We start from the raw sequence: 115,343 nt of genomic DNA, 5'->3' as shown, positions 1-115,343 counted from the left end.
GGAGCATTGATGCCATTTCCCGGTCACTGAGACCCCATTTCCCATAGGTATGGGGATAAACCATCTCTCGGATATCCTCGTAACCACCGAGGATCATGGCAATCCTCTCGGCACCCACTCCCAGATTCATGACTTCCTGGTCAATACCGTACTTAGCCAGGGCAATGGGGGAGTACAAACCGAAGGTGGCTACTTCCACCCATTCTTTCAGTTTAGGATGATATCCGTAAACCTCGGTCTGGGTCCCGGGGATGTAGTACTTTGATTTCTTCTCATCCGGCAGGAATTTGAACTTCTGAAATCCGAAGTACTCCAACAGACTCTCAGAAACTGCCATTCCCATATCAAGGGATACCTCATCATCCATCCAGACACATGAAGCTGAATGGTAGGTCATAAGGTGGCTTGAATCTTCCCTTTGTTCACGACGGAAGCACCGGTCAATTGAAAACAACTTAACCGGTAGGGGGCTGTTTTGATGTAGGGCGTTCAGGGTTATGAACCATCCGGAGGTCATATGTGAACGTAAAGTGGTTTTACTGGAGATTGGTGTCAGTTCTTTGAGTTCAGGGAAGACCCTTTCCAGAACTCGCAGTCCGGTTTCATCGGCCACATCAAGGGCAATGGAAACATCATGAACCAAGTCATCACCACTGGTATCACCCTTTTTATAGCTTCTGAAAACCTCTTTAATCCCCTTGATTTTGTCTTCATTGAGTAAAACACCCATTCTCTCAATCTGGCCGATTTTATCCATACTGATCCCTATATCTGGGCGGGGAAGTCCTGCCAGGTAGAAGCAACGGTCCAGAACTGCAGGGGCTTCTGGTCCGAACTGACGGTAAACATGATCTTTTTCAATGAACAGGGGGTTGATGGTTTCCTGGAAGCCAAGTAGAAGGTAGGCCTGTCTGAGCTGGGCCATAGTATCAGAAAGTGGATGGGTTCTCCCTGGTTGGAAGTGCAGGCGGGGATATTCCTCATCATGATGGGGATTTTTCAAGTTTTTACCTGTTTCCACCCAGGCCTTTTCAAAATCCCTCTTCGCCAGTTTCAGTATCTCCTTTTTCTTCACTGCACATCCTCCCATGGGTTAAAGATAATATTGAAAATTGTATTTACCATATTTTTATATTTAATCATACCCTTAAACTTCTCTCCACTCTACTTAAAAAACTTAAATAAAAAGGGATTCAATTTCATAATATGGAAAGGGAGACTTACCAGACAGATGTATTGGTCATTGGATCCGGAGGAGCCGGGTGTAGAGCAGCCATCGAAGCAAAAAAATATGGTTTAGATGTAATTATAGTTTCAAAGGGATTATCATTCAAATCAGGGTGCACCACCCTGGCAGAGGGGGGTTACAATGCTGCTTTTGCCTATGTGGATGTCGCTGATAGCACCCAGGTCCATCTGGAGGACACACTTAAAGGAGGGGGATACCTCAACGATCCAGAACTGGCACGTATCCTGGTGGAAGAAGCACCAGGCCGACTCACAGAACTGGAAAGCTACGGTGCCCTATTTGACCGTCAGGAATCAGGAAAACTAAATCAAAGACCCTTTGGGGGTCAGACATATCGGAGGACCTGCTTCCAGGGGGATCGTACCGGCCATGAAATGATGACTGCCCTTAAAGAGGAGGTTATCCGGCAGGATATCCAGACAGTGGATGAAGTCATGATCACCACGCTCTTACAGGATACTGAAGGTAGGATTGGGGGGGCCTGTGGAGTATCATTATCTGATACGCATTTTTTAACCTTCCTGGCTAAATCCACCATTGTAACCACCGGTGGAGCTGGTTGGATATATCCTGTAACTTCAAATGCCCTGCAAAAAACCGGGGATGGATATGCGATGGCTTGGAAGGTTGGAGCTGATCTTCTGGATATGGAACAGGTCCAGTTCCACCCCACTGGCATGCTGTACCCGGACTCCCGCCGGGGAGTTCTAGTGACTGAAGCTGTTCGTGGTGAAGGAGGAAGACTAATAAACTCCCAGGGTGAACGGTTCATGACGGGCTACGACTCCCGCGGAGAACTCGCCACACGGGACGTGGTAGCTCGGGCTATTTACAATGAAATAATGGAAGGAAGAGGCACCCCTAATGGTGGGGTCTACCTGGATGTAACCCACCTTCCTCCAGAGGTAATTGAAGAAAAACTGGAAACCATGCTCCTGCAATTCCAGGACGTGGGAGTGGACATCAGGAAAGAGCCCATGGAAGTGGCACCCACTGCCCATCACTTCATGGGAGGGGCCAGGATAAACCCAAACTGTGAAACTAACATTCCCAACCTTTATGTGGCAGGAGAAGCTGCTGGTGGCGTTCATGGTGCTAATCGTCTTGGTGGGAACGCACTAGCCGAAACCCAGGTTTTCGGAAGACGGGCTGGAAAATCAGCCGCTAAAAACGTGCCAAAATCCCACTTCAAACTGAACCCTATCTACTTGGAAATGGAAGAGGAAAGAATTAAAAACCTATTCAAAGAAGGGGATTACTATCCATTCCAGTTAAAAAAAGAGTTACAGGAAGTTATGTGGAACAATGTGGCCATCATCCGCCGGGAAGAAGGTCTTAGATTAGCATTAAAGAATATAACTGCTATTAAAGATAAAATGGAAAGAATGATGGTGCCTGTGGGTAGTGGCTATAACCAACACCTCCAAGATGCCCTGGAACTGGAGAACATGGTTTTAATAGCAGGATTAGTTACTAAATCAGCCTTAATACGAGATGAAAGTCGTGGAGCCCACTATCGTGCTGATTATCCTGATAGAAGGGATGAATGCAAGAAGAGTATTATTTTAAATAAAAATAATAAAAATGAGGGATATTTGCAGCGGTGATGTTGTGAATATTGTCTGTACTGGTTTTTTTGGCCAGTACCACTCCTATTTCTATTTATTAATCCCTATTTAATTAATTCTACATTCCCTTATTTTTCAAATGGTATTATTTTTCAGGGGATAATTTCTTTTAAAAGCATTAATTCAAGAGAAATTTTTCATTAAGAATTTCACTTGATTTGAAAGAATCAGAATAAATAGAAATAGTAAGGATATGCCCTGACCGGGACTTGAACCCGGGTTATAGGATCCGCAATCCTAAGTGATATCCACTACACTATCAGGGCCATAAAATAATAGTTTTTTCATACACACTTGAGCTTAGTGTTGTATACTCTTCATTGGATTTTTTCCTATTTAAGTTTTGATGCCCAGTTATGAGACACATTAATTTTTAGGATCATTTTTAGGGCGTAAATTGTCAAGTTATCAGTACTCATCGTCAAGAGCGGTACGTATCCTGGAATTTATATCATGAGAAATCCATCTGGAACCAGACTGGTGGCCAGCATCACCATATTAATCTCTTTATGCTCAGTCCAACTTGCAGATCGCTGGTTTTCACGATCTATCCAAAATTCTTCAATTTTCCCAGCCAGGGGCAAGTACTCCCTTAAAGCGTCTAATAGTGGTTGCAGGGAATCTTCGGGGTCAATGATATCTGAACTTTCTTTAGTCAAACTCAGAAGTTTTAGAGCCCCTCTGAGCCCAATTGAAAGACCCAGTTCACGGAAAGCCAGACGATATTCCGGGGGAAAATCCAGGGGACTGCCCTGTGAGTAGTAATCCAGACCAACCAGCACAGATTCCAGCACGGATTCTAAAATACCCGCCAGATCTGAACATCCCTTTGATATCAACTGTGCTATCCTAAAAGCATCAAATAGTAAGCCACCAATACCCAGTGGATCATCTGTGGTCCAGGATAGTCCCTGACAAATATCCTTCATGTCCTCTATTTCAGCCGTAAGATCTAGTGACCTGGATGAACCAAAACTTTTCAAAGCAGTGATATGCACATCATTATAAGTAATAAAACCGTCCAGGGGGTCATGTTGTCCCATGGAGGATACTAATGGATTTTTTAGATCAATGCTCATCTTCCAGTACATTCTCCTTTGCCTACCAGTGGAGGAGAAGTAGGTGAAACTTCCATGAGCAGTTTTTGCAAGTTCCACGGCCCAAAGTATAAATTTAGGGTCAGAAGTCACCTTTCCTGTCTGATTAAGGGCGTGAACCCATTTAGTAAGGTAATGATAGTACTGTCCATCTTGATCCCATTCCAGGCGTTCATTCAATGGTTCTCCGGGCAGACGTTCAGGTAGTGGTTTTCCAATGCGCAACCCTCCGCTGGTTGGATGTAATTCTCCATCATTTTCGTTCAGACCACTGATCCAGCCAGTCCGGGATGCGTCGCTACGATGCCTGCCCAGGGTGTGATGCACCTGACCCACCAAGTCTAAAGCGAGTTCCTTGTATTTTTCATCACAAGTCTGTTTGAACAGTTCCAGAAAGTTGCACACTGCGAATGCATCAGTCCACAGGTAACGTTGTGGATGAACAATAGGTGGTTTTAACCCCGTGCCGACGGTAAATTCCCCCATTATTTCTTGGGCCAATGCAATGTTGTTTTTTTTAATTCTCCTTCCCCCACTCTGTTATTTGATGTTCGAGATTTAGGTAGGATCCTTCCAGATGACTAATTATGTAGTCCATTGGTGATGAATATTTATTACACAAAATATTTTTACACAATCTTATTAGAAATTTAACTTAATTTTTGTAGTATAATTAAAAATCAGATATTATAAACCAGATCCAAATGATAGGCCAGATCAGAATTGATTTAGACCAGATCTAATGGTTAGTCTGATTAGAATTTTAGATTTTCCAAGATACGGGTTTTTATCCTATTTTTGAACTCTTTTGGGAGTGGGATAAGTGGATCCCGACAATGCATGGTACTTTTGCCAAAACAGGGATCATAAAATGTTTCACCATTAAATTTCACAGGATTCTGGTAACGGGGGATGAAATGCCAGTGCAGATGAGGACAGGGAGGATCTTCGAGGTAGGAAGAGTTCATCAAACACCCCCAATTGAACATTGTGGCATCAAAAGCCTTTTTAACGGATGATTCCAGTTTTTTAACTACATTAGATAGGTCAGCCCATTCTTCATCATTCAAACCGGAAAGCTCAGTTTCATCCCTTTTAAGGGCCACAACACAGGTTCCCAGATTCCGTTGGTCGGGGGCCAGAATAATGAGCCAGTGTTCAGTTTCAGCCAGCAAGTCACCGAATTTGTGATCTTTTAACTTTTCAAAATACTCGCATTCCATTGGAATCCATCCAGATAATTTGAATCTGAGAGATTGAATATGTAAGTTTAACCGGATTAATATCTCTTTTACCAATCCATGCCGGTCTTTTAATTTTAGATTAACAGGTAAATTTGTGCTGCTGTTAAAAGATAACCCAGGCCTGTTCCCACCATTAACTGTGCAGAGGTGTGTCTTTTAAGGTACAGTCTGCTCCAAAGTACCAGGGGTACCAGTAAACTGAATAAGAGTCCAGGCCATCCGAAAAGGTAGATGATTGCAGTTGCTGGTCCGGCGATGCCCATGGCATGTATGCTGATCTTCCAGTAAAGACTAATCATCAAAACAACGATGGTATTAGTAAGATAACAGATCATTAAAACCGTGGTCAGTAGAGGTGCTCCTAGGGTGTACAAGACCACAACACCAATAGTATATGATAAGATCACCAGTAACAGGGGATAAATCCTATCCTCCCTTTGTGGCATGTCCACTTCCAGATTTTTCTTTTTTATCCATAATGAACTGGTAATTATGGGTAAAATGCTCACAAAAAAGATACTAATTGTTGAAAACCACAACCAATCTCCTTCATAAAGTAGGGCGTAGTTAATAACCAGGAAAACAGGAATAGCGACCAGGGGCGGGTTACTAACTGTGGATATGAAATTGGCCAGGGGTTCTTTTAATGATTTGTTTTGATTAAAAAGATTAAAAAGGGGCATTAATGTCCTTCCAGTACCCTGTTTTCAGGGGAGTAACAAGTTTTTTAGGGGGTATACCCTCTTTAAAACTAATAACTAATAAAATCTTTCATGACAGTAGGGCAAGTCTTATGGAAAGTCTGGTTAGAATTCCTGGGTTCATCTTAAGTAAATGCGGAAGGTGTAGTTTCCGCAGTTGCGGGATGCTGTGGCAACATTATCTGCATTTTTCAATTCCATCTTCCCGGCCAGGATTTCCCCGCCCAGCTGGCTTTCTTCGGTTAAAAGATATTCTCTTCCAGCCAAGTTTTTATCCAGAAAATTAGATGCAATTTCCCCAGCACTATCCACACTGCCCTGGCTATTGTTACCGGATGTAAGAATGGTTGACATACGTTCTAGGACAGACAGGTCATTTCCTTCATGGTAGTTGACCATCAAATCCATGGTGTCATGGGCTTTCTGGGATGAATGGATCTGGATGGTAGATTCAGAGGATACAGTGAAGTTGCTAACCCCAAAAAGAATTATCATAACTGGTATCAGAGCTAATACCGCATCTAATGTATAAGCGAATCCCTTTTCATCCATGTGATTCACAACAATTTACTATTCACAACATTTAGCTGCTCATTTATCATCTTATTATCCAATTTTATCCAATTTATCAAATATTCTAAATTTATTTATTCTAAAATTCCCTTGCTTATTCCCTTGTCCTTTGCTTATCTCCTCGTTATTTTGTGAGTTAAGATTTTTTTATTAGAAAAAGGAAAAAATGGGGGGGGGAATGTTCTCTTATTTATCGTATTTTTCCTTTATCCTTGCCACCACTTCGTCTTTCTTGGCAATGGCTTCCAGTGCTGATCTTTCCACCTTATGCTTCATTTCCTCAAAGTCTTCAGGGTGCAGGTCGCCAACGATCTTTTTGACCTTGGTGTATGCTGCCTCACGGAAGAGGGGTTTAAGTTCTTCTTCACCGTGGTCAGTGATGAGACGAGGGATTCCTGTAGCATCCACTTCCCCTATTCTCCCAATTCGGACTCCAGCACTGGAAACTGCCTTTTCCACCTCACGTGCAACATCTTCGGGTGCTATGATCATGAGGGAATCCACAGAAACACCCAGATGGTCAATGTCCAGGCTTTCCAGCATCTCCAGCACCTTAGGGTTAACCAGTTGTCGGATTTCATCCTCCCAGAAGGCCAGTCCCAATCCTGTGGTTTGGGATATCTCATGAGCATCGCCCCGGAGTCCTCCGTTGGTAACATCAGTCATGGCATGAACTTTAGGAAGGAGCCCTGCCTTTAATATGGCCTCAGAGGCCTGTATGAAGCTGATATCCATGGTTTCCCACACCACATCGAAGAGGCCGTGGTAGAGTGCAGTGGTGGTTATGGTTCCTCCACCGGATCCTTCGGTTAAGAGGATAACGTCTCCGGCTTCAGCCCGTTTACGGGCGGTGGGAGGGTGAGGGGATATTCCCACCGTACCCACGGCGCTTACCAGCCGGTCTCCCAAGACCATATCTCCACCCACACGGAGGGTACTACCTGCTACCAGGGGAACTCCAGTGAGTTCTGACACGGCGCATACTCCTGCAGTGTAATCGAAGAGTTTAGCTACTTCTCCATCGTCTGCCAGATGAAGGTCGCTCAGGAGTGCCACTGGTTGGGAGCCCATGACACAAACATCCCGCATGGATGCTCGGGCCACATGGAAACCTCCTAGGAAAGGATATTCGCTTAGACGGGAGTGTATTCCATCAACGGCTGTGGTTATGTATACTTCATCTGCTCCGGCAGCTGCTTTAACCACCCCTCCGTCGTCCTGGGCTGTGGGGTTGATGAAGGCATTGGTGTGGCTGCTACGTACGATTTCTGCGATTTGACGATGAACGAAGAAGTCTCCTGCACCTCGGGAACCCACACCCATCTGGCCCATCCCAATTCCTGATTTGGGATATTTTATCAGTTTTTTAAGGGATTCATCAGGGTGGTCTTCGATTTGTAGGGTGTATTTGACTTCATCCAGGACTGCCTGTGCCATCTTACTGGCCTGTTCTGGTTTGATGTCTTTAAATTCCAGGATCTTCTCCTGGAGGCTTTTTTGTACAGATTCTTCGTCATGATCTACCAGGGCACGCCTGGCGAAACCTTCTATATCCACACTAACACCTTCTTTAGTATTACTAATATTTAAATTTTTCTTACTTAAGTATGTAAGATTTAAAAAATAATTATAAAACTTTTTTAAGGAAGTTTTTCAGTATTTCCAGACCAATTTCTCCGCTTTTTTCAGGGTGAAACTGAGTGGCGAATACATTGTCCTGGGCCACCACTGCTGGAACTTCCACACCATAATCCACTGTGGCCATCACCACATCCTCATTATCGGGACGTACATAGTAGGAGTGGACGAAGTACATGTAATCCCTACCTATTCCTTCAAGTAAAGGAGAATCACGCTGGATATTAAGGTTGTTCCATCCCATATGGGGTATTTTAAGTCCATGGTCTCGCAGGGTCTCTGGGAACCGCAATACTTTTCCCGAAAACACATCCAGTCCTTTAACTCCGGGACTTTCCTCACTCTCACTGAACAACACCTGTAAACCCAGACAAACGCCCAGAAATGGTTTATCCTCCTGGATGTGCTGGTGGATGATGTCCTCATATTTTTTGAGGTTTTCCATGGCAGTTCCAAAGGCACCCACACCCGGGAGGATCATCACATCTGCTTTTTTTAACTCTTCTTTATCCCGAGTTACCAGAACCTCGGCACCAACACGATGGAATCCATTGCGGATGCTTTTAAGGTTTCCACTGCCGTAATCAATAATAGTTATCATGATCTTTGGTAATTTTAACACATTTTGGTTTGAATTTTACTAATTCAATTTAATTGAATTAAAATTTTCATATGTATAATTTATCCCTTTTATTATAACTCTCTAATAAAAAAAGGAAATTAATCACCGCCAAGGAAATTAATCACCTAATGTCGTAATAGTCCTTGACTCGGACGGTGTCATCAGGGTGGGGTGTTGATATTTCGTGGAGAACTGTGTTTTCCATGGCTACAATGGTGTGATTTTCCAGAGGTTTAATACGGATGGTGTCGTTTTTGCCGAAGTACTCTTTACGGTCTTCGAATTCTATGTATCCTGCTCCACTGAGGATATACATAGTTTCATCCTTCTGAGGGTGGTGGTGGTATGAGGTCTGGTATCCTTCCCTGATAAATAACTCTTTGGTTAAGTACTTTTCAGTGTTTATCAGGATCTTTTCGTATCCCCATGGTTTATCTTCCCGGTTCTGGTACTCTTTACGGATTTCCTCCAGTTCCTTGGAGGTATCAATGGCCATCCAGAACAGGCCATCTTCCTGGTAGTAACCGAGCTGGTTGTTCTTGGCGTACATAGGGAAGACGGTCTTTTCAATATCTCCCACGTCAAAGTCACCAAAATCAATTTCTCCCTTGGAGAAGTAAACTCCTCCATTAATATAATAATCAAGAACGGGTTTTTCCTTAAAAGAGACTAAACGGTCGCCACTAATCTCCACTATGCCGTACGGGGAAACCATGCGGGTGATAAATAATGATAGAGGGTGGTCTGATTTTTCACCACTTTCAATCATCTTTTTAATATTTAAATCTGCGACAACATCTCCGTTACGTATAATACACTGTTTACCTTCACCAACAGCATCCATTCCCAGTTTTATGGCGTTAAGGGTTCCTAGGGGTTTGTCTTCTTCTACGTATTCTATTTTCACACCCATGTAATCGTCACCGAATCTTTCCCGTATTTTATCACTTAAAAATCCGGTTAAGAGGAAAACCTGGTTAACACCTGCATTTTTAAAGTCAAAAAGCTGTTTATCCAGAATGGTGTAATCATCCTTAATTTCAATGAGGGGTTTGGGCACTCTTTCAGTGAGGGGCCTTAATCGCTTTCCAAATCCTCCGCAGAGTATCATACCTACTGTACTGGTCATAGTCATCACCACTATTTTTTATGTTTAACTCAAACTGTTTATCTATTTAATCAAATTCATCCTGTAATATTAAGATTCTTAATCACTATCTCATCATAAATCCCTTTATATTATTGGCTATATTATTAAGCCAGTTATATATAAAATTCACCAACAGGGTAGGAAACCATAAAAGTAAACCTTAGAGGGAACTGGTTATTCATTATTTCTCAGCAATTATTCCCCTTAAAACAGTTCCAAAATCAGATTCAACTATTTTATCAGTTCCCAGTGTTTTCGCATGGGCATCCAGCTCAGTAACCACCCATGTGTACCCTAAATTTTTCAATGGCTCCACCAGGCGGGGGCCATCGGTAATGGCAATTGATTGAACATCTAATTTTTCAATGGGCAGGGCATGGGGTACTCCAGCCACCACTATCAGGTCAAAGTTTTCTTTTTGTAGATATTCCACTGCTTTCTCTCCGGTCATGGGATATTCATCCAGTCCTCCGGTTATAATATCCACCTCTAATCCAGTTTCACCCAGTTCCTCCTGGATGTTCCGGGCATGTTGCCGGATACGGGGAAGACCAGTATCCAGGTCCAGGTTGGCAATGACCACTGGTTTATTTTCAGGGTACATTTCCCCAAAAGGTATCTTTAAGAGGTCAGCAAAAAGGTAAGAGGTCTCTTTCTTGGCATTGAGAACAAATACAATTTTATCTCCATTTTCAAAGGCTTCCAAAAGCGCACTGGCCACTTCTTCCTTATCATCGCCGTAGGATGGGGCGATGTATTTGCCCTGGGCCATTCCCCTGGTTTTTTCAATTTCTGTGGCCTTTTTGAGCATCCTGCTTTGCCTTTCAGCTTCTTCGGGGGGAATTACTCCTTCAAGCTGGGCAGCTTCTAATACAGCGATGGCTCCTTCGGTGTTATCACCTTCACTCAAACCACCATGTGATTCCACAGTCAGAACCTTGGCAGGAATTCCAGCATTGTTAACTGCTTCGCGCATGTCTTCACCGATGATCATACTGGCACAGGTTCCCACCACTCCTACCAGTTGGGGATGGAATAGTTCGTCTGCTTCACGAAGTGTTTCCTCCAGTTTGGCGGAGGCACCGAATATGAAGTCATTTTCAGACATGGCAGTGGTTACCACCCGCACTCCATCATTTTCCAGAAGACGACCAGTGCGGAAGCAGCAACCATGGGGTCCATGTAGGATGATAACATCGGCGTTTAAATCTCGGAGAGTGTAAAGGGATGCGGCAATGGGGCTGGGTCGGGGATGCAATGTATTTCACCTCTAATTTTTTTGTGTTATGGGGATTAAAATCATTGATGTAAATGAACTCATTAAACTTTGTAAGTTAACATTAACATTTAACTAATGCCATTAAATATAAGTTAAATCTGTTGGGCATGATATTCTAGTAAGATAATAAAATTTTTGATAATCTGAAATTGTAATTAAATAATTAATCTGATTATATTATATCTGTATATTTGATAATGATAAATTGCTAATTACAATAATATTCTTGAGGGGGCGATAATATGGCCAGAGAGCAATGGTTTTTGATCATTTTAATAATAATTATAACGGGCCTGGGAACAGCCACCAGTTTAAATGGGTTTTCTTATAATTACAATGGCTCTACTACTAATAATTCTACTCAAATAGGGGCTAACAACACTCTGACCACGGTCAAATTTCTGGGTGAACGTGACTATGGATTCGTGGTCCGTTACGGTCCTTACGGTAACACTAACTCCCCAGTTAAGGTGGCCTATGTAATGGGAGTTCACCCTATGGAAGTCCAGGCACACCAGGCGATGATGACTGCTATAACTGGGGACCGCTCCTTAAAACACTGTTATTACATTTATCAGATTACTGTAACCAAAAACAGGGATGATTACAATCAGGGAAGGATCAATGGCCAGGAACTGTCCCTGGACTATGCTGTGCCTGATATTAAGGCAAGTAAGTATGATATGGTGGTGGATGTGCATTCAACCAAGGGAGATTACCCTGAAACCAGATTCATCTCAGTTCCAGCCCAGGACAGCCGTTCATTAGCACTAGCACATCTTATTGTAAGCAAAATACCCTGGTTGGTATTTTACATCCCACCATTTGATGGTGGCCCTACCAGCGGGCCTTATGTAACCATACCAATTATACAGTCAGGAACTCCGGCCATGGTCTATGAGACGTACACTTACGCTTCTTTCAATGAAACACTGGAACACGCCACGGAATTTGCCCGGGTGGTTGATGGAATATCACTATAAAAAAAGGGATTTAAAACAGTATTTGAAATTGATTCACTTTATTGATTAAGTATCCTGTTATATTGGGTTAAGACCCAATTATTGACTTTAGATCACTTAAACTCAAATTTTAATAAAATTTATCTTCGGTTATTTGTTCGTGGAGATCAAATGAAAATCTCAAATTTAATGGAAGGAATATTCAAAGAAAGGCCAAATAGGTTCACCGTAACATTTGAAACATCTTCAGGTATTGAGAAAGCCCATTTAAGAGATCCTGGCAGACTCAAGGAATTACTGCTTCCTGAAGCCCGTTTACTCCTCCGACCTGCTCAAAATCCAGATAATCGCAAGACTAAATATGATGTCATTGCTGTCTGGAGTGAAGGAATCTGGGTGCTCATCAATTCTGGTTTTCACAGTAACCTGGCAGCTGAACTAATTGAATCAGGAAGTGTACCTGAATTATCAGATTACACAATAAAAAAAAGAGAATACACCTTTGGAAAGAGCCGTATTGATTTTCTTTTAACTAACATGGATAAAAGATTAAATAACCTGGATAAAAGAGGAAAAGAAGAGTCTCAAAAGGAGGGTAAAAAAAATTCGCTGGAAAACAGTAATAAAATGCTCCTGGAAGTGAAAGGATGTACCCTGGTTGAAGAAGGCCATGCCCGATTCCCTGATGCACCCACTATCCGGGGAAAAAGACACCTGGAAGAGCTTATTAAAGCAAAAAATGAGGGAATGAATTCTGCAGTTCTTTTTTTGATCCCCAGGGATGATGCTAAAGTTTTTTCACCCAACTGGGAGATGGACCCTGATTTTTCCAAGACACTGCAACAGGCAGAACATGAAAATGTCATGATAATTGCCTATTCTTTCACCCTCACTTATCAGAAAAAAGAATTGGAATTAAAACCATTAAAAAAGATAAAAGTAAGAGTTAAACCTTAATTTAACTCCAATTTAATCAGGTTACCTTAGTGTTCTCCAGTTTTTCGAATTCTTCGACCTTGCCAATACCCAGAACCACATCTCCGGTTTCCAGGGTGTAATCACGTGGGGGGTCAATGGTGAGATCTCCGTTACGGCCCACTCCCACCACTACCACTCCAGTTCTCTCGTGGATATCTGCTTCCAAAAGGCTTAAACCGTTGAACTGGCTTTCAGGACTGATTTTAACTTCCCTCATTTCTCGGCTGGTGTGTTCTGCCAGGACATCTTGGACGAACATAGCTTCGTAGCCATCATCGATGCTTTTGTACATGAGACGTCCTGATATTACGAATGGTGAGATTACCTGGTTGGCTCCGGCTAGTTTTATCTGTTCGATGTTCTCGTAGCGTTGGGCCTCAGCCACCACCCTCACCTTCTGGTCTATTTTGCGAATTCCCAGGATAGAGTGGATTGTTCTGGAGTCAGAGTCCATATCCACAATAACTGCCTGAGCCCCTTTGACATTGGCCTTCTCCAAATCTTTAATACGGGTGGGATCACCATGGACGAAGTTAGCCCCATTTTTAAGGGCGTTTTTTTGTACCTGTTCATTTTCATCAAGAACGAAAATTTCTGCTGTTTTCCCTATTTCCTTAATACACTCCACTGTGCTTTCGGTCCATCCGCATATAACCACGTGTTTTGATCTTTCCACATTTATCAGCCCCATAAGTTTCATCTGTTGTCTTTTGAAGATTAGGTTTACCAGGGACTCTATTGCCAGGGCAAAGGTTCCGATACCCAATATGATCAGACTAATGGCGAAAAACATTCCCAGGGTAGTTTTTGGGCTATAATCCCCATATCCAACGGTTCCTATGGTCACAAAGGTCCAGTAAAATGACACGGTCCAGGGTTGGCCTTCAATGAAATGAAAACCAATGGTTCCATAGGCTATTATGCAGAGAACCAGGATTAAAATCCAGGTTAATCTCTGTTTAGCCACCACGGGCAGGCTTTTCCTGAGTACCCTTAAAAGTACAAACATTTGGCCTCCAATCTCTCCCTATAATGTTCCAATTTTTAATCAGGGGGCAATTCCCTCATCGAAGGAAGAGATACCAAATCACTAATCCTATTATTCCCAGGACGACTACGATTATAACAACGATCATCCACCAGGGAAATCCTCCACTGGAATCATCAGTATCGTTAACATCAGTTGTATCATCATCCCCATCTTTTACTTTAGTTTTACTGGAAGAGCTGGAACTACTACTTTTACTACCTCCGCTGCTTCCTTTCATTAAGGGTGTAAGGCTGGCTACATTTGATGTGCTTATCTGAGAATCAGATTCTCCAACAGCATTTTCATTCGCCCAAACGGTCGAAAATGACATAAAAACAAAAACTAATGTTGATAAAAGAATAATTTGCCATTTCATTTCTATTCCTCCTCTTTTAATAATTATCATATTATGGAAATATATGGTTATAATTCGTTTTTTTATTTCTATCTAATATGATTTATCATGAAGTATTCTCATCAAGTATTCTCATCAAGTATTCTCATCAAGTATTCGCATCATGAAGTATTCTCGGAAACAGGCTACCTTATGTAAAAACCGGGATTGTCAGAGATTTTAAGATCTTTATAATTTTTTTAGTTTTTTTAGATTAGGGCTATTTTCGCTTTTAAGGTTATTTTTACTTATTTTTAGGGATATTTTAATTTTTTTTAATCCTTTGATTGGATGAGTACTTCTATTAACTTTAGAGACTTCTCCTAACCATGTACTTACGAATTTCATCTGCCAGGAACATTATGGGCACAAAGGTAAGTAAGTAAAGCCATTCGATTAGTCCGAGGGCAGTGGTGCCGAATATGCCCTGTAATGGGGGAATGTAAATAATACTCAGCATTACAGCCACTGAGAATGCAATCCCCCTTATAATCCACCTGTTTTTGAAGATTCCCACAGTCAGTACCGAGGTTCTGTTTGTCTGGCAGCCCAGGAGGTTTCCCATCTGTGCCAGGACAATCCCGGCAAAGACCATGCTGGTGGCCTTCAAGTAAATCGGATCTGTGAATGAGAGTTGCTGGCCCCAAGTCCAGCCACCACTAGTTAGGGCCCAAAAGAATCCTGACATCACTAGGGCAGCTTCGATTATACCTAGAAAGACGTAACCTCGGAATATAACTCCAAAATTTAAGAGACGTTCTTTACGGGGGCGGGGGGGTCTGTCCATGACATCCGACTCGGCAGGACCAACTCCCAGCGCCAGAGCGGGGACAGTATCTGTTCCCAGGTCAATTGCCAGGATTTGCATAACTGTAATTGGTAGGGGGATCCTGAAAAGAACCATCATAACAAAGGGCACGATTTCAGCGGTTTCGTGGGAGAAGATGTAGGTGATGAACTTACGAATATTTTCATAGATAGTACGGCCTTCTTTAATGGCTTCTACAATGGTGGCGAAGTTATCATCGGTGAGTATCATGTCTGCGGCTTCCTTGGCAACATCAGTGCCGGTGATGCCCATGGCCACTCCTATGTCTGCTTTACGAAGGGCTGGAGCGTCGTTAACACCGTCTCCTGTCATGGCTACAATTTCATCCATGCTTTCCAGGATACTGGCGATGCGCATTTTATGCTCAGGCACCGCCCTTGCAAAAATAACATTACACTCTCCCATTAGAACTTCTTCCACTTCCTCATCACTCATCTGGTTAAGTTCCTTGCCTTTAACAATGCGGCAATCTTCACTTACTATCCCTACTTCCTTGGCTATGGCTTGGGCAGTTAAACCATAGTCACCGGTAATCATAATAATACGGATACCAGCTTTATGGCAGTCATCAACAGCAGGCTTCACTTCTGGGCGTGGGGGGTCCTGCATGGCCATCATACCCAGAAATACCAGATTTCGCTCCACGTTTTCGGTCTGATAGTTATTGAAATCAGGTGGCAAGTCACGATAGGCCATGGCCAATATACGCAGCCCTGAAGCAGCCAGTTTGTCGTGTATTTTAACCACTTTTTCTTTCTCTTCATCAGTGAATGGTCTTACAACACCGTCATCAGATATCATGGGAGAAAGGGTGATGATTTTTTTTGGAGCACCTTTAACGTAAGCCACCTGCCCCTGATTATGATGGTGGATGCTGGTCATGGATTTTCGCTGGGAGTCAAAAGGAAGCTCTAATATTCGTGGATTCTTTTTTATCTCTTCTTCCCAGTTGAAACCATTTTTCCGGGCAGCTACCAGAAGGGAAGCTTCAGTGGGGTCACCAATTATCTTCCATTTGTCTCCAAGTCTTTCACCTTCCCTGAGTTTGGAATCATTACAGAAGGTCGCTGATCTCATGAGGAGCTTGAGTTCCCGGATTTCCCGATGATCGATTGGTGCACCCTTGTACAGGAATTCCCCATCTGGAGAGTAACCTGCACCGGTAACATCAATGGTTTCGAAGGGGAGCCATATCTTACGCACAGTCATCTCATTTTTGGTTATAGTACCGGTCTTGTCAGTGCAGATGATGTTGGTGGATCCCAGGGTTTCCACACTGGACAAACGTTTTATAAGGGCATTTTTCCGGACCATCTTCTGCACCGAGGCAGCAAGAGCCAGTGTAACAGTGGGTAACAGCCCTTCAGGAACATTAGCAACGGTCAGTCCAATAGCAAAGATGAAAGCCACCTGGAGTGGGAGCTTAACCACCCAGAGGTTCACGGCGAAGAGGGTAACTCCCAGTAATATGGCAATAACCGCTATGATACGGGTTACCCTTGCCAATTCCTTTTGTAAGGGACTGGGCTCCTGGCTAACTTCCTGGGTTAGACTGGCTATCTGGTTGAACTCGGTATCTCGGCCAGTGGCGAAGACCACTGCCTTTCCAGAGCCAGAAGCTACACTGGTCCCTGCAAATACAAGGTTACCCATCTCTACAAATGCCCGATCACCTTCTACAACTTCATGTGCGAATTTGCGAACAGGTTTGGATTCACCAGTAAGGGTGGAACTATCCACCTTCATCTGACTGGTCTCCACCAGACGGGCATCTGAGGAGATGTTATCACCCTCCTCCAGCACCAAAAGATCACCAGGAACCAGTTTGGTGGATAATATCTCCATTTTCTCCTGGTTGCGAATTACCTTGGCCTTGGATGGAAGTATTTTTTTCAGGGCCTCCAGTGCCTGTTCGGCCTTGTACTCCTGCCAGAAACTGAAAATAGCGTTGATAATGATAACTGCGATAATGGCAAGCCTAACTGGGGTGTACCACTTAAAAAAGCAAGTATACTGGCTGCCCAAAGTAATAAAGCCAGAAGCTGGTAAAGGTTAGCCAAAAACTTAAAAATAACAGGTTTTTTCTTAACTTCCTCAATCTGATTGGCCCCATATTTTTCAAGCCGCTCTTGGGCATCTTCAGTTGTCAATCCACTCTTAGAAGAGTTTAATTCTCCATAAACCCCTTCTGGAGGGAGTTCGTTGATCTTCATGTTTACACTTGAAACTTACCTCTCTCTGTCTGGTGAGCAGTTTCATATAATCGCAAGATCAAAACTTGGATTAGATACCTCAACTTAAACCCGGTTAAATGTGCCGTTTGCCCCGTATTGTTCCCATTTTTTAACAACCACTTGTTGAGGGACATCAGCTACAAAATCACTGAAAGTTACCTCGGTTTGAAGGTCACTTTCATTGAATGTATTACCACTGTAATGGTTGAGGGTTATGGGATTGGGATTGTTCCCAGGGTATAGTAAAAGGCTGGTTTCATTTTTTTTCTCTATTTTAATGTTTCCCCAGTAGTCTGAAGCGTAATTTCCCACGTAATTTTCAATAGGATATGGTAAGGGGATTGAATTTAAAATTTGGGGAAGCTGTTCATAGTGGGGGTTGGTGAAGGCAGCATCCTCATTAAAGGCAGAATCATCAGAAATAAACTGTGTACTAGTTCCAGCAGGTAATGCGCCGGTTTTATAAATTTTATGTAACATTTCACTCAGTAATTGTCCGAATCTTATTCCTCTGGTTCCTTCATTGGCAACCACCATTATGCCCAGATCATCGGTGAGGAAGAGATCAGTGTAACTGCAGGAATACACCGTGGATCCACTGTGCATGATTTCATAAGAATCAGATCCCACTTCCACACCCCAGCCCAATCCATACCCCAGGGTGTAACCAGTCTGCTGGTCAATTACGATATGAATGTTACGGGTTTCACCTAAAGACTGGGATGATACCACTTGTTGTCCATTGAACTGACCATTATCCATTTGGAAACGAATCCAGTTCCCCAAATCCTTGATAGAAGCACTTATACTGGTGGCGGGGCCCATGGCATCGAGATTATAAGGTTCCATATAGTTAACCTGTCCATTTTCATCTATTTCATGGTTACTGGCATGGTTAGGATTATTGAGGAATTCCTGGAGGGTGGTGGTACTGGAATTCATCTGAAGTGGTTGGAATATCTTTTGCTTTATAAGGTCATCCCAGGTCATCCCAGCGGCCTGGGAAGCAGAATAACCAGCTAATGCATAAAGGATATTTTGATAAGCGTACTGTGTTCTGAATTCACTTTCCGGTGGTAAATATCGTAAACGGTAGAGGGTTTCGTTAAAATCATACCAGAATTCCATTACATGGTAACTGCCTGCCTGTTGGGGCAGTCCACTGCGGTGGGAGAGCAGGTCAACCATGTTAATTTCTTCAGAGACCTGAGAGTTGTTAAGCAGGAATTTATCAGGATCACTGTAGTAGTGGCGTGCCAGATCTTCCCAGGTTATCAGGCCCTCATCCACCAGGGCAGCCATGGCTGCTGAAGTGAAAGCTTTGGAAGCGGATCCTATCTCAAATAGGGTGTCCTGATCTACAGGATCATTTTCACCCACTTTTTTAACCCCCAGGGTCTTCATATAAACGATTTTGTCCTGATAAACCACAACCACCGCTGCTCCCGGGATAAGACTATTTTCAAACAGATTTTCCACATAGGGATCGAATAAAGCAATGACCTTACTAATATCTGGAGAATAAATTGGGGAGATTTGTTCTTCAAGTCCATTTTGAGTATTAGTACTATGTAAAATGGTTGAAGAGTAGGCATTCACATTAAAAATAAGAGAATTAGTGGTATTTATACTATTATTAGGGAATGACTCTGGGTTGAAAGGTGTTTGAATGGTATCTGGAGTATTATCGTCAGATATAATTGGATTAGGGGGTAATATCACGATTACCACCGCCACCAAAACCGCGGCAATCATCATCACACCAGTTCCAAGGTTTTTCAACTCGATCCCCCCTATTACAAGAATTTTGGATAGTATACCAACCAAAATCTATTGAAGTCCATTTATTGATTCATGCTTGTTTATTATATGGCCACTTACATTACTGATTATTTTTTTCTTTGAAGGTGATATTATATTTAACGTAAGTGGCAGGAATTAGATTGTTATTATCTTCATCATCAAGTTTAAAGGGGTTAATAACTGATTTACCTTATTTATGGATTTAAAGTAAACATTAAGTTTAATCCTTTAATATTTCCATAAATCATTTAAAATTGCCTAAAAATGGTATATTTCAGATTTATAATGGGTTGGATTCTTCCCTAAACTTGAAACCGTGATTTAGCTAAATTATATTAATGATAATTGTACAGGAATTAATAAGAACATGTTAAATTTATGACCGGTGATGGAAAAATGATAATCGAACTAATAATACTAATTATACTGATTCTGGTGGGGGTACTGTTTGTATATCTTTACAACAGTCTGGTTCAGCTCAGAAATAGAGTTAAAAATGCCTGGTCCCAGATTGATGTTCAGTTGAACCGTCGTGCAGACCTCATACCTAACCTGGTGGAAACTGTAAAAGGATATGCTAAACACGAAAAAACAGTTTTTCAAAATGTAACCGAGGCAAGAGCAGGGTTAATGAATGCTGAAACAGTTCAAGAAACTGCAGAAGCAAACAATATATTAACTGACACTCTGAAGAGTCTTTTTGCGGTGGCAGAGAACTATCCTGAACTGAAGGCCAATGAAAACTTTCTGGAGCTACAAAGCCAGTTAGAGGAAACTGAGAATAAAATAGCCTATTCCAGACAGTTTTACAACGACACAGTGCTGATGTACAACAACAAATGCCAGATGGTCCCCAGTAACATCATAGCATCCCTCTTTAAATTTCAGGAAGCAGAGTTCTTCGAAATGGAAGAAATCAAAAGAGAAGTCCCAAAAGTTGAGTTCTAATTCCTTAAGGAGGATTACAAGTGGATAAAAAGAATCATATCATTTTAATAGCTACATTATCCATTATTCTACTTTTATGTACGGGATATGCCTTTGCTGAAGACAGGAGTTATTCCATACCCTCCCTTGATATGGATCTTTTCCTGCAGAATGATGGTTCCATCCATGTTAAAGAAACCATCCATTACTCTTTTTCAGGAACCTACAATGGAGTTTACCGGGACTTGCCCTTAAAAAATGGCCAAATTCTTCAGAACGTGAAGGTTTCCACCCAGGGAGCTTATTCCAGTCAGGAAATAATCGACCAGGGCACCAATCAGCGGATCAAAATATATTTATACTCCGATGCAGCAAAAACCACATCCATTTCCAGTAAAGATGTGGATGTCACCCTTGAATATGACCTGTTGCATGTGCTACGGTTTTACAATGACATAGCTGAATTACAGTATAAACTGGTGGGTGAAGGATGGGAAGTACCCATTGACCAGCTCAATGCAAAAATTCATGTTCCATCCAGTGATGGTGTGAAATACTGGCTGAATCCACCGTATTATGCTAAAAATTCTAGCTGGCAGGGTAACACCCTGGAGGTAACCAGTGGAAATATTCCTTCTGGTGATTACTTCGAAGTTAGGATGGTCCTGCCCAAAAGTCAATTCTCAGCTAACCCCACCAACGGAACCATCATAAATCAGGATGCCTTAAGTCAGATAGAACAGATACAGAACGATTACCAGAATCAACTAAACTTTAAAAGCACATTATATTCCATTTTAGCAATTTTGATGATTCTGGCCATTTTTGTCCCGGTAATTATTTACTTCCGTTATGGGAGGGAGCCAAAAATAGATTATCAGGCAGAATACGAGCGGGATATTCCCACTGATGATCCACCCGCCCTGGTAAATGCCATCTGTGGTCCCGGGTTCTCCAAGAAAATAGGGGAGCCCGACATGGATGGGTTTAAAGCCACCATAATGGACTTAATCGACAGGAAATACCTTTTAATGGAGAAAGAACCACCATCCAAAGAAGGGTATGGAATCGATGATTCTATGTTCCTTAAAGTAAACCCTGGAAAGGATAAATCATCCCTCAAAGGATTTGAACTGGACATCTTAAACTTCCTGAAGGAGTTCGAAGAAGATGGCCTGATATCCTTGGACCAGATCTCCACAGATTTATCGGATCGCGAAACTGCAAAGGCTTTCCGTGACACCTACAACAACTGGAAAGATGATCTAAAAGATAAATTCCTCAGCGATGATCAGCTTAATAAAATCTTCATTAAGAAGGGAGACACCTACTTGAAGATTTTCGGGGTGGCGGGAATCATAGTGGCCGCTATCGTGTTCTTCATAACCATTACTGACTCTTTACCGGCTGCGGGTTACGCACTGCTGGCATCTATAGTCCTGGGAGTGGTATCGATCATTTCCCTCATCCTACCTCAGAAGATCGCAGGCCAGTGGACCACTTATGGTGAAGAGTACGATGCCAAATGGCATAATTTCAAAAAATACATCCAGGATTTCAGTCTGATAAAGGAATATCCTCCTGAGTCAGTTACCATCTGGAACAAGTACCTGGTGTACGCCACAGCACTGGGAGCAGCTGATGCAGTTCGAAAAGCAATGGAGCTGTACGTGCCCAGTGACCAGCTGGAAGGCAGTGATATATACATGTTCCATTATTACGGAGGATATGCTCTTTTATCTTCATCCCTGGATACTGGTATCAGCTCTGCTTCAGCAGGGTCTGATTTTGGAGGAGTGGGTGATATTGGTGGAGGAGATATTGGTGGTGGAGGGGGTGCTTTTTAATCAAAACACCCCTATCTATTATTTTTTACTGTAAGCTGGATCATGAAAATAATATTTTGTATAGTGTTTTCCTTGGTATTTAAGATTCTTAAAGATTAATACGAAAATAAAGTATGTAATTAAATCTGATTAAATGGTTACAATGTTAATCGTTTGAGTGATAATATGGATTTAAAGGAGAATATAAACCAGATACTTCTAATTTTAATATTTTTAATCGTTGCGGTTTCCTATAATTTTATATACTTATTCCAGTACATGTCGTATGGTGGTTATCTTCTCCCTTATGACTTCAATACATATTTATATTTAATATTAGCAGTTTTGATGGTGGCAGGGTCATTTATCCCCCTTGTTATTTACTTATTTTATGGCAGGGAACCTGAAATTGACTATAATACAATGTATGAGTATGATCTGCCAACAGATGACCCTCCTGCAATTGTAAATGCGATTTGTGGTAGTAGTGGTTACAAAAAAATAGGAATACCAGATATAGATGGTTTTAATGCCACAATAATGGACTTAATCGACAGGAATTATCTCATTTTAAAGGATGTTCAATTTGACGGTGATGATTTAAATTCACATGGTTCTGTATTTTTAGAAATTAATACAGATAAGGATGTTTCTTCTCTTTGGGAATTTGAAAGGGTGATTTTAGATTTTTTAATAGAATACGAGCAGGATGGCATTATTTCCATGGATTTAATATCTGAAAGCATGTCCTACATTGAAAGCGCAGAGTTTTTCAGGGAAACCTATGAAAAATGGGCCTATGAAGTTAAACAAACTTTAATAAATGATGGGAACTTAAAAAAGGCATTTTTAAGAAAAGGGGATAAATATATCAAGATTTTTGGTATTTTGGGGTTAGCTGTGGCCTTAATAGCCCAGGTTTTCATACGAGTTAATCCCTTAGCCGCAGTGTATTACATGGGGGTGTCATCCATTATTCTGGGAGCTTCTTCAGCAATATCCATTGTGATGCCAGAAAAGATTGCAGGAAGATGGACTGAGTATGGTAGAGAATATTATGCACACTGGGATAGTTTTAAAACATATGTTGAAGATTTTAGTCTGATAAAAGAGTATCCTCCAAATTCAGTTAACCTCTGGAATAGATATTTAGTTTACGCCACTGCACTAGGTGTGGCTCATGGAGTTAAAAAAGCCATGGAATTTTCACTTCCCAAGGACATTCTCAGAGAAAATGATATCTACATGTTCCAGTACGATAACACTCCCACATCTGTACTTACAAATGCAATCAACAGTGCATTAGAACCAGATTAACGACATATAATACTAATTATATCCCCATCATCCAGTTCATGGTCACTGGACACCCTGCGGCAGCTCCGGGCATCAATGGCGTGCATGAAACCCTCTCCAATATCAGTGTGAATGAGAAATGCCATATCCTTTGGTTTGGACCCACGGGGTATGAGTAATGCATCGGGAAGCACGTTACCCTTCTGGTCAGAGAGTTTGTGCTCGTCTTCCACAGGGTAAACCACGATCATGTTCAACAAGTTGAAGATGGCCTGGTTCAAGGCTTTCTGGACTCCAGTACCCCCGTACTTTTGGAGAACATTTTCCCGTATATACTCCAGGGCATTTATCTGCTGGGGGCTCAGTTTGTCTTCCTGAAGGATTTCAAAGTCAGATTCACCAGAAACATATTTAATGAGCCCTGCTTCCGCGGCCCTGGCTAATGCCAGCTCAGCTTCGGCAGAAGCAGGCACCACATTATCATATTTTTCCCTAAGTCTCTGGATGTTCTCCTCTGCATTGGGTAGATCTGCCTTGTTAGCAACGATTAACATGGGTTTGGCAATCTTCAGGAGATTATCCAGAAGGTCTATGATATCTTCGTCTTCCCAGTCCTTGTATTCCTTGGTAACAGTTCTTTTAGCTTCCAGCACATCTTCCACCATGATGCCAGCTCCACTGAGTTGTTCTGCTATTACCTTGGTAATGTCCAGTTTCTCAGAGAGTGCCTTGCGTACCAGTCTGTTCCAGTTTTTATTCAAGATTCCAAATAGCCACATGGTTATTTCGTGCTGCAGGAAATCCACATCCTCTAATGGGTCATGTGAACCTGCTTCGCAGGGCCTTCCCTCTTCATCAGTGGATCCCGAGGCGTCAATGACGTGAATGAATACCCGGGCCTGGCGCAGATCATCCAGGAACTTGTTACCCAGCCCCCGGCCTTCATGGGCTCCGGGAACCAGCCCCGCAACATCTAACAACTCCACTGGGATCAGTCGCTGACCATTTAGGCACTGGGAGTTTCGAGGATTGCATTTCACCTCTAATTCACGGCAGGGGCAGGGTTTAACCACATGGGCCACTGCTTTGTTGATGTTGATGGTGGTGAAGGGATAACCCGCCACTTCAACTTCGGATAAGGTTGCTGCGTTGAAAAAAGATGATTTGCCCACGTTGGGCTTTCCGGTAACTGCAATTTGGAGCATAATAAATCACTACTAGTCTTTTTACTTCCCAGGTTATTAAAGATTTTAGGGAAATCAAATAATGTGAATATAAAATCTATTTAGATAATGGAAAATTAAAGATTAATCAAACATTAAAATTAATCATATTATCAAATAATACATATTATCAAAAATATACAGTTCATATCAAGAAACAGGAGCAATTGCACATGTCAAAACTTTACCTGGTGGGAACCGGACCTGGATCCAGTGATTATTTAACTACAGCCTCCATAAAAGTCGTTGAATCTGTGGATGTGCTGGTGGGGAGTCAGAGGGCTCTGGATTTGTTCCCTGGATTCGTGGGGGAAACTCTGGTGCTCCGGGCACGGAACATGGATGAAATGATGAAAAAATCAGTTTCACTGGTGGATGAAGGTAAAAATGTGGCCATTCTCTCCACAGGCGACCCTGGATTTTCCGGGGTCTTAAAACCAATACTGAATCTGCGGAATGACCTGGAACTGGAAGTAATTCCTGGTATCAGCTCCCTGCAACTTGCCGCTGCCAGACTCCAGCTACCATGGGACCAGGTTAACCTGCTCACTCTCCATGGGAAAGGAAATTCTGAGGTAATACTGGATTTTCTGGATAACGGGAAGCCCACCATTGTTTTACCCGACTTCAGGGTGGAGAAACTGGCACAGTTCCTCCTGGAAAATGGAACCCCTCCGGAAAGAAAAGTGGCAGTATGTGAAAAACTCAGCTACCCTGATGAAAGACTGTTTAAGGGACGATTGGAAGAAATTGCTGCTATGGAGTTCAGTTACCTGTGTGTGATGGTCATTTACTAATTTAGTTATGTTAAAAGATTTTTAATCACTACAAATCACTACCAGATTTAATCATTACAAGATTAATTTTAATCACACAGTTCTTCGTCTTCTTCCTGCCAGGGTGGTGTTACCACACATAAAAACTTTAAATATTCATCACCAGTGTTTTCGATCCATTGGGATGATTCTGGGGGGATGTAGATTGCATCACCGAGTTTAACTTCCCTGGATTCATTGTCGATGTGCATTCTACCTTCACCTTCTATTATGTAGTAAATTTCCACCGAGCTCTTTAATTTATGAGGTAAAGATGCCCTACCTGGTTCGATGATGGCATGGGCCACACTACAACCCATTTTGAGATTTTCATTTTTAGGATGAAGGAGTTCACAGAGAACAGTTTCATCAGCTACCTGAAAGTATTCGCAGTTTTTAATGGATTTTATCAACATTTAAATCACCCAATTAATTAGATAGGGGAAGGCTTTAATTAGATATGTGAATGCCTTTATTTTTAACCAGACATAATTTCAAAAATCTTAAAGGCAATCACTGAACCACAAATCCATGAAAAGATTTTAATGGGTCCTGTAGGGGATGTTTCATCCGCAAAGTCAGCTAAAAGTCTGAAAATTAATACAATTACCATGAACACTAGAAAAGCCACTAAAATGTTAGTAATTCTTTTATAATTATAATCTATTTTTCCACAACCCTTAGCTTAACCACCTGTAATTCATCACCATATTATTGATTATTCCTTTTCATATCCATCATTCCCTGAAGCAAGGGCCTCCAATTCATCCAACATTTCCAATTCCCTTCCTTTCTTCTCTTCTCTTTTAATCAGAATAATTCCTATCGCCGCCCCTAATACACCTCCCAGGGTGTCCACAAATAAATCCTCCATGGTATCTGCCAGGGGGGATGCAATCATAGATCCTTGAGTGAGTCCTGTGGGCAAATAGGGTCTAATTAAAGGATACAGAGCCTGATCATAGAAATATTCAGCCATTTCAAGACCGGCTCCCAGCCCCATAGTTATTAAAACGATAAGAGCAAACATCACTCCCGTACTGGCTTGAAGCTTTCCCAGGGCGTAGAATGTGTAAATAATCACCATTCCCACTAAACCAACAACGAAGGAGACCAGTAAATGCATGAATTTATCATAGTAAGGCACCAAACTATAGAAACTATAAGCATCGGCCATAATCAATTCGAAGAAGACCACAACTAAAAAAAGTATTTCAATATCAATGGGAACAACACATATCCTGTGTTTGGTGAAAAACCAGGGTGCTACCAGTATTATCAGGGCTAAAATGGCTAAAATACCGAAGAAAACCTCACCGGCGATGATCTGGTAAATTGCATTAATCAAGATTATTATCCTGAGAACTCCCCTTAAATATTTCTTCCAGGATGGAATTTGGCTTGGATGGATGGGGCAGGATTTTTCGTGCATTTTGATATCAACCTGAATGAGTTATATGAAACATTTCATTCCATAATATTTAATTTAGTTTTTTAGGTACATTAAGTGGGTGGGAACGGATTTTTTTTATCATCTATACCATATATATTTAAATATGAGTACTTACTACACATTCTTTAACTCATACATACATTTCTTTAAAATCAATTTTTAGATTAAATTTTCCACTCTTGAAACCTACAATCACTCTTGAAACCATATTTGAGGATCCATGAAAAAAACTATTATAATGATTATTATCAGTTTTGCTGCATTTTTGGCGTTAGTTCAACCAGTATCTGCCTGGGCTGCCCCTAATCATTATGCAATTGCCGAGGAAGTATATTACTCCCTCCCTGCCGATGCACAGGATAAATTGGACCTCTCAAAGATGCTTGACGGGGCTGATGATCCTGATTATAAGTTTTTTGATTTCCAGTACCATCACTACCCTGCCAGTGAGGAAAAAGCAAATTACTGGCTTTTAAAAGGCAGGGAATACTATCAGAATGAAGATTATAAACAGGCCAGTTACTGTTTTGGAGTGGCAACCCATTATCTTTCTGACAGTGTATGTCCACCCCATTCTGGTGGTAATTCTGGTTATGATCACACCCGATGCGAGTTACAGGCAATACTCCTGGAACCTCACATCACCGATACAACTGGAGATATGAATAGTACACTATCTGTCTGCAATCAGAGGAGTGAAACTGCCTGGGAACAGTGGATACAAACTGGTGATGATAAATACATCCAACAATGCCTTAATAAAGCAGCTGATGTATCGTATCTGGCTGTAAACAGTGCAGTATCTTCTTAGACAATTAATTAAAACGTTTTTATTTACTGAATGAGTTTACAAATGCGCCCAGATTAAACTCACCCGGGTATGGTTGCTGCTGTTAAACTTGAATTGGCGAATTTTTTTTTAACAATATACTTTAATAATTAACTGGAAAACATAAATACCCGATTAGGATTAGCATAGTAAATCCAGAAACTCTACATGGCCCTAACGAAAAAAATATCAGGGGTTGATTCTGGGTTGATTATTACCCCCATGGGGTGGGGGATACTTGAATGGCGATTTATGAGTTTTAGAATTTCTCTATTTAAGATAGAATGTTCATTTAAGAATTAATTTGATAATCTGACATTAATGGTTGCATGTAAACATGGTTGATAAAACGGAACAGAAATTTTTAGACGCAGCTTTAGAAATATTTGCTGAAAAAGGATATAAAGGTGCTACAACTAGACTTATAGCACAAAAAGCGGGTTTCAGTGAATTAACTTTGTTCAGAAAATTTAAAACAAAGGAAAATCTTTTTAACAAGGTTTTAACTCAAAATATAGCAAAAGTTAAAGAAGATGTAGGTAAAACACTTGCAGAGAATGTTTCTGAATATCCTAATGTTTTTTTAAGAACCTTAATTACAGACATAGCAGGGATAGCCGAAGATAATTATGAATTCATCTTCTTATCCAACACTCAAAAAAGTGGTAATATTGATCCCATGCGAGCAGAATTTGTGGAATATTTAGGTAAATATCTGGAAGAAAACCTTCCGGGTAGGGAAATAGATTACAATGCATTCGCACTTTCCTTATATTCCTACACTTTTATGATCTGCCAAACCAAACATTATCAACAGGGCTATTTTAACTATGATCAGGCTCTGGAAGGATTTATTAAGAACGCGTTGAAGCTTTTTCACTGAAAATGATAATATTAATAAATAAAAAGAGAATAGTAGATGTTTAAATAAAAAGAAGAGTTTAGGAAGCTACTTCAGGCTCCCCATACAGGATCTTACCCACTTCTCGCAGTTTATCAGTACCCTTAACTTCCTCACGGAATAATGGTATCTCAGCCACCAGCTGGCCACCGAATTTCTGACGGATACTTTCCATTCTTTTTTGTTGAATCTGACGTCGTGCACGGCAGAAATCACAGTCAGCCTCTTCAGGCTGGATCTGGTTGACAATAACTCCATCAGCGTGCATGTTATTCTTTTCCAGTGCTTCCATGGCTCTTTCAGATTCGTAGATAGACATCTCTTCAGGGATGACCACCATTTTAAAGGAGGTTCTTTCCGGGTCAGCCATAACTTCCCTAGCAGCACGGATCTGCTTTTTAGTGGCTTCCATGTCTTCCAGGGCACGGTCCTCTTCTTCTTCATCTCCCATGAAGGGCATGATATTCTTGAAAGCCTTGGCCATGCTACCGATCTGTCTCCTGACTTTGATCATTTTCCCGACCCAGCTATCCATCATTTCAGGGAAGGATAGAAGTCTCAGGGTGTGACCAGTAGGTGCAGTGTCAAAAACCACAATATCATATTCATCAGTGGTCATGTACTGAAGGAATTTGTCAAAAGCAGCTGTTTCATCAATACCAGGGGCCATAGTGGCCATTTCCATCTGATCTTGCATCATTCCCATATCCATGCCAGGGTTAAGGGCTTGTTGTTCCTTCATCTTGGCCTGGTAGTCCTGCATGGCCACTTCTGGGTCGATTTCAGCAGCCCAAAGGTTTTCACCTATAGGGCGGGGGTCATGTCCAAGTTCCCTTTCTAAAGAGTCAGAAAGAGAGTGAGCAGGGTCTGTTGAGATTACCAGGGTTTTTTTACCCTCTTCAGCCAACCATAGGGCAGTTGCTGCGGATACGGTAGTTTTACCTACTCCTCCTTTCCCTCCAATAAACACGAATGTTGTTTTTCCTTTTTTAAAATGGAAAAGGTCTCTAAATGCCATTATTTTATGCCTCCATTATTTATTCTAGATCGTAATGAGCCTAAAATAAACTCTAATATTAAACCTCAATCTTTCCAAGTTAAATAGTTTCCATTGGATTATCATACTTAAATTCTGTGGGCATATAAAAATTGTGCAAAATCATATAAAATAAAGGACCCTAATATATATAAAACATAATTAAACATTTTGAACCAAGTACAATGGGTAATTAAAAGTTGATTTGCCTTTAAAATAAGATTATAATTGGGTATAATTGGTTTTTAATCTGCCATTGGCTGAAATAATCTCATATTGGAATTTAATTGAATTAAATCAAGCAATGGTGCATTTATATGAATGGTGATAATGGGATCTTACCGGTGTTAGATGTGGAACGGGTGTCAAGAGAGATATCTGGGTTCATTGAAAGTTCATTAATAGAATCAAATGCTCAAGGACTGGTTATAGGTCTTAGTGGGGGTTTGGATTCATCGGTTACGGCCAAACTATGCGCCCAAGTGGTGAATAAGGATAAAATTTTGGGATTGATCATGCCCAGCCAGACTACCAGTCAAGAAGATGTTGATGATGCCGTAAGTTTGGCAGAAGAAATAGGTATAAAATACAAAATCATCCCTATCGATCCACTCCTTGAACCGGTGCAGGATGTTTGCAGTCGTTCTGCAGATAATGAAAACTACATTCTCGCTGGTGCGAATCTCAAGGCACGGATGAGAATGGTAATTCTTTACTATCATGCTAATGCCCTGAACCGGCTGGTGGTTGGTACGGGTAATCGAACAGAACTTCTGGTTGGCTATTTCACTAAGTATGGTGATGGTGGGGTGGACATTCTACCTATAGGTGGACTGTACAAAACTGATGTCCGCAGGGTGGCAAGGTATATTGGAGTTAATGAGAACATTATCACCAAGGACCCCACTGCTGGTTTATGGCCTGGTCAAACTGATGAAGAAGATTTAGGGATCAAATATGATATTTTGGATAAGATTCTGTACCTGATGTCTGAGCAGGAGATGAAAGAGGATGAAGCATCCCTTAAACTTCAGATTAAACTGGATGAAGTGGTTAGGGTTAAGGTAATGATGCTGGCAGCCGAACACAAATCAATGATGCCGCCCATACCAACTGTAATCAGATAAGCTTCATTAATCATAGATTAATCCTTAATAATAATTATAGATTAATTCCTTAATAATCAATTAATCCTCTGAAATCCCCTAATTAATCAAATAAACCTCTCAATATTCAGTATGAGATTAAATTGATGAGTTAAAATTGTTGAGATTAGAAATCAGTTAAGGAGAATAAAATTAGATTCACATAGGAATTCACAATTAGATAGAGTTAATTAAGGGAGAAATTATCAAGAGATGTTTTGAAAATGTATTCCATGGTTTATATCACTGCTTCGGGAGTAGAAGAAGCCAAAAAAATAGCTAAAACTCTATTAGAAGAGCGTTTGGTGGCATGTGCTAATATAATATCCAACATGGAATCTATTTACTGGTGGGAAGGAAATCTGGAGGAGGACGTTGAATCCATCCTCCTGGTGAAGACCCGTTCGGAATTGGTGGATAAAGTTATAGATAGGGTTAAAGAAATCCACAGCTACCAGACACCATGTGCACTGGAAATCCAGATAAAAAGTGGATCAAAGGACTACTTAGATTGGCTGGATAACTCACTGGAAAAGCATTAAAACTTAATTGTTATATATTTAATTAATTGTTAGATTTCAAATCAAATATCGATTTAAATTAATATTAATAAATATAAAATTAGTTTTTACCAAATTAAACTTTAATCATGGCGGTGATTTAGTGACAGACATTAAAATTGAGGAGAAATGGCAGAAAAAATGGCAGAAATCAAAATTATTCCAATCTAACCCTGATAATCGTGAGAAACTTTTCCTAACCGTGGCCTACCCCTACCCCAGTGGGGCAATGCACGTGGGACACGGCCGTACCTACACAGTTCCTGATGTTTATGCTCGTTTTAAAAGGATGCAGGGATATAACGTGTTATTCCCAATGGGATGGCACGTAACCGGGGCACCGGTCATAGGCATAGCCAAGCGTATAGGCCGAAGGGACCCCTGGACTCTGGACATATATCAGAATGTTCACAAAGTACCAGAAGAAGAGCTTAACAAATTCACAGATCCCCACTACATTGTCAAATACTTCAGTGAGGAGTATCACAAGGTGATGACTCAGCTGGGCTACTCCATAGACTGGAGACGTGAATTCACCACTATCGATCCCCACTACCAGAAATTCATCACCTGGCAGTTTGAAAAACTTAACCAAAAAGGATTAGTGCGTAGAGGAGCCCACCCGGTTAAATACTGTCCTGATGATGAAAATCCAGTGGGAGATCATGACCTCCTGGAAGGGGAAGGTGTAGCCATCAACGAATTAACCCTCATCAAGTTTAAAATGGGGGAAACATACCTGGTTGCTGCCACCTTCCGTCCAGAAACCCTGTTCGGAGCCACCAACTTGTGGTTAAATCCGGCTGAAGAATACGTTAAGATCAAAAGTGATGGGGAAGAATGGATTGTCAGTAAAAAAGCATACGATAATCTTTCAAATCAAAAAACAGGCCTAGAACTGGTGGGTGACGTAGATGCTCCAGGATTAATAGGGAATTATGTGGAAAACCCGGTAACCGGGGAACAACACATTATTTTACCGGCCTCATTTGTAGACCCTGGTTACGCTACTGGAGTGGTTTACTCAGTACCGGCACACGCTCCAGCAGATTATATCGCCCTAGCAGACCTTAAAAAGGATCTAAAAACCCTTGAAAAATATGGTATAACTGATGAAGTGGATAAAATCCATCCAATAGGACTCATACGCCTCAAAGGATTCGGAGAACACCCTGCGGTGGAAATGATAGGGAAGATGGATGTTAAAAGCCAGGAAGACCCTAAACTCAAAGAAGCCACTAATGAAATGTACAAACTGGAACACGCCAAGGGAGTTATGGATGAACACGTAACCGGCTACTCCGGTTTAAGAGTACCAGAAGCCAGGGATGCCATTAAAGAAAACCTCTTGGAAGCAGGTAAAGGGGATTTAATGCACGAATTCGCGGAAAAACCGGTGATCTGCCGTTGTGGTACAGAGTGTGTGGTTAAGATCCTGGACAACCAGTGGTTCCTCAAGTACTCCGATGAAGAATGGACCGAAACCACCCAGAACACCCTCTCCCGGATGAAAACCGTACCTGCGGAGATACGGCCCAACTTCGAATACTACCTTAACTGGCTACATGACTGGGCGTGTGCCCGTAGAATAGGTCTTGGAACACCCCTACCCTGGGACCCCCAGTGGTTAATAGAACCCCTCAGTGACTCCACCATCTACATGAGTTACTACGCCATTGCCCCTCACCTGAAGAACATAGATCCTGAGGAACTGGATGAGGAATTTTTCGATCACATATTCCTGGATAAACCAACCACCAAAACCAACATACCAGAGGGTATGAAGGAAGAATTCAATTACTGGTACCCGCTGGACTGGAGACTGTCAGCCAAGGACCTGGTGGGAAACCACCTCTCATTCCACATCTTCCACCATTCGGCCATATTCCCTGAGGAAAAAAGACCCCGTGGAGTGGTAGTCTTTGGAATGGGATTATTGGAAGGGCATAAGATGTCCTCCTCCAAGGGGAACATCATCCTCCTGGAAGATGCCATTAAAATCCACGGAGCCGACGTGGTAAGACTGTTCCTCATGTCCTCGGCAGAACCATGGCAGGACTTTGACTGGAGAGAAAAAGAGGTTATAGGGACAAAAAAACGTTTAGAATCATTTTTAAAATTTGCAGAATATGTGGATGAACTACACGGCTCCCAGATTCAGCTAAACGACTACATTGTGGCTCCAACAGTTGATCGGGCAATAAACGCCTGGATGATCAGTCAAGTAAACCAGCGCGTCCGCGACGCCACCCAGGCACTGGAAGGATTCCAGACACGTAAAGCCCTCCAAGAAGCACTATTCCTGTTTAAAAAGGACATCGACCACTATCTTCACCGAGTGGACCAGGAACTAAGGGAAAAAGAAGGTCTTGAGGAAATAACTACCGTCCTGGCCTACGTACTGGGAATATGGATCCGATTAATGGCCCCATTCACACCCCACGCCTGTGAAGAACTGTGGAACAGACACGGAGGACAAGGATTCGTATCAGCAGCACCATGGCCTCAGCCTGATCCGGATCTAATTAATGAAAAGGTTCACAAGGGTGAAGAAATCATCCAGGGACTGGTGGATGATATTAAAGAGATCCAGAAGATAACCCAGACTCAAGCAGAGAAGGTTCACATTTACCTGGCCCCAGAATGGAAATGGGAGGTTTTTGACATTGCCCGCCAGGTTGGAAAGCCAGATATAGGAAGGATCATGGGGCAGGCCATTAAAGCCAATATCCATGATGATAAAAAGGAACTGGCTGGATTCGCCCAGAAAATCGCCCGGGAAATGACCAGAATAAATTATGTGGGTTGGTTGGATGAAAAACAGCTTCTGGATGATGCACAGGACTATTTGATCAGAGAAACCGGTGCTGAAATCATACTTCACCCTGAACCAGACTATGATCCTCAAAATAAATCCAGGAATGCCCTACCATACAAACCAGCTCTGTATATAGAGTAGGAAAACTAGAATAGGATAATATGAAATAGGAAATGTATGGGAGAATGGATTATTGTCCATTTAGGGGGTCTCCCTACTATTATTTTACAAGTGTTATTAATCAAACTTATTGATTGAACTAAATGATTTGAAATTAGATTTAAGGAAATTATGGGGTTACCTTATTTTTTAAGATTCCAATTCCATCTAAACTCACTTCAACCACATTTCCAACCTGCATTGGCCCTACACCCGGTGGAGTTCCGGTGGCAATGACATCCCCTGGATTAAGTGTCATTATGTGGGATATGTATTCCACCAGTTTCTCTACAGGGAATATCATGTTTTTAGTGTTTGAATTCTGTTTAACTTCGTCGTTTAATTTTAAGGAGATTTTCTGATTAGAGGGGTCCATCTCAGTTTCTATCCAGGGCCCAATTGGGCAGAACGTATCGAAACTCTTAGCACGGGTCCACTGACCATCTTTTTGCTGTAAATCTCGGGCAGTAACATCGTTTAGGGCAGTGTAACCTCCTATGTAATCAAAAGCATCCTCCTGGCTAACAAAACGGGCTTCATGGCCAATTATAACTGCCAGTTCAGCTTCATAGTCCACCTGATGGGACTGAGGGGGGTATATAATGCTGTCCTCATGGCCGATTACAGTTGTTGGTGGCTTTAAAAACAGTATAGGTTCCTCCGGTAGATCCATATTCAACTCCTCAGCATGGTCCCTGTAATTTAAACCCACACAGATCACTTTACTGGGTTTGACCGGTGGAATAATCCTAACCTCATCCAGTGAGTAAAATTCCTTCCTTTCAAGATCATCCAAGGGTGATTGGGATGCTTCAATAAGGGAATGATGTATTTCCACCATCCCCCCATTGATAACCACCCCAGTTTTCTCCATACCATCCTTTTTAAATCTTAAAAGTTTCATAAAATCCACCTACATCTGATTTATTTTTAGAATTTCTGTATTTTTGGATATGCAAATTCTTAGATTTATCAAATATCTTAGATTTATCAAATAATCCTTTCAATAGGAACCACCAGAATATCCCGGGCACCAATCTTTTTTAAACGGTTAACCACCTGGAATACTTCGTGTTCATTCACCACGGCGTGCACTGCCACTACACCACTGTTGGAAAGAACCTGGGAGACTGTGGGTCCGGTCATTCCGGGCATGGCATTTTTAACTTCATCCAGGACTTCCTCATCCACATTCATCATCACCAGTTTCTTACCTTCTGCATCCAGAACACCCCTAACTCCAGTTCTGATTTCCTCAATCTTCTCCCTTTTACTCTGGTAACTGTCTGGATTGGCTATAAGGTGCACTGAACTTTCCAGGATGGTTTCCACCATCTGCAAGTGATTCATCTTCAAGGTGGTCCCGGTACTGGTCAGATCAGTTATAAGATCCGAAACACCAATAAAAGGAGCTATCTCTGTTGATCCACTGAGTTCAACAATTTTAACCGGAACGCCGTTGGTTTTAAAGTATTTTTCTGTGAGATGTGGGAATTCAGTGGCCACAATGGAGCCATCCTTAACATCTGAAAATTTTTTTATGTCTGAGTCTTCAGGAGCTGCCAGCACCAGTTTGGATCTTCCGAACTTAAGATCCTCTAAGATCTTCACAAGGGCTTCTTTTTCTTCTATTAAATCCAGACCAGTCATTCCCAGGTCTGCGGCGCCATCAGCCACAAATTCAGGGATGTCGGCGGCCCTGGTGAACATAACACTGATCTGCTCATCATAGGTTTCGGAAAAAAGCCGACGATTAACTGCATCCTTCAATCCAATCCCTGCCTTGGATAAGAGCTTCACTGCAGGGTCACTTATCCTTCCCTTGGATGGAAGGGCTATTCTTATCTTCATCTAGAAAAATCCTCCTGACATAAATTTAGTTAAAAACTTTAATAGGTGCATCTAAAACATGATCTAGTAAAAATGATTGAAACCGGGTAAAAATAATGTACCTGGTGCATGTAGATTTTAGCATGTTGTATACTGTAGATATTTATGTTATTTTCCCCAATCTTATATAGATAGGTGGTCCCATGGAAACCCAGAGTATTCTCATAAAAAACACTACTATCCTTTCAAGTGAAGTTAGGAAAGGATCAGTACTCATAGAAGACGATAAAATCGTTGATATAACTCGTAATAACTCTAATAATAGTGCGGATGAAATCATTGATGGGGACGGGAAGTTTCTCATCCCCGGGCTGGTGAACACCCATACTCATCTTTCAATGAGCTTAATGAGGGGATTAGCCGATGACTTGCCCCTGGATGTATGGTTAAACCATCATATATGGCCGGTGGAAGCACACCTGGAAGGTGAGCACTGCTATGCCGGAGCCCTTTTATCGGCACTGGAGATGATTAAATCCGGAACCACCACTTGTAATGACATGTACTTTTTCATGGATGATGTAGCCCGTGCCGTTGATGAATCGGGTATAAGAGGACTACTCTGCCATGGAATGATCGATCTGTTTGATGAGGAAAAAAGGAAGGCAGAATATAAGGAAACTCTGCGCATCATAGAAAAATGCCATAACACTGCAGATGGCAGGATTCAGGTGGCACTGGGACCTCATACTCCTTACACATGTTCGCCTGAACTTTTAAATTGGGTTCGCAAAAAAGCAGATGAAAAAGGACTTAGAATTCACATTCACGTGTCAGAAACTGAGAAAGAAGTTGAAGATAGTTTAAATGATAGGTTAAAGAGGCCCTTTGAGTACCTGGAGGATATTAAATTTTTAGGACCTGATGTGACGGCAGCTCACTCAGTATGGCTTTCTGGGGCGGAAATAGCTTTGATCAAGGATAAAAATGTTAAAATATCCCACAACCCTCTGAGCAATATGAAACTGGCTTCGGGTATATCTCCTGTTTCGGATTTACTGGCTAATGGCGTATGTGTATCTCTGGGAACCGATGGAGCTGCATCCAATAACAACCTTGATCTCTTCCAGGAAATGAAAACATCAAGTCTCCTTCAAAAGGTGCGTAAACTTGATCCCACAGTTCTACCTGCAGGTAAAGTCCTTGAAATGGCCACAATCAATGGTGCAACTGCACTGGGCATGGAAAAAGAGATAGGGAGCATTGAAGTGGGGAAGAAAGTGGATCTGGTCCTGGTGGATATGAAAGCACCTCACCTCACTCCTTACAGGAATCCAGTTTCACATCTGGTTTACTCAGCAGAAGGATCTGATGTAAACACAGTTATATGTAACGGGCAGATTTTAATGCGTGAAAGGGAAGTTTTAGTCTTGGATGAGGTTGAAGTTATGGAAATAGCTGAAAGCGCGGCAGAAGACCTTCTATCACGAAATTGATGGCTTATTTCATTAATTTTTTCCCTCAAATTTTTTGATTAATAATTTTTTGATTAATGAATATAAATCGTAAATACGGATCATTACTACTGGTCAATCAATGAATTAATTTTAATTAAGGCGATATATTATGGATAATGGAATTTTAACCCTTTTTGATATTGACGGCACACTGGTTAGGGGTGCCCGCTGCCACTACATGGCATTTGTGCACGCAGTCAGTAAGTTCTATGGAATGGAAGAGGATATAAGTGGTATAAACTACGCGGGAAAAACAGACCCTCAAATATTGAGAGAAGTTCTGGAGATGGGAAACATACCGGATAAAACCATTGAAGAGAATTTTCAGGCCTGTTTAAATTACATGACTGATTACTATCTGGCCAATGTACACCAGGAAAATGTCATGGCTTTAGGTGGTGTTAAAGAGCTTTTAGGGGAACTTCAAAAGGATGAAGTGCTTATGGGCCTTACCACGGGCAATCTGGAACTAATTGCCCATGCTAAACTGAACAGGGCCGGTATTGATAACTATTTTTCATTTGGCGGATTTGGCAGTGACAGTCCAAAAAGGCCCTGTCTGGTTAAAAAAGCCTTAGAACGTGCCCGGGAGTTACATGGATACCAGGGGGATCAGGTGTTCGTTATTGGGGATACTCCTCGTGATGTGGAAGCAGCTAGACCATTCAAACTTCGTACCATAGCTGTGGCCACTGGAAGATACTCTACCCAGGAACTGGCAGAAACAGGGGCTGATTTTGTTTTGGAAAGTTTAGATGATATTAATCAGGTTAAAGAGATTATAGGAATACGCTAGGATTATGTGAAGATCAGCTTTAATCTTTTTCATCCTTTTCCAAAGCTTCCTCATATCCTTTTTTAAACCCTAACCTAAAACCTTCTTTAAAGAGTTCTAAAGAGAATTCTCTCAGTCTTTCATTCTCTTTTTGATAGTTTTCTTTCTCTTTCCGGTACTTTTGTATTTCAGAAAGTTCAATCAGGTTCAATCTTTGCATATCAATCCTATCCATCATTTTTAGGGAGAAACTTGTGGAGATACAACTTTCATTCTTCGTTATCTCTCATTATATCCTGGACTTAACCATCATATAACTATTGCTATTTGTGATGTAATATTCACAATTAGTGATATAATGAATTATTTTTTCCCTGTTTATGGTAGAAGGTTTCTTGAAACTGGAACATTTCCCTGAAATTCTAATATTATATGTAATTTAAAAATGAACTATCACAATTCATCATCCAAAAAGCCGGTAATTTCTTTTTTAAGTTCCAGAAACTGGGGTGCATTTCGGTCTCGAATCCGAGTAAGTTCAATTTGGAAACTCTTAATTATTTTCCCAGGGTTTCGGCTTAAGACAATAACCCGATCAGCCAGAAAAACAGCTTCGTCAACGTTATGAGTAACGAAAATAACAGTTTTATGTTCTTCCTTCCAAATACGCACCAGTTCCTCCTGAAGCTTGTGTCTGGTCTGCACATCCAGTGCAGAGAATGGTTCGTCCATTAAAAGAACATGGGGATCGTTAACCAGTGAACGGGCAATGGCCACCCTCTGTTTCATTCCTCCAGATAATTCCTTGGGATAACTGTTCTCTGCCTGGGATAATCCCACCATTTTCAGATATTCCCTGGCTTTTCGGAGTCTTTCTTCCTCTTCAATTCCTTTTAATTCTAATCCAAAGGTCACATTTTCCAGGACGTTGAGCCAGGGGAACAGGGAGTACTGCTGGAACACATAACCCCTTTCTATGCTGGGGCCGGATATTTCACCGTCTTCTTCCAGTATACGACCATTGGTGGGGAAGTCCAGTCCGGCTATCATCCGGAGCAATGTGGTTTTCCCACAACCGGATGGTCCTACTATGCACAGGAATTCACCTTTATCTACATTAAAATTAATATCTTGGAGAATTACCTGTTTTTGCCCTTCGTGAATGAAACTTTTAGTAACGTTTTCCAGGGTTATCACCAGCTCACCTCATTCTCAACTCTCTTAAAGAGATAATCCGCACCTAATCCAATTACTCCAATGGTTAACATGCCTACAATGGCACTACCTGTATCTAACATGCTGGTTGAGGTGAATATGAGGTATCCGAGGCCATTGTTGGATCCTATCATCTCTGCAGCTACGGTACACATTAATGCAACCCCCACACCTACTTTCAATCCAGTGACAATGCTAGGCAGGGAAGCTGGTACCACTACTTTCCATAGAGTCTGCGTCTGATTGGCTCCCAGAGTATAAGCTGACTCTAAAAGGACTTTATCCACTCTTTTAACTCCATCCATAGTGTTGATGAGTATGGGGAAAACACTGCCCACGAATATAATGAAAATCGCCGATTCCAGTCCAACACCAAACCATAAAATAGCGAATGGTATCCAGGCGATGGGTGGAATTGGTCTCAGCAAACCAATTGTCAGACTGGTAAAATCATTAAATGTTTTTGACCATCCCATTAAAATCCCCAGGGGAATACCCACCAGTGCAGAGACTAAGAGTCCCAGTACAACTCGCAGTAAAGTTAAAGAAGTATCTGCAATAAGTTGTCCGTTCATTAGAAGTGCTCCGAACGATTTTAAAACTTCAGATGGGCTGGGAAGAAAATAAGATGGTATTAATCCCGTGAATGTGGTGAGTAGTGCCCAGATAACAACAACTGAAATAGGTAAAATTAGTGAAATCCATATTTTGCGCATTTTTTTACCCCTCTATAGAGTTAACCACCTAAAAATTGTGTATTGAATATTTGATTAGCTGTAAGGTTCGATTTCAAGTATCCCATGTTGATTTCAATGTTCATGAAGTTTAAAACATTATCCTGATATGCTTCATTCACAGAGTAAACGAATCTTATGTGCTGAAGAGACATCGTTTCAAGCTCTTCGTTCGTGGTTAGTTCCTGCGTAAGAATATTTGCAGTATCGTTAAGATGAGTATTGACATATTCTGTTGAGTTTTTATGGATTTGGAGGAATGTATTCAGTTCTTGGGGATTTTGCTCTATGAAATCTTCCCTGGCGATAATCACACAGCAGGGATGGTCTTCCAGAATATCATCAGAGTACATTAACACCTGACCGACACCTCGATAGGGAGCTATTGACACAAATGGTTCATAAGAGATATAAGCGTCGACTTTTTTGGCTGCCAGTGCTGATGGAATATTAAAAACATTCATTGAAATTAGATCCACATCTTTTTGAGTGATATTGTATTTTTGTAGTTCATAAACTAATAATACTTGTTGTATGGAGCTAACCCCTGGTGTGGCTATTTTTTTATCCTTTAAATCTGCAGGACTGGTTATGGTGGAGTTTGGTTGAACCACAATTCCGCTTCCAACCATGTTAACTGCTCCCACAACTTTAATGGGAACTCCTTTACTTATCCCCTGCATGGCTGGAGTTATCCCTACGTAACCAATATCAACATCTCCACTAGCCACTGCGTCTACAATACTGGAACCAGTGCTTATTTGAACGGTTTTAACATTTAAACCATTATTTTCATAGGTTTTATTATATTTAGCTACTAGTAGCGCGGCGCTATGGTCTGTGGGTAAGTAAGCTACTTTAATTGTATTTTGATCATTGGAAGTGTTGGAGTAATATTCCAAGGAAGCCCCTAAAACCACTAAAATAGCTAGTAATATAATTATAATAGTGTAAAGTTTCATAATCTCCCCAGTCACTTAAGTAATCTAATTATTATGAAATTCCTTTTTTTTAACAAATATATGATTTAAGTTGTTTTTTTAATTCATTATCTTTTTTGTTTTATTTTAAGGTTAATCTTTAGTATAAAATTCCTTTAGTATTCCTGGGGTGATTTAGGATTCGTAATCATTATTAATTTAGGAGTTCATATTATGTTACAAAGGTAAAAAGAAAGTAAAGACATAATAATTAAAAAAATGGGATCAGAGGGGGATTTAATGACTTATTTTAGGGAAGAAATTGAAACCATGCCCCGGGATGAGTTGGATGCATTGGTTGATGAGAGAATCCGTTATACTGTGCAGTATGCTGCAGAAAAATCTTTATTTTATCGTAAATGGTTCAGGCAGAATAATATAAAACCCGGGGATATCAGGGAGCATGAGGATCTGCGTGAACTGCCCATAATCAGTGGAAAGATCATGCGGGAACAACAGCCTCCTGAAACTGAGGAATTTGAGTTCAAATGTATGGATTGGGATGAAATTTACACCATTCATGAGACCAGTGGAACCAGTGGCATGCCCAAATCATTCTTTTTAACCTGGGATGATTGGAATCGGTATGCTGAAAAGTATGCTCGTGCTTTTGTGTCCCAAAATTTTGGCACCGGTGACAGGGTGGTGATCTGCGCCAGCTACGGGATGAATGTAGGGGCCAGTACCATGACCATGGCCGCCCAGAAGATTGGAATAGCTATCATCCCCGAGGGGAAATGTTCTTTCCCGGTGCGCATCATGAACAGCTACCAGCCCACTGGAATAGTGGCCAGTGTATTTAAACTCCTCAGATTGGCTCGGAGGATGGAAAAAGAAGGGATAAACCCTCAAGAATCAAGTATAAAACATTTAATTGCAGGTGGGGAAAGTTTCGCTGATGAATCACGGGCCTATGTTGAGGAAGTGTGGGGAGTTCCAGTTTACAACACCTACGGCAGCACTGAGGGCACCATGTGTGGAGAATGCCATAAAAAAGTGGGTTTACATGTTCCTGAAGACATGGTACACCTGGATCTCTATGACCCGGCCCTAGAAAACTTTGTAGATGAAGGTGAATGTGGTAGGATAGTTTTAACCACTCTCCTACCTCCGGGTGGTAAAACAGGTACATTGCTTTTGAATTATGACACAGAAGACACTTCAGTGGTGGTAAGTAGGGATAAATGTCCCTGCGGACGCACTCACATGAGGATAATGAATCCTGAAAGGGAGGCAGAAACAGCATGGGTTATGGGTGCACCATTTAATCGGGTAGATGTTGAGAGGGGTGTTTTTCAGAGAGAGAACATGGACTACCTGACCGGTGAATATGAAGCATTTCTCTATGGTGATGAGGAGGAGGTCACCCTCAGGGTAAGTGTGGAGTGTCAGGATACCAAAAACTGTGCACATGAACTGGTTCAGGAAAACTTTTTAAAATCATTCCTGCAATACAAGCTTCCCCTATCTGAAGCACACCAGGATGGTACATTTAACATACACTTCAATTTTACTGGGCCTGGAGGTCTTGAATTATATAAGGTCAGGGGTAGACCAAAGCGTTTGGTGGACCGTCGCTCTGAGTAAATGGATGGAAATTGGATCCGTTTTCCCAGTGGTATCTATATGTATGTTTACTTACCCTCGGACTATGAAGATAGGCCGGCTGTAAGATGACAATACTCCCAAAATGAAAAATAAGACGGTATAAAAACTTAATTTATCCTGTTATTTTTTTTAAACATGGTTCAAATCATTTATTAAGATTTTGAACTTCTAAAACTTGTATAGAACTTGTTGGACAGTTTAACTGGCACTCCAAACACCCACAACACCCTTCGGTGTTTATATGGCATTTTAAATCCACAATTGAAATATTGTTCATGAGACAGGCATCCACGCACACTCCGCAGCCAATACAAGTATCTTTTACCTTGGCCTGGAATTCCTGTTCAATGAGGATGTCAACAATGGTGCGGGTGTTATCAATGTCCCCAGTAAGGGAGTAGGTCATATATAGGAAGTCCCGGTTACAGCAACTGGAAACAGCTTCTGCAACTTCTATAGAACTCCAGGACAGATTTCTACCATTTAAATAATGAGAAACTGTTGATCGGTCCATTCCCAGTTTATTTGCAATGTCTTTTTGGAAATAGCCCTGTTCTCTGAGCTTCACCGCTGCCAAGTATTTTAATCCAGATGCAATATGTTTCGGCATGTATTCACCATGTGCGTTAATTACACATTACAATGTTTAATATTTATAGATTGCTACTTTTAGCAAAAATCGTTCCCTAAATCATAAATTGCCTGTAATGTATTTTTTTCGAGATAGATGATGAAAAGAAAGACATCAATTAAGTGGTGTTTAAAGGCAAAATTCCCATAATAATGATTGGAATCTCTAATAACAGGGATTAGGATCTAGATTGAGATTATCCACACCCAGGACAAATTTTTTATTCTGTTCTTTAATCAAGTTGTAGGATTGGTCTGTAAATGATTCGTAAACAATAGCGGGAACCCCTTTCTTAATCAAGGGAATGGTGGTGTATGTAGTGCTGCTGGGGTTTGGTGCATTGTAATAGGGGACGCCTTCCAGGGTGTTGGTTAAGTTATAGGCAATATCCATAGAGCTGCCTCTTTGGATGGGTGTGAATAGGAAAACTTTTTTGGAGTATGCACCGTCTGTTCCATGGACATCAACTGCTAGAGCGAATTTTTCCTGGGCAACATCTGGAACCACATATTTATTGGACAGTAACTGCCCGTTCATTCTTCCTTTTGTAAAGTCAGAGGCGTACTGGGTGACATTAATGTAATATAAATAGTAGCAGTATTTCATGGATTCTGATTGTTCTTTGATATTTTCAGCCACAGTTTTATGGGCAGGATGTTCACGAGGGTGTTCTCCCAGGACATATGCCACTTTTACTGGTGAACTAGAGTTACCGTAGGGTCCTTCTTTAATCACACTCCCATATGATTCATTTCCCAGTGATTCATGGGTGGTGGGTGTGGTGGTAGGAGGTTCTTCCGCAGAATAGACGTTATAAATGGGGAACAAAATAACCAAAAAAAGGACAGCAAATGCAAAAATTCCTAAAAAAACTTTATGGTTTTCATGGGATTGGATTTTCTTCTTTAATCCCAATATTTTCTCTTTAAAACCATCTAACTTATCCTTCAAATTAAAACGCCCCCGTAAGTCACTTCAAATAATAGTCATCCTGTTGGTGTTATTCAGGTTCTATTATGTAAACTATGTATGGATGCATCGATTATATAAAAGAGATTACTTTAGTCAGGAAATCAAATTATAATTAAGAAGACATTTTGATGAAAATTTTAATTTGTCCGACTAGTACATTTTAGTCAGACTATGTACATTTTAAATAGAATAAGATGACTGATTACAATTTCCAGTGATTATTTTGAATATTATCAGTGAGCAGTCTTTTAATAAAAAATAGAGTGATTTATGCCGGTAAAAGGCACATCCATAAAAAAACGTGGTTAATGAAATGTTAAACGCAGAAACTTATTTAACCTCCCAAAAAGGTATTGGGGGACAGATCAGAACCAAAAACGAAGATTTCTATGTGGAAGAAATCCCGGAAACCCAACCCAGTGGTGAAGGGCCAAACACCTGGCTTTGGATTGAGAAAAATAGTAGAACAACTCTGGAAGTGGTTTTGGACATTGCAAGGGAACTTAAAATCAACCGTAAACAGATGGGTTTCGCAGGAATGAAAGATAAAAAAGCAGTAACCCGACAGTGGATATGTATCAGTAACAAAACCCCTGAAGAACTTCAGGGACTGGAAGATAAGCTTCATCATGTTAAAATAATTAATATAACTCCCAATCAGAAGAAACTACGCATGGGACAACTGGTGGGAAACAAATTCAGGTTGATGGTAAGAGATGTGGGAAATCCAGAGAGAGCTGCTCAGGAAGCAGAGGAAATCCTCAGCGAACTAAAGGAGAGGGGAGTGCCTAACTACTATGGATTTCAGCGTTTTGGTAAGGACCGGCCCAACACACACCTGGTGGGCAAAGCACTGATCAAAGGTGGTGTTAAGGAAGCGGTGGACCGTTACATTGGCCATCCCTTTGATACCGAGCCACAACACATCCAGGAGGCGCGCAGATTCTATGATGAGGGTGAACTGGAAGAGTCCCTGGAGTCAATGCCCAGTGGAATGAGATATGAGAAGATGATGCTACGCGCCCTCATTAAAGAAAAGAAAAAGAGAGGAACTTTGAATGAGAAATCTTACATCCTGGCACTTAGAAGTATTCCCAAACCCCTGAGCAGGATGTTTGTCCATGCATATCAGTCCTACCTTTTCAACAGAGTGGTTAGTGAACGTACCAAGCTGGGCATTGACCAGTATGTGAAGGGAGATATTTTAATTGACAATGAAGAACACCTCATCCATGAATTTAGAGAAGAAGAAATAGATACCAAGATAAAAAATTTCCAGGCCCATCCCTCAGCACCTTTATATGGAAGTAAAGTACCACTGGCCGGTGATAAACTGGGAGAAATGGAGCAAAAGATTCTGGATGAGGAGAACCTTCTACTGGAGGATTTCATAGTGTCCCAGATGCCCAAACTTGGTAGTCATGGTATACGGCGGGCTATGCGCTTTAAAATATGGGACGTGGCTGCGGAGGCAACTGAAGAAGGGGTAATGCTGACTTTTTCCATTCCTAAGGGCTGTTACGCTACGGCGGTGTTGAGAGAGGTTATGAAGGTGGATGTTTATTAGGATTTTTTATAATCCTTTTATTAGATCCTTTAGTTCCTAATTTTTACTTCTCATTTGCTCTTACCAAAGTCACATGAAACACCGAACTCATATCATTGATTGCCCCTCATATTTTAGAGGGGTGCCCCCTCAGTTTACATATTGGGAGTAAAAATGCTTATAAAACAATCTAATGTGGATTTGAATTATTAAATATTATTTAAATAAATTAATTTAATTCTATTTTTAATTAGTCATTTCTGATTAATAATTAATATTTGTCTATTAATATTATCTAATTTTAAAGCTAGAAAATAATTAATTCAAAAGAAAAAATTAGGGATAATGAAATAAATAGATTAAATGAGCACAATTTAATCAAATTAAATCTTAAACCGTTTTTTAAGCTCACTTTTAGCTCTTTTTTCTATTTCTTTGCTACCTTTTCCTTTAGCCTGTTTTTCCAGTTCTTTGGCGGCTTTTTTAGTTACTGAATCAAGTAATCCCATGAAATCCCTCCATTAGCATTAGTAATTCTCATTGATTATTCTTCTGCGTATTTTTCAGGATTTTCATCGAACTCCTTTTTGCATCCTGGGGCACAGAAATAGTACTTTTTACCCCGGTATTCACTTATAAACTTTGCAGTTTTTTCATCCACATCCATTTTACAGATTGGATCCACAGCCATCTTTTCACCTACTCCTCTAATTTTTTTTATGATATTAAATTAAGGAGTTCATTGTTCTTATTTTTTTAGATCCCGGTCCATTTTTCTTTATTTTCCAATTCTTTCATTATACTTCGAATTAATTTTAGAAGGTTTAAATTTCTTCAACTACCTCTAACTTCTTGGAGGGGGGCATGTAACCCTTTAAAAGTAGTGAAAGAGTTACAATGGTAACCGAACTCAAGGCCATGGCTAGTCCAGCATATTCTGGGCGGAAAGTAATCCCGAAAGTGGGATAAAGCAATCCAGCAGCCACCGGTATGAGGATCACATTGTAGGCAAATGCCCAGAAAAGATTGAGCTTAATACGTCCCATTACCTTCTCAGATAACTGCACTCCTGCCACGGCATCCAGTAGGTTGTCCTTGATAAGCACTATCTCCCCACTTTCAATGGCCACATCCGTGCCACTGCCAATGGCTATTCCCACATCGGCTTGGGCCAGGGCAGGTGCGTCGTTAATCCCATCCCCTACAAAGGCCACCACCTCTCCTTTATCCTGAAGCCTTTTAACTTCAGTGGATTTATCCTCTGGCAGAACCCCGGCCATGATATTGTGTATGTCGATCTTACTGGCAATGGCCTCTGCAGTCCTCTGATTGTCACCGGTGATCATGGCAACCTCAAGACCCATCCTCTTAAGTTCACTTATAGCCTGGGGAGTGTTTTCCTTCAAAGTGTCGGCCACTCCCACAATACCGGCGAAAACATTATTTAAGGCAACTAAAACTGCTGTTTTACCTTCCTCTTCCAGCTTTGAAATCATTTCTTCGTCTGTTTCGGATATTCCAACATCATTTTCCATAAGCAGTTTCCGATTTCCTATGAGTACAGATCTCCGGTTAACAGTTGCTGATACCCCTTTTCCTCCGAAGGTGTTGAATTCTTCAACATCATACAATTCTATGTCATTGTCTCGGGCTTTGGTAACAATTGCATCTGCCAGGGGATGTTGTGAATTTTTTTCCACACTGGCTACAATCTGTAATAAGGCTTTATCATCTGTGCTGGTTCCTATGATATTGGTAACTTCTGGTTTGCCCCTTGTCAAGGTCCCGGTTTTGTCAAAGAGAATTGTGGTTAATTTTTCGGATATTTCAAGTGCTTCACCGTTTTTAACCAGTATACCCAGTTCTGCGCCCCGTCCAATTCCAACAGTCACTGCAGTGGGGGTGGCCAGGCCCAGTGCACAGGGACAGGCCACCACCAGGATGGATATGAGGATAGTGAGTCCAAAAAGAAGGGTGCTTCCCAGTAAGAAATACCACACTATAAAGGATACAATAGCTATGGTGAGAACAGTGGGGATGAAATAAGTAACAGCCCGGTCAGCTATCCTCTGCACTGGTGGTTTGGACCCCTGAGCTGATTCTACCAGTTTGATGATCTGTGCCAGGACAGTATCTTTACTGATCTTTTCTGCCTGAAACTTTAAAACCCCATTCTGGTTAATGGTTCCACCCACCACTGGGGATCCTGCCTGTTTCAAGACTGGAATAGGTTCTCCAGTGATCATGGATTCATCCACGAAACTCTCACCAGAAAGCACCTTTCCATCCACTGGGATCCGTTCACCTGGCTTTACCAGCACCACATCTCCAACCAGCACATCTTCCACAGACACCTGGGTTTCTGTTTCACCATCTTCTTCATTTTTACCAATGATAGTTGCAGTTTTTGCCTGCAAACCCACCAGTTTCTTGATGGCAGTGCCGGTACGTCCTTTCGCCCGTGCTTCAAGCCACCTACCCAACATGAGGAATCCGGCAAGCATCAGTGCAGTTTCATAGAACATGAATTCCGGGGTGAGTACGATGTTGAAGGTTCCCAGCACACTGGAAACAAAGGCCACCCCAATACCCAGAGAGTACATCACGTCCATGTTTAAGCTGTGATTTTGGAGGGAACGATAACCAGCAGAGAAAATAGGATAACTCACATAAATAAAGGGCAGAATGGTAACTGCCAGCATGAAATAGGCCATGTTAAAGGGCAACATCACACCGGCGTACATCAACACCATCAGGGGAATGGAAACAGCAAAGGCCACTATAAAACGGTTCCTTTTACTGTTGAGATCCGCTTTCCGCAGTTTTTCCTCCTGATCTGCCTGAAATTCTCCTTCTACTCCTAGATATTCATATCCCAAGTCTTCGATGGCCTTTTTCATCTGGGACACACTGGTCATCCGGGGGTTGTATGTTACATAGGCCTTTTCAGCCGCCAGATTAACGTTAACTTCACTAATTCCATCAATCTTTCTTAAAGCCCCTTCAATGGCCTGGACACACATGGCACAAGTCATACCTCCCACTTTGATAATGACCTTCTCATTCACCACAGTGAAACCAACATCTTCCACAGATCTTTCCAGATCCTGGAGTTCCACCTTATCTGGATCGTATTCTACGGTGGCTTTTTCTGTTCCAAAATTAACCTGAGCCTCTTCCACACCCTCCAATCCCTGTAGGGATTTCTCAATGTTCAATGCACAAGATGCACAGTGCATACCTGAAATTTTGATTTCTGCTCTTTTTTTAGAATCATCTACCATGTTAATCCAGCCTTAAGGTTTAAAATATTCTAATATCTTTAAATATTTTCCCTTCCTTCATAACTACCAGTATATTGTCCGGATTTCCCAGGGAATTTATATCATGGAGGGGGTTAGTGGCACAGATCACTACATCAGCCAGTTTTCCAGTTTCTATGGTACCGATTTTATCTTGCAATCCCAAGAGTTCTGCAGCACGTTTAGTACCGGCCTGTATAGCTTCCATGGGGTTCATTCCAATATCACATAAAAAGCCCAGTTCTCGCAGGTTCTGACCGTGGGGAGCTATACCGCTGTCAGTACCCATTACCATCTTCACCCCTGCCTTGTAAGCTTTTTCCATACTTCTATGGCTGTTAATTGCCACACTGCGGGCATCTTCTTTACTGAAATCAGGTAATTTTCCCGCTTCCATGAGTTCCAGGTTGATTTTGTGTGCCAGCTGGGTTGGCACCAGCCAGGCATCATTTTCTAGCAACAGATCAAGGCATTCCTCATCAAGGTAGGTTCCATGTTCAATAGATTTTATACCTGCATTCAAAGCATTTTTAACACCTTGTGATCCATGGGCATGGGCCATAACTGGCAAATCACGATATGAAGCCTCTTCCACCATTACTTGCAACTCTTTTAGGGTGAATTGGGGGTGTTCTGGACTATCATTGGCACTTATCACTCCTCCGGTCACCATCACTTTCACCACATCTGCACCAGCCCTTAAAACTTCCCTTACTCTTTTTAGAACTTCTTCCTCTCCATCACAGACTGCATCAGGTAGGCCGGGGTAAGTGGTTTTCACCTGGTGACCGGACTTTAATTCCATGTCAAAATGCCCTCCGGTTATGGATAAGGGCATGACACTTATCAGAAGACGTGGTCCAATTATTAAACCTTCTTCAACGGCTATTTTAACACCATAGTCAGCCATTCCAGCATCTCTAACTGTGGTTACGCCGGTTTCTAAGGCAAGCCTCAGATTTTGTGTGGCTTGATAAAAATAAATGGATAGTGGGGTGAATAAGGAGTTTTCGTATTGGAATCCATTCCACATCATGTGCACATGGCAGTCGATAAAACCAGGGAGTATGAATCCTCCTCTGGCATCAATATATTTGATCTCATCCCCTGGAATTTTCAGAGAGTCTTCAACACCAGAAGCAATGATTTTATGGTCCTTGATTAAAACTCCTGCATTTTCCAGGGGTTTAGTACCGTTCCCGTCTATAAGAGTCCCGTTATGGATGAATAAGTACACCGTTACACCTTCCTTCCACTAAACCATCCGATTTTATAATCTTAATTTCTAAATTTTCTTTTATTATTAATCAGTAACTGATACACTGTAATCAGTACTGATTATTAGTTGTTCATTCGTCTTATCTTTTATCTGGAAAGTGTGCAAAAAATAAATTTGAAAATATTTAATTTTACATGAGAAAATTAATGGGAAATAAATCCAGATAGGGTTCATTTCGAGAATTAATTATATATTTTATTGTTTTATGGGTGATATACTCGATTTCACATTCAAATTTTAGTTCATTATCCGTTAGGTATTGGAAATTAAAAAGAAAAAAATATTAAGGACATGAAAGGATATAATAAATACTAATTTATAGGGAGGTGGGTAATGTGGCAAGTCCGATGTTGGCTGTGGTCATATCTTTCTTTTTACCGGGTATTGGTAGTGTATATGCTGGTAAAACAATGATGGGGATAGTGATTTTCGTCGTAGCATTAATCTTGTTTGCTGCTGTTTATTTTTTAGGGGCCATTGCGTACATATTATACATAATTGTCTGGCTTTACGGTATGTATGATGCATACACTGCAGCCAAGGCCACAGTTTAAATGAATGATAGTATAAATTTAATTTAAGACATGAAGGAGGTGAAAACATGGTAGAAGTAAAATGGACTCCAGTTATAATTGGTTTAGTGATTGCAATAATACTGGGACTGATCATTGATATGGTTCTTCCAGGATGGGGTGTAATTGGTTACCTCATAGCAACTATATATGTCGGTTACACTGTTGCCGGAGGCTATATGAATGGAGCTATCCACGGAGCACTCGTAGGGGTTGTTGCAGGTATAATAGGGGCAATACTCGCCTTAATCATAGGTACTGCAGCAGCTGGACTAGCAGCTGGAGCTATAGCAGCAGTAGTAGTGTTAGTGCTTGCAGCGATAATTGATGGAATTATCGGTGCCATCGGTGGAGCCATCGGAGCCGCAATTAAAGGAGAATAAAAAAAAACGACACATTTTTTTTATTTTTTTTATTTTTATAAGAGAGGTGAAAAAATGGATATTGACTGGGGAGCAGTAATTGTAGGTTTCATCTTATCCATAGTTTTGGGAGCTGTTTTTGGTATAATTATACCTGCAGTAGGTTCAGTTCTCGGTTTACTCATAGCTGGAATGGTTGTAGGTTACATGGTAGGGGGGACTGCCGGTAATGGTATGGCAAACGGAGCAGTATCTGGTTTGTTTGGAGCCATCGTGCTGTCCATACTAATGCTCATATTCGGCACTCTAATCCTGGGAATAATAGGATTCGCAGCAGCCACAGTGACCTCCATATTCCTGTTTATTGCATTCTTCGGGGTCATGATCCTAATGGCCATTGGAGGAGCTATTGGTTCTTTAATAAAAGGAGAAGCGTAAGTACAGTTTAAAACAATTAAATAATATTTTTTTATTTTAATTTTTCCAATACTCATTATTTCAGTTTTTCCAGTATTCCCATTTTTCCGAGTATTCCCATTTAGTTTTAGTAAACTTTATTCTTTCAGAACCCCAAGAATAATATAAACATTCATTAATTATCACGAGCAAAATAATAAAGGTTCACATTGTTAAATGAATGGAATTATGAAGGTAAAACTATGATCGATCAAAAAGTTACTCTTATTGGAACAGCACTGGCAGTGGTGCTGGTTGTTGTTTTCGGAATGTTCATCCCCTTAGTTGGGGGTGTAATAGCCCTGATAGTTGCGGGAATTGTGGTTGGATATATGGCCAACCAGAACATAAAGACCGGAGCAGTGCACGGAGCTTTAATAGGACTCTTCACTGGGATAATCTACATATTGGTGATATACGTCATTTCAGGATTCTCTCAAAAGATAATCGGAGGCCTAATCATCTATTCGTTAGGTTCCATACCAGTATACATCCTTTTAGGGCTTGGTGGTGGAATAATTGGCTCTGTGATGAAAGCAAGGCAGCAACATGTTGAAGAAATATTAAAAGAAGATGAATCTGAAGAAGAAGTTTCTTCTGAAGATAATGAAGAATCTTATAAAAAATCTTAAACATCGATCTAAGGTAGAAAAGAAGAATAGAAAGTAACAGAATTATATGTTGATTGAGGGGTGATATAAATGGTAGACTGGAAAGCAGTGGGAGTAGGATCACTTGTAAACGCGGTTTTAACCATTGTCTTAACAATTTCTGTTTTTCCTCTGTTCTTTTTAGGTCCAATAATAGGGGGGCTGGTGGCAACCTACATTGGACGTGGCGAGAAAAAGGATGCACCAGTGGAAGGGGCATTAACCGGCATTATTGGCGGGCTCATTATTGGAATCCTGTTCATCGCCGGATTCGGAGCTTTAAGTGCCATAATAGGGTTAATCTTTGCCAAAGTTGGCCTGGTGGCAGGGGCGATGACTCTGATAGCTGGTCTCTTTATCACCTTTATCTCCATATTCCTAGGAGGAGTCTTAGGTGCTGTTGGGGGATTAATAGGTGCTGAAATCAGAGAAAACGGTAGTAGAAAAGTAAAAGTGGAAAATTAAATAGGTTCACACCTATTTTTTCAACATTTTTGTATAATTTATTTAATTAAATCATTTTTAGTTCTTTTATTTGATTCATTTTAGAATTTCAATAATTCCGGTGTCTGCATCAACCTCCACCAGGTTACCTTCCTTTAGAATTTCAAGAACATCTTCTTCTGGCTGGTCAACCATGGGTATGCTGGCCATTATGGCTCCGGTGGCGATGATTGGTTCTGCTTCCATGGCAATGATGGCCAGTGGTGCGGTTTTGTTTTTAGCCATCTGGAAGATCACGTAGGATCCAACTGTGGAACCCTTTCCTGAAGGGATCACCAGTATTTTACCACCTATATTTTGCTGGTAGAGGTCATGTTCCCTGTCGGTCACTATCCCGGTATCAGGGTCTACACCTCCCAAAAAACTCAGTGGATCCTTGGAAATGATGATGTTCCCTTTAACATGTCCTCTTGATATTTTTCGACAATTAATGGTTTGAATAGCCATAAGATCACGTTCAAATCAGTATCTTTATTTATTATAATTTTTTACCTATTAATTCTATCAATGTTAATTAAATAGGATATCTACATTTTGAGCAGATTGAATATGAATAGGGGATAAATGTATCTTTTATGGGTAAATAGGATTTAAATCAAATAAAAAATAAAAAAAGAATTTAATTGGAGTGTTTATTCTAATTGCAGTTTGACACCGCCAATTTTAGGTCTTAAGAAGTTGTAAATTAGTGCTAAAACTGCATCTACTACAAATGCTACTATAAATCCTCCGATAGTAAATGCTAGCAGTAATAAAACTCCAACTAGGGCTGATCCGGATACTGCGGCAATAATAAGCATTATCAGACCAACTATGAACCCGATTACGGCTGTGAGAACTCCAGTTACCAGTGCAACTGGAAGTGGTGGGATGATGAGTAGCTCATGTAGTCCTTCTTTTGCATTGCCAAACTCAAGCTTGATTCCACCGACTTTAGGTGCTATTAGGTTATATAGTCCAGCTAATATTGCATCAGCTATGAATGCCATTATAAATACGGCTATTGGCATTACTATGATTAGAATGAGGGATCCTATGGCTCCAAAAGCCCCTAATCCTGCTGTTGAGATTGCAGAGGTATCAGTAGATGCTGCCATGGAACTCATTAGCTGAATAAATATTCCAGCATAGGCTGCAAATAATGGTACAATGATCAGGGCGATTAATAAAGTCATTATAGCGGCAATTGTAGAGGTCATTAGGGCAAAGGGGATAATTGGAACTGATTTTACTTCGCTAAGATTTTCAAGTCCCAATTTAATTCCCCCTATCCTGGGCACAAGTTGATTATAAATCAACGCGGTTATAAATGATTGGGCAATACCAATCAAGAATGTGCTTACGGGGGAAGCAATGATCATGGCTGCGTAAACACCGATTAATGTCCATGCCATTGCACTAGAGTCGAATGCAAGGCCAATTAGTGCTAATATTAAACTGAATATTGCGTATATAAATGCCCACACTGCGTTAACCGATGAATTCATCAGTGTGTATGAAACTAGATGTATAGATTTGATCTCCTTTATTTCCAATTTTTTCACCTCTTAATTAGTAAATTGTCAGTGTTACATCTGGTCCTACTATAATATCAATTTTTATAAAATGGAAATTAAAATCAGGGCAGAAATAAAAAGAAAAAAAAGGGGGAAATTATCTTAGAACGCTTACTCCAGTACCAGTTTAATACCACCAATTCTGGGCTGCAGGATGTTGTAGAATACTGTGGCCAGTGCTACCATAATGAAGTACATTACAAACCATGATATGGCGTAGCTTATAAGCCAGATTATTGCTAGAACCACGTCTCCTGTCAGTAAACCCATGATTAATCCGTATATTGCACCTAAAACTGCCATTACTACTGATATGGATAGTGCTGCAGGTACTACTGGGATGTTGGTGAGTTCAAATCCATTGGCTGCTTCGGCGAATATAAGTTTTAGTCCACCGATCTTTGGTATTAGGATGTTGTAGAAGACGGCGAATAATGCGTATGCAATGAAAGTCATGATGAACATTGCTATTGGCATTACTATAATCCAGAACAGTGCCCATATGCCAGATACTGCTGCCATCATTCCACCGGTTGGTAGTGCGGCAGTGGTGGTGTTGGTTGCATTTGCAGCTACGTTGGCTGCAATTGGAATTACTCCACTTGCCAGTGAGAATACAGAACTACCAGCCAGTCCGATATATAGTCCGGTTAAGAATGTTAAAACAGCGACTATAACGGAGAGTATAAGGGCAAATGACATTACTGGAATTGATTTAACTACTTCTCCTTCCATACCTAGTTTTATCCCACCTAATTTGGGTGCTAAGAGGTTGTAGAGTAATGCCAGAATAAAGGCGTACACTATGTTGAAGAAGAATGATGTTAAAGGCCATAGGATAATTATTGATAATCCTAACACGGTAATGAAACCAGCGAACATGCTCATACCGGGTATGAGTGCTGCTATTGTTCCGAAGAATAGGATGACAAGAATTGCTGTGATGAAGGCTAAAATTGCGTGTATTGAGGATGTCATCAATGTGAATGGAGCGGCTCGGATGTGTTTAATTTCTTTGATATCGACCATTTTTTCACCTCCCTTTATAATCAGTATCAATATTGTTTATTATTGGTAATATATTAATTTTTCGTTTTCAGGGAGGTTTAAAGCAGCAAATATAATTAAAAAGTAAAAAAGAAGGGGAATATTTAGAAAAAAATCTGGAATTATGTTCTATTCTAAAAATTTTAAAACCATTCTTCTGATTTTTCTAGAACATTTTCCACAATCTGCACCGAAGATCCCAGGTAGGTGTGGGGGTCCATAATATCATCCACTTCTTCTGGGCTCAGATAATCGGTTATCCCTTCCTGCTGAAGTACCACATCTTTTAAGCTAACTCCCAGTTTGTTTGCTTCCAGGGCACACTTACGGACCAGGGCATAGGCGCTTTGTCTTCCCATACCCTTACGGGTGAGTTCTGCCATGAATCGCTCGGCCATAATCAGTCCACCAGTAAGGTTGAGATTCCTTTCAATATTTTCAGGATAGAAAACCAGTTTTTCCATTAATCGAATGGTCAAGTTCAGTATGTAATCTGTGAGGATAGATGCCTCCGGGAGCATGATCCGCTCGGATGAGGAGTTGGTCAAGTCCCTTTCATGCCACAGGGCATTATTCTGGAGAGCAGGAGCGGGATATGCCTTAATAACTCTGGATACTCCACAGATCCTCTCGGCAGTGATGGGATTCATTTTGTGAGGCATGGTGCTGGATCCCACCTGTTTTTCCGGGTCGAAATTTTCCCCTAATTCTTTGATCTCTGTACGCTGCAGGTTACGGATTTCCAGGGCAATCTTATCAAGGGTACTGGCCAGGTTGGCCAGGTCCATCATGTATTCTGCATGGTTATCCCTCTGCACCACCTGGTTGGATATCAGTGTTGCTGGGAGTCCCAGTATTTCGGAAACCTTAAGATGAACGTCAAGCCCATCTTCACCCAGGGCTGCAGTGGTACCCACTGCTCCAGTCATCATCCCAACACAGAGCCTACCTTTACATTCCTCCAATCGTTCATACTGACGGTGGAGTTCATCTGCCCAAAGAGCGAATTTCATCCCATAAGTGGTGGGGAGGGCGTGCTGTCCATGGGTTCTTCCTATACAAACTGTTTTTTTATTTTCATCCGCTAGTTTCAGGATGATTCTCGCTAAACGCGTTACTTTTTCCTGTATGATATTAATGGAATCACGGAGTAGGAGTGACTGGGAACTGTCAATTATGTCATTGGAGGTGGCACCGAAATGCACGTACTCACCGGCATCATCCTCACAGACCTCAGCCAGGGCTTTTACAATGGATGCAATATCGTGGTTGGTTTCTTTTTCTATTTCTGCAACTCTTTCATTGGTAACATACTGTGTGTTGGCCTTACTTCTTATTTCCCGGGCAGCCTCTTCAGGAACCAGGCCCATCTGGGCCTCAGCTTCCGCAAGAGCCGCTTCAACTTCCAGCATTTTCTGAAGTTTGTTCTCTGCTTCCCAGACTTTTTTCATTTCAGGGGTTCCATAACGAAATTCAATTGGGTGGATTGCCATGTTAAAACTCCTTTATATTTCATCCGAATTAACAAATATATCAAAATTTAAAAAAACTTCTTATATTACTTTAAAAGTTTGTTATATTTCCAAAAATTGGGGATACTCCCAAATTACATATATTAAATAACTCTTATGCTAAAGTAACCTCCACGCAACTCTTAAATTGGGTTAAAGTTTTTAGCTTACTTAAACTAATTTTAGAGGGATTAGAAAAATAATAAGAGTTTAGGAGTATGAAAACCTTAAAGCTATGCAAAAAACAGCCAAAATAGCAGTCATGATTATAACCTGTTCTGGACTGAGCTTGGGGCCTTTGGTTTCCTCTTCAAAGTATCTTACCAGGCCCGCCCCACTTGGTGGAAGGTATTTTTTTTCTTTCTTTGCCAAACTAAATCACCATAAAATTGATCATGAAATTATTCACACATATTCCATTTCTACTATATACTATTTCTAGTATACAAGAAATTTCATTCATATTTATGTTGCACATTAACGCCTTATATTTGTAGTGGTATGTTATGGTGAAATTGTTTAATAGTAAGAACTCCACCTGTTTAAAAAACTATAAATTATCTCCAGAACAATAATAATTAGTAGAGCTTAAATAATGTTCGGATGTTATAAGGCTTAAATCGTATTTTTAAGGGCACATGATGTTTTAATATAACTCGAAAGGGTTATTATAGTTTAATTATTCAAACATATAAAAAATCAGGGAATCAGTATGGGATATTTTGAAACATTGGAAGAGGGCACTGCACAGGCCTATGAAGTTGCCAAACAAGCAAGGAAGAAGGGTCATGATATTGAAACCGAACCAGAAATACCTCTGGCTAAAAACCTAGCCGAGCGTGTGGAGGGGCTGGTGGGCCCACCAGGAGTAGCAGCACATATAAAGGAACTGGAAGAGGAAGGAATGTCCCGTGAAGAAGTTGCCTTCCAGGTAGCCAAGGAGATAGTCACTTCTGATGAGGTGATGAAGGCCGATCCAGGGAACAAAGACCAGTACAAAATAAAAGAAGAGGCCGCGGACCAGGCAGTGCGAACAGCTTTATCAATTCTTACTGAGGGGGTGGTGGCTGCACCACTGGAAGGAATAGACCGGGTGGCTATCAAAAGGAACTTCGACCAGAGTTGGTACCTAGCCGTGTACTTCACAGGACCTATACGAAGTGCAGGGGGGACTGCATCAGCACTTGCAGTATTAATTTCAGACTATATTAGACTTAATATGGCTTTAGATGTTTATAAACCTACAGATGGGGAAATAGAGCGTTATGTTGAGGAAGCAGAGCTTTACGAGTCAGAGGTAACCAACCTGCAGTACTCCCCCTCTCCAGATGAAGTCCGTGCCGCAGCACAACACATACCTGTAGAAGTCACTGGTGAACCCACTGATCAGGTGGAAGTATCCCACAGGGACTTAGAACGTGTGGAAACCAACCACCTCCGTGGAGGTGCTTTACTGGCCCTGGTGGAGGGTGTTATTCAAAAAGCACCCAAGGTACTGAAGTACGCTAAAATGCTCAAAATAGAAGGCTGGGACTGGCTGGGTGACCTTTCAAAGACCAAAAAATCAGACGAAGATGATGAAACTGATGAAGATGCCAAGGACGGGGCACCTAAAGTAGATGACAAGTATATGCGGGATATCATTGGGGGTAGGCCGGTTTTAGCATATCCTCAAACTAAAGGGGGCTTTCGTCTAAGATATGGTCGATCCAGAAACACCGGACTGGCTGCCATGGGGGTTCACCCTGCTACCATGGAGATCCTGGAATTTCTAGCTGTCGGGACCCAGATGAAGATAGAAAGACCGGGTAAGGGGAACTGTGTAGTTCCCTGCGACAGTATTGACGGGCCAATTGTGAAACTCAGAAATGGGGATGTGGTAAAAGTAGATTCAGTGGAGGAAGCTCGTAAAATCAGGGTAGATGTAGTGGAAATAATTTATCTTGGGGACATGTTAGTGGCCTTTGGAGAGTTCCTCCGAAACAACCATCAACTGCTCCCTGCTGGTTGGTGTGAAGAATGGTGGATACAGCTTTTAGAAAAATCAGCCAGCTATGATGATGGACAGGAAGAAGAGTTGAATCAGTTCCTTCAGGAGGATAAAATCAGTGCCAGGGCAGCTTTCGACCTTTCAAAACAGTACCAAATCCCACTTCACCCGGAATACACCTATTTCTATCATGATGTAACCCGGAGGGATCTCAACACCCTCAGAACATGGTTATACGACGCTGCTGAAGATATTAACATCGAAAATGATTTAACACTGGAAATGGGTCCTGAGAAAAGGATATTGGAGTCGGTGGGAGTCCATCACCGTGTTAGGGATGATAAAATTATCTTACCGGGGGATGATGCCTATGCTCTTTTGCGTACTCTGGCTGAACCCCTTGACAATGAAAATGATATATCAACTTTAGAAGCCTTAAATAAGGTTTCACCAGTTGAAATTATGGCTAAGGCGCCTACTTACCTTGGTGGGAGGGTGGGAAGGCCTGAGAAGACCAAGGAAAGAATGATGAAACCTGCACCACACGCTCTGTTCCCTATTGGGACTAATGGTGGGAGCAGGAGGAACATTGTGGAAGCAGCTAAAAAAGGAAGTATCACAGTTGACATAGCCAGATGCAAATGTACCAACCCTGAATGTGGCGTAGGATCCATGCAGGCTATCTGCCCAGTTTGCGGAGCCCGAACAGTCCCCACTAGCTCAGGAAAAAAACGAATCAACGTGGCTAACCTTCTCCGAAAGGCATATAAAAATTCAGGCGTACGGAAACTGGATGAGATAAAGGGAGTGCAGGGAATGATATCTGAAGATAAATTCCCAGAACCTCTGGAGAAGGGAATACTCCGGGCTAAAAATGGTGTTTACACATTTAAAGATGCTACTATCCGTCATGATTCAACAGACCTTCCACTCACTCATTTCATACCTCATGAGATAGGTGTAAGCTCCCAGAAACTTCGTGAATTGGGATACACTCATGACATCAGGGGAAATGCGCTTGAGAATGATAATCAGGTGGTTGAACTCCGCATACAGGATCTGGTAATATCAGAAGCCTGTGGAGAGTACCTGATGAGGGTTTCACACTTTATCGATGATCTTCTGAAAAATTTCTATGAGATGGAACCATTCTACCGGGTTAAGGTCAAAGAAGACTTGGTGGGGCACCTGGCAGTGGGACTGGCACCTCACACCTCAGCTGGGGTTCTAGGGCGGATAATAGGATTCACCAAAGCCGCAGCATGCTATGCTCATCCCTACTTCCACTCAGCCAAACGCCGAAACTGTGACAGTGATGAAGACTCAGTGATGCTTCTAATGGATGCATTACTCAACTTTTCCAAGGTTTACCTTCCCAGCAGCCGTGGAGGGCGTATGGATGCTCCACTGGTTCTCTCATCCCGTATAGATCCTGAGGAAATAGATGATGAATCCCATAACCTGGACACCATGGAAACACTGCCTCTGGAACTCTACCAGAAAACCATGGAGAATGCCAAACCCGCTGACGTGGTGGACATGGTGGATAATGTCAAGAAGAGGTTGGGCAAGGATGAGCAGTACCATGGATTGATCTATTCTCATGAAACTTCCAGCATCCATCAGGGGCCTAAAATATGCCTCTATAAAATACTACCCACCATGAAGGATAAAGTGGATGGACAGATCCGCCTGGCAGAGAAGATACGTGCCGTGGATCAAAAGGGAGTGGTGGAAGGAGTCCTGAACTCCCATTTCTTACCCGATATCGCAGGGAATTCAAGAGCCTTTGCCCGGCAGAAGGTGCGATGCACCAAATGTAACAAGAAATATAGGCGCATACCTCTCACAGGGGAATGTACCTGTGGTGGAAACCTAATACTGAGCATATCCAAAGGTTCTGTCACTAAATACCTGGAAATATCCAAGGAACTGGCTAGTCGTTACCCTATAGATCCTTACCTGGTGCAAAGGATTGAACTTTTAGAATCGGGTATCAACTCCCTCTTTGAAAGTGACCGGTCCAAGCAGAGTTCACTGGATGTATTCCTGTGAACTTGATTTATATCCATTAATCAACATGATTCAAATCTCCTAAACTAAAGTGCACACGATGTGTTATTTTGCACTATCATCAGAATTTCGGGTTAAATCTGTTCACATCATGTGTTCGGTTATAATATGGGGTGGTGATGTTATCAGGGAAATAGTTACCACTCTATACAGTTTTGCTTATCAGAACAGTTTGGTCAATCGAAACAATTTTATAATGATACAGATAGAAATTATTAAGTAGATTTAAAAACTATTTCCGGGGGTTAGGGGGAAATTATTACAGTAAAGCCTATTTGATATTAATTTTAAATTATTCGGATTAAAAATTAAGTCGGAGGATAGATGATGAAGGACGCCCGTATTATTGCTGCCATACCAACTAAGGCGGAAAATTGTGTTTTGAAGAATAATGGGATATTTGAGAAGTTCAGTCATGAGAAGATATTGAAATCCTGTCTTATGGCAGGTGCTCCCCTTTGGGCGGCGGAAAAAATAGCATCTCAGGCTGCGGGAGCTTCTTATGATGGAGTCACCACCAAAGAGATCAAGATGTGGGTTTATGACTCTCTGAAGCGGGTTGAACCTGCGGTGGCTGACAAGTACCTCAGAAGTAACCAGTTACGGGTTCGAACAGCACGGGACACCATTGAATCCTTCGACAAATCCAAAATAGAGAAAACCCTGATTGTAGAAACAGGTGCCAGCCCAGAAATCGCGGATAAAATTGCTACCAGTGTTTGGAAAGAGGTTAGGAAACTGGACGTGGAATATCTAACAGCTCCCATGCTCAGGGAGATGGTAAACACCAAACTGGTTGAAAATGGACTGGAAACCCTTAGGCGAAGGTACACCAGGCTGGGAATACCGGTCTACAACATCACCAACCTCATTGAAAACGGCAGCCGGGACAATGCCAACATGATACACAACCCAGAAACAGTGCACAAATATGTGGCTGATGAGGCCCTTAAACAATACGCACTCCTGCACATACTCCCCAATGAACTGGCCGACGCCCATCTGGGTGGGGATATACACATACATGATCTGGAATTCTTTGCTGGTAGACCAGTAAACTGCCTGCAACATGATTTAAGGTTTTTCATAAAAAACGGGCTTAAAGTGGATGGTACTGGAGATCATACTTCAGTAGCAGGGCCACCTAACCACATTGAAACCCTGATGAACCATTCTGGAGAGATCATGCTGGCAGCCCAGCAGAATATGAGTGGTGGACAATCCATGAGTCTCTGGAACGTATTTGTTGCCCCATTTGCCCATGGACTTCCCTACGAGAAGGTTAAACAGGCAGTGCAAATGTTCATCTACAATTTGAACATGGCCTACGCTGCTCGGGGAAGCCAGGTACCATTCACATCCATTAACCTAGAATTCACCGTACCGGACTTTTTAAAAGAAGAACCAGCTTATGGGCCTAAAGGTCGCCTGGTGGGAACCTACGGTGATTTTGAAGATGAAACCCGCATGTTACAACGGGCATTCACCGAAGTTCTCCTGGAAGGAGATTCGGATGGTAAGCCACATCTATTCCCAAACACCATCTACGCCCTCCGGAAAGAAGTCTTAAAGGATGAATTTACCGAGGACTTGGAATTAGTTCATGAATTATCCTCCAAATATGGAACTGCCTACTTCACCAACATGCTACCCAGCTACCGGGGGCAGATGGCCAACTACATGGGATGCCGAACATCCCTATCAGATAACTGGACCGGAGACTGGGATAAAGACTGTTTCCGAACAGGGAACCTGGCCTACATAACATTGAACCTGCCCAGAATAGCATACCAATCCAAGGATGAAGATGAAATCTTCGAATACCTGGATTCCTATTTGCGTCTGTCTGAAGAGGTTCTGATGTTACGTCGAAAGCAGGCAGTGGCCTGCCTGGATGACTACAACCTGTTACCCTTTTTAACCCAAGAATTAAATGATGAACGCTACTACCGAGTGGAAAACTCCACCATGTCCTTTGGATTCGTGGGATTAAATGAAATGCTACAATCATTCTGTGGAAGTGGAATTGATGATCCCGATTCACTTAAACTAGGTCTTAAAGTTATTGACTATATGAATGGACGGGCTCAGGAGCTTAAAAAAGACACAGGGTTGCGTTGGACCATCCTTCAAACACCTGCCGAGTCCACTGCCTACCGATTCGCAACGCTCGATCGGGAGAAATTCGGTAATAATGCCATAACTCAGGGGGATTCTGAGGCATATTATTACACCAACTCTTCCCATTTACCAGTGGACACCAGTCTGAACCTGGCTGAGAAGATCCGTATCGAGGAACAATTCCACAGCCGTACTCTGGGTGGACATATTTTCCATGCATTTATGGGTGAATCACACAGTGACCCTGAAGCACTCATGAGCCTCACTAACAAGATAGCCAGGAAATCTGATATTGGTTTCTGGGCCTACAGTAGCGCTCTGAGTTTCTGCATAAAATGCAAAACCCTGATGAAAGGATTACAGGATAACTGCGCCTCCTGCGGAGAACAGAAAGAAGTAGAATGGTATGACCGTATAACTGGATACGTCCAGCAAGTAGGTCGTTCTAAATCCGCCAGCGGAGGATGGAATCCGGGTAAAATGAAAGAATTGATGGATAGGAGAAGATATTAACCTTATCCGTATCTTTTTTCTTTAATTATATATTAATATATAATATTTACAAATTTTTTTAATTCTTTTTTAAGTTCGTAAAATTAAATCAAAAAAAGGATGATAATTAGGGAGTAAAGTGAATATTTTCAGGGAGATCTCACAATTAATAAAAAAGAAGCGTATTTAAAGGAATTACGCATTAATTTAACCAGTTAAATATTTTAAACCAGCTATCTGGTTTAAAATATCGGTTTTGGTTAAAATTCCAATGGGTTTGTCCTGCTCATCGGTGATAATAAGACGTCCAATTTTATTTTTATTCATAATCTGAATGGCTTCTGATATCATAACATCCTGTTTAACGGTAATTATGTATTTGGACATCAAGTTGGTTATTTTAAGATCCTTTTCTTCATTGGCAATAGCCTTAGTAATGTCAATAAGGGTTAATATTCCTATAACACAATCATTTTCAATTACCGGGGCACCGTCGATTCCATTATTAGATAGGATCCATGCTGCTTCCTTTATATCCATGTGAGGTTCCAGAGTAATGAGATCCTGGCTAGCTATTTCCATCACTGATTTATGGGGTATGCTTCGTATATCCCTAACATCCAGGAGTAATACACCATCCATATCATCCCTTCCTACAATTATCCCATTCACCACAAGTTTATTCACAGGACTGGGGCCAACTCTTATTTTATCCCCCAGATCAAGTTGTTTGATATCTCCCATGACCTTTATGGTTGCTTCACACTCTCCAGGTTGGGGTAGGCTGGTGAATTCTATTCTGGTAACAGTTATATTTTCTACCAGTTTATCTTTTTTAAACAAAGGCACGGTTTCTTCTTCATCTGCAGCACTGAGATTTAAAGCATGGTATGCTTCTATTGTTGGTTTATACCCTCCTCTGGGGCCCGGAACACCCTTCACGATCCCCATACTTCTTAAGGATTGCATTTGATTTCTTATGGTTCCGGGATTCCGGTTCATAATCGCTGCAATATTTTCTCCTTTAATGGGCCTGTAATTTGATTTACTATACAGATCAATTAAAACCTGCAATATTTCTTTTTGGACGGTTGTGAGCAATAAAACACCTTCTGATTGGTTATTATTGTTGTCAGGAATAATAATACCGATTTTTGTTTAGGATTATAACCTTTGCAATCTATGGTATATAAACCGAATCCAATATGTGGGGATGGAAGTCCTATTTTTATAATATTTGTTAAATGGGTTTGATAATTCTTTTAATGTTTTAACAGGGTTTGAGATGGTTAAATAAAAAGATGGAATAATGAATTGATCAGGTTATGATCTCTTCTAAGCGATTTTCGCTAATTCCATTTTTTATTTCGAGTGCCATTCTACGGCCCATGCTCAATGGTTCTCCATAATAGAGGTAGCTGTATGCGGATCCGTTCATGAATGTGTTTGTTCCACCGTCTGACCGTGCACTCATTTCAAATACTACTATTTCCAAGTCATCGTTAACTAGAGTCTGCATACAGAACGGACCATTAAATCCTGGTGGTACCAGTTCTTTAGCACCCTCTGTGATTTTGTCTCCTATGTCAAATGCCTGTGGAAGTAGTGATTCTCTTAAAACTACAGGGTGATTACCTGTTACAACATATGATGCATTTGCCCCGATGTCTAGCTGGTCTCTCGCAGGTACTCGGACTAAACCGTCAATAGTGGATTCATATCTGCTATCAATTCCTAAAAGTTCTACTTCGTTCTTTAATCCTGAGAAGAAGTAATGAATACAGTAGTTACATCCCAATACGTATTCTTCAATGTGAGCCTCTTTTATATCTTCTTCTTCGATCCATTTTCTCGCCATCATTGCCTCGATCTTCTGGTCGAATTCTTCAGTTGAGTTGGCAACGAAGTATCCTCTTCCTCCCCGGGCTCCAGGGAACTTTACCATAACTGTGCCGTCAATTTTCCCAGGATTTGTTATCTTTTTCGGAATCCTGATTCCGGATTCAACCATCAACTTTCTTTCGAGGTCTCTTTCTGCTTCCCATCGTAAAATGTCCCTATTTCCAAACATGGGGACGTTAAAAATAGTTTCAATATTATCCAGTCCAGCATAGGCCACAAAAGATCCGTGTGGGAACACTATACTGTTCATATCTCTTAATTCCTGCTGGACATCATCATTAACTATGTCACTAAATTTATCAACCATTATGAATTCATCAGCAACGTTAAATCTTTTGTAAGGTATCTCCCGTCCTTTTTCACAAACTACTGCCGTCCTGAACCCCTCTGCTTTCGCTCCCTGAAACATATGCAGGGATGAATGACTTCCTAAAGTCGCAATAGTTATGTCTTCCTTATCATACCCATCTAAAACATCCAGAATTTCCTGCCGGTTTATTTTACTCATTTGCTAAATCCCTCCGCATGTTAATAAATATCTGGTTAAATTAACATGGTTAGTTTCTGATAGTTATCTTTTTCGTCTTGGTTTTTGGTGTGAGGATGGATTTATTCAAGTAATACTGGTAACATTAAACGCTGTATAAAATTCTGAAAAACTAAAATAAGTTAAATTAAACCACTGAATTGGTTTTAGGGATTTAATTTAGTTCCTACATATGTGCTATTTGAGTATTAATGATTTTAGTTGTTGGGTCCAATTTTTAATGTGGATCAGAAATGTTTTTATATTCCCTGTGTTAATAGTGATTTATGTAGGTGATGGGTTCCACCTTATAACCGCAAAGTGCTGATGATCCCTATAAACAAAAAATTTATGGAGGAATCATAGTGCAAGCGAAATCAAACTCATCAGTTATGAAAACTATTTTTTCATGCAATGTAAATCATTCTGGATGTATTTCGATTTTAAAGCAGTCAAAATCAATAAAATTCATTCCAGGACCTATTCCTAGAATTTTATTTTCAAGTTCTCTATTCCATGAATCCATTTGCTAAATTCATGTTGAGGCGATTCAAATTCTAGACCAAGCTTTAAAGTTTGTCCACGAAAGAGAACATCTTGAAGGTGGATTCACTCTTTATGAAGGGATTCCTGACACTAAAAATACGTACTACGGTGTTAAAATTCTTAAAATGTTGGATGAAGAACCCCACAATAAGGAAAACACAATTAAGTGGATTGAAAACTTACAAGGAGGAAGGCAATACGGTACCCGGGGAATTTTTTACAGGGTAAACATTCTGGATTCTTTTAAAAGAAGTCCAACTTTTCCTCAAAAATATGTTAATAGATTTTTAGGGCGATACAGGACTTCTAATCTTGAAATAATTTATTTGATGACTAATGTCATGAGAATAGTTGGGATTGAGTTGCCAGAATATATTAATGAACGTGTTTTGCACTTCCAAAATGAGGATGGGGGATTTGGGAAATATAGGTCTGATATAATGTCAACCTATTATGCTCTAGAAACATTGAACCTTATTAACCCTGATTCCATAAACTCCCGGGATAAAATAATAGATTTCACCCAGAGTTGCCAGACTGATGAAGGAATTTTTGCTTACACTCCTCTAAGTTACCCTCCCTACATTGAAAGTATATATGCGGGGATTAGAATCTATGAAATCCTTAATTATCCTTTGGTTTGCTGGTTAAACCGGGATGAAGTCATTAATTTTGTATTAAAACTTCAAAATGCAGATGGAGGATTTAGAAGATCTTACTTTATCGGAATATCAGAGCTCGAATATGTTTATCGAGCTTTGCACGTTCTAAAAAGCTTAAATTATCCTGACTTTGGGCTGTAAAATTCTTAAACTTGATTGAGATAAAAATAATGGTAATTTATTGATTAAATCTCATTTAAACTTTTTAAATTTATTTAAATTTCAATAGAAAATTAGAAAGGAGAGGATATAATGAATTTGTGGAAAGATATTAAGCCAGGACCAAATGCACCGGAAGTGGTGTACGCAGTGATTGAAATACCAAAGGGCTCACGGAATAAATATGAATATGACAAGGATAAAGAGTCTTTTATCCTAGACAGAGTTCTGTCATCACCATTCTTTTATCCTGGAGAATACGGTATAATCCCCCAAACTCTCTACGATGATGGAGATCCCATGGACATACTGGTAATTATGGAACAACCAACATTTCCGGGATGTGTAATCGAAAGCCGGCCAATTGGTCTCTTAAAGATGATAGATGGTGGGGAACAGGATGACAAGATCCTGGCAGTTCCAGTGGATGACCCCAGATCCAATCACATAAAAAACATCGACGACCTTCCAGAATCACTCCTTAACGAGATTGTTCACTTCTTCCAGGAATACAAACGACTTGAAGGAAAATCCACGGAAGTATTGGGTTGGGAAGATTACAAAGAAGCATTGAAGGTAGTAGAACATTCAATTATGCTCTATAATGAATAATCGCAGAAAAGATTTGATTTAATTGAATTCCAGAATCAAGTTAGGTATGGAAAGGAGTAAGGACTGGTGATGCGCTGCCTATTTTGTATAGGGATATTCAATTTTGATAAATGATTTACTCTTAAATTAAACCTAATTGAAATAGAAAAATTAAAAAAAATAAGAAAATTAGAGATAATCAGTTTTACCCTTCAACTAAAACTTTCAATTTACCATCATAGAGGTCAATTATAAGACCATGGATTGGCACATCATCTGGAATAAATGGTGATTCCTTTATTTTTTCCACCACTACCATCACATTATCTTCTTCACCATCAATTGCCCCTATCCAATCCTTAAGATTTACCTCAGAAAGTGCTTTTTCATCCACACCCCTGGCTTTCATGTTGGCTTCCAGTTTTTCCGGGTCAACGTTGGCCATCCCACAATCGTAATGACCGATTACCATTACTTCTTCCACACCCAGAGCGTGGATGGCTGCGGCCACAGATCGGATAACATCCCTATCAACTGCAGCATTACCTGCATTTTTGATTATTTTGGCGTCTCCCCTTCCAATTCCAATGGCAGGTTCTAAAAACCCGGTAAGTCGGGTGTCCATACAAGTTACAATGGCCAATTTCTTTTGGGGCATGTGACTCATTTTTTTGGGTTCGAAATCTTTAACAAACTCTTCATTAGCTTTTAATACTTCATCAAGCATCATTTTTATCACCATAACATTTTGAGTAAGCTATCAAAGTTAGAAGATTATCACTTCAAGTATCCTAAAGGTCTACAAGTAATTAAATAAAAAAATAGTAAGGGGTGAGGTTATTTTATTCCTCACTAGGTTCTTTGTCTATCACGGAAAGTGGTGGTTTTTGTTCCAGATCATATCCTGGGTGATAGTCAAAGACATCCTGTAGTTCCACGTTTATCTTATGGAAGATCCTGGCCAGTGGGATATCAGCAGGGCATACTTCTTCGCACTGTCCGCAGTTGGTACAGGAATCCACCATATGTAACATTCTCACAAAGTGGAACATTGGTGATGGTGGAAGTTCTCCTTTAGGTACCCAGTTAACTGATTCTGACTCAATGGAACATTCTCTGCAGAAACAGATAGGGCATGCTTCTCTGCAACCGTAACATTTTATACACTTGTCGAATTCATCCAGGTACTGGTCCAGGTTCATTAACTCGTCACTTTCTTCAAAATTCCGGGTCTGCCATTTATTAGCCAGATTAACCATTGCTTTGTCAATGTTAGCCCTTATTTCAATACCCTTTGGAACTGGGTCCTTTACTTTTAAGACGTTTGCTTTAATGGCTTTATCCAGAATTTCGGCACCTTTTTCGGTGAATACTTCTACGAAAGTGGCTTTACCTGCCTGTGGTCCTATTACTCCCCAGTTACCCATGGCTAGGTCTGCCATTTTTGGTATGTTGGTTTCACATCTTCGACAGTTGGTTCTTCGACCGTATCCCTCATCTTCCAGTTCATCGATGCTGATCTCTTTTTCAGTGTCGTCTGCAGTTTCAATTACCAGGTTTCCTTTGGCGATTTCTTCTTTTACAACAGTGTCAGGGTCTATTTCGTAGAATTTTTCGATCATTTCACGAGCTTGGACTGGGGGTAAGGTTCCTCCACAGTTAATTCCAATCATCACCACATTGTCTTGGTTGATCTGTTTCCTTTTCATAAGTTCCACAATGGTCATGGCGTCGCAGGGTTTGGTGGTGACGGCGATTTTCATGTCGTTTGCACCATCAAGGTATTTATGAATGACTTTAGCCATGTTCAGTGTTCCACAATGGAGGGATCCTGCCGATTCTATGACTTTTTCGGGGTCGGTTATTAGTGTGGGCACTGCATCATAAAGATCAGCACCTTTTTCAACGGCTAGAACTGCATCCACTATGCCTTCTTCAAGCAAAAATTTAAGGATGGCTGTTACTGCTCCTCCGCATTCCCCGCTGGCTGCGATTTCTTCATCAGGGGATAAAGCATAATACATATCGTTTATTTGAACCATTTAAATCACCCTATTTCTGCTTTATTCTTTCTCCATGAGAAGGGACCAAGTTCTTTAACCTGATCACTTACCATTTTCATTGTATTGGCGAATTTTTCACCTTCGGAAGCAGATATCCAGTCAAGGTAGAATCTTCCTTCTTCAAGACCCAAGGTCTTCATCACTGTTTTCAAAGCCTTTATTCGTCGGTCACATGCGAAGTTTCCTCTGTCGTAGTGACAGTCTCCAAAGTGACATCCGGCAACCATTACTCCATCTGCCCCTTCGTCAAATGCTTTTAAGACGAAAAGAGGATTTATTCTACCTGAACACATTACTCTGATTATGCGCACGTTTGGGGGATATTGCATCCTTGCTGTACCTGCAGTGTCTGCTCCACCATAGGAACACCAGTTACAACAGAAAACTATTATTTTGGGGGTCCATTCCATATGATTATCTCCTTTTTTTTTATTGGTAATTATTTTTCATAATTCTTAACTCATATTGATATAATTAATAACAAACCACATTTTGCTTCTCTTTTTTTTATTAAATAATATGGGGGATGATGTTCTTACACTGACTCTAATTTATTTTATTTTCCGGTGATTTATTGAGCGACTGTTATTAGGTCAGAATTAAAGATTACAAATGTGGTTTGTTATATCTTGTAGCAAAGCTTCAAGATCGTGATATGTGACCTATCTGTGATCACCTGTGACTTATTCTTTACATGATAACTTTGTGAATGTTAAATGGGTGTTGCTATTAAAATATATAAAAAAGGGGGGATAATCCCCACCTTCAAGTTTTTCACGGTTTATTTTCCAGGTGCTGGGAAATAAGACAATGGTGGCATTTTTTCATCCATTCCTCTGGTGAAACCATAGGTTTCCTGCAGTTTGAGGTTGATTTCATGCCAAATTTTTGCCAGTGGTATTTCAGCAGGACAGACTTCCTCACACTGTCCACAATTGGTACAGGATTCTACCATGTGGACTAATCTTTCCATATGGAATAGTGGTGATGGTGGAAGTTCTTTGCTCAGCCAGTCTGGACCATTATTTGATTCTAGACAGCAGTTTTCACAGTAACAGATTGGACAGGATTCCCTGCAACCATAGCACTTGATACATTTGTCGAATTCGTCCATGTACTGAGCTATTGTGGTCAGTATTTCGCCTCGACTTTCGTCGAAATCTTTGGCTTGCCATTTACCGGCTAATTTTGCCATGATCTTGTCAATGTTAGCCCGTATTTCAACACCTTTAGGTATTGGTTCCTGGGTGTTGAGAGCTCCGGATTCTATGGCTTTGCCAAGAACATCGGCACCTTTTTCGGAGAATACTTCTACAAAGGTGGCTTTACCAGCTAGTGGTCCGATAACTCCCCAGTTACCTAATGCAAGATCAGCCATACGTGGTATGTTGATTTCACATCTTCGGCAGTTGGTTCTTCGACCGTATCCAGCGTCTTCCAGTTCGTCGATGCTAATTTCCTGCTCTTCATGGTCTTTGGTTTCGATGATCAGCTTTCCTTTGGCGATTTCTTCTTTAACCACTTCATCTGGGTCAGTTTCGTAGAATTTTTCGATCATCTGTCGGGCCTTAACCGGGGGCATAGTACCTCCACAGTTAACTCCTACCATGAGAATGTTGTCCCCATCCACTTCTTCCCGTTTAATTAGTTCTACCAGGGTCATGGCGTCGCAGGGTTTGGTGGTGACGGCGATTTTCATGTCTTTGGCACCGTCCAGATATTTCCCCACTATTTTGGCCATGTTCAGTGTTCCGCAGTGGAGGGATCCTGCTGTTTCTATGATTTCGTCGGGGTCGGTTATTAGTGTGGGCACTGCATCATATAGATCTGAACCTTTTTTAACGGCTAGAACTGCGTCCACTATGTCATCTTCTAAAAGGAACTTTAATATGGTGGTTACTGCACCTCCACATTCTCCGCTGCTGGCAATTTCCTCGTCTGAACCCCATGCATAATACATATCGCCTACTTGAACCATTGGGATCACTCCATTTTTTCAATGCTTGCTGCGGAAACTTTAAATTCCGGCATTTTGGCTGCAGGATCCAATGCAAAACTCTGGGTTAGGGTATTGGCAGCACATTCTACGAAGTGGAATGGTATGAATATTATTCCCTTCATGATGTCAGGAGTAACTTTGGCACCGATTTCAATTTCTCCACGTCGTGTTTTGACACGAACAAGTTCCTTATTTTTTATACCAAGTTCAGCAGCATCTTCGGTGTTAATTTCAACGAAACCGGTTGGAACTTCACGGTCTAAGGTCTTTGATCTTCGGGTCATACTACCTGTGTGCCAGTGGAACAGCATCCGCCCAGTGGTGAGTGTAAATGGATACTCTTCATCTGTAAGTTCAGCTGGGGGTATAAATTCGATTGGCATAAGTACACCCAGACCATCTGGAGTTGCACATTTTTCTCCCCAGAGTATGGGAGTACCAGGATGTTCTTCATCAGGGCACGGCCAGTGCAGTGCTTCTGGTTTTTCCAGTCTTTCTTTATTCATACCTGCATATTGAGGGGTGACTGTCCTTACTTCTTCAAATATATCTTGTGGTGAGTCGTAGTTGAAGAGATCAGAGCCCATTTTCTTTGCAATGTCACAGATTATAGACCAATCAGATCTAGCTTCACCTGGTGCGTCTACTGCTTTTCGTATGTATTGCACACGTCTTTCTGTACTGGTGAATGTTCCGTCTTTTTCAGCCCATGAGGTTGCAGGGAGTACTACATCTGCTAGTTCAGCTGTTTCTGTTAAGAAGATATCTTGTACAACTAAGAAGTCCAGGCTTTCAAGACCTTCTTTAACGTGTTGTATGTCTGGGTCTGAGACCATCGGGTTTTCACCCATTATGTACATACCCTTGATATCACCTGCATCCGCTGCGTTCATCATTTCAATTACGGTAAGGCCGGGTCTGCAGGTTAGATCACCACATCCCCATGCAGTCATCATTTTTTCAGCCATTTCTCCTTCTATGACCTTTTGGTATCCAGGGTATACAACTGGGAGTGCTCCCATGTCACATGCGCCTTGAACGTTGTTCTGACCTCGCAGAGGGTTAACTCCAGTACCAGGCCTTCCAAGGTTACCGGTGATCATGGCCAGGTTGGATGTGGACATAACGTTATCTGTACCAGTGGTGTGTTGAGTTATACCCATAGAATAGATAATAGCAGCATTATCTGCTTTTGCATACATCATTGCTGCTTCTTTAATTAAATCAGCTGAAGCTTCTGTTATATCTGCCACTTTTTCCGGTGGGTATTTCATGACCACTGCTTTTAATTCTTCAAAGTTTTTGGTCCGGTTTTCTATGAACTCTTTATCTTCCAGTCCTTCAGAAATAATTACATTCATCATGGCGTTCATTAAAGCCACGTCTGTTCCGGATTTGAATGGCAGGTAAAGGTCAGCTTTCTTTGCAGAAGGGGTGAACCTTGGATCTGCAACTATTAGTTTGGCTCCGTTAGCTTTTGCTTGTAAGACCCTTCTCCACATTAGGGGGTGCTGTTCTAGGGTGTTGGATCCTATGATAAATATGCAATCTGCATGTGCTACACTTTCTAGGGAGTTAGTCATAGCTCCTGATCCAAAGGTCTGTGCAAGTCCGGCAACTGTAGGGCCGTGACAGAGCCTTGCGCAGTGGTCTATGTTGTGTGTTCCTATTACGGTACGCACAAGTTTCTGCATTAAGTAATTTTCTTCATTTGTACATCTTGCGGATGATAGGAATGCTAGAGCTTCTGGATTTGCGTCTTTTATTTCACCTAATTTGGATGCAACCAAATCAAGTGCTTCATCCCAAGTTGCTTCTACAAATTCGCCGCCTTTTTTAATTAAAGGGGTGGTTAACCTGTCTTCTCGGTGGACAAACTCGTATGAAAAGTTACCCTTTGGACAAAGTTTTCCTTCATTTACCGGGTTTCTTTTCCATGGTTCCACACCTTTCAGTTTGCCATCAACACTTACTAGGTTAAATCCACATCCACATCCACAGTAGGGGCATGTGGTTGGTGTGTATTGGATATTCATTTTCTTCCTCCTCTCAATATAAAATTTATATGTAATAATTCTTCCTCTAAAATCCATGAATATTCATGATAATTTCTTTGACATAACTTATTTCCGACTATTTCCAGTGATAAATCACGGGTGAATGATTGTTTCCTATATGATCATTCATGATAGAATTTAAGATTTGGACACCCTTCCTTTTTTCAAGAAATAAAAAAGAAAAATGGAAAGGATCTACAAATACCGTTCAATTTGGCAATGTAAACTACTTTCCTCAGATTAAGCTTCTGCTTTTTTGGTACCACGCAGGTAGGTGAACCAGTAGATACAGCCCACAAATATTGCTCCACCAACGATGTTACCGAGAGTAGCTGGTATCATGTTGTTGATGAAGAACTGGGACCAGGTTACTCCGCCTATGAATATTCCGACAGGTATAAAGAACATATTTGCGACTACGTGCTCAAATCCAATGGTCACGAAAGCCATTATCGGGAACCATATTCCGAATACTTTACCAACAATATCATCTGAGGCAATTGCCAGGTAAACTGCGAGACATACTAACCAGTTACATCCAATGGCTCTCCAGAACACTTGCATCCAGTTTAGGGATGTTACAGTTTTTCCTGCTGCTACAAACTGTGCTCCACCGAGTGCTTTGGTTTTGGCGATGGTGACTGCGGTTCCTGCCCAAGGATCTGCGGTTAGAATACCGGTTAGGTATGCAAGGACATATGCAACAAATAATGCTCCTACCAGGTTGAAAACCCAGCTTCCTACCCAGTTTCGAATGGTACCCATTAGGCTGGCTTCTCCCTGAAGCATTCCCATGGGCATGTACATACAATTACCAGTAAACAGCTCAGAACCGGCTATAACGACTAGCATTAGCCCGACTGGGAACACGCCACCAAAGACGAATTTTATTAATCCTGTAGGGTAACCAGCAGCAGCCATTCCTCCAGTAGCAACTTCTGCCAGAAGTCCTCCAAATGCAATGTAGGCCCCAGCTAAAAAGCTTAAAAGAAGCAAATTACTTAAAGGGGCTTTTTCTTTCAACGCTGCAATACCAACGCATGCTTTTGCGGTATCTGCAGGTGATTTAAACGACGATGCCATATATTAACCTCCTATTTAATCGAATATTATTTTCTACTTGAATATATTCATGAATTATCATGCAGAGTTGACAAATCTATCATGATTTTTTAGTAGTTTTCTTCATTTTTTTACATCAAAATGTCTTTACTACTACTTTTTGAGTCTCAGACTCAAAATCCTACATGAATATTCATGATGTATTCATAAGATTGGTCTTATTATATCTAATATAAACTTTTGTTAACGGAACAATTTCGAAAGACTTATATCCGTTATGCAGATTTTTGCATATCATTAATAAAAAAAGAAAGTTTTAAAAGGGATTTAAAAAGAAATTAACGATAATGAATCTAAAAAATATAATTTAAGTATTAAAATTGAAATTTAGAAGAGTTAAAAAAATAAAAATTATTTAGAAGAGATAACGTAATTATTTTTTCCCTCTAATTTGCTCTTCTATCTCTTTTTGAATCTCTGCTTTTACTTTTCCCCTTATTTGCTCTTCTATCTCTTTTTTAATCTCTGATTCTACTTTTCCCCTTATTTGCTCTTCTATCTCTTTTTTAATTTCTATATCCTCTTTTCCTTTTATTTGTTCTTCTATTTCTTTTTCGATTTCAGCCTGAACTTTCCCTCTTATCTGTTCTTGTAGTTCTTTTTCAAGTTCTTTAGACATTTGACCACCTGACCCTTTAGGGGATTTTTTTATTATTAACCTTAATTAATAATAAAATTACATTAAAAATATATAAAGATTTTTATTTCTTTTTTTTCCCATAAGCTGCCCATATCTTCATTTAATAAAAAAATAACACGCTATAAACCCATTCTACAAATTATGAAAAATCATTTTTCATAACGGAAAATGTATGTAGAATTATGTAGGTTTCTATTTTTTCTCGGTGGATTATAACGCCCTTATAAATTAAAAATAATTTATATTTTACGTATTTTGCCATGATATGATTTTTATAAATAGATTAATGAAATTTTAACATGTTAGGGCATTTATTGGCCTAATAGGGAGCATAATTAAAAAATGGTACTCGGAGTCGTCATGAATTGATAATAGATCTTCAATCTTTTTTCAACTTCGTAAGTTTTATTAAGCCCTCATTTTATAACTGCATAATAATAAATTAACTGGAATAAAAAAAGTTCGTTGCAATGACTGAAAATCCCTAAAATATAATTTAATTACTAAAATAAATTTAATTAAATTATGTTAACAGATTAATCTTGATCAGGGATGTTTTATTATTTATTTCATTGACTTGAATAGAGTGGTTAACTCATAATCAAATGGTTAAATTGAGATTAGGTGATATCTTGGTATCTACAATTATCTGCCCACGGTGCAAAACTAAAAACAGTAAAAAAGCCGAAATCTGTTACAACTGCAAAAACTCTTTAAAACCCGATAAAAAATCTGATAAAAAGAATTTTTTGAGTTTTAACCCGGAATCTAGGTTTGATCTTAAAATTATCCTGGTTGGAATTCTTTTATTTGTTATAAGTAATGTTATATTTTTATACATAGTTTATGACTACGCAATGCTAGTATCTGGATTTGCCATAATGTTATTTTTATACGTTCTCTTTAAATATTACTCTCCCCAGAATGAATCGGCAAGTATGAAGAAAATTGGATATAAAGTAATTCTGTACTACCTAATAATAGTGATAGTGGGTGCTGTAATCCTACTTACGTTTCATTTATACTAGTTAAAACCGTTAATTAATCATTAAGGTGAGTATAAAGTTTTAAGATAAGGATTATGGGTAGATTCACTTGGTTAAATATTTTTTTTATTCTTACAAATTGGAGGCATGATGAATTTCTTGGGGTCCATTTATTGTCTAGTTTATCCTAATAACTGTTGGATAAGGTATAATTAATATGTAATTCTAAAAATATAATCATGATTGAATTTAAGTTCTGCCTTTGATATTTAAGGTGATTTTAATGACTCTTGAGGCTTTCTACAAGTGCATAGATGAACTGGTTAGTGATTTTGCATCATCACAAATCCAAATTTTCCGCTGGCTCCACCAGCACCCTGAACTTGCCTATCAAGAGTTTGAAACCAGCCGGTATATCCTGGAACACTTGGAGGCACTCCCGGGTGTGGAAGTCATTTCGCCCATTGCCAAAACCGGTATAAAAGCGGTTCTTCAAGGGGAAAAACCAGGCCCTACCGTGGCCATCCGGGCGGATATTGATGCTCTCCCAGTAAGGGAAGAAACTGGTCTGGAATATGCTTCTAATGTGAAAACAGATTATAATGGTCTGGAAACATACGTGGCCCATGCCTGTGGTCATGATGCCAGCACTGCAGCGGCCATAGGGACTGCCACAATTCTAAGCCAGCTTAGGTCAGAATTACCTGGAAAAGTTGTTTTCTTGTTCCAACCAGCTGAAGAAGGTGCTCCCACAGGCACTGATGGTGGGGCTCTGCGGATGGTAGAAGAAGGAGCCCTTAAGGATCCGGAAGTGCAAGCTATATTCGGCTTCCATGCCAACAGCACCTGTTACCCCGGGCAAGTCATGATCCGGGAAGGACCCACCCATGCCAGTCAGGACAGTATATTCATACGTATATGGGGTGAGCAGGCCCACGGATCCCAGCCATGGAGTGGTAAAGACCCTATTGTTGCCGGAGCATCCCTGATAAATTCCCTGCAGACACTCATCAGCCGGGAGGTGGACCTGCAGAAAGGAGCAGCAGTCATCACTGTGGGCTACTTCTGGGGAGGAATAAAGGTGAACATCATCCCTGAAGGAGCTGAAATGGGCCTAACTGCACGCTCACTTGATAAAGATAATCGTGAAATTCTTATCACCCGCATTAAAGAATTAGCTGAGATGAAAGCAGAAATGCACGGCTGCCAGGCTGAAGTGATATTTGGCCAGCACTACCCGTTGAATGTCAACAACCTTGCCTTGTATGATGCAATGCTCCCCACGGTGGAAAGAGTTGCCCAGGCGAAAAACGTTCTTTATTACCTAGCATCAACAAAATCAGAAGATTTTTCCTATTTTTCTCGTGAAATTCCTGGCCTCTATATGTATTATGGTGCTGCTCCAAGTGACCGGCCGCTCTCTGAAGTAAAACCTAACCATCATCCTGAATTCAGGGTGGATGAGAAATCCCTGAATTTTGCCACCCGCCTGGAGTGTAATTTAATTTATGATAGTCTTAGAATACTTTAAAAAATTTTTTTTATATTTAGTCTCAATGGATTATTTCAACTGCTAGGGAGTTTATTCAAACGCGTGAATTCAATTATTTCCCATATTTTACGATTTGCACCCAATCTTATAATTCCTCCAATGTTTAATTCAGGGGAAATGTTTCCATGGCGATTAATTTAAATCAGATTAATAGCATAATTAATAATGATAATTATATTTGTAGGTGGTTTGAATGAAAAGATTGATCTACATCTTGGCAGTTGTTTTATTAGTAGTAATGGCCTCTGGTTGTACCAGTGACGAATGGTCATCGAACAAAACATATTCTGGTAATGGGATAACTTTCACTTATCCCGGGACCTGGAGTGAAAATGCAACAAAAACCGTGACTACTCCAGCTGGCTCAAACAATATTGCAGCAGTTGGAAGCAGTGATGAAGGTTTTGCTATTGGAAGTATATCTGCTTCTGGACTTGACACAGCAAGTATTCAGAGTGTACTAAATCAGTTGGTACAGGAATATCAGACACAGGGATATGGTTCAAGTAAATCTATTACAGTGGATGGATCCACTGCAACCGTGATCACAACAACAAGCAAAGACTCTTCTGGTTACTACACTACCATTGCTTTCTGGGTGAAAAATAATAGTCTCTACTATGCTGCTTACGTATCCAGTAGTAACAGCACCCAAAACATGGAACGGATACTTGGTAGCCTGAAAACAACTTAGAACACTCAAATACTATTTTCTTTTTTTCATTCTTTTTTTAAAATCTATGGGGGGGACATTCATGGAAGCAGATGATCATCGTTTCATGGCCCAGGCAATTGCTGAAGCCAAAAAAAGCCTTAAAGAAGGAGGAATTCCCATAGGGGCAGTGCTGGTTGTCGATGGGGAAGTGGTGGGACATGGTCATAACCGACTGCTTCAAAATGATTCTGTTATTCTCCACGGGGAAATGGATTGCATTGAAAATGCGGGACGTCTTCGGGGAGCTGATTATCAAAAATCCACTCTTTACACTACTTTATCCCCATGTACCATGTGTTCAGGGGCAATAATGTTATACAATATTCATCGAGTGGTGATTGGGGAAAACACCACATTAATTGGTCCTGAAGAATTGTTAAGGGAAAGTGGGGTGGAAGTTAAAGTCATGGGTATTGATGAATGCCGTGAACTTTTAGAAAAGTACATTGAAGAAAATCCTAAAATATGGGAAGCAGAATTAGAACGAGTAGGTTATTGCACGGATTAATACTCACTTTTATTGATAAGTAGGGGTAGAAAAAGACTGAAATTCTGCCCGTTTACTTTATTTACCTTTTACTTTATTTTAAATTCTTCCACGGAATGTACCATTGATCCATCTTTCAGGGTGATGGGCAGGGTAACTGACAAAGATCCATTTCCAAAACCGTGACTGATCATGGTATGCCTGCCAGGACCTCCAGCCACCAGTAAAAGCACATCAGATGGGGAGCGGGTTATGCGAACATCATCACTGATAATCCATTCATCATCTAGTTTTTGACCACCACGATCACCTAAACTGGCAGGTAACAGCGCATTTTCGTGGATATGATCCTTCACATCTTCCTTTTCCCACCCATCCCTGCTGATAGTTGCTGCGTGCTCCGGGCTCATGATAACTAGGAGTTCACCTGGTACATGGCTGTTGTTACAACCAGCAGTGGCTGCAGTATGAATGATAGTCTCCAGCAAGTCTTCCGCTGTCTGGCTGCGGTGATCATTGACATTATGCGGAGCTTCAGCAGCCATCACCGTAACTGTACTATCATCCTTCAAATAACCGTTTTCTACATGGAAAAGATCCCAGGGAGTTTCATCCTCATTTTCTGTGAAACAGTAACTGTACTTGGCTGGTGATCCATGGGTAGCATGGTCACCCACTCCAGGAATTGCCCCGGCAATGTTAATAAGACACAAACGTAGGGCACGACCAATAGTAGCATTAGCCATATTACCCGGTCCCAGGCACCCTGCACCAGAATTCATTCCTAATTCATGGGGTAATGGGCCGTTAATTATGGTGCAGATGGATACTGGGTGGGTGGTGGCGTTAACTCCTGCAAGGTTGAATTTATCCTGAGAAATAGCCTGGATGACATGTTCCATTACTGGTTGAAACTGAGGCAGGCACCCGGCCATAATCGAGTTAATGGCAATTTTTTCAGGAGTAGCCTGGCCCATTTTAGGGGGTAAAAGAGCCAGAAGCTCACTCGGGTCATGTTTACTGTAATCCAGGAAACGATTCGCCCGTTCTCGGGTCGGGGGAATGATAGGTAGGCCGTCGGTCAGGTGGCGTTGGTAAAAATCGATACTGGTCTTCAGAGGGTCAGGGTCAACAAAGAACTCCATATCTGATTGACTGGCACTGCAAAGACGACTATCGTTTTTATTTTTTTCATCCTTATTTTCTTTTTTTTCCAGGATTTCATCAATAAGGCAGCCACAGGCCTGGTTATTAACTATTTTTTTATATTTTTTTACCATGGTTCTCTAACACATTTAATGGTTTAAGGTATTTCCCGGGGGGTATGGTATTGTTGGGTATTTATTGGGGTAGGTATTTTAGGATGTTAAGATATTTTAGGATATTAGGTTATTTTTAGGTATATTAAGGTATTTGCAGTAAATAAAGGAATGATGGAATAAGTTTTATGGTTTTTTCCTTCACTTCATCAGTTGAAAGCCCGGCTACGGGGTGTTTAATTTCTAAAATTCGTAATTCATCCATTCCATGGGATCTGGCCAGTTTATGGGCAAAAGATGCGAAATGGTCTGAGCAAATGGAAATGGTGGGTATTCCCCTTTTTTCCAGGCAAATGGCATCCAGTATAACCCAGCTGGTGCAGGAACCACAGTCCCCCAAAGCAAGGATGGCAATTTCTCCAGAAGAAGCTTTATCAATCTGTTCTGGTGTAGCAGGGGCGCCAGCAGGTTTTTTAACCTTTATGAATGTCCTGTTCCCCAGAGATTCTGCTAAAATATCCAATATCGCTCCAGCACCGGGCTTGGTGTTGTCAAATATGGTGACTTTTTCAAAGTCCTCTGGTAGGGGGTTAACCTTTAATTTATCTGCTTGAACCTCTCCCAGTGGATCCAGGACCTCTCGTTCAACCAGCCGCACTTTCAATTATTAGGCCTCCTTACGGAACCTTTTGATAACAAAGTCTTTATCAAGGGATAACACGAAAGAAGCAGCTCTAGGGCCCTGTTTTTTACCAATAATAACCTTGTAGATGGCCTGGAATGCCGTCTGCGGTTTCAATCCCAGTTCCTTTAGTATGAGGTACATCTGGTCGTGGAGTTCCTGGGAGTTGTAATTATTTTCCTCCAGCAGATCTGCCACCTGAAGCAAGAATGCATTCTGCTCTTCGTTTAACTGCACATCAGGTGATGTTTCCTGGACATTGAATTTAACGAATTCTGGTGCATAGTTAATAAGCCAATTTTCCACATTTTTCAAACGGGATTCCAGTCGTGAATGAGTATCCTGATCTAAATCACCATATTCTTTACCTTCCATATCTGTACTTAGCTGTGAATTCCGTTTGAGTATTGCGAAGATATTTTCGGGCTCATCAGTTATCTGGCGGGCTACAGTGAGGAAACGATAGGATGTCTGGAATGGCATGGATTCGGCAGTGTTGATCTGGGACACCTCATAGATTTTCTTAAGTTTTTCCATTTCTTTCTCAGATGCGGCTTCCTCAGTATCGTAGTAGATCCTCTCCACCCGATCATACTGGTCAATGAAGTCTAAAAAGGACATTCCTGGATCGAAGTCCTTATGTTTCAATGGTTTACTGCGGAATAAGAAGTAATTCAGGGTTTCAGGGGATCCTATTTCCAGCCATTGTCCGGGAGTGAAGAAAACTCCCTTGGATTTACTCATGGCATCGCCTTTAAGGGTGATCCACTCATAAGGAACAGGATAAGGTGCTCTATAGTTGAATATCTCTTTGGATATGACTTTACTCACGTCATATGACCCTCCACTGGCTGCATGATCCTTTCCAAATGGTTCACAAGTGACACCGAAGATTTTCCACCGGGCAGCCCATTCCACACGCCAGGTAAGTTTCCCCTCACCTGATTTGATGTTCATTTCACCCTCCTGACCACACTGACACCGGTAGTAAACGGTGTCCCCCTGATAATCATAGGCAGTGGTGGTGTTCACCCGGCCACACTCAGTGCAGATGGGATTGTAAGGTAACCAGTCACTAGCCAGGGGATGTTCCCGGTACTGGTTGAATATTTCCCTGATTCGGGGCGCTCTTTCCAGTGATTTTTTAATATAATCGTTGTAAACTCCGTCCTGGTACATTTTAAACCCGGAATAAGTTTCCAGTTCTATTCCGAAGATGGGTAGAGTTTCCAGGAATGGTTTCTGGAAGTGTTCCACGAAGTTTTCGCAGCAACCCTCCGGACAAGGGATCTGGGAGTAAGGAATTCCCAAGTACTTCTCGTAGGATTCTGGGAGAGGGTATGGCACTTTTCTCAGGGGGTCGTGGTCATCGGCAATCCAGATGGTCTTAGAGTCCTGGCCCAGTTTTTGCAGAGACTTACCCACTGCATTGGCTATGAAAACGTCACAGGAATTTCCAATATGTATGGAGCCAGATATGGATGTTCCACTGGCTACAACGTGTTTTTCAACGTCCCAGTTAGTCAAATCAGATGCAATTCGTTCAGTCCAGTGTTTCAAGTAATTCACCTTCTTATAAAAATAAAAAATATGGTAATATTTAAAATGAATAAAAAATGGGGGATAAATCTCTTTTATTCGAAAAATTTTATTTATTCGAATACTTCAGTTGGGGCTTCATCCAGCCATTCATTCACGATTTTGATAGCACAGTAACTTCCGCACATAGTACAAGTGTCAGGGTCTTCTGGTGGCCTAGCATCCCTTATTGCCCTAGCATCGGAAGGACAGATGGCGGCATTGTACTGGGCTTCCCAGTTAAGTTTTTTCCGGGCGTTAGCCATTTCTAAGTCCTTTTCACCGTTGTGTATTCCCTTGGCCATGTCACCAACGTAGGCACCGATACGGCTGGCTATAACTCCCATTTTAACGTCTTCAGGTCCAGGGAGTGCCAGGTGCTCGGCAGGGGTGACGTAACAGATGAAATCGGCTCCAGCAGCTGCAGATTGGGATGCACCAATGGATGAAACTATATGATCGTATGCTGGTGCTATGTCAGTTACAATTGGTCCTAGCATGTAGAATGGGGCTTCGCGGCACAGTTTTTTCTGGATAACCACGTTAGCTTTAATTTCGTTTAAGGGTATATGGCCCGGTCCTTCAACAATGGTCTGTACACCTGCTTCCCGAGCCCGGTCTATTAATTCGCCCAGGATGATGAGTTCCTGTACTCCTGCACGGTCAGTGGAGTCGGCAATGGCTCCAGCTCTCATGGCGTTGGCCATGGACATTACAAAGTCATGTTCCTTGGCGATTTCCAGGATGTAATCAAAGTTCTTGTAGAGTGGGTTTTCAACTTCGTTTTCCACCATCCAGGCAGATACTAAAGCTCCACCACGACTCACCAGTCCACCTTCTCTGCCCTGACGTTTAAGACGCTTGAGTGTTTCCATGTTCACACTGCAGTGAATGGCCATGAAATCGATACCATCTTTGGCCTGTTTTTCTATGGCCTTGAACATGACATCTTCATCCATGTAAATGGCGGCACCCTTTTTGCGGATGGTTTCAAATGCTGCCTGGTATACAGGCACACTTCCCACTGGTATGTCGGATACTTTCAGTATTCTTCTCCTGATTTCATCCAGGTCTCCGCCCACAGAAAGTTCCATTAGAGTATCAGCGTTATTGGCCATGGCAATTTTGGCCTTTTCTTCTTCCATGTCAAAGTCACAGATGTCAGTGGAAGTCCCAATGGTGGCGTTGACTTTGGTTCGTAGTCCCGCTCCAATACCAACTGCTTTTACTTCCCTTCCTTTGTTACTGGGAATGGCAATGGTACCTTTGGCTACAGATTTTCTGATGAATTCAACGTCGACATTTTCATTTTCTGCGACGGATTTCATTTCTTCGGTTATTATCCCTTTTCTTGCGTCATCCATTTGTGTCATAGAATCACCGTGTTAGATTCAACTTGTAAAAGTGCATTAGCTGCGGGTTCTCGTGAATTGCAAGATGCCCCTAGCAACTGATATATACTAATCTTAATTTGATTTCTACATTACCCCTAAAAATAGATATGGTTTTTTAGTCTCATAATCTGGGATCTATTCAGAAAGTTAAGCTCCAAGTTAATACTTAAATCCCAGAATATGAGCATTATCTGATTCATTGAAATTTATTATATTTCCGAATTATTATTCCCCAAATTATTATATTCCTGTTATCCCTGGATTGATATTTGATTTTAAGTTTTGTTGTATTATTGACTGGATACAAATAATCATGATCATTTTAAAGAGTTATCCATTCTTTTTTTGGCCATTTCAAGGGTGGGAACATTTGTCTGGCAGCCTTCTGCTTCCACAATGAATGAAGATACAGCGGAAGCTAGTTTACCACAATATTCCAGGGATTTACCTTCCAGGTATGATTTCAGAAACCCTGCCCGGTAAGAATCACCAGCACCAGTGGGGTCAGTGGGGTCACGCTCAACAGCATCTATCATAATCTTCTCATCAGAGTAAATAACACTTCCATTTCTACCTCTGGTTTCCACCACAATTGATGGTCCATAGTCCCTCAACTGGTCAATGCTCATGTTGATGCTTTTCAGGATGCGTCCAATTTCATGATGATTTCCAAAGAGAATATCACATATTTTTAGAACATTCAAAAGATCATGGGATGAGTACATGTGCAGGTCCTGCCCTGGATCGAATGATATGGTTTTACCATTTTCACGGGCGAATTCACCACATTTACAGTTGAAGGTGGGATCTCCTGTTGCTAGGTGCACCGCCTGAACATTACCAATGGCATTAATGGGGACAGGTGCTTCTTTAAATTTGGTGGCAGCTCCCCAGTAAAAGTAAAATATCTGATCATCATTTTTATCAGTTAACACGAATGCAGTGGGTGTTTTATCTTCATCAACAATTATCATGTCTTCAATGCCGATTTTAAGATTTTCTAAATGGTTTTGATATTCAGATCCTGAAAAGTCTCCTCCCACTGCGGATACCAGGGAAGATTCGAGACCCAGTGAGGATGCAACCACAGCAACATTGGCAGCAGCACCCCCATGAAAAGTGCGCATATTATTAATGGTAGTGGCAGAGTTCGGTAGGGGGAATTCATTAACCTGAATTATATAATCAAATGCAGTATGCCCAATGGCCAGCAAATCTCTTTTTTCCCTCAATCAATCACCTGCCTTATTTCTATTTTAAGTTTATTTAAAATTAACCAATGGTTATAATTCCATAATTAACTACTATCTGCAATTAAAAATCCACCCTTAACTATCTTGGTCTCACTTTCAAATAAATCTATTTTTAAAGATAATGAATGTATTCCACAAGGTTTTAGATATTATTTAATGATTAATTAGTCAATTCTCCCAAAACCCCACTCCTGGACCAATCTCTGGCCCCTTCCCTGGATAAAATTGGAAAAATCTTCCAGTTCATTATTGAGGAGGACCATGCTGATTATATGGCTGGTATCATCAGCCATGATGTCAGACACGGTAAAAGAATCAGGCAGAGGTGACATGAAACTTCTGCTCTGAAAGGTCAGAAGACCTTCTCGGGTTTTAATCAGTTTAAGGGCATTTTGGGGTGAACTGCACAGTTCAGTGATTTCGTAATCAACACGTAACTGATCTAAGGTGTTCCATGCCAGTCGCTGGGCTGAATGAATAACTTCCACGAACTTTCTACCATGGAGTTGGTCAACATTCTCCAAGTATTCATCAGATCCAGATACCAATACCAGATCATCTCTGGCTATGGGTATGAAGTCCAGATCATGCATAAGAGCATGTACTGGATCGTCTAAAACCAGAATATCCACCAGATCCATCTCTGCCATTTTAAGGGCGTTTAAATCATCGGTAGTGTAAATTGTCACTTCCAGGCCGTATTGACGTGCTAAAACATCCATCAAACCAGTGGCAATGGGACCTCCACCTATAACTGGCACGTCTGGTTCTGCTAATCGTCTTAAATATCGTTGATATTTTTCCAGGATCATCATTCCCTGGGGGCTGAGCCCGGAACCGGCTCCGGTGGTTTCCACTAATTTAAATCCAAGCTTTTCTTCAGCGTCACGAATTCGTCGATTTAAAACTGCATGTGATATTTTCAATCTTTTGGCAGCTTCTCGTTGTGACCAAGTATTGGTGATCTCAGTTAAAGCCTCAAAAAGTCGGTAGTTAAATGTTTCACCCTTTATACGTAGGTTTAAACTGGGATGAAACTTCATAATTTCTCCTTTTAAAATTTATATATGATAAAAATATTCTGATGTGGGTAGTGTAAGGATTTGTATAAGAATTGTATGAAATAGGACTTATATATATCAGGCCACCATAAAAAATCATATTGATTACATTAATTCAAAATTTACAATAATTTTAAAAAATATAACAATGGTGCTAATATTGAAACAAATGATTCTCAACGATGCTATAGAAGAAATAGTGGATAATGTGCACTCTGTTTCTGCAGAACTTGACCCTGAAAACATTGAAGACATGACCCGTCTCTTAAAAACATCTAAAAACGTTTTTGTAATGGGACTGGGGCGTTCGGGTCTGGTAGCCCGGGCATTCGCCATGCGTCTCATGCACCTTGGAATCAGTGTATATGTGGTGGGAGAAACCACAACCCCTGCTTTAACAGCTGAAGATTGCCTTTTATCTATTTCAGGTTCAGGTGAAACCTTCAGCATCATCAGTGCAGCGAATATTGCTCATAAAAGGGGAACCCAAATCATCGCTGTAACCTCATATGTGGATTCCACCCTGGGAGAGATGGCCGATCTGGTGGTGCATATAAAAGGACGTACCAAGATTGATTCAGAGAAAAATTATATAACTCGGCAGATGAACGGAAAACACCAGTCTTTATCACCCATGGGAACTCTTTTTGAGGTGACCAGTCTGATATTCCTGGACAGTCTTATTGCCCAGTTAATGGTTGAAATGGGAAAAACAGAAGAGGATATGAAGGCCAGGCACACGGTTATTGAATAACCGTTATCCTATATTTTTACCAACTATTATCCCATATTATCCTCTATTTTTTAGTTTTACTCTCTTTTATTATTCTATTTAATTTTTGCATTGCATTTTGGCCTACACATTTTAATTACTCTGCATAAACTAATTAGAGTATTATACGATGGGGGTGGGTGTAAATATTGAATCTACCATCTCTTAAAAAACCGATCAGGGTAATGCCTGCTTCTTCACCTATTCGTAAACCTTCCACTGTGGGGGCAGCTTTGGTAACCATAATAGATATGCCCACATTGGCCAGCTTAACCACCCTGTCAGGGGGGATCCTGCCACTGCAAACAATGAAACTATTTGAAAAATCAATTCCATTTTTTAACCCAGCTCCGATAACTTTATCCACGGCCACATGACGACTGACATCCTCCCGGACAATGAAATGACCATCACCTACAAGTGCAGCCACATGTGTGCCCCCTGTTTTGGACCAGACTTCTGCTTTTTCAATAAGTAACTGGTAAGAATCAATAATTTTATCCTTTCCAACCTTCAAATCAGAGCTAACATGGGGTATGGTCTGGTCTTGATGCACCCATCCATCGTAGCAGGAAAGATCATCAGTTTTCAAACGTGTCTGTTCATTTAAACGAACGTTTATTGTATTGGGTTTCACTGTGATTTCATCCAAATCATCCATAGAATGTATGTACCTTTCATCCAGCAGATAACCGATGGTAAAGTCTTCCAGGTTCTCTGGACTTAAATAAAATTTACCCAGTAGTTCTCCGTTAACCACCAGTTCCACCTTGGTATCAATGGCTACCAGGTCTTCAGTATGATGGGCTTCCTCTTTTACCTTAATTATATTGGTTTTCTGGAACATTTTGTTCATATGCACCACCTTTCCAACACTTTAAAAATACCTGACACGACTATATGTACTGGACATAGACTAAGTTGGGTAAAAGTAAAGTAGGATATTTATTAATCCGATAAATTAATGAATCTTCCAAAGGACGTTCATTATCTTTTAAATCGCACATAGTTGCAGCAATGGGGTTTAAAATAAATCAATTACAAGTTGTAATTTAAATTCTATAATTTAACTACTGCAATTGCAGCGGCTTTAAATCCTACAAAAACTTCTTTTCCAAGATCTAATTTTAATTCATCCCTTGCATACTGGGTGATGTCTGCAAATAGATTTACATTGCCAAGGTCTATATTTAATCGCACAACCTGATTTTTAAGTTCCATTCGGGTTATAGTTCCTTTGAAAACGTTTCTCACACTGGATTTTTGTGGTTCAAGTGTCAGGAAAATATCTTCAGGGCTAATTAAAACTAAAACTTTTTCTCCAACGTTAAAATCGCCTCTAAGGGGTAAAATAACTCTTTTATCGCCAAAATAGATGTTAATAATTTTTTTTTCTTCATCTATTTCCGCAATTTTAGATTCTATTTCATTTACATCAGTGTGCATTTTTATTACACTTTCTACCTTTCTGTATTCTCTTAAAAGGAGTCTTCCTTTAGTGGTTAGCTCACTTCCCCCTCCTCCACCTTTACCTCCCCTTTTAGTTAAAACTAATAGATCATTCAAGTCATGTTCAAGGTTTTCAATGTATTTAAGGGCACTTCTATAGGGTATGTCTGATTTCTGGGAAGCTTTGGTAATGGATCCGCACTCATCAATGAATTTTAAAAGATTGAACTTTTTCTTATCTAGTAGTATGAGTTTTTCACCAATTTCTAACCTATATTCTGGTTCATCTTTAGATTTAGTCATTGAAAACCCCCATTAATTCTGATTTTGTAGTGTAATAGTAATAATATGTTATTTTTTGTAGTAGATTAATGATAATTTATATGATCATATAATTAATACTTCCATATTTCTGCTGCCAGTCATTAGCATTTATCATAAAATGGTTCTCTATTTTCTATGGCTTTTAAGAATAACATTTTGAGTTCTTCATTGGATTTACCCTGTCGCATGGGTTCTATAAAATCAACCAAATTATCATTCCTGAGTAAACATGGTTTTAACCTACCTTCGGGGGTTATGCGTATCCTGGTGCAGTTTTTGCAGAATTGGGTGTTGTCCATGGGTTTAACAACCTCAATCTCCCCTCCATCCACAAAGTATTTCTTCCGGTCCTGCATGAAACGCCTGGTTTTAACTTTATCTGCCATATTTGCCAATTTTTCTTCTAAATCATCCATTTTATAATGGTAATCATCAATAAAACCGTTATCCGGACAATTATCAGTTTTCAAAAGTTCAATAAGTTGTAGTACTGCTCCGTTTTCCTGACAAAAGTCAAACATGTCCCAGATTTCATTATGGTTGAGTCCTTTCATCACCACCATGTTCACTTTAACTGGATAAAGACCTGATTCAGCAGCACTGATTATGCCCTGTTTGGCCTGTTGTAGGTAGTCTTTTTTGGTTATGAATCGATAGGTTTTGGGTTTGAGGGTGTCAAGGCTAACATTAACCCGGTTGAGTCCAGCTTCCACTAAACTATCGGCGTATTTATCTAAAAAAGTTCCGTTGGTGGTTATGGAAACGTCTTTAAATCCTATTGATGATATTTTGGACACAATTTTTACTATATCGTCGCGAATCAGTGGTTCTCCACCTGAAAGTCTGATTTTCTGCACTCCAATGTCACGGGCAACCTGAGCGATGCGATGTATCTCTTCCGGTGTCATTTCGTATTTTTGAGGTAGTATGCCATCGTGATGGCAGTAAAAACAGTTTACATTGCAGCGATTTGTTATTGATATCCGTAAGGATATTATGGGACGCTGGTAGGTATCAGTTACTGTCATTATTGTTACCTATTCTATTGGTTTATGTCGTGTTGTATGAGGAGTTCGATTTTTTGGGGTTCGCCATGTTCTTTGATTTTAAGGGCGCTGATCATGCCTAGGAATGTGTTTTCAATGAATTTATTAACAAATGGATTCATGGGAACGCGGTTCCCATTAACTTTAAGAATGACATCTGATATTTGCTTCATGACACATAGGTTTTCTTTAGCATCTCCCTGTACTATGGCCAGTGCCATCTCCTGACAGTTTTCATAGCCACATTCACCACAGTCCAAGTTGGCCAGCTTACCAAAACTCCTCTCTTCAACCAGATCTACTAGTTTTCCAATGGATTTTTCATCCAGTTCGCGCACATCCACTTGGGCCAGACTGAAAGGATCATCTAAAGGAGAGGTGGAAATTTTAGCATAATTAGCAGGTTTATATCCTTCTAATACAAGAAAATCTAGCTCATCCAGCTGTTCGGCTCCGGTTATTATTTTTTCAAGACTCATATCTTTATTTATAATGAAAAATGTTTCTTCTCCACCGGCACCCACCACTATTTCCGCTCCAGATTCGCGGTGTTTCCAAGTGTCCTTCCCTTCTACATCTAACTTAACATGAGTATGTTTTACAGTACCTACCTTAAACCCTCTTTTAACCAGTTCATTCACTAGCAGGGTGACCAAAGTGGTTTTACCGGTGTTTTTGGTTCCTGCCACGGATACTATCTTCATGATTACACCTCTAAACTGTAAACTTATTATATCTGACTCAGTTTTACTCATTGTCATAAACATTCATATACTGGTAATACTGACCATGTTACCAATTTATCTTATACACTAACCTCTTAACATATTATTTAAAAACATTTAGGTAAATGGGTTACATAATACTATTGGTAGTATTAGTATTAATAATATCTTTAATAGATGTCTAGTATAGATTTTGAAGAACATTCCGGTGTTTATTTTAAATGTAAAGCCTGGTTAAAATCCAGAAAATTCATGGAACATTAATTGGAATATTCCATTTTATTAATCTTGCAAACATTTTAATCTTTATCAGATCTGAAAATTGGGTTTACATTTATATTATCTGGATTTAATTTCCAAGACAAATATTTAATGAATACTTTAATTTAATGGATTTGATCCTTTCAAAATCTTATACAATTTTTATTCCTATTTAACATGTCATTCAATGTTTTATTTCATTTAATTGGGGGGTGTAGTCAAATTTTTCCCAAGGTTATTGATGTGTTAACTACACATCCTTATATATCATTTTCTATATAATTTTTTGGGGAAATTATATATATTAAAGCTACCGAATGTGTTATCAACACACATGATATCGTGCCCCTAAACGTATGACTAAGTTAACCATCAATATAATGATATTTAACGTGTTTGGGTTGATAATAGGGTACAATAATGATTATAATTGTACTGTGGATGTCTGTTGTGTTTTAAGGTGTGTATAATCAATTTATAGAATAAAGGAGGTTGATGTAATGGATACAACAGAAATTATTGAAGGTAAAGATATTTCTGTAGAGAGAACAGGCGAAGAGGATCGAAAATTACTCTTTAAGGATGACCTTTGTGCAGCCTGTGGTCTCTGTGAAAAGATATGTCCTGTGAACGCCATAGAGGTACAACCTACTGGTGCTATGGTAAGAACAGAGCAAGATGTAAGCTCTATTGACATTGATGAGAATAAGTGTGTTCTGTGTGGAATGTGTAGTTGCATTTGCCCATTCAACGCATTGGACATGGAAATAGGTGGAGAATCCATAAAAACCATGGACGCTTATCCTCAGTTAATTAAATCTGCAGAAATCCAGGACGACACATGCATATACTGTAAAGCATGTGAAACAGCATGCCCCGCAGATGCTATCACCATTGACCGGGAACTCCCTGACCGGGCAAAACTGGTTACCGGTGAAATCGAAATAGACAAAGAAACCTGTATAGACTGTGGTATATGTGAAGAAATGTGTCCAGCAGATGCCATCACAATGGAACACAAATTACCAACATCCGATGACCCAACAGTATCTTCAGACATAAACGTTGACAAAGATAAATGTGTCTACTGTTTGATTTGTAAAAAATCCTGCCCAGTGGATGCTATAAAGGCAGTGTGCAGATCATGTTCATACGGGGACTACGATCTAAAACCAGAAGATGCTGAAACCAAAGGAAGTTCTTATGTTGATGAAGAACTTTGTGTGAACTGTGGATGGTGCCAGGATATTTGTCCAGTAGATGCAGCAACCGTAACCAAACCATTCGAAGGAACCCTGGAACTTAATCAGGATCTCTGTCAGGGCTGTGAAACATGTGTAATGGTTTGCCCCTGCAATGTTCTATCATTCCCCGAGTCATCTGAAAGTGGTTCAAAACCTGAAAAATTACATAAGGACGAAAAATACTGCATATACTGCGGAGCTTGTGAAAAATCCTGCCCAGTTGATGCAATTAAGGTTACCAGAACCAATATCAACAGCACACCAATAAAATCCAAATCATGGCAAAAAGCCTTTGATTCCGTGAAAAACTAATTACGAGGTAAAAACATGGCAATAGGACTTAAAGTATACCCTGAACTTTGCCACGGATGTGGCAACTGTGTTATCGCCTGTCCAGTGAACGCTTCCAGGAGTCCTGAGATAGCCGGTGGAAAAGGACCAACCGATGATGTGGAAATCATCATGATCGTGGAAGACGGCGAAATACAAATCAAAAATTCCAATCTGTGCGGTAGATGTGGAACCTGCGTGGAAAGCTGCCCAGTCAATGCAATAACACTGGAGGATTTATAATGAATGTTATATTAAACACTGGAAGAACCGTATGGCAGGGACAAGCCATCGAGTCCGGTAAAGACCTTCAGATGTATGTAGATGCCGCTGCCATCTGTCACATGAACCGTGAAATGATGGATCAGATGGGAATAGAAGCAGGAGACAACATCGAAGTACTATCAGATTTCGGCGATGTAGTGGTTAAAGTAGTAGAAACCCATGAAACCCTACCTCCAGGAATGATATACATTCCCATGGGGCCCTGGGCTAACCGGGTAATCGACCCAGATACAGACTCTACAGCCACACCCCGATTCAAAAACATACCAGTAGAAATCGCTCCAACCGCAGAAGAAGTACTGGATATGCCAACTTTGATGAAAGTTTACAAGAAATATAGCTAAACCATCATAAACCAATAATAAGGAGGATTTTCCTTGGAACACATAATCAAAAATGGATTTGTTTACTGTCCACAAAACGGCGTTGATGGAGAAAAAATGGACATCTGCATCAAAGACGGGAAAATTGTGGAACAGGTAAGTTCAGATGCAAATGTGATAGACGCCGATGGCAAAATAGTAATGCCAGGTGGAGTCGATCCTCACACTCACATTGCCGGTGCAAAGGTCAACGTGGGCCGAATGTACCGTCCTGAGGATAGTAAAAGAGATGTTGAAGCCGGACAATCCGGAGGAAGAGCAGGAAGTGGATTTTCAGTTCCATCAACCTTCATGACCGGCCAAAGATACGCCCAAATGGGTTACACCACAGCAATGGAAGCAGCAATGCCTCCATTACTGGCCCGACACACACACGAAGAATTCCATGACACACCCATAATCGACCACGCTGCTTACCCATTATTCGGTAACAACTGGTTCGTAATGCAGTACCTTAAAGATGGAGACATCGATGGATGTGCGGCCTATACCTCATGGCTCTTAAAAGCCACCAAAGGTTACACCATAAAAATCGTGAACCCCGGAGGAACTGAAGCATGGGCCTGGGGAGGAAACGTACACGGAATACACGACCCAACACCCTATTTTGACATAGAATCTTTCGATATAATCAGGGGATTGGCAGAAGTTAACGAAATGCTGGGACTACCCCACGCCATACACCTCCACTGCAACGACCTGGGACACCCAGGAAACTTCGAAACCACCCTGGCATCATTTGATGTGCCAAAAGGAATCAAAGCCAACCCCCAAACCGGAAGCCGTGATGCAGTACTATACGCAACCCACGTGCAGTTCCACAGTTACGGTGGAACAAGCTGGAGAGATGTTGTCTCTGAAGCACCAACTGTGGCTGATTACATCAACAAGAACGACCACATAGTATTTGACGTGGGACAGGTCACCCTGGATGAAACCACCACCATGACTGCTGACGGACCAATGGAATTCGATCTGCACAGCTTAAACGGGTTAAAATGGGCTAACTGTGATGTAGAGCTTGAAACTGGTTCAGGACTTGTTCCGTTCATCTACGCAGCACGAGCACCAGTACCTGCTTTACAATGGGCTGTGGGAATAGAACTCTTCCTGCTAACCAAAGATGCAGGAAAAGTATGTCTAACCACTGACAGTCCAAACGCAGGACCCTTCACCAGATACCCAAGAGTAATCAGCTGGTTAATGAGTAACAAAGCCAGAAAAGACCTCATTGATGGTGAACTCCACAAATGGGCCCAGAGGAAAAGTAGCGTAGCCACCCTTGACCGTGAATACAGCTTCCTGGAAATCGCCCAGATAACCAGATCCACACCAGCCAAAGTCCTGGGTCTATCAGACACCAAAGGACACCTGGGAGTAGGAGCTGATGCTGACGTGGCTATCTACAACTTCAACCCAGAAACACAGGATCAATCCGTAGATTACCGTGCACTTGAATCCGCCATGCAACATGCAGCATACGTATTAAAAGACGGTCAAATTGTGGTCAAAGATGGTACAGTGACCAACCCAACATTACGTGGACGTAGCTACTGGGTGGACACCAGTGTGGATGAGACCATCTACAACGAAGTACTGGCTAATGTGGAAAAAACATTCAAACAGTACTACTCTGTAAACTTTGCAAACTACCCGGTGCAAGACGAATATCTTCCACACTCCGCTCCAGTTAAAGGGGTGATGCAATGATTACCTTAACACCAAAAGAACAACCAGAAGTACCTATAGAGATCGACACCATAACCCCTGATTCATTAGCTGGTAAATCCCTTGATGAAATAAAAAACATGCCCATCTTGCATGGTAATGGTCAGGTACCATTAGCTGAATTCTTCGAAGTTGAAGGAGACGCAGGTGCCACAGCTGCTGAAACCAAAATCCTCATTGATGGTGATGTTTCCCAGACCAAACGCATAGGGCAGGGAATGACCGCCGGTGAAATCACAGTCAAAGGCAGCGTCAATAACTACGTTGGTGCTGAAATGGAAGGTGGATTAATAACCGTGGAAGGCAATGCCAAAGGATGGGCTGGACAAAACATGAGAGGCGGAGAACTGGAGATATTGGGAAACGCCGGTGACTACGTTGGATCAGCCTACCGAGGAGACTGGAGAGGTATGAGTGGCGGTAAAATCACTGTCCATGGAGATGTCAAAAACGAAATCGCCGAATACATGAACGGTGGTAAAATGGTCATCAAAGGAGACGTGGCCATCATGCCTGGAATCCACATGAACAACGGAGTCCTGATCATAGAAGGTAACGTCATAGCCAGGACTGGGGGAGAAATGGCTGGCGGAACCATTGTGGTCAAAGGTATCATCGACGAATTCCTGGCTGGCTTCGAATACCTTGGTGTTGAAAAAGACATAGAAGTCGAAGGAGAAGTCATACCCGGAGCATTCTACAAATTTAGAGGAGATTACGCAATAAAAGGAGCTAAGGGAACTGTTTACGCTGCAGTAGCGGGTAACGCCCACATAGCTCCCTAGAATGGAGGGATAATCATGGAACTTGTAAAAAACGTGGTGTGCCCCTTCTGTGGAACACTATGTGATGACATCATCTGTAAAGTGGAAGACGACGAAATCGTCGGAACCATAAACGCCTGCCGGATAGGACACAGTAAATTTGTCCATGCCGAAGGTGCAATGCGCTGGAAAAAACCCCAAGTAAGGGATGAAAACGGCGAACTTGTGGAAACAACCTATGAAGATGCTATTGAAAGGGCTGCTCAAGTCCTGGCTAAATCAAAACGACCATTAATGTACGGATGGAGCTGTACTGACTGTGATTCTCAAGCTGTAGGTATGGACTTAGCTGAAAATACCAAGGCTGTTATTGACAACACTGCATCTGTATGTCACGGACCATCAGTACTGGCTCTGCAGGACGTAGGATACCCTATTTGTACCTTTGGAGAAGTTAAAAACCGTGCCGATGTGGTAGTATACTGGGGATGCAACCCCATGCACGCCCACCCACGCCACCTCTCCAGGCATGTATTCTCCCGGGGATTCTTCAGGGAAAGGGGCCGATCCGACCGAACATTAATAGTGGTGGACCCCCGAGAAAGTGACTCATCAAAACTGGCTGACATACACATTCAGGTAGGATATAACCAGGATTACGAACTCCTGGACGCAATAAGAGCAGCCATGATGGGCCATGAAATCCTCTACGACGAAGTAGCTGGAGTCCCCAAAGAAGACATTCAAGCAGTAGTAGAAATCCTTAAAAACGCCCAGTTCGGTATCCTCTTCTTCGGAATGGGAATCACCCACACCCGGGGAAAACACAGGAACATCGACACAGCTATTATGCTGACCCAGGATCTGAACAACTTTGGTAAATTCACCCTCATACCCATGAGGGGACACTACAACGTGACTGGATTCAACCAGGTTGCTACCTGGGAAAGTGGATACCCTTACTGTATAGACTTCGCCACTGGAATACCAAGGTACAATCCTGGAGAAACGGGATCTAACGATTTACTCCAGAGCAAGGAAGCAGATGCCATGATGGTCATTGCATCCGACCCTGGTGCCCACTTCCCACAGAAGTCCCTACGACGTATGGCTGAGATTCCAGTTATAGCCATTGAGCCACACCGAACCCCAACCACCGAACTGGCGGACATCATCCTACCTCCTGCTATCGTGGGAATGGAAACCGATGGAACTGCCTATCGTATGGAAGGTGTGCCCATCAGGATGAGGAAAGTTGTGAACTCAGATCTACTTTCTGACCAGGAAATACTGGAAAAACTCCTGAAAAGGGTAGTTGAACTCAAAACAGCATCCAAATAAGCCTAACTAGGCTTATTTTTTTCTTATTTTTTCTTAGTGGTCCTGATTTTTTTTAGTATAAAAATATTCTTGAAAATGAAAATAATATAATATTGATTATTACCCAAATAATCTATTCAAATCCTTATCTTCTAAAATATCTTAAATTAATTCCTAATTCTCTAAATAATTCTTTTCAATCTAACAAAAGTTTCATAGTAAGGAGCTCCATTTCCCTGGTCACTTACCAGATCAGGTGTCAGAATGTTTACACACTTGTTATATTTTCGCCATCCACCCCTATGAGTGAGAACGTAATCAGTTCTAAGGCCATCATTCTCCTTAACTTTAACTAACAGTTTGCCCTGCCGGGACTCAAGCCAGACTTCTTCACAATCTTCAATATCTTTTTCTTTAAGAACCTTAGGATGGACCTGTACCTCAAGAACACCCATTCCATGTTCCTTATCAGGTATTTCTGAACCTATCCAGTCTCGGGGGCTAACTGATAGTAATCGAAGGTTAAATTCATTATTTAATCCCAATTTTTCGTTTAATTTTCTGAGATTTTCAAAATCAAGTTCAGTTGGGAATTCAAATTTCCCAGATTCAGTTTCGAATTTTCCATCAATAAAAGGAGTTACTGGGGCGGATGGGAATCTGTAAGGTTTTTTTAGAAGTTCTTCCAGAGATATTCCCTCATGTATTATGGGTTCTGCTAGTTTGCCCAGCCATTCACGTGGTGATCCTGCCATTTCCTCGCCAAATCCAAGTTGCACTGCTAATTCCTGGAATATCTGTAATTCGGATCTAGCCTCACCACATGGTTTGGTAACTGGGTTAATGGGTGATATCCAGTTATGACCATAGCTTCCCACTAGATCTTCATCTTCCAGAAAACTGGTTGCAGGTAAAAATAGGTTAGCCACATCAGCAGTATCATTTAAGAAATGATCAACCATTATAACATCATCAACACTTTCAAATGCCTTTTTAACTTTGGATGAGTTGGCCAACATGGCCAGTGGATTTCCAGCAGTGACAAATACGAGTTTAATGGGAGGATCTTGCACCTGGAGAATTTCTTCACCAACAACTGGTATGGATAGTTTCCTCTGATTATGTGATTGATCATCAAGGGCATACTCATGGCTGAAGTATCCGTATTCATCAAAACCATGACTAACACCCCCACCACTTTTCCCAATATTTCCGGTGATGGCCGCCAATGCATCAATAAGACGGAAAGTCAAATGACCCTGACTGTAACGTTGCAAACCCCAACCTAAGATGATACTACTGGGATGATTTACTGCGAATAATCTTACCAGTTCATACAGTTCTTCTAGGGGGATATCGATTATTTGGGAAAGCTCATTCAGGCTGTAATCATTCAGTAACTCCTGGTAATCCTTGAAGTATTCGGTATTCTTGTTTATGAATTCTTCATCAAAGAAACCTTCTTTTAATATTATTTTGGCAATGGCAATGGCCAAAAAACTATCAGAGCCTGGAACCGGCTGTAGGTGAATATCAGCCCTGCGTGCGGTTTCGGTGTTCACTGGATCAATAACCACCAGTTTAGCACCTTTCCGGCGAGCCTGGATAATGATCTTCCACAGATGAATATCGGTAACTGCAGGATTTCGACCCCAAACCAATATAACATTACTATTAAGATGATCAATTGGATCATGAGATATTCGTATTCCCATATCCATTTCCTGACCCGCCTGCCCTGTTCCTCCACATATTGATCCGTAAAGGGTGGAAACACCACCTAATAGATTAAAAAAACGACGATTAATAATTCTAAGGGCAGTACGGGCTCCGTAGCCCTGATAGTAAAGGATGGATTGGCTCCCGTAGTTTTCACAAGCATTCCTTATTTTACTGGCAGCCATATCCAGGGCTTCATCCCAGCTTACCTGCACCCATTCACCATCTTCCTTCTTCAATGGATGCAAAATTCTTCTATCACTGTAAAATCGCTCTTTTAAATAGTTTTTGGTATTTTTGCAGATAAAACCGCTGGTTATCTCATGTTCAGGGTTCCCACGTAGTTTAACAATTCTTTCATCTTCTACTTGGGCGATGATACTGCATGTTCCTGGGCAGTCGGCTGTACATGCTGTTAAAACTTCCCTCATAACAATTCTCCGATAGGACTCCAATATTTCAATATATTCCAATACGAATAATAATGTTTGAAAAGTTTCTAACTGGAATATTGATATGCTGTAGTAAATAGAATCTACTTATTTAATAGATCTACTCATTTTAATTGTAGTTAATTAATTTTCATATCCAAAACATGATATTAAGAGATATTTATTGAAAAAAATAAAGAATCCCTTTGAAGGGATATAATTTAATTCTCTTTTTCGTGTACTTTATTCTGTTATGTTTATGGCTGAGCTGGGACATAGATCCTGGCACATTTCGCATAAATTACAGTCTTCCCCTGATTTGGTGATTATTTTATTATTTTCCAACTGAAAAATTGACATGGGACATGAATCCACACATTCTGCACAGTCACTAGCATCACATTTATCATGATCAATTTCTATTCTGGGCATCTTCTACCTCCATTTTCTTATTTGATTTTATCTCCCGGATAACCGAAGTAAGGTAACCGGTTATAGCATTAGTTATAGTCTCTTTTTTTGATTCTACTACTTCAATTCCAATTTCCTGTAATTTTTGACGGGGTTCATCACCTATTCTTCGACAAAATACTACTCGGCAATCTTTTAGAATTTCCAAACCTCTTTTCCAACGATATTCATGATCGTAAATTGGTTTTTTACTTTTTTCCCTCAATTCTACAAATTTTAGGCCTCCTTTTCCCATCTGGAAGATGAGGAAGTGGTGTGCCTGTCCGAAGTGTTGGTCTACTGTCTCACCATCGCTAGAGGCAACTGCGATCTTCATTTAGTCCTCCAGGGGGGATCATTTTGTAAATAAGTCTTTAATATTCTGATTTCCCCTTTTGATTCATGGATTTGATTATCTTTTTTCATCATCTTTTTCATCATTGATCTGGAATATTTAGGATAATTGCGGCTTTAGGACATATCTCTATACATTCCTGACACATTTTACAGTACACTGGGGAGGTAACGGTTACAACATCGTTGATTGTGAAAACATTATTAGGGCAGACATATGCACATTTGGCGCATTTTGAACCTTGGCAACGGTTTTGGTCTAATATGATGTTGATCATACCCTCATTCTCCCTTAATATCTATTAATTCACATAATTTTTAATTAATTCATTTAATTCTCAGCACCATCCATTAACTCATAACCTGCTTCATCATAGTAGTGCTGGATGATGGTGTTGGTGAGCTGGTCCAAAAGATTTAAACTTCCCTTGTAACCTAAAATACGGATTCTCTGGGCACCAACCCTGTCAAATATTGGAAATCCTACTCGGAACAGTGGAATGTTCTCATCGAGGGCTATTCGGGCCCCGTAAGAGTTTCCTATCAGGAGATCAACTCCTGTTTTTTTAACTTGCTGCTGTAAGTCGTAGAGATCTCCACCATTGATTATCAATGGGTCATGTCCGGTTCGGGACATGATCTGTTGAATGTCTGTACTGAATTTGTTGCTTTTGGTTCCTGTGGCTATAATAGCCGGTTCCATACCCATTTCAGTCAGGAAACTCACCATACCTGACACTAAATCCGGGTCTCCGTAGATTGCCACTTTACGCCCGTAGTTATATGCCTGAGAATCAACCAAAGCATCCAGTAATCTACCACGGTCGCGTTCCAATACTGGGGGAATGTTTTCAACATCTTCCAGAGAGGAGAGGGTGCTAATGAATAGATCAGTGTTCTCCAGTCCCACCGGGAGGGGTAGTGTGACATGGGGAACACCAAATCTTTTCTTCAGGAAGATCCCACCAGAATCTGCATGTTTTGATAGGGTTAAAGTAATTTTTGAATTGGCGGTCTGTCTAATTTCATCTAAAGTTGTTCCACTTGATGGTAAAAATTCTATAGATCCATTTAGAGGAGCATGGAGTGATTCTGAGGTATCCGTGAGGATAATGTTATCCAGTTCCATAAGATGTAGTATATCTTTAACTTCCTCCACATCTGCGGGGGCCAGGTTTCCAGGGATGACATTGATCACATTATTCTTATCACTTGATTCAGGGGATAAGGCCAGGCTTTCTAAGAGGGATTTAATGGTTTTATCATAACCTTCAATATGAGAACCACTGTAACTGGGCGTTGATATTGATAGTATGGGAGGAAGCTCTTCGCTATGATCTTTATAAGATTCATGGAATTTCCTTATTATGCCCTTCACATCATCCCCAATGGTCTCAGTGAGACAACTGGAGGTCACCCCAATCAGGGTGGGATTATACTGTAACTTCATGGTTTCCAGGGCCTTTAGGAGGTTTTTTTCGCCTCCATACACCACTGTACTCTCACTCATGGATGTGGATGACACGTTAATTGGTTCCCGGAAATGACGACATAACTGGAAGCGCATGTAGGTACTGCATCCCTGTGAACCATGTATAAGGGGCATGGCACCTTCAATACCCAGAAGAGCCTGAACAGCACCCATAGGTTGACACATTCTGCAGGGATTGATCACTGCGAATTTTTTTTTATTATTCTCCGGTGATTTTCCCGCTGATGTAACATTCTCTGGGGGAACATTCTTAGTAGTACTGTGCAACTACATCACCTCTGGGGAAATTTTTGGTTTTGTTGAACATCCTTTCACGGATTTTTTGCCTTTCATTGGGTTTTCAGACTTTACTTTGCAGTTAGATTCCCTTTGACTTTTGGCATTAAACATTGTCTTTGATTTAAATGGATATTTTAATGGATTTTTAAAAACCGAGCCGTTTATGCTGGGGGTGTATTTCCAAACTGGACTTGAAACTGCCCGATCCACTTCCCTGGCAAAGTTAAGGAATCCTTGGAAACCAGCAAAAGAGCTGATACGGTCATGGTTAAAGTCGCAGAAAGCCACTCCCATTTTCAGTGACATGTATTTCTCTTTTGCTCCTGAAACCAGTAGATCTGGTTGATATTTCTCCAGAAGTCTGGCCAGTTCCATGGCATTGGCATCATCCACAATGAGGGTTCCATCTCTCACAGTCTCTTTTATTCGCTGATAGTCTTCAGGCAACCCATTCTGAGTTCCGGTCATGAGTACTTCCATTCCCAGCTCCTCGAATGCTCTGATGAGAGACCAGGCTTTATTCCCCCCTACATACACCGCAACTTTCTTACCAGTTAAACGTTGACGGTAGGGGATGATGGCATCTTTAATTCGATTGGTTTCAAATTCAATGAGATTTTCCGCTGCATCCATCATTAAAGGGTCATTGAAAAATTCAGCTATGGATTTGAGGGATTTTGATGTTTCTTCAACTCCGAAGAAGTTTACTCTGACTTGGGGAATACTGTAACGTTCTTCCATGGAATCGGCCAGGTAACGGGATGATTTCTGGCACTGTACCAGGTTCAGATGAGCCAGATGGGCATTGGCTATTTCTTCAACCCGCGAGTCTCCAGTAATCACAGCCTGGATGGAAACTCCAATTTTTTCCAGAAGTGGTTTTATAGCCCAGAGATCTCCAGCCACATTGAACTCTCCTAAAATGTTAACACAAGTATCATTAGTTACCTGAGAAGTTACCTGAGATTCTAGTACATCATCTTCTGAGGCAGGATCTTTTTCAAAAGTTTCCCTTTTCTTTTGGAGAGGTTTCTTCCCCTCCTTTTGGGGAGGGTTAACCTTCTTTTGAGGAGTTTCGGTACCAATGAGATACTCTAGTAGTGCATCACAGGCAAGCTGGTGTCCTAGTGATTTATTCACGCTCCTGAAACCTTCTGATTGAACGGGTATAACCCTTGATCCGGTGATTTCAGTTGCTTCACGGCAAACACTTTTAAGATCATCCCCAATTAATCCCACCACACAAGTGGCGTAGACGAAAATGGCAGAAGGCTTGAATAACTGGTTTAATTCGATGATGGTTTCCAGGAGTTTTTTCTCGCCTCCGAAGACAATGTCCTTCTCCTGGAGATCCGTGGAGAATCCATTACGATAGAGTTCAGATCCTGAGGATCTACTTCCCCGAATATCCCAAGTGCAGGATGCACAACCCAGGGGACCGTGTACCAGGTGGATGGCATCGGTTATAGGCATTAGAACCACCCGGGCCCCACCATAGACACAGGATCGCTGAGTTACCATTCCCGGGACACTGGCCTGGTTACACGCAGGAGTAGATTCATTACCCTCTTTTTTGATGCACATGTGCTTCTTTCGAGATTTCAGGGTACTTATCACCTCTTTTGGTATTTCAGGAATCTTAATATCTGGCAAATCCAGGGAAGAAATCACATCTTCATCCCCTTTTTCAGGGTTATGGTGAGATTTATTATTCTTTTGCATTAGATAACCGTTAATTTATATTTATTTCATTTTTTTAGCTACGTTCATATCTTTTTTTACAAAAATTTAAAAAAAAATATTGACTTATTGGGGTCACTGCTGTAACTTCCAGTGTTCTTTGTCATAATATTTTTCAAACACGGTATTGGTTATTCTGTCTATTAGGTTAACAGAACCGTTATATCCAACAATAGGAACCCTATGGTATCCTGCTCGGTCATAAACTGGATATCCAACTCTTACCAGTGGGATATTCAGGTGTTTGGCAAATAACCTACCATCAGAGTGACCGATCATCAGTTCCACAGGATCTTCTTCTAACCGAACCTCTAAAGCTCTTAGATCGCTTCCTATCATAACATCTACAGGTTCATCAGATTCTTTGGCTACTTTTTCCATTTCACTAACGAATTCAGGATTTTCAACACCAGTACAAACCACAGATGGAATCATTCCCAGTTCACATACAAAACGGGCTATCCCTGCGCTTATGGCGGGGTCTCCGAATATGGCTACTTTTCGTCCGAAAAGATATCTTGAGGCTAGATCAGCCATTGAATCGATTAATAATCCTCTTTCATCTAGTATGGAGTCTGGAATTTCCAGATCTGTGAATTTCTTTAAGTTCCTGAGGAACTGATCAGTATTTTGAACCCCTATGGGTATGGGACCCACTGCAGCCGGGACATCATATTTTTTCTCCAGTGAAAGGGCACCAGAACCAGCATATCCACATAAAGATATGGTTCCAAGGCTGTTTGAAGAATCAGCTATTTCTTCAACAGTTGTCCCTCCTTTAGGATAGAATGGTCTGGTTTCTGTTGCCGATGGTCGTAGTGGAGAGTCGAAAGGATCGGATATATCGGTAAGTACAATACCCTCAACTCCCATTAAACTCATAATATGCTTTATTTCTCTGACATCACCCGGATTAACCATTCCCGGAATCATGTTAATTTTTTCATTAGCATCTCCCGGATCCTGTGCCAGGTTGGTGACCAGGGCTTTAATGGCATTATCATAGCCTCGAAAATGGTTTTCCACAAAACTGGGAGTGCTTATTGGCACAATTTTTATTTTTCCCGCTTCTTTTTCTCCCATTTTTTTCTTCAGATCTTCCCGGGCTATTTTAATGAAACCTTCCATGTCATCTCCAATAATTTCACTGGAACAGGTGCTTATGGCACCGATCACACTTGGTTTAAACCGAACTGCTAGATTTCCAATACCGGATATCAGGTTTTTTCTCCCACCAAACACTGCAGCATCTTCGTGAAGTGATGTCACCGCAATTTCAGATGGTTCACGGAAGTGACGGGAGAAAGAGTACCTGACAAAGGTGGAGCATCCTTGAGAACCGTGGACTAATGGGAGTCCTCTTCTTATCCCTGCAACTGCGTACATGGCACCCATGGGCTGGCAGGTAACCAGAGGATTAATCACCGCTGTTCGATCCCTTTTCATTACATTAGCACAGCTCATTATAGGACCTCCTCTTGTGGTTCTGTTTTGGGAGCATTTATCTCCGTTTCCTGCTTTATTTCTTCTATTTCTACCTTTAATTCTTCTTTATCCTCTATTGTTTCTTCAAATTCCAGCATATTCCACACTGGGCTGTAAATAGATGCATATATGTCTTGAGCCAGGTTCAAGAATCCTTCAAAGCCCATGTAAGGTCCATTTTCATAGGAATGGATTAAAACGCAGGGAACTCCCAATTTATGGGCTATGTACTTCTCTTTTATGCCTGAGAGGATTATGTCTGGTTTGTAGACTTCAATGATCTCCTCAAGTTCCAGTGAGTTAGGATCGTCTATTATTACGGTTCCTTCGCCTACACGTTCTTTAATCTTTTCATATCCATCTTCGTGTTCAAACATGGTTGAAACGGCAACAGTTTCCATTCCAAGGTGTTCTTTTAATGGTTCAGGAAGATGCCAGTTTTTAGGTCCTCCTGAAAATACCCACACAGTTTTACCTTGAAGTTTCTCTTTATAGAAATCTAATTTTGGCTGTATTTCTGCCATTTCACGTTTTATGAGTTTTTCAGCGTTTTCTTCAAGCCCAAAATGTTTGGCTACTGTCATCAAGTTTTCTGCACAGTATTTAGGTCCGAAAAAGTCCACTTTAATGTAGGGGATACCATATTTTTCTTCGATTAAGTCGGCAATGTAGGTGGCTGATCTCTGGCACCTTACCAGACTTAATTTAGCCCGATGCATCCAGCATATCTCGTCATGACTACAATCTCCAGTGAATTTGGAGAGTAAGTTAATTCCAATTTCGTCAAAGTACTTTTTTAAGACCCACAAGTCTCCATCTATGTTGTATTCCCCGATAAGGTTAATATCATAAGGTGTTGTCTCTGGAGGTTCTTTAGTGCCCACTAATTTGTTGAAGAGGGTTAAATTACCCACATGGTGCCCTTTAGACTGGGTAGGGCCTGAAAACCCAGGAGCATTGAATGCTATCACATCTTTTCCAATTTCTTCGGATAGTTCTTTGGCCACTGCATCCATATCATCCCCTATAAGTCCGGTGGTACAAGTGGCGTAGGTATAAATAGCGTTGACGAATGGAAATTCCTTAGCAGCTTCCAGGATGGATTGTCTGAGTTTCTTCATTCCTCCGAAAACCACATCGGATTCTTTAAGGTCGGTACCCATAATGTATTTCAGGTTGAACTGGTCTATGGGGACTTTATCTCCATTGGGAAGATCTGGTGAAGTGGGATATCTTTTACTTCCGCAACCGTATGTGGTACATCCTACTGGGGAATGCACTACGTGGATCACGTCTTTTACGGCTCCAGTTATAACACCTTTAACTCCTGCAAATGCACATCCTCTCTCGGTCATACATCCTGGAATGGTGGTTGTATTACATTTTGGGATTTCTTCGGTTGGATCAGCTAAATCTTTCACATAAGTATGTTTTTTTCTATTTGGAATGTCTTTATCCACTTCAAAAAGTTTATGGGGCATTTTTACTCTCCTAAAATGCTAAATTCTCCGTTATTTTTTTTTATTGAATAATTTTATCTTATTATCTCCTGTTAAGCATTAATCTTAATATAAACCTAAATCAGGGCTTTTGTACCTCGTTCATTGGTTCTTACCCTCACTGCCTCATCCACAGGGCATACAAATAATTTACCATCACCATTTTGCCCGGTCTGGTTAACTCTCATTATGGCTTCAACAATTAAAGAAACGTCTTCATCAGGCACGATTAGTGATATGAGTCTTTTAGGTATGTATCTCATACTTCCTTCTTCTTTTAGAAGGGCTTCGTTTTGTATGTCGAAGGATACCTCTCCAATTATTGCTTTTTGTTTTCCTCGCCCCATTACTCTTTGTGCAGTCATTGCAGGAAATCCAAGGGCGTTTAGAACATCCTTAGTTTGGGTCATTTTGTTGGGGCGGATAATTGCGATTATTTCTTTCATTAAATGCACCGATTTTTACAACTGGTTATTTTAACATCTATTCTCAGATATTCAGAGCTATTCGATCAATTTATATAATTTACCAGTTTTAATCTCATATCTTCCTATAAATTAAGTTAAAGTTCACTACTGCGTGTTCTTACGGTGTATGCTTCATCAACTGGGCTTATGAATATTTTTCCGTCACCAAAACTCCCGGTGAATGCAGATTCATTAATTAAATCCACAATTTGTGGAGTGGCATCGTCTTCTGCAACCAGTAGAATCATTGTTTTGGGTAGTTCATCGTAGTAGATCTTATCCACCTGAATACCTTTCTGTTTCCCACGTCCAATGACATCCATTTTGGTTAAAGCCACATAACCAGCTGATGCTAGTGAATCAACTACCTCTTCGGTTTTATCCGGGCGTACAATTGCTCTAATCATTTTCATTTTCTAAATCACCATTCCAAGTTAAATTTTAAAATCAATTGATGAAGTGAACTGAGACTGGTTTATTCATCTAATCGACTAAACCGTATTTTACAACAAGTTCTTCCAGTTCATCCATGGTCATTGGTGTTGGAATTACAAAATTCTCGTTGTTAATTATTTTAGTGGCCAGTTCATTGTATTCATTAGCCTGGTTACATTCCTCATCAAACTCGATCACTGATTTTTTGTTGAATTCTGCTTTTTGCACAATGTTGTCTCGGGGGACAAAATGGATCATCTGGGTTCCTATCTTTTCACAAAACTCTTCCAGGAGTTCTTTTTCTCCGTCTACGTTTCGGCTGTTACAGATAATTCCTCCCAGCCGGACTCCACTTTGTTCTGCGTATTTTACCATACCTTTACACAAGTTGTTGGCGGCGTAAAGTGCCATCATTTCTCCGGAGGCTACCACGTAGATTTCTTCTGCTTTACCATCCCTGATGGGCATTGCGAATCCTCCGCACACAACGTCACCGAGAACATCGAAGAATACGAAGTCATTGTCTTCATAGACTTTCAATTGTTCCATGATTGTTATGGCGGTTATAACTCCCCTTCCTGCACATCCGACACCAGGTTCAGGTCCTCCGGATTCAACACACTTTATTCCTTTGTAACCGGTGGACATAATTTTGTCCAGGTCCATACAGGCTTCTTCTCCCTCTTCCCGGAGGGTGTCCATCATGGTTGTCTGCATTTTCCCCCCAAGGATCATTCTAGTACTGTCCGCTTTGGGGTCACAGCCGTGTATCATCACTTTCTTATCATGGAAGTGTGCCATGGCTGATGCTGTGTTTTGCTGAGTTGTAGACTTTCCAATTCCACCTTTACCATATATTGCTATTTTTCTTACCATTTTGACCTCTCTTGTTTGGTTTTCTAATAAATTTAACCGGAAGAAGGAAACATACTTCCGACAACTTACACTTGGAAACCATCTTATATAAATGTTCTGGTTCAGAACAAATTTTCTAAAAAAAATCTATTTATAATAACAAAAAATAGTTAAATATTTAAACAAACCATTACAATATCTGACAATAAATCTATAACCCTCATCTATATCTATTTTATCTCATGATTAATTATTTTAATGATATTTAAATGGTTGTTTGCAGAATTTTTAAGGAATGCAGGCCTTTCTCCCCCCAATATCTAAAACTTTCACATTTATGCCGTAAATTTGTTTCATGTTTTCGGTGGTAATCACATCTTCTGGTTTTCCAATGGCAAAGAATCGTTTTCCATCCATAAGGGCCACTTGATTGGCGGAAATAAAGGCATGATCAGGAAAGTGAGAGGACATTATCACTGATAGGCCATCACTGGCCAGTTTTTTAATGATATTGAGAGTCCTAATTTGATTACCAAAATCCAAGTGGGAAGTAGGTTCATCTAGAATAAGAATACTGGGTTCCTGAGTCAAAACTCGGGCAATGAAAACCAGCTGCTGTTCACCACCACTTATCTCAGTATAAGGTTTATCCTTCATGTACTCAATGTTAAGAGATTCAAGGGACTCTAGGGCAATCTTATAGTCTTTATCCGAAGGAGATTCAAACATGTCCAGGTGGGGTGATCTGCCCATTAGCACTACGTCCAGAACGGTGAATGGGAAGGTTGAATTATGAATCTGGGGAATATAACCGATCTTTTTGGAAAGATCTGCCCTGGAAAATAAATTCATATTCCTGCCATCAACCAATATCTCTCCAGAATGAGGATTCATAAGACCAGTTAAACATTTGATTAAGGTAGTTTTACCGGTACCGTTGGCACCTAAAATACAGAAAATGTCTCCACTGGAAACACTAAAATTTATATCCTCAAAAATATTGTCATTATCATCATAAGCAAATGAACAACCTTTTATCTCCATAAGATGGTTCATACCCACACCTCTTTACTTTTTCTAAGAAGATATAAGAAGAATGGAACTCCTATAAGTGCGGTAAGTATCCCTATTGGGATTTCAACTGTGGTAAGTGTTCTGGTAATATCATCGATCAATAGAAGGAAGAAAGCACCAGTAACCACACTGGCAGGCAAGAGAATTTTATGATCGGGCCCCACGATCATCCTGGTAACATGGGGTATAACCAAACCTACCCAACCAATAATACCACAAATACTAACTGATGATGCGGTTACCACAGTACAGCACAAAATTATAATGGCCTGCAGTTTTTTAGTATCCACGCCCAGGGTCTGGGCTTCATCCTCACCCATTGAAATAACATTAATCCGCCAGCGGATAAGAAGAAGGATTACTATTCCTATTATAACAGGTATTCCCATCATAACCAGTTTTTCCATGGTCACCGCTGAAAAACTCCCCAAAAGCCAGAAAACTATGGTGGGGAGTTGTTGGTAAGGGTCAGCAACGTATTTGGAAAGGGCGATCAGGGCTCCGAAGAATGATTCAATGGCAATACCACATAAAATAAGGGTGAGTATGGAAGTTCCCTTAAAAGTTCGGCTGATAAAGTAGGTAAGTCCCACAGCAATCAAACCACCGAAAAAAGCGGAAACCTGGATCAAAATAGTCCCTACTGATAATAATATGGCTAATGATGCAGCAAAACCGGCACCGGACGAAACCCCTAGTTTATCAGGTGAAACTAGTGGATTTCTAAATAATCCCTGGAAAGATGCCCCGGCAATGGATAAAGCAGCCCCCACTAACATGGCAGCCAGTATACGAGGTAACCTCACTTGGAAGATAACAGTCTCCATTGATGATGAAACTGTAGAGTTAATGGGCAGTATTTTGGAAACCATGGTAATCATAACATCGTAGGGGGGGATAGGATACCTTCCAACTAAAAATGAAAGGAAAAAGAGGATGATAAGAGGGATACATAGCAATAATGTTATGGATATGTTATGGGTTGTGATTATATCCCTGATTTTTCTCTTGAGCATGTGGTATCACTCTTGCTAATTATTTGTATATTTGTATGGTTGTTGTTGGCTTTGGTATGGTATTTGTTGGCCCATTATGGGTTGATGTATAGAAATGGATTCAATATTCGAAATTGGCACATAGTTTCATTGGACTATAATTTCAACCCAGATGATGTGATTATGGAGTTTAATTCATCATCAGTCAGGTTGTAATAATAGAAACTGGAGTAAAATTCTTGGGTTAGGTTTTTCAGGTCCATGTCACTAAATTTATCAGGGTAGAGTACTTTGGCTGTCCAGGGTATTCCCAGAATGGTGTTAGCTCCGGGAGGGTTTTCAAACCAGTTAAAAGGCGAATTTGGAACTAAATAAACCTGTTTATCCTGAACTGCCTTCACATTTTGCCATAGTGGATCAGAGTAGACATTCTGGTAGAAAGTCAGGTCACTGACTATCATAATATCTGGATTCCATTTAAGAACCTGTTCAATGGATACCCCTACCGTTCCCTTGGTTACAGGAACATCAGCCACGTTTATGCCGCCACATATATCTATAAGCTGGGTATGAGAAGATCCAGATGGGTTGGTCATTAAACCAGTACTATCCCGGGCGTAGTAAACCCGTTTTTTCTCACTTTCAGGTATGGAAGCGGTTTTACTGGTGACTTCACTGAGCATTTTCTGATGGAAGGACACCAAATTACTGGCTTTTTTCTCCTCCCCCACTATTTTGCCAATGAAAGTTATGGAATCATCAATGTTGGTGAGATTGTTATCTCCTTCTACATCCAGAAGAGGAATCACTCCCAATTTTTCTTGCATGTCATTTACATCATTAACTGTTGTTCCGTGGCCCACAAAAACCACATCAGGGTTCATAGATATAAATGTTTCATAGTTAGCGTCTTTCTTACCCCCTCCCAGCACGGGAAGGGTCTGATATTGGGTGTCCATGTACTTGTTTTGCGCTGCACTTCGATTGGAATCCCACCCAATTAACTTGTTTGGTGCCAGCATATACAACATCACCGTAACTGAATTAGAAAATGATGCCACTCGACTAACATTAATTGGAACTTGCACATCCCTGCCCAGCATATCGGTGATCTGGGTCTGGTTCCCTGAATTAGTCTTCAAAGTACTGGTATATAATGCCAAACTACTGATGATGATTAATAACATCACTACGATTATAATGATTTTTTTATTCATAAAAACCTCTCAATTGAGATATAAAAGGTCATATTTCCTTTTATGCTCTGAAATTATTAGATAAATACCTTTTTTTAGTTCCTGAAAATTATTGGCTTATGTTATGATTAAATTTAGGCTAATTGTTCATAATATCAGTGGATATGTATATATACACATATCATTATAGTAAATAAAAATTTTCCTAAAAAAATCTCTAATATTGGAAAAAATTAAAGGGGGTATTAAAAACGGATAAAATAAAAATAATTGTAGCTATGGTAACAACTTTTTTATTGGTTTTTGCAACGGCAGGTTCAGCCTTTGCCGGTGCAGATATAGCAGTTTCTTTTGATAAAAGTACCGCAAATGTGGGTGAACCGGTGGTGATGATAGTCACCATAACCAACACAGGTCCTGGTGATTTAAGTGATATAAAGGTTTTAGCACCGATACCTACCGGTTTGAAATACATGACCAGTACCACTGGAACCACTAAAAATCTTTACAACTCCAGTACTGGTATATGGCAAGTCGACAACCTGAAATTATCTTCCAAAGAAGGAGGGAAAAAAACCCTTAATATCACCATGGAAGTGCTGCCAGAACTAGCTGGGAAAACAATAACTGCGAATGCCAGTTATCAAAGTGTGACTGATAGTTCAGGATCAGTTCCATTAAAATCAGCCCAGAGTCAACCTCTAGTAATTGGTAACAATGGAAATGCCAGTGCCAACACCACCTCTGCCGCTGCAACTGATACACCCTGGGGTATATATGCACTGGTGATAGTTGCCATTGTAATAATCCTTGGTGCGGGATGGTACATGATGAAAAGGAAATAGACATTCATATTTCCTTTTTTTAGGAATTAATTATGACATGATAAAACCTCCAATAAATCTAATAATGGATTAAAATAAACTCTGAAGTACTAAAATCCAATAATTTAGCATTTAAATCGTGAATATAAGATAATATCCTAAAATAACAGTAATAACTTTATTAATATGTCAATTCTCTTTTGAAGTGATACTGATGAAGTATTATGTTGTTACAAATTAAAATAATGAGGGATGCCTATGAAAATCGTTAAATTAATGTTAACAGTCTTGATAAGTGTTTTTTTGGTATTTTCAACTGTAGGATCTGCATTTGCAGGTGCAAACATTGCTGTTTTATTCAACACCACCTCGGCAAAGGTTGGTGAAGAAGTTACCATGACCGTTGTCATTACCAATACTGGACCTGGTGATCTGACTGATGTAAATGTTTCAGCACCGCTACCTGTGGGGTTGGAATTTTTAACCAGTGGCACAGGAACCACCAAAAATCAATATACTAAGGATACGGGCCTTTGGCAAGTGGATAACTTGAAATTGACTTCCAAGGATAAAGGAAAGAAAACACTAACTCTAACTGCGGAGGTACTCCCAGAAGCTTCAGGAAAGACATTAACAGCCACTGCAGTATTTTTAAGTGTTCGAAACAGTTCCGGAGACTTACCTTTAAAATCTGCTCAAAGTCAACTAACCATTGAATCAAATAATACCAATAAAGGGGATAATACGGAAAAAACTGGAAATGCAGGATCCACAGTGACTTCCAGCAGTTCAAATCCAGTAACTGCAGTTTCAGTCTCAAAAACCAGTTTAGTTGCAGCTAAACTTAACGATAATAGCACCAATAATTCTAGTAATCCACTAAATTTGCCACAGGAAACCCCAGCCAAAGCTTATGATGTGTATAATTCTACTGAGGATTCCAATACCCAAATCCCCATGAGCACCTATGCTATTGTGGCCCTGGTTGGAATTGGAATTCTGGTGGTTGTTGGATATCTACTGGGAATAAAGAAAAAAACATGATCTCAATTATTTCCATTTTCTTTTATTTTCACAACAAAAATGAATAACAATCCCCTTAATAATTTACTATTTATTCTTCAAATACTATTTTTCTTCAAATTATTCCCTTCAATTATCTTATTAAGTTATCATTTTCCTGATAAGCTTGATAAATACCAATAAAGGTCTATTTGAATATTAATTTAATTAGAATTAATCTTTAATGTATTTAAGGAACTAAAAAAAGAAAAGGGGAGGGATGATTTATTTTTTCCTGTTCAGGGCTATACCACTTCCAATACAGAGAATACCGAGAATTAATCCTGCTATTGGCATTCCGGTGGTTTGCATAGGTATGGTTCCTGCTTGGATGTTGGTGGTGGTTGCTGCGTTGACGGTGTTGGTGGTTGGTGTTATGGTGTTGTTGGTGGTTGCTGCATTTATTAGTAGTGATCCGATGTTGTTGATTAGTCCGGGGTTGTATCCGGCTACGGTTACGGTTGGTAGTATGTTGTATGTTCCAGCGCTTTGTATGTTGAGGTTGAGCCATAGGTATGGGTCAACTCCGGCTGCTACGTCTCCTACTGTCCAGGTTAGTGTTCTTGTTGTTGGGTCGTAGTTTACTGTTCCTTGGTCTACGTTTGCGCCTGCGTATTCTACTCCTTCGGGTAGTACGTAGGTGAATACTATGTTATGTGCGTTTCCGGGTCCGTTGTTTCCTAGTTTGAAGGTGTAGGTTACTTTGTCACCGACTGTGGGGTTGGTGATGGATGGAGTGATTTGTACGTAGACATCGGATTTGATGTTGTAGGTTTCGGTTTGTACGGTTCCCTGGTTTCCGGCTGCATCTATGGCCATGAATTTTAGGGTGGTTGTGGTGTTGATGTTGATTGGTCCGGTGTATTGTGTGCTGGTGGTGGTTGGTGTTGTTCCGTCGGTGGTGTAGTAGATAGTGGCTGTTTCATTGGGTGTTAGGATAACGGTTTGTGCAGTGTTGTAGTTACCGCCGGTTGGGTTTGCTTGGACTGTGGGTGCTGT

Annotated in this window: 106 protein-coding genes, 1 tRNA gene and 1 riboswitch (1 of these 108 running past the window's edge); of the genes, 37 read left to right on the top strand and 70 right to left on the bottom strand. The window is 40.8% G+C overall.

Features of this window, described 5'->3' with window-relative positions; genetic code table 11:
- Positions 1-1,075, bottom strand: the 5' portion of a protein-coding gene (sepS, locus tag HY987_RS09890) for an O-phosphoserine--tRNA ligase (RefSeq protein WP_292758083.1). Its footprint begins 587 nt before the window's first position; only the first 1,075 of its 1,662 coding nucleotides appear in the window; its start codon is at positions 1,073-1,075; its stop codon lies beyond the left edge, outside the window.
- Positions 1,076-1,206: 131 nt separating this feature from the next.
- Between sepS and tfrA the strand changes: the two genes are divergently transcribed.
- Positions 1,207-2,856, top strand: coding sequence for a fumarate reductase (CoM/CoB) subunit TfrA (gene tfrA / locus HY987_RS09885; protein WP_292758081.1), 1,650 nt, complete (start codon positions 1,207-1,209; stop codon positions 2,854-2,856).
- Between the two features lie 215 nt (positions 2,857-3,071).
- Here tfrA and HY987_RS09880 read toward each other — a convergent pair.
- The 9 genes from HY987_RS09880 to cfbD all read right to left on the bottom strand — a co-directional run bounded on the left by HY987_RS09880 (position 3,072) and on the right by cfbD (position 11,160).
- Positions 3,072-3,143 (bottom strand) — tRNA-Arg (locus HY987_RS09880).
- Positions 3,144-3,323: 180 nt separating this feature from the next.
- Complete coding sequence (locus HY987_RS09875; protein WP_292758079.1) at positions 3,324-4,460, bottom strand: hypothetical protein; 1,137 nt, start codon at positions 4,458-4,460, stop codon at positions 3,324-3,326.
- 269 nt (positions 4,461-4,729) lie between these two features.
- Positions 4,730-5,197, bottom strand: coding sequence for an HIT family protein (locus HY987_RS09870; protein WP_292758077.1), 468 nt, complete (start codon positions 5,195-5,197; stop codon positions 4,730-4,732).
- 95 nt (positions 5,198-5,292) lie between these two features.
- Positions 5,293-5,901: a PAP2 family protein gene (locus tag HY987_RS09865; RefSeq protein WP_292758075.1), complete on the bottom strand. Its 609-nt coding sequence runs from the start codon at positions 5,899-5,901 to the stop codon at positions 5,293-5,295.
- A 138-nt stretch (positions 5,902-6,039) separates the two neighbouring features.
- Positions 6,040-6,471 carry a hypothetical protein gene (locus HY987_RS09860; protein WP_292758073.1) on the bottom strand — a complete coding sequence of 144 codons (432 nt, stop codon included), beginning with the start codon at positions 6,469-6,471 and terminating at the stop codon, positions 6,040-6,042.
- 207 nt (positions 6,472-6,678) lie between these two features.
- Positions 6,679-8,049, bottom strand: a complete 1,371-nt coding sequence (locus HY987_RS09855; protein ID WP_292758070.1) for an AIR synthase-related protein — start codon at positions 8,047-8,049, stop codon at positions 6,679-6,681.
- Positions 8,050-8,119: 70 nt separating this feature from the next.
- Complete coding sequence (gene hisH, locus HY987_RS09850; protein ID WP_292758069.1) at positions 8,120-8,731, bottom strand: imidazole glycerol phosphate synthase subunit HisH; 612 nt, start codon at positions 8,729-8,731, stop codon at positions 8,120-8,122.
- A 142-nt stretch (positions 8,732-8,873) separates the two neighbouring features.
- Positions 8,874-9,881, bottom strand: a complete 1,008-nt coding sequence (locus tag HY987_RS09845) for a sugar phosphate nucleotidyltransferase (RefSeq protein ID WP_292758067.1) — start codon at positions 9,879-9,881, stop codon at positions 8,874-8,876.
- Positions 9,882-10,083: 202 nt separating this feature from the next.
- A complete protein-coding gene (gene cfbD / locus HY987_RS09840) occupies positions 10,084-11,160 on the bottom strand; it encodes a Ni-sirohydrochlorin a,c-diamide reductive cyclase catalytic subunit (RefSeq protein ID WP_292758065.1) in 1,077 nt (358 codons plus the stop codon).
- A 263-nt stretch (positions 11,161-11,423) separates the two neighbouring features.
- On the opposite strand from cfbD, the gene HY987_RS09835 reads away from it, so the two are divergent.
- Together HY987_RS09835 and HY987_RS09830 are read left to right on the top strand one after the other, a co-directional pair.
- Positions 11,424-12,164, top strand: a complete 741-nt coding sequence (locus HY987_RS09835; RefSeq protein WP_292758063.1) for a hypothetical protein — start codon at positions 11,424-11,426, stop codon at positions 12,162-12,164.
- A 150-nt stretch (positions 12,165-12,314) separates the two neighbouring features.
- On the top strand, positions 12,315-13,100 hold the full coding sequence (locus HY987_RS09830; protein ID WP_292758061.1) for a DNA/RNA nuclease SfsA: 786 nt from the start codon (positions 12,315-12,317) through the stop codon (positions 13,098-13,100).
- A gap of 16 nt (positions 13,101-13,116) precedes the next feature.
- On the opposite strand, the gene HY987_RS09825 is transcribed toward HY987_RS09830, so the two are convergent.
- From HY987_RS09825 to HY987_RS09805, 5 genes are all read right to left on the bottom strand, one after another.
- Positions 13,117-14,130, bottom strand: coding sequence for a TrkA family potassium uptake protein (locus HY987_RS09825; protein ID WP_292758059.1), 1,014 nt, complete (start codon positions 14,128-14,130; stop codon positions 13,117-13,119).
- Positions 14,131-14,185: 55 nt separating this feature from the next.
- The gene (locus HY987_RS09820; protein ID WP_292758057.1) at positions 14,186-14,527 is read right to left on the bottom strand and encodes a hypothetical protein; all 342 of its coding nucleotides are present in this window, start codon (positions 14,525-14,527) and stop codon (positions 14,186-14,188) included.
- Positions 14,528-14,855: 328 nt separating this feature from the next.
- A complete protein-coding gene (locus tag HY987_RS09815) occupies positions 14,856-17,219 on the bottom strand; it encodes a cation-transporting P-type ATPase (RefSeq protein ID WP_292758462.1) in 2,364 nt (787 codons plus the stop codon).
- A 47-nt stretch (positions 17,220-17,266) separates the two neighbouring features.
- Positions 17,267-17,587, bottom strand: coding sequence for a cation-transporting P-type ATPase (locus HY987_RS09810; protein ID WP_292758055.1), 321 nt, complete (start codon positions 17,585-17,587; stop codon positions 17,267-17,269).
- A gap of 84 nt (positions 17,588-17,671) precedes the next feature.
- Positions 17,672-19,390: a serine hydrolase gene (locus HY987_RS09805; RefSeq protein ID WP_292758053.1), complete on the bottom strand. Its 1,719-nt coding sequence runs from the start codon at positions 19,388-19,390 to the stop codon at positions 17,672-17,674.
- A gap of 417 nt (positions 19,391-19,807) precedes the next feature.
- Between HY987_RS09805 and HY987_RS09800 the strand changes: the two genes are divergently transcribed.
- From HY987_RS09800 to HY987_RS09790, 3 genes are all read left to right on the top strand, one after another.
- Positions 19,808-20,359 (top strand): LemA family protein, encoded by a 552-nt coding sequence (locus tag HY987_RS09800; RefSeq protein WP_292758051.1) that lies wholly within the window; start codon positions 19,808-19,810, stop codon positions 20,357-20,359.
- 20 nt (positions 20,360-20,379) lie between these two features.
- Positions 20,380-22,185, top strand: a complete 1,806-nt coding sequence (locus HY987_RS09795) for a DUF2207 domain-containing protein (protein WP_292758049.1) — start codon at positions 20,380-20,382, stop codon at positions 22,183-22,185.
- Positions 22,186-22,350: 165 nt separating this feature from the next.
- Positions 22,351-23,481, top strand: coding sequence for a DUF2207 domain-containing protein (locus HY987_RS09790; protein WP_292758047.1), 1,131 nt, complete (start codon positions 22,351-22,353; stop codon positions 23,479-23,481).
- Here HY987_RS09790 and HY987_RS09785 read toward each other — a convergent pair.
- On the bottom strand, positions 23,478-24,665 hold the full coding sequence (locus HY987_RS09785; protein WP_292758045.1) for a redox-regulated ATPase YchF: 1,188 nt from the start codon (positions 24,663-24,665) through the stop codon (positions 23,478-23,480). The two genes, HY987_RS09790 and HY987_RS09785, sit on opposite strands and share 4 nt — an antisense overlap.
- Before the next feature lie 191 nt (positions 24,666-24,856).
- On the opposite strand from HY987_RS09785, the gene cbiE reads away from it, so the two are divergent.
- Positions 24,857-25,480, top strand: coding sequence for a precorrin-6y C5,15-methyltransferase (decarboxylating) subunit CbiE (gene cbiE / locus HY987_RS09780; protein ID WP_292758043.1), 624 nt, complete (start codon positions 24,857-24,859; stop codon positions 25,478-25,480).
- Between the two features lie 68 nt (positions 25,481-25,548).
- On the opposite strand, the gene HY987_RS09775 is transcribed toward cbiE, so the two are convergent.
- Together HY987_RS09775 and HY987_RS09770 are read right to left on the bottom strand one after the other, a co-directional pair.
- Positions 25,549-25,914, bottom strand: coding sequence for a cupin domain-containing protein (locus HY987_RS09775; RefSeq protein WP_292758041.1), 366 nt, complete (start codon positions 25,912-25,914; stop codon positions 25,549-25,551).
- A 302-nt stretch (positions 25,915-26,216) separates the two neighbouring features.
- Positions 26,217-26,930: a hypothetical protein gene (locus HY987_RS09770; RefSeq protein WP_292758039.1), complete on the bottom strand. Its 714-nt coding sequence runs from the start codon at positions 26,928-26,930 to the stop codon at positions 26,217-26,219.
- A 241-nt stretch (positions 26,931-27,171) separates the two neighbouring features.
- Here HY987_RS09770 and HY987_RS09765 point away from each other — a divergent pair, with 241 nt between their 5' ends.
- Both HY987_RS09765 and HY987_RS09760 read left to right on the top strand, forming a co-directional pair.
- Positions 27,172-27,762, top strand: a complete 591-nt coding sequence (locus HY987_RS09765; RefSeq protein ID WP_292758037.1) for a zinc dependent phospholipase C family protein — start codon at positions 27,172-27,174, stop codon at positions 27,760-27,762.
- A gap of 355 nt (positions 27,763-28,117) precedes the next feature.
- Positions 28,118-28,663 (top strand): TetR/AcrR family transcriptional regulator, encoded by a 546-nt coding sequence (locus HY987_RS09760; protein ID WP_292758035.1) that lies wholly within the window; start codon positions 28,118-28,120, stop codon positions 28,661-28,663.
- A 58-nt stretch (positions 28,664-28,721) separates the two neighbouring features.
- On the opposite strand, the gene HY987_RS09755 is transcribed toward HY987_RS09760, so the two are convergent.
- Positions 28,722-29,699 (bottom strand): TRC40/GET3/ArsA family transport-energizing ATPase, encoded by a 978-nt coding sequence (locus HY987_RS09755; protein WP_292758033.1) that lies wholly within the window; start codon positions 29,697-29,699, stop codon positions 28,722-28,724.
- A gap of 335 nt (positions 29,700-30,034) precedes the next feature.
- Between HY987_RS09755 and HY987_RS09750 the strand changes: the two genes are divergently transcribed.
- The 3 genes from HY987_RS09750 to leuS all read left to right on the top strand — a co-directional run bounded on the left by HY987_RS09750 (position 30,035) and on the right by leuS (position 34,381).
- Complete coding sequence (locus HY987_RS09750) at positions 30,035-30,844, top strand: NAD+ synthase (protein ID WP_292758031.1); 810 nt, start codon at positions 30,035-30,037, stop codon at positions 30,842-30,844.
- A gap of 242 nt (positions 30,845-31,086) precedes the next feature.
- Positions 31,087-31,404 (top strand): divalent-cation tolerance protein CutA, encoded by a 318-nt coding sequence (gene cutA, locus HY987_RS09745; RefSeq protein WP_292758460.1) that lies wholly within the window; start codon positions 31,087-31,089, stop codon positions 31,402-31,404.
- A 121-nt stretch (positions 31,405-31,525) separates the two neighbouring features.
- Positions 31,526-34,381 carry a leucine--tRNA ligase gene (leuS, locus tag HY987_RS09740; RefSeq protein WP_292758029.1) on the top strand — a complete coding sequence of 952 codons (2,856 nt, stop codon included), beginning with the start codon at positions 31,526-31,528 and terminating at the stop codon, positions 34,379-34,381.
- A gap of 148 nt (positions 34,382-34,529) precedes the next feature.
- Here leuS and HY987_RS09735 read toward each other — a convergent pair whose 3' ends face one another.
- A complete protein-coding gene (locus HY987_RS09735) occupies positions 34,530-35,303 on the bottom strand; it encodes a fumarylacetoacetate hydrolase family protein (protein WP_292758027.1) in 774 nt (257 codons plus the stop codon).
- 86 nt (positions 35,304-35,389) lie between these two features.
- Positions 35,390-36,250 carry an ATP phosphoribosyltransferase gene (gene hisG / locus HY987_RS09730; protein WP_292758025.1) on the bottom strand — a complete coding sequence of 287 codons (861 nt, stop codon included), beginning with the start codon at positions 36,248-36,250 and terminating at the stop codon, positions 35,390-35,392.
- A 182-nt stretch (positions 36,251-36,432) separates the two neighbouring features.
- Here hisG and HY987_RS09725 point away from each other — a divergent pair, with 182 nt between their 5' ends.
- The gene (locus tag HY987_RS09725; RefSeq protein ID WP_292758023.1) at positions 36,433-37,725 is read left to right on the top strand and encodes an amidohydrolase family protein; all 1,293 of its coding nucleotides are present in this window, start codon (positions 36,433-36,435) and stop codon (positions 37,723-37,725) included.
- A 130-nt stretch (positions 37,726-37,855) separates the two neighbouring features.
- Positions 37,856-38,542: an HAD family hydrolase gene (locus HY987_RS09720; protein WP_292758022.1), complete on the top strand. Its 687-nt coding sequence runs from the start codon at positions 37,856-37,858 to the stop codon at positions 38,540-38,542.
- Between the two features lie 19 nt (positions 38,543-38,561).
- Here HY987_RS09720 and HY987_RS09715 read toward each other — a convergent pair whose 3' ends face one another.
- From HY987_RS09715 to HY987_RS09700, 4 genes are all read right to left on the bottom strand, one after another.
- On the bottom strand, positions 38,562-38,741 hold the full coding sequence (locus HY987_RS09715) for a hypothetical protein (protein ID WP_292758020.1): 180 nt from the start codon (positions 38,739-38,741) through the stop codon (positions 38,562-38,564).
- Positions 38,742-38,974: 233 nt separating this feature from the next.
- Positions 38,975-39,718: an ABC transporter ATP-binding protein gene (locus HY987_RS09710; RefSeq protein ID WP_292758018.1), complete on the bottom strand. Its 744-nt coding sequence runs from the start codon at positions 39,716-39,718 to the stop codon at positions 38,975-38,977.
- Positions 39,715-40,452, bottom strand: coding sequence for an ABC transporter permease (locus HY987_RS09705; protein ID WP_292758016.1), 738 nt, complete (start codon positions 40,450-40,452; stop codon positions 39,715-39,717). The genes HY987_RS09710 and HY987_RS09705 overlap by 4 nt, the downstream gene beginning before the upstream one ends.
- A 20-nt stretch (positions 40,453-40,472) precedes the next feature.
- The gene (locus tag HY987_RS09700; RefSeq protein ID WP_292758014.1) at positions 40,473-41,432 is read right to left on the bottom strand and encodes an ABC transporter substrate-binding protein; all 960 of its coding nucleotides are present in this window, start codon (positions 41,430-41,432) and stop codon (positions 40,473-40,475) included.
- 258 nt (positions 41,433-41,690) lie between these two features.
- Here HY987_RS09700 and ftsA point away from each other — a divergent pair, with 258 nt between their 5' ends.
- Complete coding sequence (gene ftsA, locus HY987_RS09695; RefSeq protein WP_292758012.1) at positions 41,691-43,037, top strand: coenzyme F390 synthetase; 1,347 nt, start codon at positions 41,691-41,693, stop codon at positions 43,035-43,037.
- Positions 43,038-43,203: 166 nt separating this feature from the next.
- Here the strand turns inward: ftsA and HY987_RS09690 are convergent, their stop codons facing one another.
- Positions 43,204-43,668 (bottom strand): helix-turn-helix domain-containing protein, encoded by a 465-nt coding sequence (locus tag HY987_RS09690; RefSeq protein ID WP_292758010.1) that lies wholly within the window; start codon positions 43,666-43,668, stop codon positions 43,204-43,206.
- 186 nt (positions 43,669-43,854) lie between these two features.
- Complete coding sequence (locus tag HY987_RS09685) at positions 43,855-44,640, bottom strand: hypothetical protein (protein WP_292758008.1); 786 nt, start codon at positions 44,638-44,640, stop codon at positions 43,855-43,857.
- Positions 44,641-44,974: 334 nt separating this feature from the next.
- On the opposite strand from HY987_RS09685, the gene truD reads away from it, so the two are divergent.
- Positions 44,975-46,228 (top strand): tRNA pseudouridine(13) synthase TruD, encoded by a 1,254-nt coding sequence (truD, locus tag HY987_RS09680; protein WP_292758006.1) that lies wholly within the window; start codon positions 44,975-44,977, stop codon positions 46,226-46,228.
- A 362-nt stretch (positions 46,229-46,590) separates the two neighbouring features.
- Here truD and HY987_RS09675 read toward each other — a convergent pair whose 3' ends face one another.
- From HY987_RS09675 to HY987_RS09660, 4 genes are all read right to left on the bottom strand, one after another.
- Positions 46,591-46,716 (bottom strand): hypothetical protein, encoded by a 126-nt coding sequence (locus tag HY987_RS09675; protein WP_292758004.1) that lies wholly within the window; start codon positions 46,714-46,716, stop codon positions 46,591-46,593.
- Positions 46,717-46,751: 35 nt separating this feature from the next.
- Complete coding sequence (locus HY987_RS09670; RefSeq protein ID WP_292758002.1) at positions 46,752-46,898, bottom strand: YHS domain-containing protein; 147 nt, start codon at positions 46,896-46,898, stop codon at positions 46,752-46,754.
- Between the two features lie 133 nt (positions 46,899-47,031).
- Positions 47,032-49,491 (bottom strand): heavy metal translocating P-type ATPase, encoded by a 2,460-nt coding sequence (locus tag HY987_RS09665; protein WP_292758000.1) that lies wholly within the window; start codon positions 49,489-49,491, stop codon positions 47,032-47,034.
- 19 nt (positions 49,492-49,510) lie between these two features.
- Positions 49,511-50,746, bottom strand: coding sequence for an amidohydrolase family protein (locus tag HY987_RS09660; RefSeq protein WP_292757998.1), 1,236 nt, complete (start codon positions 50,744-50,746; stop codon positions 49,511-49,513).
- A 377-nt stretch (positions 50,747-51,123) separates the two neighbouring features.
- On the opposite strand from HY987_RS09660, the gene HY987_RS09655 reads away from it, so the two are divergent.
- From HY987_RS09655 to HY987_RS09635, 5 genes are all read left to right on the top strand, one after another.
- Positions 51,124-51,342 carry a hypothetical protein gene (locus tag HY987_RS09655; RefSeq protein ID WP_292757996.1) on the top strand — a complete coding sequence of 73 codons (219 nt, stop codon included), beginning with the start codon at positions 51,124-51,126 and terminating at the stop codon, positions 51,340-51,342.
- Positions 51,343-51,389: 47 nt separating this feature from the next.
- Positions 51,390-51,743 (top strand): DUF5518 domain-containing protein, encoded by a 354-nt coding sequence (locus tag HY987_RS09650; protein WP_292757994.1) that lies wholly within the window; start codon positions 51,390-51,392, stop codon positions 51,741-51,743.
- Between the two features lie 54 nt (positions 51,744-51,797).
- Positions 51,798-52,160: a DUF5518 domain-containing protein gene (locus tag HY987_RS09645; protein WP_292757992.1), complete on the top strand. Its 363-nt coding sequence runs from the start codon at positions 51,798-51,800 to the stop codon at positions 52,158-52,160.
- A 221-nt stretch (positions 52,161-52,381) separates the two neighbouring features.
- Positions 52,382-52,810, top strand: coding sequence for a DUF5518 domain-containing protein (locus HY987_RS09640; RefSeq protein ID WP_292757990.1), 429 nt, complete (start codon positions 52,382-52,384; stop codon positions 52,808-52,810).
- Positions 52,811-52,879: 69 nt separating this feature from the next.
- On the top strand, positions 52,880-53,293 hold the full coding sequence (locus tag HY987_RS09635; protein ID WP_292757988.1) for a DUF5518 domain-containing protein: 414 nt from the start codon (positions 52,880-52,882) through the stop codon (positions 53,291-53,293).
- 75 nt (positions 53,294-53,368) lie between these two features.
- On the opposite strand, the gene HY987_RS09630 is transcribed toward HY987_RS09635, so the two are convergent.
- The 5 genes from HY987_RS09630 to HY987_RS09610 form a co-directional block, all read right to left on the bottom strand.
- Positions 53,369-53,779, bottom strand: coding sequence for a DUF126 domain-containing protein (locus HY987_RS09630; RefSeq protein WP_292757986.1), 411 nt, complete (start codon positions 53,777-53,779; stop codon positions 53,369-53,371).
- Between the two features lie 185 nt (positions 53,780-53,964).
- Complete coding sequence (locus HY987_RS09625; RefSeq protein ID WP_292757984.1) at positions 53,965-54,867, bottom strand: hypothetical protein; 903 nt, start codon at positions 54,865-54,867, stop codon at positions 53,965-53,967.
- A gap of 132 nt (positions 54,868-54,999) precedes the next feature.
- On the bottom strand, positions 55,000-55,917 hold the full coding sequence (locus HY987_RS09620) for a hypothetical protein (RefSeq protein ID WP_292757983.1): 918 nt from the start codon (positions 55,915-55,917) through the stop codon (positions 55,000-55,002).
- A gap of 161 nt (positions 55,918-56,078) precedes the next feature.
- Entirely contained in the window at positions 56,079-57,428 is a 1,350-nt protein-coding gene (gene purB / locus HY987_RS09615) for an adenylosuccinate lyase (RefSeq protein ID WP_292757981.1), read from the bottom strand.
- Between the two features lie 228 nt (positions 57,429-57,656).
- The gene (locus HY987_RS09610; protein WP_286243699.1) at positions 57,657-57,818 is read right to left on the bottom strand and encodes a preprotein translocase subunit Sec61beta; all 162 of its coding nucleotides are present in this window, start codon (positions 57,816-57,818) and stop codon (positions 57,657-57,659) included.
- Between the two features lie 340 nt (positions 57,819-58,158).
- Here HY987_RS09610 and polC point away from each other — a divergent pair, with 340 nt between their 5' ends.
- A complete protein-coding gene (gene polC, locus HY987_RS09605) occupies positions 58,159-61,491 on the top strand; it encodes a DNA polymerase II large subunit (RefSeq protein ID WP_292757978.1) in 3,333 nt (1,110 codons plus the stop codon).
- A 345-nt stretch (positions 61,492-61,836) separates the two neighbouring features.
- Complete coding sequence (gene nrdD, locus HY987_RS09600; RefSeq protein ID WP_292758458.1) at positions 61,837-64,143, top strand: anaerobic ribonucleoside-triphosphate reductase; 2,307 nt, start codon at positions 61,837-61,839, stop codon at positions 64,141-64,143.
- Between the two features lie 186 nt (positions 64,144-64,329).
- On the opposite strand, the gene HY987_RS09595 is transcribed toward nrdD, so the two are convergent.
- A complete protein-coding gene (locus tag HY987_RS09595; RefSeq protein WP_292757976.1) occupies positions 64,330-65,223 on the bottom strand; it encodes a CBS domain-containing protein in 894 nt (297 codons plus the stop codon).
- A 217-nt stretch (positions 65,224-65,440) separates the two neighbouring features.
- Entirely contained in the window at positions 65,441-66,532 is a 1,092-nt protein-coding gene (locus HY987_RS09590; protein WP_292757974.1) for a formate--phosphoribosylaminoimidazolecarboxamide ligase, read from the bottom strand.
- A gap of 301 nt (positions 66,533-66,833) precedes the next feature.
- A riboswitch (Fluoride riboswitch) is annotated at positions 66,834-66,894 on the top strand.
- A 327-nt stretch (positions 66,895-67,221) separates the two neighbouring features.
- Between HY987_RS09590 and HY987_RS09585 the strand changes: the two genes are divergently transcribed.
- Positions 67,222-67,899: a prenyltransferase/squalene oxidase repeat-containing protein gene (locus HY987_RS09585; RefSeq protein WP_292757973.1), complete on the top strand. Its 678-nt coding sequence runs from the start codon at positions 67,222-67,224 to the stop codon at positions 67,897-67,899.
- 111 nt (positions 67,900-68,010) lie between these two features.
- A complete protein-coding gene (locus tag HY987_RS09580; RefSeq protein ID WP_292757972.1) occupies positions 68,011-68,529 on the top strand; it encodes an inorganic diphosphatase in 519 nt (172 codons plus the stop codon).
- A 184-nt stretch (positions 68,530-68,713) separates the two neighbouring features.
- Here HY987_RS09580 and HY987_RS09575 read toward each other — a convergent pair whose 3' ends face one another.
- From HY987_RS09575 to HY987_RS09545, 7 genes are all read right to left on the bottom strand, one after another.
- Positions 68,714-69,238, bottom strand: coding sequence for a carbonic anhydrase (locus tag HY987_RS09575; RefSeq protein WP_292757971.1), 525 nt, complete (start codon positions 69,236-69,238; stop codon positions 68,714-68,716).
- Between the two features lie 112 nt (positions 69,239-69,350).
- Complete coding sequence (locus HY987_RS09570) at positions 69,351-70,550, bottom strand: Coenzyme F420 hydrogenase/dehydrogenase, beta subunit C-terminal domain (RefSeq protein ID WP_292757970.1); 1,200 nt, start codon at positions 70,548-70,550, stop codon at positions 69,351-69,353.
- A gap of 5 nt (positions 70,551-70,555) precedes the next feature.
- On the bottom strand, positions 70,556-70,981 hold the full coding sequence (locus tag HY987_RS09565) for a hydrogenase iron-sulfur subunit (protein ID WP_292757968.1): 426 nt from the start codon (positions 70,979-70,981) through the stop codon (positions 70,556-70,558).
- Between the two features lie 371 nt (positions 70,982-71,352).
- Positions 71,353-72,549: a Coenzyme F420 hydrogenase/dehydrogenase, beta subunit C-terminal domain gene (locus HY987_RS09560; RefSeq protein ID WP_292757966.1), complete on the bottom strand. Its 1,197-nt coding sequence runs from the start codon at positions 72,547-72,549 to the stop codon at positions 71,353-71,355.
- A 5-nt stretch (positions 72,550-72,554) separates the two neighbouring features.
- Positions 72,555-74,606, bottom strand: a complete 2,052-nt coding sequence (fdhF, locus tag HY987_RS09555) for a formate dehydrogenase subunit alpha (protein WP_292757964.1) — start codon at positions 74,604-74,606, stop codon at positions 72,555-72,557.
- A gap of 261 nt (positions 74,607-74,867) precedes the next feature.
- Complete coding sequence (locus HY987_RS09550; RefSeq protein ID WP_292757962.1) at positions 74,868-75,710, bottom strand: formate/nitrite transporter family protein; 843 nt, start codon at positions 75,708-75,710, stop codon at positions 74,868-74,870.
- A 412-nt stretch (positions 75,711-76,122) separates the two neighbouring features.
- Positions 76,123-76,368, bottom strand: coding sequence for a hypothetical protein (locus tag HY987_RS09545; protein ID WP_292757960.1), 246 nt, complete (start codon positions 76,366-76,368; stop codon positions 76,123-76,125).
- A gap of 1,290 nt (positions 76,369-77,658) precedes the next feature.
- Here HY987_RS09545 and HY987_RS09540 point away from each other — a divergent pair.
- From HY987_RS09540 to HY987_RS09530, 3 genes are all read left to right on the top strand, one after another.
- The gene (locus HY987_RS09540; protein WP_292757959.1) at positions 77,659-78,906 is read left to right on the top strand and encodes a M20 family metallopeptidase; all 1,248 of its coding nucleotides are present in this window, start codon (positions 77,659-77,661) and stop codon (positions 78,904-78,906) included.
- 214 nt (positions 78,907-79,120) lie between these two features.
- The gene (locus tag HY987_RS09535) at positions 79,121-79,621 is read left to right on the top strand and encodes a hypothetical protein (RefSeq protein ID WP_292757957.1); all 501 of its coding nucleotides are present in this window, start codon (positions 79,121-79,123) and stop codon (positions 79,619-79,621) included.
- A 61-nt stretch (positions 79,622-79,682) separates the two neighbouring features.
- Entirely contained in the window at positions 79,683-80,150 is a 468-nt protein-coding gene (locus HY987_RS09530; protein WP_292757955.1) for a nucleoside deaminase, read from the top strand.
- Positions 80,151-80,218: 68 nt separating this feature from the next.
- On the opposite strand, the gene HY987_RS09525 is transcribed toward HY987_RS09530, so the two are convergent.
- From HY987_RS09525 to HY987_RS09500, 6 genes are all read right to left on the bottom strand, one after another.
- A complete protein-coding gene (locus tag HY987_RS09525; RefSeq protein ID WP_292757953.1) occupies positions 80,219-81,409 on the bottom strand; it encodes a hypothetical protein in 1,191 nt (396 codons plus the stop codon).
- Positions 81,410-81,533: 124 nt separating this feature from the next.
- The gene (locus HY987_RS09520; protein WP_367146896.1) at positions 81,534-82,046 is read right to left on the bottom strand and encodes a UGSC family (seleno)protein; all 513 of its coding nucleotides are present in this window, start codon (positions 82,044-82,046) and stop codon (positions 81,534-81,536) included.
- 9 nt (positions 82,047-82,055) lie between these two features.
- The gene (lysS, locus tag HY987_RS09515; RefSeq protein ID WP_292757950.1) at positions 82,056-83,630 is read right to left on the bottom strand and encodes a lysine--tRNA ligase; all 1,575 of its coding nucleotides are present in this window, start codon (positions 83,628-83,630) and stop codon (positions 82,056-82,058) included.
- Positions 83,631-83,722: 92 nt separating this feature from the next.
- Positions 83,723-85,021, bottom strand: coding sequence for a phosphomethylpyrimidine synthase (thiC, locus tag HY987_RS09510; protein ID WP_292757948.1), 1,299 nt, complete (start codon positions 85,019-85,021; stop codon positions 83,723-83,725).
- 338 nt (positions 85,022-85,359) lie between these two features.
- Complete coding sequence (locus HY987_RS09505) at positions 85,360-86,274, bottom strand: carbohydrate kinase family protein (RefSeq protein WP_292757946.1); 915 nt, start codon at positions 86,272-86,274, stop codon at positions 85,360-85,362.
- Between the two features lie 185 nt (positions 86,275-86,459).
- Complete coding sequence (locus HY987_RS09500) at positions 86,460-87,338, bottom strand: LysR family transcriptional regulator (protein ID WP_292757944.1); 879 nt, start codon at positions 87,336-87,338, stop codon at positions 86,460-86,462.
- 187 nt (positions 87,339-87,525) lie between these two features.
- On the opposite strand from HY987_RS09500, the gene hxlB reads away from it, so the two are divergent.
- Positions 87,526-88,110, top strand: coding sequence for a 6-phospho-3-hexuloisomerase (gene hxlB / locus HY987_RS09495; protein WP_292758457.1), 585 nt, complete (start codon positions 87,526-87,528; stop codon positions 88,108-88,110).
- A 133-nt stretch (positions 88,111-88,243) separates the two neighbouring features.
- Here the strand turns inward: hxlB and fdhD are convergent, their stop codons facing one another.
- The 4 genes from fdhD to mobB form a co-directional block, all read right to left on the bottom strand.
- Complete coding sequence (gene fdhD, locus HY987_RS09490) at positions 88,244-88,984, bottom strand: formate dehydrogenase accessory sulfurtransferase FdhD (protein ID WP_292757942.1); 741 nt, start codon at positions 88,982-88,984, stop codon at positions 88,244-88,246.
- A gap of 203 nt (positions 88,985-89,187) precedes the next feature.
- Positions 89,188-89,880 (bottom strand): TOBE domain-containing protein, encoded by a 693-nt coding sequence (locus HY987_RS09485; RefSeq protein WP_292757941.1) that lies wholly within the window; start codon positions 89,878-89,880, stop codon positions 89,188-89,190.
- A 122-nt stretch (positions 89,881-90,002) separates the two neighbouring features.
- Positions 90,003-90,929 (bottom strand): GTP 3',8-cyclase MoaA, encoded by a 927-nt coding sequence (gene moaA / locus HY987_RS09480; protein WP_292757939.1) that lies wholly within the window; start codon positions 90,927-90,929, stop codon positions 90,003-90,005.
- A 14-nt stretch (positions 90,930-90,943) separates the two neighbouring features.
- Positions 90,944-91,651: a molybdopterin-guanine dinucleotide biosynthesis protein B gene (gene mobB / locus HY987_RS09475; protein WP_292757937.1), complete on the bottom strand. Its 708-nt coding sequence runs from the start codon at positions 91,649-91,651 to the stop codon at positions 90,944-90,946.
- A 782-nt stretch (positions 91,652-92,433) separates the two neighbouring features.
- On the opposite strand from mobB, the gene fwdF reads away from it, so the two are divergent.
- From fwdF to HY987_RS09445, 6 genes are read left to right on the top strand one after another with little or no spacing between them, the layout of a single operon-like run.
- Positions 92,434-93,489, top strand: a complete 1,056-nt coding sequence (gene fwdF, locus HY987_RS09470; protein ID WP_292757935.1) for a tungsten-dependent formylmethanofuran dehydrogenase subunit FwdF — start codon at positions 92,434-92,436, stop codon at positions 93,487-93,489.
- A 15-nt stretch (positions 93,490-93,504) separates the two neighbouring features.
- Complete coding sequence (locus HY987_RS09465) at positions 93,505-93,750, top strand: 4Fe-4S binding protein (RefSeq protein WP_292757933.1); 246 nt, start codon at positions 93,505-93,507, stop codon at positions 93,748-93,750.
- Positions 93,750-94,136: a tungsten-dependent formylmethanofuran dehydrogenase subunit FwdD gene (gene fwdD, locus HY987_RS09460; protein WP_292757931.1), complete on the top strand. Its 387-nt coding sequence runs from the start codon at positions 93,750-93,752 to the stop codon at positions 94,134-94,136. Before HY987_RS09465 ends, fwdD begins: the two co-directional genes overlap by 1 nt.
- Positions 94,137-94,169: 33 nt before the next feature.
- On the top strand, positions 94,170-95,885 hold the full coding sequence (gene fwdA / locus HY987_RS09455) for a tungsten-dependent formylmethanofuran dehydrogenase subunit FwdA (protein WP_292757929.1): 1,716 nt from the start codon (positions 94,170-94,172) through the stop codon (positions 95,883-95,885).
- Complete coding sequence (locus tag HY987_RS09450) at positions 95,882-96,688, top strand: formylmethanofuran dehydrogenase subunit C (protein ID WP_292757927.1); 807 nt, start codon at positions 95,882-95,884, stop codon at positions 96,686-96,688. The genes fwdA and HY987_RS09450 overlap by 4 nt, the downstream gene beginning before the upstream one ends.
- 12 nt (positions 96,689-96,700) lie before the next feature.
- A complete protein-coding gene (locus HY987_RS09445) occupies positions 96,701-98,008 on the top strand; it encodes a formylmethanofuran dehydrogenase subunit B (protein ID WP_292758456.1) in 1,308 nt (435 codons plus the stop codon).
- Positions 98,009-98,169: 161 nt separating this feature from the next.
- Here HY987_RS09445 and HY987_RS09440 read toward each other — a convergent pair whose 3' ends face one another.
- The 14 genes from HY987_RS09440 to HY987_RS09375 form a co-directional block, all read right to left on the bottom strand.
- A complete protein-coding gene (locus HY987_RS09440) occupies positions 98,170-100,137 on the bottom strand; it encodes a molybdopterin-dependent oxidoreductase (protein WP_292757925.1) in 1,968 nt (655 codons plus the stop codon).
- Between the two features lie 243 nt (positions 100,138-100,380).
- Complete coding sequence (locus HY987_RS09435; RefSeq protein ID WP_292757923.1) at positions 100,381-100,569, bottom strand: 4Fe-4S dicluster domain-containing protein; 189 nt, start codon at positions 100,567-100,569, stop codon at positions 100,381-100,383.
- Positions 100,550-100,924: a NifB/NifX family molybdenum-iron cluster-binding protein gene (locus HY987_RS09430; protein ID WP_292757921.1), complete on the bottom strand. Its 375-nt coding sequence runs from the start codon at positions 100,922-100,924 to the stop codon at positions 100,550-100,552. The genes HY987_RS09435 and HY987_RS09430 overlap by 20 nt, the downstream gene beginning before the upstream one ends.
- 100 nt (positions 100,925-101,024) lie before the next feature.
- Positions 101,025-101,219 (bottom strand): 4Fe-4S dicluster domain-containing protein, encoded by a 195-nt coding sequence (locus HY987_RS09425; protein WP_292757919.1) that lies wholly within the window; start codon positions 101,217-101,219, stop codon positions 101,025-101,027.
- Between the two features lie 53 nt (positions 101,220-101,272).
- Positions 101,273-102,700, bottom strand: coding sequence for a nitrogenase iron-molybdenum cofactor biosynthesis protein NifN (nifN, locus tag HY987_RS09420; RefSeq protein WP_292757917.1), 1,428 nt, complete (start codon positions 102,698-102,700; stop codon positions 101,273-101,275).
- Positions 102,701-104,434: a nitrogenase iron-molybdenum cofactor biosynthesis protein NifE gene (gene nifE / locus HY987_RS09415; RefSeq protein WP_292757914.1), complete on the bottom strand. Its 1,734-nt coding sequence runs from the start codon at positions 104,432-104,434 to the stop codon at positions 102,701-102,703.
- A gap of 93 nt (positions 104,435-104,527) precedes the next feature.
- Complete coding sequence (locus HY987_RS09410; RefSeq protein ID WP_292757912.1) at positions 104,528-105,916, bottom strand: nitrogenase component 1; 1,389 nt, start codon at positions 105,914-105,916, stop codon at positions 104,528-104,530.
- Positions 105,916-107,418 carry a nitrogenase subunit alpha gene (locus HY987_RS09405; protein WP_292757910.1) on the bottom strand — a complete coding sequence of 501 codons (1,503 nt, stop codon included), beginning with the start codon at positions 107,416-107,418 and terminating at the stop codon, positions 105,916-105,918. The genes HY987_RS09410 and HY987_RS09405 overlap by 1 nt, the downstream gene beginning before the upstream one ends.
- Positions 107,419-107,513: 95 nt before the next feature.
- Entirely contained in the window at positions 107,514-107,882 is a 369-nt protein-coding gene (locus tag HY987_RS09400; protein WP_292757908.1) for a P-II family nitrogen regulator, read from the bottom strand.
- A 116-nt stretch (positions 107,883-107,998) separates the two neighbouring features.
- Positions 107,999-108,316 carry a P-II family nitrogen regulator gene (locus tag HY987_RS09395; RefSeq protein WP_292757906.1) on the bottom strand — a complete coding sequence of 106 codons (318 nt, stop codon included), beginning with the start codon at positions 108,314-108,316 and terminating at the stop codon, positions 107,999-108,001.
- Between the two features lie 70 nt (positions 108,317-108,386).
- Positions 108,387-109,214: a nitrogenase iron protein gene (gene nifH / locus HY987_RS09390; RefSeq protein WP_292757904.1), complete on the bottom strand. Its 828-nt coding sequence runs from the start codon at positions 109,212-109,214 to the stop codon at positions 108,387-108,389.
- A 267-nt stretch (positions 109,215-109,481) separates the two neighbouring features.
- On the bottom strand, positions 109,482-110,249 hold the full coding sequence (locus HY987_RS09385; protein WP_292757902.1) for an ABC transporter ATP-binding protein: 768 nt from the start codon (positions 110,247-110,249) through the stop codon (positions 109,482-109,484).
- A complete protein-coding gene (locus tag HY987_RS09380; RefSeq protein WP_292757900.1) occupies positions 110,246-111,283 on the bottom strand; it encodes an iron ABC transporter permease in 1,038 nt (345 codons plus the stop codon). Before HY987_RS09380 ends, HY987_RS09385 begins: the two co-directional genes overlap by 4 nt.
- Before the next feature lie 134 nt (positions 111,284-111,417).
- Positions 111,418-112,479, bottom strand: a complete 1,062-nt coding sequence (locus tag HY987_RS09375; RefSeq protein ID WP_292757897.1) for an ABC transporter substrate-binding protein — start codon at positions 112,477-112,479, stop codon at positions 111,418-111,420.
- Between the two features lie 275 nt (positions 112,480-112,754).
- Between HY987_RS09375 and HY987_RS09370 the strand changes: the two genes are divergently transcribed.
- Positions 112,755-113,303, top strand: coding sequence for a hypothetical protein (locus HY987_RS09370; protein WP_292757895.1), 549 nt, complete (start codon positions 112,755-112,757; stop codon positions 113,301-113,303).
- A 237-nt stretch (positions 113,304-113,540) separates the two neighbouring features.
- Positions 113,541-114,326 (top strand): hypothetical protein, encoded by a 786-nt coding sequence (locus HY987_RS09365; protein WP_292757893.1) that lies wholly within the window; start codon positions 113,541-113,543, stop codon positions 114,324-114,326.
- A gap of 243 nt (positions 114,327-114,569) precedes the next feature.
- Here HY987_RS09365 and HY987_RS09360 read toward each other — a convergent pair.
- Positions 114,570-115,343: chitobiase/beta-hexosaminidase C-terminal domain-containing protein (locus HY987_RS09360; protein WP_292757891.1), on the bottom strand; the 774-nt coding region annotated here is incomplete at its 5' end.

Origin of the sequence: Methanobacterium sp., from assembly GCF_016217785.1 — an archaeon.
Lineage (GTDB): Archaea > Methanobacteriota > Methanobacteria > Methanobacteriales > Methanobacteriaceae > Methanobacterium.
This window is presented reverse-complemented; position numbering and strand designations above follow the sequence as displayed.

Excerpts from the sequence above, each read along its gene's own strand:
- HY987_RS09815 (WP_292758462.1), bottom strand. The coding sequence starts at position 17,219 with ATGGAGATATTATCCACCAAACTGGTTCCTGGTGATCTTTTGGTGCTG.
- HY987_RS09465 (WP_292757933.1), top strand. The coding sequence starts at position 93,505 with ATGGCAATAGGACTTAAAGTATACCCTGAACTTTGCCACGGATGTGGC.
- HY987_RS09750 (WP_292758031.1), top strand. The coding sequence starts at position 30,035 with ATGAATGGTGATAATGGGATCTTACCGGTGTTAGATGTGGAACGGGTG.
- HY987_RS09735 (WP_292758027.1), bottom strand. The coding sequence starts at position 35,303 with ATGAAACTTTTAAGATTTAAAAAGGATGGTATGGAGAAAACTGGGGTG.
- HY987_RS09570 (WP_292757970.1), bottom strand. The coding sequence starts at position 70,550 with ATGGTTCAAATAAACGATATGTATTATGCTTTATCCCCTGATGAAGAA.
- purB (WP_292757981.1), bottom strand. The coding sequence starts at position 57,428 with ATGGCAATCCACCCAATTGAATTTCGTTATGGAACCCCTGAAATGAAA.
- HY987_RS09585 (WP_292757973.1), top strand. The coding sequence starts at position 67,222 with ATGTTGGATGAAGAACCCCACAATAAGGAAAACACAATTAAGTGGATT.
- HY987_RS09620 (WP_292757983.1), bottom strand. The coding sequence starts at position 55,917 with ATGGTCGATATCAAAGAAATTAAACACATCCGAGCCGCTCCATTCACA.
- HY987_RS09485 (WP_292757941.1), bottom strand. The coding sequence starts at position 89,880 with ATGACTAAATCTAAAGATGAACCAGAATATAGGTTAGAAATTGGTGAA.
- HY987_RS09860 (WP_292758073.1), bottom strand. The coding sequence starts at position 6,471 with ATGGATGAAAAGGGATTCGCTTATACATTAGATGCGGTATTAGCTCTG.
- HY987_RS09690 (WP_292758010.1), bottom strand. The coding sequence starts at position 43,668 with ATGCCGAAACATATTGCATCTGGATTAAAATACTTGGCAGCGGTGAAG.
- tfrA (WP_292758081.1), top strand. The coding sequence starts at position 1,207 with ATGGAAAGGGAGACTTACCAGACAGATGTATTGGTCATTGGATCCGGA.
- HY987_RS09430 (WP_292757921.1), bottom strand. The coding sequence starts at position 100,924 with ATGAAGATCGCAGTTGCCTCTAGCGATGGTGAGACAGTAGACCAACAC.
- mobB (WP_292757937.1), bottom strand. The coding sequence starts at position 91,651 with ATGAAGATAGTATCCGTGGCAGGAACCAAAAACACCGGTAAAACCACT.
- HY987_RS09675 (WP_292758004.1), bottom strand. The coding sequence starts at position 46,716 with ATGGGATTACTTGATTCAGTAACTAAAAAAGCCGCCAAAGAACTGGAA.
- HY987_RS09580 (WP_292757972.1), top strand. The coding sequence starts at position 68,011 with ATGAATTTGTGGAAAGATATTAAGCCAGGACCAAATGCACCGGAAGTG.
- HY987_RS09725 (WP_292758023.1), top strand. The coding sequence starts at position 36,433 with ATGGAAACCCAGAGTATTCTCATAAAAAACACTACTATCCTTTCAAGT.
- HY987_RS09800 (WP_292758051.1), top strand. The coding sequence starts at position 19,808 with ATGATAATCGAACTAATAATACTAATTATACTGATTCTGGTGGGGGTA.
- HY987_RS09830 (WP_292758061.1), top strand. The coding sequence starts at position 12,315 with ATGAAAATCTCAAATTTAATGGAAGGAATATTCAAAGAAAGGCCAAAT.
- HY987_RS09640 (WP_292757990.1), top strand. The coding sequence starts at position 52,382 with ATGATCGATCAAAAAGTTACTCTTATTGGAACAGCACTGGCAGTGGTG.
- HY987_RS09845 (WP_292758067.1), bottom strand. The coding sequence starts at position 9,881 with ATGACCAGTACAGTAGGTATGATACTCTGCGGAGGATTTGGAAAGCGA.
- HY987_RS09705 (WP_292758016.1), bottom strand. The coding sequence starts at position 40,452 with ATGCGCAAAATATGGATTTCACTAATTTTACCTATTTCAGTTGTTGTT.
- HY987_RS09440 (WP_292757925.1), bottom strand. The coding sequence starts at position 100,137 with ATGAGGGAAGTTTTAACAGCATGTACAGCCGACTGCCCAGGAACATGC.
- hisH (WP_292758069.1), bottom strand. The coding sequence starts at position 8,731 with ATGATAACTATTATTGATTACGGCAGTGGAAACCTTAAAAGCATCCGC.
- HY987_RS09875 (WP_292758079.1), bottom strand. The coding sequence starts at position 4,460 with ATGGGGGAATTTACCGTCGGCACGGGGTTAAAACCACCTATTGTTCAT.
- HY987_RS09375 (WP_292757897.1), bottom strand. The coding sequence starts at position 112,479 with ATGAATAAAAAAATCATTATAATCGTAGTGATGTTATTAATCATCATC.
- HY987_RS09410 (WP_292757912.1), bottom strand. The coding sequence starts at position 105,916 with ATGAGCTGTGCTAATGTAATGAAAAGGGATCGAACAGCGGTGATTAAT.
- fdhF (WP_292757964.1), bottom strand. The coding sequence starts at position 74,606 with ATGAATATCCAATACACACCAACCACATGCCCCTACTGTGGATGTGGA.
- HY987_RS09810 (WP_292758055.1), bottom strand. The coding sequence starts at position 17,587 with ATGAAGATCAACGAACTCCCTCCAGAAGGGGTTTATGGAGAATTAAAC.
- cbiE (WP_292758043.1), top strand. The coding sequence starts at position 24,857 with ATGTCAAAACTTTACCTGGTGGGAACCGGACCTGGATCCAGTGATTAT.
- HY987_RS09590 (WP_292757974.1), bottom strand. The coding sequence starts at position 66,532 with ATGAGTAAAATAAACCGGCAGGAAATTCTGGATGTTTTAGATGGGTAT.
- polC (WP_292757978.1), top strand. The coding sequence starts at position 58,159 with ATGGGATATTTTGAAACATTGGAAGAGGGCACTGCACAGGCCTATGAA.
- fdhD (WP_292757942.1), bottom strand. The coding sequence starts at position 88,984 with ATGAACAAAATGTTCCAGAAAACCAATATAATTAAGGTAAAAGAGGAA.
- HY987_RS09560 (WP_292757966.1), bottom strand. The coding sequence starts at position 72,549 with ATGGTTCAAGTAGGCGATATGTATTATGCATGGGGTTCAGACGAGGAA.
- HY987_RS09865 (WP_292758075.1), bottom strand. The coding sequence starts at position 5,901 with ATGCCCCTTTTTAATCTTTTTAATCAAAACAAATCATTAAAAGAACCC.
- HY987_RS09760 (WP_292758035.1), top strand. The coding sequence starts at position 28,118 with ATGGTTGATAAAACGGAACAGAAATTTTTAGACGCAGCTTTAGAAATA.
- HY987_RS09715 (WP_292758020.1), bottom strand. The coding sequence starts at position 38,741 with ATGCAAAGATTGAACCTGATTGAACTTTCTGAAATACAAAAGTACCGG.
- nifE (WP_292757914.1), bottom strand. The coding sequence starts at position 104,434 with ATGCAAAAGAATAATAAATCTCACCATAACCCTGAAAAAGGGGATGAA.
- HY987_RS09790 (WP_292758047.1), top strand. The coding sequence starts at position 22,351 with ATGGATTTAAAGGAGAATATAAACCAGATACTTCTAATTTTAATATTT.
- HY987_RS09545 (WP_292757960.1), bottom strand. The coding sequence starts at position 76,368 with ATGTCTAAAGAACTTGAAAAAGAACTACAAGAACAGATAAGAGGGAAA.
- HY987_RS09540 (WP_292757959.1), top strand. The coding sequence starts at position 77,659 with ATGACTCTTGAGGCTTTCTACAAGTGCATAGATGAACTGGTTAGTGAT.
- HY987_RS09365 (WP_292757893.1), top strand. The coding sequence starts at position 113,541 with ATGAAAATCGTTAAATTAATGTTAACAGTCTTGATAAGTGTTTTTTTG.
- HY987_RS09645 (WP_292757992.1), top strand. The coding sequence starts at position 51,798 with ATGGATATTGACTGGGGAGCAGTAATTGTAGGTTTCATCTTATCCATA.
- HY987_RS09630 (WP_292757986.1), bottom strand. The coding sequence starts at position 53,779 with ATGGCTATTCAAACCATTAATTGTCGAAAAATATCAAGAGGACATGTT.
- HY987_RS09535 (WP_292757957.1), top strand. The coding sequence starts at position 79,121 with ATGAAAAGATTGATCTACATCTTGGCAGTTGTTTTATTAGTAGTAATG.
- HY987_RS09380 (WP_292757900.1), bottom strand. The coding sequence starts at position 111,283 with ATGCTCAAGAGAAAAATCAGGGATATAATCACAACCCATAACATATCC.
- nrdD (WP_292758458.1), top strand. The coding sequence starts at position 61,837 with ATGAAGGACGCCCGTATTATTGCTGCCATACCAACTAAGGCGGAAAAT.
- HY987_RS09550 (WP_292757962.1), bottom strand. The coding sequence starts at position 75,710 with ATGGCATCGTCGTTTAAATCACCTGCAGATACCGCAAAAGCATGCGTT.
- HY987_RS09635 (WP_292757988.1), top strand. The coding sequence starts at position 52,880 with ATGGTAGACTGGAAAGCAGTGGGAGTAGGATCACTTGTAAACGCGGTT.
- HY987_RS09785 (WP_292758045.1), bottom strand. The coding sequence starts at position 24,665 with ATGCTCCAAATTGCAGTTACCGGAAAGCCCAACGTGGGCAAATCATCT.
- ftsA (WP_292758012.1), top strand. The coding sequence starts at position 41,691 with ATGACTTATTTTAGGGAAGAAATTGAAACCATGCCCCGGGATGAGTTG.
- moaA (WP_292757939.1), bottom strand. The coding sequence starts at position 90,929 with ATGACAGTAACTGATACCTACCAGCGTCCCATAATATCCTTACGGATA.
- hxlB (WP_292758457.1), top strand. The coding sequence starts at position 87,526 with ATGATTCTCAACGATGCTATAGAAGAAATAGTGGATAATGTGCACTCT.
- fwdD (WP_292757931.1), top strand. The coding sequence starts at position 93,750 with ATGAATGTTATATTAAACACTGGAAGAACCGTATGGCAGGGACAAGCC.
- HY987_RS09755 (WP_292758033.1), bottom strand. The coding sequence starts at position 29,699 with ATGGCATTTAGAGACCTTTTCCATTTTAAAAAAGGAAAAACAACATTC.
- cutA (WP_292758460.1), top strand. The coding sequence starts at position 31,087 with ATGTATTCCATGGTTTATATCACTGCTTCGGGAGTAGAAGAAGCCAAA.
- HY987_RS09385 (WP_292757902.1), bottom strand. The coding sequence starts at position 110,249 with ATGAACCATCTTATGGAGATAAAAGGTTGTTCATTTGCTTATGATGAT.
- HY987_RS09405 (WP_292757910.1), bottom strand. The coding sequence starts at position 107,418 with ATGCCCCATAAACTTTTTGAAGTGGATAAAGACATTCCAAATAGAAAA.
- HY987_RS09530 (WP_292757955.1), top strand. The coding sequence starts at position 79,683 with ATGGAAGCAGATGATCATCGTTTCATGGCCCAGGCAATTGCTGAAGCC.
- HY987_RS09770 (WP_292758039.1), bottom strand. The coding sequence starts at position 26,930 with ATGCACGAAAAATCCTGCCCCATCCATCCAAGCCAAATTCCATCCTGG.
- thiC (WP_292757948.1), bottom strand. The coding sequence starts at position 85,021 with ATGACACAAATGGATGACGCAAGAAAAGGGATAATAACCGAAGAAATG.
- HY987_RS09835 (WP_292758063.1), top strand. The coding sequence starts at position 11,424 with ATGGCCAGAGAGCAATGGTTTTTGATCATTTTAATAATAATTATAACG.
- HY987_RS09670 (WP_292758002.1), bottom strand. The coding sequence starts at position 46,898 with ATGGCTGTGGATCCAATCTGTAAAATGGATGTGGATGAAAAAACTGCA.
- HY987_RS09765 (WP_292758037.1), top strand. The coding sequence starts at position 27,172 with ATGAAAAAAACTATTATAATGATTATTATCAGTTTTGCTGCATTTTTG.
- HY987_RS09435 (WP_292757923.1), bottom strand. The coding sequence starts at position 100,569 with ATGCCCAGAATAGAAATTGATCATGATAAATGTGATGCTAGTGACTGT.
- HY987_RS09665 (WP_292758000.1), bottom strand. The coding sequence starts at position 49,491 with ATGGTAGATGATTCTAAAAAAAGAGCAGAAATCAAAATTTCAGGTATG.
- fwdF (WP_292757935.1), top strand. The coding sequence starts at position 92,434 with ATGGATACAACAGAAATTATTGAAGGTAAAGATATTTCTGTAGAGAGA.
- HY987_RS09820 (WP_292758057.1), bottom strand. The coding sequence starts at position 14,527 with ATGAAATGGCAAATTATTCTTTTATCAACATTAGTTTTTGTTTTTATG.
- HY987_RS09565 (WP_292757968.1), bottom strand. The coding sequence starts at position 70,981 with ATGGAATGGACCCCCAAAATAATAGTTTTCTGTTGTAACTGGTGTTCC.
- truD (WP_292758006.1), top strand. The coding sequence starts at position 44,975 with ATGTTAAACGCAGAAACTTATTTAACCTCCCAAAAAGGTATTGGGGGA.
- HY987_RS09870 (WP_292758077.1), bottom strand. The coding sequence starts at position 5,197 with ATGGAATGCGAGTATTTTGAAAAGTTAAAAGATCACAAATTCGGTGAC.
- HY987_RS09720 (WP_292758022.1), top strand. The coding sequence starts at position 37,856 with ATGGATAATGGAATTTTAACCCTTTTTGATATTGACGGCACACTGGTT.
- HY987_RS09400 (WP_292757908.1), bottom strand. The coding sequence starts at position 107,882 with ATGAAAGAAATAATCGCAATTATCCGCCCCAACAAAATGACCCAAACT.
- HY987_RS09825 (WP_292758059.1), bottom strand. The coding sequence starts at position 14,130 with ATGTTTGTACTTTTAAGGGTACTCAGGAAAAGCCTGCCCGTGGTGGCT.
- HY987_RS09425 (WP_292757919.1), bottom strand. The coding sequence starts at position 101,219 with ATGATCAACATCATATTAGACCAAAACCGTTGCCAAGGTTCAAAATGC.
- HY987_RS09700 (WP_292758014.1), bottom strand. The coding sequence starts at position 41,432 with ATGAAACTTTACACTATTATAATTATATTACTAGCTATTTTAGTGGTT.
- HY987_RS09500 (WP_292757944.1), bottom strand. The coding sequence starts at position 87,338 with ATGAAGTTTCATCCCAGTTTAAACCTACGTATAAAGGGTGAAACATTT.
- HY987_RS09525 (WP_292757953.1), bottom strand. The coding sequence starts at position 81,409 with ATGGTAAAAAAATATAAAAAAATAGTTAATAACCAGGCCTGTGGCTGC.
- HY987_RS09575 (WP_292757971.1), bottom strand. The coding sequence starts at position 69,238 with ATGATGCTTGATGAAGTATTAAAAGCTAATGAAGAGTTTGTTAAAGAT.
- nifH (WP_292757904.1), bottom strand. The coding sequence starts at position 109,214 with ATGGTAAGAAAAATAGCAATATATGGTAAAGGTGGAATTGGAAAGTCT.
- HY987_RS09775 (WP_292758041.1), bottom strand. The coding sequence starts at position 25,914 with ATGTTGATAAAATCCATTAAAAACTGCGAATACTTTCAGGTAGCTGAT.
- HY987_RS09450 (WP_292757927.1), top strand. The coding sequence starts at position 95,882 with ATGATTACCTTAACACCAAAAGAACAACCAGAAGTACCTATAGAGATC.
- HY987_RS09650 (WP_292757994.1), top strand. The coding sequence starts at position 51,390 with ATGGTAGAAGTAAAATGGACTCCAGTTATAATTGGTTTAGTGATTGCA.
- hisG (WP_292758025.1), bottom strand. The coding sequence starts at position 36,250 with ATGAAGATAAGAATAGCCCTTCCATCCAAGGGAAGGATAAGTGACCCT.
- HY987_RS09395 (WP_292757906.1), bottom strand. The coding sequence starts at position 108,316 with ATGAAAATGATTAGAGCAATTGTACGCCCGGATAAAACCGAAGAGGTA.